Raw genomic sequence first — 115,106 nt, 5'->3', positions numbered from 1 at the left:
GCGCGGCCTGTTCGGCGCGGCCCGCTCGATGTACGCGGTCAACGACGTGTCGTTCCAGATGACGAAGGGCCGGGTTGTCGGCGTCGTCGGTGAATCGGGCTGTGGAAAGTCCACGCTTGCGCGCCTCATCCTGCGCCTGATCGAACCATCGAGCGGTACGGTCCGTTTCGATGGGCTGGATTTGCTGAAGCAGCGCCCGCGCGAGATGCGCCGTCTGCGCGCACGCATGCAGATGGTGTTCCAGGACCCCTATTCGGCGATCGACCCCCGCTACACCGTTGCCGATGCGGTGATGGAGCCGTTCCAGATCCAGGGGGTACGCCTTTCGTCAGCCGCGAGATCCGACATGATCAGCGGATTGCTGACCATGGTCGGGCTCAATCCTGGAACGGCATCGAGCTACCCGCATCAGCTGTCGGGCGGCCAGAAGCAGCGCATCGGCATCGCCCGCGCACTTGCGCTGAAGCCCGCACTTCTGGTGCTGGACGAGCCGACGGCCTCGCTGGACGTCTCGATCCAGGCCCAGATCGTTGGCCTGCTCGAGCGGCTGCAGGCAGAAATGGGCCTGACCTACCTGTTCATTTCCCATGACCTCGCGCTGGTAAAGTATTTCTGCGACGAAGTGCTGGTGATGTATCTCGGCCGCGTCGTCGAGGCGTTGCCCGATACCGACGCGCCGGCGCGTCATCCCTATACCAGAACGCTGCTCGACAGCACGTTCCAGCCCGATCCGAAGCTGCGTCGCCGCATCGAGCCCCTGGCCGGCGAGGTGCCGAGCCCGTTCGATCTTGGGCCAGGCTGCGCCTTCGCGACGCGCTGCCCAAGGGCGAGCGAACGTTGCCGGGTGGAGACGCCGCTTCTGGCCGCTTCCGGAGGAGGCCACGCCGTAGCCTGCCACCATCCGGACTGACCCACGTGCCGAATTGCTGCCCCTTTGCGGTTGCCGCGCCCGAACCCATGCATCCCTGGAGTAACTTATGACCTTCAAAGTCCTGACCGCGGAAATCTACCATGAAACCAACACGTTCAGCCGTCATCCGACCGACGAGCAGGCGTTCCGCGACCGCTATTTTCTGACGGGAGCGGAAGCCATTGCCCAGCGGCGCGACGCCAACACAGAGCTTGCCGGTTTCCTCGATGTGGGACGCGCTCATGGCTGGCAGGTCGAGCATGTGCTGAGTTCCGCCGCCGGTCCAAGCGGCAGGGTCACGCGCACTGCGTTCGACTGGTTATGCGAACCATTGATCGCTGCCGCGACATCAGAAAATTTCGAAGGGATTCTGCTTGGACTGCACGGCGCCATGGTTCCCGACTTTTGCGAGGACGGCGAAGGCGAACTGCTTCGGCGTTTGCGGGCCGTGGTCGGCCAGGCCGTACCGATTGCCATCACGCTTGACCCGCACGCCAATGTCAGCCGGCGGATGTGCGAGCTCGCCGATATCATCGTCGCCTTCAAGACCTATCCGCATGTCGACATGCGTGAGATCGGGCGGCAGGCCGGCGAAATCCTGCAGCGTACGATGGCCGGCGAGATCAAGCCGCGCACGATCAGCGCCAGGCGACCCATGCTCGAGGAGGTCAATGGCGGGCGCACCGACATCGGTCCGATGCTCGAACGGCTCGCATCCGCGCGAGCGTACGAAGCGCAAGCCGACGTGTTTGCCGTCAGCATCAATGGCGGCTTCGCCAGCGCCGATATTGCCGAGGTCGGGCCGACCGTGCTGGTCACCGGCCAGGGCGATTTCGATGCGCACCAGGCCTTCGCCGAAACGATCGCCGACGACATCTGGGACAGACGCCACGAGGTGCTGAACGCGTATATCAGCGTCGAAGCGGCCGCCGCTGTCGCCGTGGCATACAAATCAGACGATGGCCCGCTCGTCATCGCCGATTATGCCGACAATCCCGGCGGTGGTGGCTATGGCGACTCGACCAATCTTTTGAAGGCGATGCTCGATGCCAGGGTGACCGACGCCTGCTTCGGTCCGATGGTCGATGGCGAGGCTGCGGCGGCCTTGCATGGGTCGGCCGTTGGCGGACGCATCGGGATTGTGCTCGGCGGCAAGACCGACGCCCGCTTCGGCGGCGGTCCGCTGGAGCTCAATGCTGAAATCGTGGCGCTGAGCGATGGCCACTTCGTCGGCGACGGGCCGATGATCGGCGGACTTCCTGGCAATTTCGGGAGGAGCGCGGTGCTGCGCGTCGACGGCATCGAAATCCTGGTCGTGACCATCGCCCAGCAGATGCTGGACCTCCAGCAGTTCAGGGCATTCGGCATCGACCCGGCGGCGAAGCGGGTGGTCGCATTGAAATCCATGCAGCACTTCCGTGCCGCGTTCGCGCCGATTGCCGGCAAGATCATCGTCTGTGACAGTGGCGCGCTTTGTACGCCTCACTACGAGCGGATGCCGTATCGGAATGTACCGCGGCCGATTTTTCCACTCGATCGGGAATGACGGCACCAACAGGTCGCTGAGCTTACCTGATCACCGCCAGCCAACTTGGAGCCATGCATTCTTTTCGCACACTCATTCAGGATAGTTTGTCGGTTTCCAGATGTGGGTGGAAATGATGTCCCGCAGTTCCGTGCGCACCGCACGGAAGAGTGGGCGAAAGTTCGAGGACATCGGTCGCTGCGACGAGGTCGCGAGGATCAGTTGTCGGGTAATCGGCGGGTCGAATGGCCAGACCTCGATGCGGCCAGCCTCAACAAGGAGATGGACGGAAGCATAGGGCAGAACCGTATAGCCAGTGCCCTCCTCGACCAGAAGCAAGGTTGAAGGCATTGCCTCCAGCTCCATCTCGACACGCGGATAGATGCCATGCTCCGCCAGGGTGTTGTCGATAAGCCGCCGCAGCCCGTGCGGGCGGCTGGGCAGGATCATCGGCAGCTCGGCGAAGATGTTGAGGCCGACCGGCCCGCGCGGCAGCACGCGCTCGGACAAGACCGGCCCGATCAGAAACAGCTCGTCATCGGCCAGCGGTTCGGTCAGCACGGAAGGATGGTTCGGCGAATTGTAGAGCACGGCGGCATCGATGCGGCCGGCAGTCAACCATTCCAGGATATGGCCGCTGAAGCCTTCGATCACCTGCAGCGCGACATTGGGAAACTCGTTCTTGATCTTCTTGACCAGCGGCACCGTCAGCACGGTGCCGACCGAAGGCGGCACGGCCAGCACCAACCTCCCCTTCGGCGAGGATTTGAGGCTCGAGACCGCATTCTGCGCCAGCCGCATCCGCTCGACGATCTCGTCGGCATGGGCCTTCAGAAGCACGCCCGCCTCGGTCAGCACGACACCGCGGCCGTTGCGATAGAACAGCTCGACGCCGAGCTCCTCCTCAAGCCCGCGAATATGGCGCGTGACCATCGGCTGGGTAACGTTGAGGTCGAGCGCGGCCTTCGAGAAGCTGCCGGCCGCACCGACGGCGATGAATACCTGTAGCTGCTTCGTGTCCAACTCTCACCCTAACCATCCGCTGCCGCAGCGCTTCCAGGCCGACCCAGTGGTGTCCGTGTTCACGCGCCGAACGGGTACTTCAGGCCTCGGACATTCAGGAACACGGCATAGACCGACGTTGTCGCCGTGATGAACAGCCGATTGTTGCGCGGCCCGCCAAAGGCCAGGTTCGCGACCATTTCCGGAACCTGAATTTTCCCGATGAGTTCACCTTCGGGCGTATGGCACTGTACGCCATCCCATGCGCTGATCCAGAGATTGCCCGTAACATCAACGCGAAAACCATCCGGAATGCCAGGCGATATGTCGGCGAAGATGCGGGAATTTACCAACTTGTCGCCGTCAACGTCAAACTGCCTGACGTGATGCGGGGCACTGCGGTCGGTGAGGAAGCCGGAGTCCGAAATATAAAGGCGCTTCTCGTCGGGCGAGAAGGCGAGCCCGTTCGGCATGGAGAAATCATCGGCAACGACGGTGATCGCTCCCGAACCGGGATCGATATGTAGACGCGGCAGCCCGGTTGCTCCTGCAGGCCCTTGCGCCCGACATAGTCCGAAATGATCCCGTAATTGGGATCGGTGAACCAGATGCTGCCGTCGGACTTCACGACCACATCGTTCGGCGAGTTCAACGGCTTGCCATCGAACGAATCGGCCAGCACGGTGATCGCGCCGTCCCATTCCGTGCGCACGACGCGACGTTCCCCCTGAATGCAGGTGACCAGCCTTCCGTTCCGGTCGCGTGTATTGCCGTTCGGATTGGAGACATGGCCGCGGAAAAGCGAAACCGCCCCTGTCTCCTCGTCCCAGCGCAGCATCCGGTCGTTGGGAATATCGCTCCAGATCAGCGAGCGAAGGTCGGCGAAATAGACCGGTCCCTCCGCCCAGCGATTTCCCGTATGGATGGTTTCGAGGAATGCGACCGGATCGATCAGGTCCCCGAACCGCGTGTCGATCGTCTCGTAGCAGGACATCGACCGCCTCGCCTATGGCAGCCGGATCGCGACGGTCTTGGTCTCGGTGTAGAGCTGGAGCGCCTGCTCGCCCAGTTCGCGCCCCCAGCCCGACTGCTTGAAACCGCCGAACGGCATGGTGACGTCGTTGAAGTTGTGGCAGTTCACCCAGACCGTGCCGGATTTGATCTTCGCGGCCAGCCGATGCGCGGCGCCCAGATTGTTGGTCCAGATCGATGCGGCAAGGCCATATTCCGTGTCGTTGGCGTCCTTGGCGAGTTTGTCCAGGTCCTCGTCGTCGAAGGGCATCGCGCAGGCCACCGGCCCGAATATCTCTTCGCGGATCACCGACATGTCCGGCCGCGTCCTGGAAATGACCGTCGGCTTGACGAAATAGCCGACGTCGCCGGCGCGCGCGCCGCCGGTGACGATCTCGGCGCCGTCACTCCTGCCTTCCGAGATTAGTCGGGTGATGCGTTCCATCTGCTGCTGTGAGACGACGGGCCCAAGCTCGGTTGAGGGATCAAGCCCGGCGCCGAGCTTCAGCTTTTCGGCGCGCGCCGCGATCCCGGACATGACCTTGTCGTAGATCTTCTTGTGAACGAAGAAACGCGTTCCCGCGCCGCAGCTCTGGCCGGCATTGAAGAATGCCGCGCTCGAGGCGCCCGCCACCGCCATATCGATATCGGCATCGCCCAGCACGATGGTTGGCGCCTTGCCACCCAGTTCCAGGCTGACCTTCTTGAGATTGCCGGTCGCGGCGCGCGCGATCAACCGGCCCACTTCGGTCGAACCGGTGAAAGCCACCTTGTCGATATCGGGATGGGCCGCCATCGCCGCGCCAACCGTTTCGCCAAAGCCGGTCAGGATGTTGATCACGCCTTCCGGAAAGCCGGCGTCCTGGGCCAGCTTGCCGAAGTAGAGCGCTCCGAGCGGCGTCTGCTCGGCCGGCTTGAGCACGATGGTGCAGCCGGCCGCCAGTGCCGGCGCCACCTTCCAGGCGAGCATGCTGAGCGGGAAGTTCCACGGGATGATCTGGCCGACGACACCGACCGGCTCGCGGCGGGTGTAGGCGTGCCAGTCACCCGGCGCGTTGATGGTCATCGTCTCGCCATTGATCTTGGTGGCCCACCCCGCATAGTAGCGGAACGTCTCGGCCGTGAACGGCACCTCGCCGTTGCGGGAATCGCCGATCGGCTTGCCGCTCTCATAGGAATTGAGCGTTGCCAGCATATCGACATTGGCATCAATCAGATCGGCGAGTTTCCAGATCAGCTTGGCGCGCTCGGCCGGCACCATTTTCGACCAAGGACCGTCGATCGCCGTCCGCGCGGCCCTGACCGCCAGATCGACATCGGCGCCATCGCCGGCCGGCACCTGCGCGATGACCCGCCCGTTCGAGGGGTCGATGACGTCGAGGGACTGTCCGGAGGCCGCCGGCAGCCATGCGCCGCCGATCAGCATCGCATGCTTGCCGCCGACGAACGCCGCCACCTTGGGATCGAGTGGCGGCACGGCATCGAAACGTATGTTCATGATTTCCTCCGAAGGGTCTCTTCGATCAGCGCTGGACGAACGGCGCGGGAATGGAATTCCCGGCATCGATCCAGATGCTCTTTTCCTGAAGATATTCGTAGATGGCGGTCTGGCCGTTCTCCCGGCCGATGCCCGACTGCTTGTAGCCGCCGAAAGGCGAGAGATAGCTGGTGGCACGGTACATGTTGACCCAGACGCTGCCGGCCTCGAGCCGCTCGGGCAGGCGGATTGCTCGGCCGAGATCCTGCGTCCACATCCCGGCCGCGAGCCCGTAGATGGTGTCGTTGGCGATAGCCACCGCCTCGTCCTCATCCTCGAAGGGAATGACCGACAGCACCGGTCCGAAGACCTCTTCCTGGGCGATGCGCATGGACTGCTTCACGTTACCGAAGATCGTCGGCTCCACGAACCAGCCGTCGGCAATCGATTTGTCCTCGGGTATCTTGCCGCCGAGCAATTGCGCGGCGCCCTCACCGTTGGCGATGCCAATATAGTCGAGCACTTTCGCGCGCTGCGGCAGGGTGGTGATCGGACCGACCTGGGTCTCGGGATCGAGCGGATCGCCAATCCTCGCGGTCTTTGCGAAGGCGACCAGCTTCTCCGTCACCTGGTCGTAGACGGAGCGCTGCACAAGCGCGCGCGAGCCAGCAATGCAGGTCTGCCCCGTCGCGGCGAAGATACCGGAAACGAGGCCGGGAATGGCGGCATCCATCTTGGCGTCTGCGAAAACGATGTTGGCGGATTTACCGCCGAGTTCGAGCGTGACCTTCTTGAGCCCGCCAGCGGCAGCCTGATAGACGCGGCGGCCGGTTGCATCACCACCGGTGAACGCCACTTTCGCGACATCGGGATGCGTGACGAGGCGGTCGCCGATTTCATGGCCGAAGCCGGTGACGATGTTGACGACGCCCTTGGGAAAGCCCGCTTTCTCGAAAAGCCGGCCGAAGAACAATGCCGACACCGACGAGAATTCCGACGGCTTCCAGACGATCGTGTTGCCGGCCGCGAGCGCTGGAGCAAGCTTCCACGTCGCCAACATCAAGGGCGAGTTCCACGGCGTGATCGCGGCCACAACCCCGAGCGGCTCGCGGCGCGTGTAGTTGAACACGCCCGGCTTGTCGATCGGGATCACACGCCCCTCGATCTTGTCGGCAAGGCCGCCAAAGAAGCGGAACCATTGCGGAATGTATTTGCACTGCATCCGCATTTCATTGATCAGCTTGCCGTTGTCGCGGGTTTCGAGAACGGCCAGGTTTTCTGCCTCCTCCGCCACGAGATCGGCAAAGCGGGTCATGATCTGCCCACGCGCGCTTGGGGTCATCGTCCGCCACTCGCCGCGGAACGCGGCGGCGGCCGCCTGAACGGCCGCATCGACATCGGCAACGCCGGCGCGCGGAACGAGCGCCCAGGCCTTGCCGGTGAAGGGATCGAAGGATTCGAAAAAATCCCCCGATTGCGCGGCGGCCGAGCGGCCGCCGATCAGCATCGAGAGCTTTTCCGTGGCCAGCGGCGGACGGGTTGTCATGCTCCGACTTCCTGCATGGCTTCGCGCGCCACCCGGAAGGAATCGACGCCTGCAGGCACGCCGGCATAGATCACGACCTGTAGAAGGACTTCGCGGATTTCGTCTTTGGTCACACCGTTGGTCAGCGCACCCTTCACATGCATCTTCAGCTCGTGCGGACGATTGAGCGCGGAAAGCATGGCGAGGTTCAGCATGCTGCGGGTCTTCTTGTCGAGCGTGTCACGGCCCCAGACAGCGCCCCAGCAATATTCCGTCACGAGTTCCTGCAGCGGACGATTGAAATCGTCGGCGCTGGCGAAGGATTTCTCGACGAATTCGGCGCCCAGAACCGATTTGCGGATTTCAAAACCCTTGTCGAACACGTCTTTGCCCATTGGATGGTCCTTTCCAGTTGCTTGGGAGATCAAAGGCCGGGGGTCGGCCGATATTTGCGGCCACGCGCGACCACCTGGCCGAGCGAGCCGTTGGTCAGGTAGATCTGCGTCGCCTTGGAATCGTAGGGGACGTTCTCCTGGCCGGGGTAGCCGATCAGCTCGCGCACGCGCGGGCTCATATAGTAGGTGGCGATGGCAATGGTGGTGATCGCCGAGAAGGCTTCGCCATCCTCCTTGTTGAGGCTTTCCAAACGAGCTTCGGCGCCGGTGGCCGGATCGACTGCGATGCCGCGCGCAAAGCCCGGCTTCAGATCAATACGAAAATCCAGGGACTTCTCGACATCGGCGTAACCGCAGACGTCGCTGAACTTCGGCATCTTGCCATGCGCGGGGATCAGAAAGTCTGCGAGTGCAAGGAAGGCGTTCTCGTTCGACATGTCAGGCCACCTTCTGGTTGCGGCGCTCGGCGATCATGCGGCGCGTGTTGCGCAGCGCCACGGCCATGATGGTCGCTGTCGGGTTGGTGGCGCCCGAGGTCGGAAAGGTCGACGCATCCATGACGTAGAGGTTCGGCACGTCGTGGCAGGCGCCCCACTGGTCGACGACCGAGCGCTTTGGATCGTCGCCCATGACGGTGGTGCCGATGAGATGCCAACCGGATTCACGCACCGGTGTCGAAACCAGCGTCTCGATGGCGCCAGCGGCGCGCACCGATTCCAGGCAGCGGTCGATGTTGAACTTGAGCAGCCGGTTGGAGTTCTCGTTGACCTTGTAGACGATCTGCGGCGCCGGCAGGCCATCGGAATCCACCAGATCTTTCGACAGCACCACCTGATTGCTTTCCTCCGGAAGATCTTCCCCGACGATGCCCCAGATGAGCGAATGGCCGAAGCGACGCGCCACATTTTCATGCAGGTTGGCGCCCCAGAAATCCTGGAACCGGCCGCTTTCGGCGACATAGACCTTGGACCCGGTCGCACCGGATACGCCGACCGGTCCGCCCGATGGCATGCAGTTCCATTTCGATCCGCGTACAAAGCCGCGGCTTTCGTCGGTCTCGTAGAATTCCAGCGAATAGACCTGCTGGCCGAAGGGACCACGCCAGGAATCGAGCGGGTCCTGGTAAGAAGCAAGCACGCTTGCGAAGGGGTGCATCATCAGCCGCTTGCCGACCATGCCGGAGGAGTTGGCGAGGCCGTCCGGAGTTCTGGGCCCTCCCGACATCAGCAGCAGCCGGGGCGTGCCGACGCCATTGGCGCACAGGATGACCACCTTGGCGCGCTGGCGCCGGTCGCGCCCGTTCGCGTCTACATAGATGACGCCGGTCGCCAGCCCCTGCTCGTTCGTCTCGATTTCTTTCACGCGGGCACGCGTGACGAGCCGCGCGCCGGCTTTCAGGGCCAGCGGCCAATGCGACCGGTCGGTCGTGGATTTCGCGCCCTCCGGACAGCCGGTCAGACAGGTTCCGCGGCGTACGCACGGATTGAGTTCGCCGAACTTCTCCGACGGGATGGCATTGCTGCCGGGCCACCAGTGCCAGCCCATCTTCTCCATGCCCAGCGCACCGCGCTGACCAACGGAGCCCATCGGCAGCGCCGGAAAGGGATAGGCCCCGCGCGGCGGATAGGCCGGATCGCCAGCGAGACCGGAGACGCCCACCTCGCGTTCGATCTCGAGCTGGTAGGGCAGCAGATCCTCATAGGTGAAAGGCCAGTCCTCGGCCACGCCATCCATCGACCGCACGCGGAAGTCGGACGGCAGGAAATGCATCCACTGCGCGCCGTAGAGCGTCGCGCTGCCTCCGACGCCGGCAAACATCAGCGGGTTGATGTCCGTCGTCGACGTGTCGACGGGATAGTCGTTGGGGTTGTCGCGAACGTTGGGATTGGGATGCCAGAGCTTGGTGCTGACAAGCTCGTGCTCCGGACGCGCGCCGGTATAGTCGGCATAGTCCGGCCATTCGCCCTGCTCGAGCACGACGACGGAAATGCCGGCGCGCGCCAGATGAAGTGCGGCGACCGAGCCGGATGGGCCGGCCCCGACGATCACGACATCCACTTCCTCGTCGCGCCTTGCCCGTGCACCGCGCTCCGCCAGAACTTCAACGGTCATTCTCTTCCTCCCTTGGGGTCCAACGGCAGCATCGGATCAGGCGAGCCGCGTCCGGTAAAACGCCGCCGCGCCGATGATGATGACACCCTTGATGATGAGCTGCATCTCGATCGGAAATCCGAGCAGCAGCACGAGATTGTTGATCACCACCAGAACGGCCACGCCAAGCAGCGCCGCAAAGATGTTGCCGCGCCCACCGGTAAGCGCGACCCCGCCCATCACGGCGGCAACGATGGAGTCCAGTTCGTAGCCTTGGCCGACCCAGTTCGAAACGGTGCCGACATAACCGAGCAGGAACAGCCCGCCTATTCCCGCGCAGACCGAGCAGATGACGTAGCAGAGGATGACCACGCGATCGGGCGCGACACCGTTGAGGAACGCGGCCTTCGGATTGCTTCCAACCATGAAGATCTCACGGCCGAGGCGTGACCGGTGCAGCACGATGCCGAACGCGATTGCCAGAAACGCCAGGGTGATCAGATTGACGGGCACGCCAAAAATCCGGCCGGAGGCCAGAAAGCCCATGCCCGGCGGCAAGGTGCTGATCGGCGCCCCGCCAGTATAGGCGAAACGAATGCCCTGCAGGATGATCATCATCGCCAGTGTTGCCAGAAACGGGCTGACATTGCGCTTGGCGACGAGCCAGCCATTCACCAGGCCCACCACGGCCGACAGGGCGATCGCGGCGATGAAGATCATCGGAATCGCTTCATTGGTCGTGGCTTTGAAAGCAGTCGCCAACACGGCCACCGTCGCCATCAGCGAGGCCACGGACAGGTCCAATCCGCGCACCAGGATGACAAAGGTCTGGCCGACGACGACCATGCCAAGCGGTGCCGCGATCGTCAGCACATTGACCAGATTGGCCGGCCGCAGAAAGGTCGGTGAAGCGAGAGCCGCAACGGTCATCAGCACGACCAGGAAGATCATCAGTCCGTAGCGCTCGAAGACAGACGCCATGGAAATGCTTTGCGATCGCGGCATCGGGGTATCGAGAGGCACCATCATTATCTCCGCCTCGTGGTGTGGATGCCGACCGCGATGATGATGATGAGGCCCTGGATGACCCACTGGTAGTAGGACGAGACATTGACGAAGTTCAGCAGGCTGTTGAGCATCGTGACGAGCAGCACGCCGAGGAAAGTCCCAAGCACGCCGCCTCTGCCGCCGGCCAGAATGGTGCCTCCGACCACGACTGGCGTCACCGACTGCAGCGTCAGCGCGGCGCCGATGCGCGGGTCGCCAACGCCGGTTCGCGCGGTCAGGAAAATCGCCGCTATGCCTGCACACAGGCCCGACAGCGCGTAGGCAAGCACCACGATACGATCGACCGGCAACCCATTCAGCCGCGCCGCTTCCCGATCGCCGCCAACGAAGTAGATGCTGCGGCCCGTGCGCGTGCGCTGCAGCCAAAGCCCGGCGAGCGCGAAAATCACGACGAGCACGATGGCGCTGAGCGGAATGCCGCCGACCTTTGCATAGGCAATATCCGCGAAGGCGCGCGGTACGGAGCCGCCGGGCTCCTTGCGGTACATCAGCGTTCCGCCGAAGATGATCGAGGACATGCCGAGCGTGACGATCAGGGGATGGACGCGCAGCACGACCGTCAGCAAGCCGTTGAGCGCGCCCACAGCAGTCGCGACGACCAATGCGAGCGGCAGTGCAAGCCAGACCAGATCCGGACGCCATTCGAGGAAGTTCGCCAGAAAGACGGTGAGCGCACCGACCAGCGAACCGATCGCCAGATCGATGCCGCCCATCAGCACCACGAACGTCTGGCCCAGGCTGACCATGCCCAGCACGATGAGCTGCTGGAACAGATTGCCGATGTTGCGCCAAGTGAGGAACCGATCGGACAAGAAGCCGCCGGCAACGGCAAGCAGCACCAGCAGCACTGCCACGATCAGATAGGAGAGCATCAGCCGGTTGCGGCGAAGATCCACAGTGATCGCGCTCATCCGACCGGCTCCGCACGCTGATCCGTTTCCGCCTCGCGGTGCCCGACAGATCGCACGGCGAGTTCCATGATCGCCTCCTCGCCGAGTGCATCGCATTTGATTTCGCCGACGACATAGCCTTGCGCCATCACGAAGACCCTGTCGGAGAGACCGACGATTTCGGGCAGTTCTGAACTGATCATCAGCACGCCGACGCCAGAATCCGCCAGCCGGCGCACGATACGGTAAATCTCCACCTTGGCCCCGATATCAACCCCGCGCGTCGGTTCGTCGAGGATAAGCAGCCTGCTGGCGATCCGCGACCAGCGGCTGAACAGCACCTTCTGCTGGTTTCCACCAGAGAGATTACCGATCTTCACGTCAGGCGACGGCGTCGCGACCGAAAAGTCCTGGATCTGCCGCATCGCCACAGCACGTTCCTGCTTCCGGTCGATCAGGCCATGTTTCGTTATGCCGTCCAGGTCGGGCGCCACGATATTGGCGGAAATCGGCAGGCCGAGAAACAGGCCGTCGTCCTTGCGGCTCTCGGTCAGAAAACCGAGCCCATGGGCTATCGAACCCTTCGGAAGCTTTGTCTCAAATGGCTTGCCATCGAATTCGATCCCCCCGCTCTCGACGGCCCGCGTGCCGAAGATAGCCTCGGCGACCTCCGTGCGCCCCGAACCGACCATGCCGGCCACGCCGACGATTTCGCCAACCTTGACGTTGAGGCTGACGTCGCGGACGCGCGGACCAGCCTTGAGATTGCGAACGGTGAGCACATCCCGGCCGCCCGCCGGTGCCGTACGCCGCGGCGGATAGATCTGGCTGAGCCGGCGACCAACCATTCGGGTGATCATCTCTTCACGCGTGAGCGCGCTTACCGGGCTCGTGCCGACGAGCTGGCCGTCCTTGAGGATGGTCACCGTGTCGGCGATCTCGAAGATCTCCTCGAGCCTATGGGAGACGTAGACGATGCCGACGCCTTCATTGCGCAGCCTGCGCATGTTCTCGAACAAGAGATCGACCTCGCGGCCAGCGATGACCGCTGTCGGTTCGTCCAGGATGAGAAGCCGAACCCTGCCGACCAGGGCTTTCGCGATCTCGACCATTTGCTGATCGGCAAGCGGCAATTCGTCGATCTTGGCGTGGGTTGGAATATCGACGCCGAGTTGTGCGAGGATTTCAGCGGCGCGGACGTGGCGGGCGCGGTTCGAAATGAGACCAAACATGCCGCGGGGCTGCGTATCGACCAGAATGTTCTCGGCAACGGAAAGCTCGGGAAAAAGCGCAAGCTCTTGATGGATCACGTGGATGCCGGCAGCGCGCGCTTCCTTCGGCGACTGCCAGGAAACTGGCTTGCCGAGATAGGTCATGGTCCCGGAATTCGGTTTGGTCACGCCGCCCATGACGCGGATCAGCGTCGACTTGCCTGCGCCATTTTCGCCGAGAAGGGCGTGAATCTCGCCTGGCCGCACGGCGAAATCGACCTTGTCCAGGGGTTTGACTCCAGGATAGTCCTTCTCGATCTGGCTGAGTTCAATAACAGACGCTGACATATCCGGTGCTCGAACTGTTCAATGCACGTCCGGTGCGCGCCCAGGATGGGCACGCACCGGGTCGCTTGGGAAGCTTACTTCGGATAGTCGGGATTGAATGTGCTCGGATTATAGCCGGCGGGCAGCCCGTTGCTTGGCGACAGATCGCCCGGATCGCTCATGCTGACATGGTCGAGCAGATGCCTGTCGCCCTTGACCGAGATCGTATCCGCACCCGGCGAGGTGACGACCTGGAAGCTCACCTCCACCTTGTCCGGGACCGAGATGCCCTTGAGCACGTCGAGCGCGGTCTCGATGCCGGTGATGCCCATCGACGTCGGATAGTCGATGCCGACCATCTTGATGTTGTGCTGGTTGGCCAGCTGATACATCCGGGCAACGTCGCCGCCGGTCATCGGTGGAAATTCGCCGTCCTTGTAGCCGGCGTCAAGAAACGCTTCGATCGCGCCATAGCCCTGAAGCGCACTGTCGGCCAGGACGCCGTCGATGGCCTTGCCGTGCTTCTGGATCAGCGCGGCCATCACCGACTTGCCGGTTGCCGGGTTCCAGTCGCAATACTGCTTCTCCAGCACCTTGATGTCGGGAAATTTCGAGAACACTTCCTCGTTCGCCTTGATGCGGATTTCCGCGACGCTCGACCCGGCGATGCCGGGCAGCATCACGATGTTGCCCTTGCCGCCCAGCGTCTCGCACAACCACTGCGCCTCGAGACGGCCCAGTGCCCAGTCGGATGCCGTGACGTAGGTGATGTAGTTGGCCGGCGTCTTCACCTTGCGATCGACCATGACAACGGGAATGCCTTGTTCGGTTGCACGGCCGACAACGGAATCGAGCGCGTCCTCGGTCGAGGCCGCAATGAGCAGAATGTCGACGCCCTGGCTGATCAGATCCTGGATGTCCGCGATCTGCTTGGAAGGGTCGTCATTGGCGTCGGTGACGAGAAGATGAGCGATCTCGTCGCGATGCTGGCCGGCGGACCAGAGGACGCCATGCTGGAAGGCGACGCGCCAGGCATTGGAAATCGAAGCATTGGAGAACCCGATCGTATACGGACCCGCCTTCTTCCATTTTGAGGTGTCGACCATGGTGTTGGCATTGGGATTCCACATCCAGGTGCGCGGCGCGCCATAGTAGCCTGGCTTCGTTTCCGACTCCGAAGCGACGGCTGCGCTGGTCTGGGCAAGCTGGATGGCCGGTGCGGCGGCCATGGCTGCCGCCACGGCCGGCATGCCCCGGATAAAGCTCTTACGCGAAATCTTGTGGTCTAGTATGCTCTTTATTGACATTGGTTCCTCCTCCTGAACGCTCGACAGAGCGCCTAAAATTCTCCTCAGCTATTCCTGCACGCGAGACAGTATAAACAAACAATAGATGTTTATATCCCGGGCAAATCGCACGACTATTTTCCTGACAACCTCCAATTCAGGAAAATTCGATTGAACGCGATTTGACGCAAATTAGCAGTCGATTACCCGCGATCGTCAATCTGCCGTCTTGTAATAGCTGCTATTACCTTTTTCGCCATTGGGAGCAGCGAAGAATGCGACTTATCTAGCAGCCGGTGCCGGGCGCTTGAGGTGCGTTCCGTCGGAGGAGAGGCCGTGAATATTCTTGTTATCTTGCGCATGATCCCGGATTCCGCGGGCGAGCTGCAGCTCGCCGAGGACGGGCGCAGCATCGATCGGGAATGGCTGGATTTCCAGCTCAACGATTTCGACGATCATGCCCTCGAGGAAGCAATCCTGCTCAAGGAAGCCGGCGGCGCCAAGGTGACGGCGGTGGCCGTTGGCGAAGGCGCCAACCGTGTCCTGCAGATGGCTGCCGCGCGCGGCGCCGACGAAGTCGTGGCGCTTCAATCCGAGGAGGACGCCATGATCTCCTCACGTGAGATCGCGGCTTCCATCGCGGCGATGGCGCGGGCAAAGTCGGCCGACCTGGTTCTGTGCGGCGTTCAATCGAGCGAGGATGTCTTTGGCCAGCTCGCGCCTTATGTCGGCGCGCTGCTCGACTGGCCGCATGTGTCGGGAACCAACCGTATCGTTGCGAACGGCGCCGTGCTTCGGGTCACGCAAGAGCGCGGCGCGGGTGTCGCCGTCACCTATGAGTTGGCCACGCCGGCGGTGCTGGGCGTTCAGACAGCGTCGAAGGCGCCACGCTATGTCTCCGGCAGCAAGCTTCGCGAAGCATCCAAGACGCCCATCGGCCGCGCCATGCCCGAATCGTCGGGCTTCGAGCGTTCCGCCGAGATCATCACATTGCGCCTGCCAGTCCAGGGCGGCTCCGGCGAGAACCTCGGCGGCAATGCCGAGACAGTCGCGGATCGCCTGGTCACCATCCTGGCAGCCAAGGGCCTGGCAAGGAACTAAGTCATGAAATTTATTGCCTGTACCGAAGGCCACTCCAGCAAGATCGAAGCCTTCTCCCTCGAAATGATCGCCGCGGCGCGTTCGCTCGCCCAGGCCGGCGACGAGGTCGTCGCCTTTTTCGTCGGTCGTGACGCGGAAGGCGCATCCGCTTCCTTCGGTGCCGCCGATCGCCTGATAGTGGCCCGCGCCACAAGATCGGATGTGATTCCCGCCGAGACCTATGCGCTGCTTCTGCGCGATGTCATCACCGCCGAGAGCCCCGGTCTGGTCCTGGTTCCCTATTCGGCAAACGGACTGGACGTGGCAGCCGACATCGCGACGCGAACCGGCTGGCCGCTCGTCTCCTATGTCAATGAAATCAAGCGGCGTGGCGAAAGCCTGACGGTCGTCGCGCAGATGTATGGCGGCAAGATACTCGCCGAATGCGAAGTGCCGCTGCCCGCCGTTCTGATGATCAACCCAGGTGCCTTCGCGGAGGCAATGCCGGGCCCGATTGCCGCCGTGAGCGTGCAGACGATCGATGCCGAACCGGCGCTCACCGGCGGCAAGGTGAAGATGGTGGCCATCGATGTGCCGGATTATGCCGACGTCGATCTGACGACAGCCGAGAGGATCGTGTGCGTGGGCCGCGGCATCGGCGACGAGGCAAGCATCGACCTTGCGCGCAATCTGGCGACGATGCTGGGGGCGGAGATCGCCGGAAGCCGTCCTGTCGTCGACAATGGCTGGCTGCCGAAGTTGCGCCAGGTCGGCAAATCCGGCCAGAAGGTGAAGCCGAAGCTTTATCTGGCGCTCGGCGTGTCCGGTGCGCCCGAACATCTCGAGGGCATGTCGCAGGCCGACCTCATCATTGCCGTCAACACCGATCCGAAGGCCCCCATCTTCAATGTCGCGCATTACGGCGCAACCTGTGACCTGTTCGATCTCGTCGCCAATCTGAGCGACAGGCTGCGGGCCGGCTCTGGCCGTTGAGATGGCATCGACCCTGCCACTCTGGATCCTGGTCATCACAGCATTCGCGTTGACGGCCTGGCGCTCGCGCCGTTACGCGGTTGCTCTTGCCAATGCACCGGCAGCGGCCCGCTTCGACCGCCCGATGCTGCGTCTCCAGGGCGTGATGGTCGCCATCGGCATGCATCGGAAAATGCTCCGCAAGCCGCTTTCCGGCGTGCTCCACGCAATCATCTTCATTTCGTTCTTCGTGCTGCTCACCGCCACGATCGATGCCTTCGGCTCGCGGCTGTTTCCCGGGTTCTCACTTGCGCCCATCGGGGGCGAAACCTGGATTGCCGCTCTGCAGGATATCTTTTCGGTGCTGATGCTGGTCGGCGTCGGACTTGCACTCTATCAGCGCTACGTGCTGCGACCTGCCCGCTTCGATGGCTCGAGCGGCAGTGATGCGGCAATCATCTATGTGTTGATCGTCCTGATCGTGGCGTCTCTGCTGCTTGAGGCGGCGGCGCGCATTGTCGGTGGCGCCGACGGCTCGTGGCGACCGGTCGCATCGGCCCTGGCAGGACTGCTCGATCGTGCCGGCATGTCGGCACATGCGGGCGAAGAATTGTTCTACTGGGTTCACGTCGGCGCCATTCTGGCGTTCCTCGTCTATATCCCCGGTTCGAAGCACCGGCACATGTTTCTTGCCGCGCCCAACATCTACTTCCGCAGCCTCGAACCGCGCGGCCTGGCGCCCGCGGTCCCGGAAGCGCGTGAGGCTCCAGGGATCGACAGCCTGGGGCAGTTCGACTGGAAACAGCAGCTCGACCTTCTGTCCTGCACCGAATGCGGCCGTTGCCAGGCGGTCTGTCCAGCCCATGCGGCCGGTCTGCCGCTCAGCCCGAAATTGCTGATCACCGACCTGCGCGACGCGCTTGCCGCGGGACCATCGGCGGCCCCGCTGGTCGGCGGCGTGATTTCCGAGGAGACGCTGTGGGCCTGCACCACCTGCCGTGCCTGCATGGAGGCATGCCCGGTCGAGATCGAGCATCTGCCCAAGATCATCGACATGCGCCGTCATCTGGTCGACGAAGGCCGTGTCAGCCCCGGTCTCCAGGAGGCGCTATCGAACCTGACCCGTCTCGGCAATTCCATGGGCAAGCCGTCCAAGATGCGGGCGCGCTGGACCAGGGAGCTCGGCTTTCCGGTCAAGGACGCGCGCGAGGAACCCGTCGACGTTCTATGGTTCGTCGGAGACTATGCGTCCTACGATCCGCGCGTTCAGGAAATCACCCGCAAGGTTGCCGAACTGCTGACCGCAGCCGGTGTCGACTTCGGCATTCTCTTCGATGCCGAGCGCAACAGTGGCAATGATGTGCGGCGTGCCGGCGAAGAAGGTCTGTTCGAAACGCTCGCTCAGTCCAACATCGATGAGATCAAGGCGTGCAGCTTCAACCGGATCATGACCACCGATCCGCATAGTCTCAATGCGCTGAAGAACGACTATCAGCATTTCGGCGCGGCGTTCGAGGTGCTGCACTACACGGCGCTGCTGGCGGAACTCATCGCGGCGGGAAAACTCGACCTGCATGTCGCCGACGGCGCCAGGGTCACCTATCACGATCCCTGCTATCTTGGACGCTACAATGGCGGCTTCGACGCGCCGCGCGAGCTGATCCGCGCCGCCGGCTACACGCTTCATGACATGCCGCGCTGCCGCGAGAATTCCTTTTGCTGCGGCGCCGGCGGCGGCCGCATCTGGCAAGGCGACGACGGCGTGACCGAGCGGCCGAGCGAGAACCGCATCCGTGAAGCGCTGAGCCTGGGCGACGTCGCCTATTTCGTCGTCGCCTGCCCGAAGGACAAGGTGATGTACACCGCCGCGATCGATGCGCTCGGCGTGGCCGACAGATTGAAGGTCGTGGACATAGCGGAACTTCTCGTGCCGCGCACAAGCCAGGCGCTGGAAATGCCCACGGTGGAAACGACCTGACGCAATGCGATCCAAGAGATCGAGATCAAGCACCATGGGCAATAGGCCCCGACGAAGGAGAGAGCGATCATGTCGACCCTGAAAATCGGCTTTGTTGGCATCGGAAAAATGGGCACACCGATGGCGACCCGTCTCATCAAGGCCGGATACGAAGTGACTGTCTACGACGTCGACATCAAAGCCGTTATGGAGTTGACCAATGCGGGCGCGAAAGCCGCCGCCGGTGCGCGCGATGTTGCCGATGTTGCGGAGATCGTCTTTGCCAGCCTGCCCAGCCCGCAGATCCTGGAAAAGGTCGTGCTCGGCGAAGGCGGCATCGCCGAGGGCAAGGCGGTTCGCATCTTCGTCGACATCTCGACGACAGGCCCGCGAATGGCCGCCAAGGTTGCCGAAGGCCTTTCAGCCAAGAGCATCGCCATGATCGACGCGCCCGTCAGCGGAGGCTTAAAGGGCGCGCGCAACGGCACGCTCGCCGTCATGGTATCGGGGCCGAAGGCTGCCTTCGAAACGGCAAGGCCTGTGATCGAGAATTTCGGCCGGATATTCTTCATGGGCGAGGTTCAGGGCTCCGCCCAGACCATGAAGCTTGCCAACAACCTGCTTGCGGCGGCGGCACTTGCGATCTCCTCCGAAGCGGTCGTGATGGGCGTCAAGGCGGGCCTCGATCCCAAGGTGATGATCGACGTCATCAACGCCTCGAGCGGCCGCAACAGCGCCACCGAGGACAAGTTCCCAAAATCCGTCCTGCCGCGTACCTTCGATTTCGGTTTCGCGACAGGCCTGTCCTTCAAGGATGTGCGGCTGTGCGTGGATGAGGCGGAGGCGATGGGCGTGCCAATGGTGGTGGGCAGTGCCGTGCGCCAGTTGCTGAGCGTGACGAACCAGCTCTACGGGCCGGATTCCGATTTTACCTGTATGGTCAAGACGGTTGAGACATGGGCGCATGTGGAGGTCGGCTCAGCCCAGACCACAGATGTCGCCAAAGCGAGCTGATCATGGGTCACTCCGAACGTTATGAAATCCATGCCGTTCGCTACGGCCATTTCGAACGCCGGTCGGGTGAGAATTTCCTCGGCGGCGACACGCATGATGTTGCGATGCCGCTCGACTACTTCGTCTGGGCGATCGTTGGCGAGAAGCGCACCTTCATCGTCGACACCGGTTTCGACAAACCGGCCGGCGACAAACGCGGACGCAGTGTCGTCAGGTCCGTCGATGCCGGTCTGGCGGCAATCGGCATCAACCACGCCGATGTCAGCGACGTCATCATCTCCCACATGCATTACGACCATTGCGGAAACCATCATCTGTTCCCGAACGCGACCTTTCACCTGCAGGATGCGGAGATGGAGTTCGCGACCGGCCGCTGCATGTGCCACCATGCCATGCGCCATCCCTTCGAGGCCGAAGACGTCACCACCATGGTGCGGCGCGTCTTTGCCGGAAAGGTTTGCTTCCACGACCCGGAGTCGCAGATCGCGCCCGGCATCACGCTCCACAAGGTTGGCGGCCACTCGCGCGGATTGCAGGTGGTGCGGGTGGAAACCGACAACGGCGCGGTCGTCATCGCCTCCGACGCAGCCCATTTTTACGCCAATATGGAACGCCAGAAGCCGTTTCCCGTCTTCGATCGGCTGAGCGATGTCATCTTCGGCGTGGAGCGTATGAAACAACTCGCCAGTTCCCCGGCTCACATCGTGCCAGGCCACGACCCGCTGGTTCTCAAGCGCTTCGCGCGCACCCACCAGGACGTCGAAGACATCGTAAGTCTTGCCCATCCTTTGCCCTGAGCCTGCGGCTTTGAAGGATGGTAACGCTTATCCGACTTTGCATCTGTTTCGGCGACGACGGGCCGCAGCACCCGTGAGACCTGTCGCCGTGGGCCGCCCACACAGGTTTCGTCTCGATCACCTGCCCAGCAAGTTCTTCTCGACCGTCTTGAGGTGACCAAGCATCGCCGTCTTCGCGCCTTCCGGATCGCGGTGGAACAACGCTTCCAAAATCGCCTGATGTTCCCGGCAATACACCTGACGCCGCTCTTCCGAAAACGAGCGCTTCTTCATTTCAAACCAGGGTGACTGGTTGCGAATGGCACGCATGAGATTGTGGATCTCTTTCAGGAAGTCATTGCGGCAGCAGGCAAACACTCGGTGATGGAATTCGGCATCCCAATGCTCGAACTCGGGCATCTCCATGGCATCGCATGCGGTCTGGTGTGCTTCGCGAACGGCATTCAGTTCGGTTGCGCTGGCATTGGTCGCGGCAAAGGCAGCCGCTGCCGGCTCGAGTAGCTGCCTGATCTCCATCATGTCGGCGGGGCTAGTGCCTTCCATCCGTGCGACCATCGATGCGATCGATGTCGGGTTGGTCGCGGTCAGAAAGGTGCCGCGCCCGACATGCCGCACGACCGTTCCGTCGTCCTCCAGGAAGCCGACGGCACGGCGCACAGTGTTGCGCGCGACGCCGAATTCGGCTGCGAGGTCGCGCTCGGGCGGCATGCGGCCGTCCTCGAGCCATTCGCCGGAGGAAATCCGTTTCTTCAGCATTGTGGCGATATCGTTGGCGACGAGCTTCGGCATTCGTTGAGGGTCTTTTATCTGATCCAATGTTGAACCAATCTTATCAAGCGATTGCCATTCGGTCCAGTGTCCAGACGAAAAGCAAGCACGATCTGCCCAAATTCTGTTGAATTGTGAGCCAGAGCCCTCTTGCGGCGTGAACCAATCGGCGATAGCGTGTAGCGAAAGAGCCGGTTTTGGTTCAGAAAAGGTTCAGGAGGAATCGAATGCGGGTCGCGACTTTTTCGATCGCCGGCGAACGTCGCGTGGGTCTTGTCGATCTTGATGCCCGGACCGTCGCACCCTTCGATTTCACCGTCGATCAGGCGAGGAACGGTATCCTGGCCTTGATCGAGCGCAATGGCGCCGGCGTGCCGCGCACCCTGTCGCCGATCCCGCTGGCGCAGGTCGAGATCGAGGCGCCGATCCCGCAACCGCGCCGCAACATCTTCTGCGTCGGCAAGAACTATCACGAGCATGCGCATGAGTTCGCCCGCAGCGGTTTCGATTCCAGCGCCGGCGCCGGGGCGATCCCGAAACATCCGATCATCTTTTCAAAAGTGCCGGAATCGGTGGTCGCCAACCATGCCAATGTGCTGATCGATTCCTCGGTCTCGATGGCCATCGACTACGAGGCGGAACTTGCCGTCATCATCGGCAAGGGCGGCCGTGGCATATCGAAGGCGGACGCGCTCGATCACGTCTGGGGCTACACCATCGTCAACGACGTCACCGCCCGCGACCTGCAGGGCAAATACAGCCAGTGGCTGATCGGCAAATCGCAGGACACGTTCTGCCCGATGGGGCCGTGGGCGGTGACCAAGGATGAGTTGGACCTGGCGACCGCCGGTATCAGGTGTTTCGTCAATGAGGATCTGCGCCAGGACTCCAGGATCTCGCTGCTCATCTTCGACATCCCGACAATCATCGCGACCCTGTCGCAAGGCATCACGTTGAAGCCCGGCGACATCATCGCCACAGGCACGCCGGTCGGCGTCGGCATCGGCTTTGATCCACCGAAATATCTCAAGGCCGGCGACGTCGTGCGCATCGAGATCGACGGCATCGGCACGCTGGAAAACCGCTTTGCGGAGCATGCGCAATGACGACAGTGACGGTTGGCCAGGTCGTCGCGGAAGTTGTCGGCGAAGGCACGGCCGTGGTGATGATCCATGGCCTCGGCGGCACGTCGAACATGTTCCAGCCGCAGATGGCAGCACTTTCCGGCTATCGCGTCATCCGGCTCGACCTGCCGGGCTCCGGCCGTTCGCCGCGCCCGATCGAACAGCTCACCATCGAAGGGATGAGTGAGGCCGTCATCCGCGCCATGGCCGGCATGGGGGTCGCATCCGCGCATTTCGTCGGCCATTCGATGGGCACCATCATCTGTCAGCAGATTGCGGCAACGCAGCCAGCGCTGGTCACCTCGCTGACGCTGTTTGGCGCGCTGGCGGAACCGGCCGAGGCGACGAGGCAAGGCCTCGCCAACCGGGCACGGCTGGCGCGCTCGGGCGGCATTGCCGATATCGCCGACCAGATCGTCGCCAACGCGATCTCGGCGCACACCAGGGAGACTTCGCCGGCCGCCGTCGCCTTCGTGCGGGAATCGATCACCCGCCAGGACCCGGAATCCTATGCCCGCACCTGCGAGGCGCTGGCCAAGGCAACCTCGGTCGATGCGCGGCGGATCTCTGCGCCGACATTGCTCGTCACCGGCGATGCCGACACGGTCAATCCGGCGGGTGTCGGCCAGGCGCTTGCCGACAGGATCAAGGGCGCCGTATTCTCCTCACTGGATCGGTGCGGGCACTGGGCCACGGTGGAAAGCCCGCGCGAGAGCAGCTCGAGGCTCGCCGATTTTTTGAGACGGGTTGATAGGTGAGGATTTCAGATCGGGCGTAGAACTACGCGCTCGGCAGGTTGGGAGGCTTGTGATGGCAGACGACAGCTGGAACGGCAACGGTTCGAGCAGCACGCTGTTCACCAATGTGCGCGTGCTCGACGCGTCAGGTGAATATCCATACACCGGTGAGGTGCTGGTGCAGGGCAACCGCATCAAGCAGATCACCAAGGGCTCGTCACGCTTCGGCTCGTCTTCGTCCTCCTCCTATAGCGGTGGCGCACCAGGGGGTGTCACGACCATCGACGGCATGGGCGCGACGCTGATGCCGGGCATGATCGACGCGCATCTGCATCTGTCCTGGAACAACGCACCCGGCATCGACCCCATCCAGATGATGGAAGTCGAAGAACATATGCTGGTCACCATGGAGATGGCCAAGCTGGTGCTCGACGCCGGCTTCACCGCCGGCCGCGGTGCTGCCGCCGCCAAGCCGCGTCTCGACGTCGTCGCGAAAAAATTCATCAACCAGGGCCGCTTCCCAGGGCCGCGCTATCTTGCGGCGGGGCCGGAAATCACCACGGTCGGCGGGCTTGGCGATTCCTCGCCCTCCCATATCCCCCATGAAGGCCTCAATCTCGGCATCGTCGTCTCCGGCCCCGAGGAAATCCGCCGCACCGTGCGCCAGCTGATCAAGTACGGCGTCGATTCCATCAAGCTCAATTTGTCCGGCGAGAGCATCACCGGCATGGGCGCCGAGGAAACGCCGATGTCGGAAGAGGAGGTCGCCATGGCGGCCTCCGAGGCGCGCTGCCGCAACAAGGTGCTGTCGGCGCATGCGCGCTCGTCCGGCTCGGTCAAGCAATGCGTTCGCCACGGCATCCAGAACATCTACCACGCGTCCTTCGCCGACGAAGAAGCACTCGACATGCTCGAGGCGGTCAAGGACAAGCATTTCGTCGCGCCCGGCATCGCCTGGCTGATCAACACCGCGCGCCATGCCGAGCAGTGGGGCATCAAGCCCGGCTCGCCGCTTTCGCTCGAATATGAGCGCGAGCTGGAAATGTGCATCGAGACGATGAAGAAGATGCATAGGCGCGGCATCCGCGTCTGCATCGGCGGCGACTACGGCTTTGCGTGGACGCCGCAAGGCACCAACGCAAAGGACATCCAGACCTTCGTCGAGATGCTCGGCTTCTCGCCGATGGAGGCCATCCAGGCCGGCACCAAATATGGCGGCCAGATCATGAACATGGGCGACGAACTTGGCATGATCAAGGAAGGTTACCTCGCCGACCTCCTGCTGATCGACGGCGATCCGATCTCCGACGTGCGCATCCTGCAGGACAAGAACCGCATCCTCGCCATCATGAAGGACGGCAAGTTCCACAAGGCGCCGCGCATGAACGAGCAGCGCCGGCGGCTGACTGCATGAGCCTGCTCGACCAGCCATCCTCGTCATCGCTCTCGGGTGGCGGCACGACACGCGGGCAGGCCTGGGGCCTCGTCGGCCTGCTTGCCGCCGCTGTCATGGCGTGGCTGGTCTTCGCCGTCTGGCCGGATTGGCTGAACGCGATCCTGATCTCGAAGAAGGCCTTCGTCAGCGCAATCCTCAACGGCATCACGCTGGCCGGCCTGTATTTCCTGGTCGCCAGCGGCTTCACGCTGATCTTCGGCCTGATGCGCAACGTCAATCTGGCGCATGGCTCGCTCTATCTGCTCGGCGCCTATATCGGCTACGAGGTCACCAACCGCACCGGCTACTGGCTGCTCGGCGTCGCCGCCGGCTTCGCCGTGCTGGCGATCGTGGGCGTCGTCATGCAGGTTTTCGTGTTCCGCCGCCTCGAAGGCGACGACCTGCGCCAGACCCTGGTCTCGATCGGCATCTCGATCGTCGCCGCCGACCTGATGCTGGCTGTGTGGGCCGGCGGCACCTATCAGATCGCCACGCCGGAATGGCTCGACGGCGCCTTGACCTTACCAATCATCACCGCAGTGCGCTCAAACGGCGTATCGGTCTTCCTCACCTATCCGCTCTACCGCGTCGTCGTGTTGGCGGCGGCGATCGTCATCGGCGTCGGCCTGTGGCTGATGCTGCACAAGACACGCGTCGGCATGATGATCCGCGCCGGCGTCGACGACCGCGCCATGCTGCAGGCTTCCGGCGTCAACGTGCATGCGGTGTTCGCCATCGTCTTTGCGGTCGGCGCCGGCCTTGCCGGCTTTGCCGGTGTCGTCGGCGGTTCAGCACTTTCGGTCGCGCCCGGCGAGGATGTCCGTTATCTCCTGGCCTCGCTGGTCGTGGTCATCGTCGGCGGCATGGGTTCGATCACGGGTGCCGCCATCGGCGCGCTGCTGATTGGCCTCGCCGAGCAGATCGGTCTCGTCTACTTCCCGACCTACGGCATCGTTCTGACCTTCGTCATCATGGTGGTGACGCTGGCGGTGCGGCCACAAGGCATCATGGGGAAGGCCCGATGAGCCTTGCTATTGCCACCAACGTGACGCCGCAGCAGAACTGGCTGGAGAGACTTGGGGCTGGTCACATCATCCTGGCCGTCGCGTTGGTCCTCTATCCGTTGGTGGCCTCGGATTTCTTCCTGACGCAGATTGGCGGCTATTCCTTGATCTTCGGCATGCTGGGTCTGTCGCTGATGCTGCTCGCCGGCTATGGCGGCATGGTCAGCCTGGCACAGATCACGGTCGCCGGCATTGCCGCCTACGCCATCGCCATCCTCGGCAGCAACAATTCCAACGTCCTTGGCTTCGGCTGGCCGTGGTGGCTCGCGGTGCCCTTCGCGCTTCTTTCGGCGGCACTGGCGTCGGCGCTGATCGGCTGGATCTCGGTGCGCACCGAGGGCATCTACACAATCATGATCACGCTGGCGATTGCCACCGCGACCTACTATTTCGCCCAGCAGAACTACGCCATCTTCAATGGCCATTCCGGCTATGCGGGCATTCGCGCTCCGGCATTCTGGGGCATCGGCTGGCGTGACGCCCGGCCTTTCTACTACCTTTGCCTCGGTCTGGCGGTGTTGTCCTACGCGGCCGTTCTCTATGGCTCGCGCTCGACCTTCGGCATGACCTTGCAGGCGATCCGTGACAACCCGCGCCGCATGCGCGCGCTCGGCTATCATGTCACCGCGCACAAGGTTTTCGCCTGGGCTCTGGCCGGAATCATCGCCGGGCTGGCCGGTGTGCTGCTGGTCTGGTTCAACGGCCGCGTCTCGCCCGGCACCATCGGCGTCGATGCCGCCATCGACGTGCTGATCATTGCCGTCATCGGCGGGCTTCGCCATCCGATCGGGCCGTTTCTCGGCGCGGTCGTCGTCGTCCTGATGCAGACCTTCGCCATCGACATCGTCGGCGCCGAGCGTTTCAACACGCTGATCGGCATGGTGTTCCTGGTGATCGTCTTCGTCTCACCGGATGGAATTCTTGGGTTGTGGGGGAGGATCAAGCCACATCTTGCCCAGGAGTCCTTGCGTCCCGGCCAATAGCAACCGGGATGGAATGAACCACTGCAAAATGAAATCAACGGGAGGAAAATCATGAGGATGCATAGACGTACAGTGCTGGCCCTGGCGGTGTTCACCGGGCTGACCGCACCGTCGCTGGCGCTGGCTGCCGACGACACAATCAAGATCGGCCTGCTTGCCACCTTCGAGGGACCGTTCACGGTGCTCGGCGAGGACGGCGAACGCGGTGCGATGACGGCGGTTGCCGAGATGAACGGCACGGTCGCCGGCAAGAAGGTCGAGATCGTCAAGGGCTCGTCCGATGCCTCGCCCGACAGCGCCGTGCGCGCGGCGCGCAAGCTGGTCGAGCAGGACGGCGTCAAGGTGCTGGTCGGCCCGCTTTCGGGCGATGAGGGCATCGCCGTCAAGGACTACGCCAAGACGCAACCGAACGTGACCTTCATCAACGGCACCTCGGCGGCGCAGGACACCACGCTGCGCGATCCGGCTGAGAACTTCTTCCGCTTCTCGACCGATGGCGCCCAGTGGATGGCCGGCCTCGGCACCTATGCCTTCAACGACAAGGGCTACAAAAAGGTCGCCACCGTCGCCGAGGATTATTCCTTCCCCTACACGCAGGTGTTCGGCTTCATGGCCGAGTTCTGCAAGGCCGGCGGCCATGTGCCGTCGAAGTCCTGGGTGCCGATCGGCAACAAGGACTTTTCTTCGGTCATCGCGGCCATTCCCGAGGATGTCGACGCGATTTACGTCGCGCTCGGCGGCGCCGACGCCGTCAACTTCCTGACCCAGTACCAGCAGGGTGGCGGTTCCGCGCCGCTGATCGGCGGCTCGATCACCGTCGACCAGACGGTGCTGACCTCGAAGGGCAAGCTGCGCGATGTGCTGAAAGGCACGCCGTCGGCCGGGCCGACCGCGGACACCAATGACGCGCCGGCCTGGAAGACGTTTGTCGAGGCCTACAAGAAGCAGCCGGGCGCTTTTCCCTCGCCCTCGCTCTTCGCGCACGGCTACTATGTCGACATGAAGGCGACGCTGCTCGGCCTCGACCAGGTCGGTGGCGATGTCTCCGACGGCGGCAAGAAGCTGCGCGATGCGCTGTCGAAGCTGTCCTTCGACACGCCGACCGGCAAGGTGTCGCTCGACAAGAACCGCAATGCGATTGCCGACATCTTCCTGACCGAGGTCACCGAAGGCGCCGACGGCAATCTCATGAACAAGCTGGTCAAGGTGGTGCCCCAGGTCAACCAGACGCTCGGCATTCCCGAAGACGAGTTCATGAAGCTCGGCGCGGTCAACCGCGACAATCCGAGCTGCCCGTAACATCGGACTTCGAGTGTAGTCGCCAGTGACCGAAAGCTTCGCAGCAAACCGTCTCCAGAGCTCCGGCGCCTATGCGCTGGAACTCGATGGCGTGGCACGGCATTTCGGGGCACTGGTGGCGCTCTCGGGCATCAATATGAGGATCGCGGCCGGCGAACGGCGCGCGGTCCTCGGCTCCAATGGCGCCGGCAAGACGACGCTGTTCAACGCCGTGACCGGCGATTTCCTGCCGACATCGGGCCGCATCCGCTTCTTCGGCGAGGACATCACCGACCTGCCGCCGCATGAACGCATCCGGCGCGGGCTGCGGCGCACCTATCAGATTTCGCAGCTGTTCAAGGGCCTGTCGGTCCTCGATTCCATCTTTCTCGCTTGCCGCGGCGTCTCGCGCCGGCGGTTTTCGCTGCTGCGTCCGGCCATCACCGACGTCAACATGGTGCAGGCGGAATCGATCCTCAACGCCGTGCATCTCGAAGCCTATCGCGACACGCTGGTGGCGACGCTGAGCCACGGTCAGCAGCGCCAACTGGAAATCGCACTCGCATTGGCTGGAGCGCCGCGCTTCATCCTGTTCGACGAGCCGGCGGCCGGGCTTTCACCGACTGAGCGCCGCGACCTTGTCGCCATCCTCAACGCATTGCCGAAGCACATCGGCTACATCATCATCGAGCACGATCTCGATGTCGCGCTCCGCGTGTCGGAATATGTCTCGATGATGCACAATGGCCGCCTGTTCAAGGAAGGCACGCCGCAAGAGATCGAGGCCGATCCAGAGGTCCAGGAAATCTATCTCGGGGGCAAGCATGGCTGAGCGCCCCAGCAAGATAGCCAAGGCAATCCTGCGGATAGACGACTTGCAGGTCTTCTACGGCGAGAGCCATGCGCTGCAGGGTGTTTCGCTGGCGCTGGAAAGCGGCGTGCTGTCAGTGGTTGGCCGCAACGGCATGGGCAAGTCGACGCTGTGCAACACCATCGTTGGGCTGAAGCGGGCGCGCTCCGGTTCCATTCGCGTCGATGGCCGCGAGATATCGGCGCACGAACCGCACGAGATCCATCGCCTCGGCGTTGGCTATGTGCCGCAGGGCCGTCGCGTCTGGCCAAGCCTGACGGTCGACGAGCATCTGCGGCTTGCCGCCGGCAACAGGCGCGATGCCAACTGGACCGTCGAGCGCGTCTATCAAACCTTTCCGCGCCTGGCCGAGCGCCGCGGCAATGGCGGCTCGCAGTTGTCGGGTGGCGAACAGCAGATGCTGGCGATCTCGCGCGCACTGCTCAGCGACCCGAAGCTGCTGGTCATGGACGAACCGACCGAAGGCCTGGCGCCGATCATCGTCGACCAGGTCGAGCAGATGCTGATCAACCTCGCCGCCGAAGGCGAGATGGCGGTGCTTGTCATCGAGCAGAACATCGGCGTGGCGACCGCGGTGTCGAACCAGGTCGCCATCATGGTCAATGGCCGTATCAACCGGCTGATGGACGCAAAGGCGCTCGCCGCCGACCGCGAGTTGCAGCAGCGGCTGCTTGGCGTCGGCCGCCATGCCGAGGAAGCGCCGGTCACGGCGGCGGACGCGGCGCAGGCCAAGGAACAACTGGCGGAAGTCTATCGCGTTGATCGCACTGGCGCCGGCTCGGCGGAGCCAATGCCGCAGAACGGCATCTATCGCCCGGTCACCGAACTGCCCAACCGCTGGAACGTGCCGGTCACCGAATTGCGGCAGGCGGCGGTCGACAAGGCAGCACCCCAAGACGATCTGAAAAAGGTCTTCGCCATCCCCTTTGCAGAGCGCATCGGCAGGACAGTTCTGGTCGTCGGCACCTTCGACACCAAGGGCAAGGAATTGCGCTTCGTTGCTGATCGGCTGAAGTCGCTGGGCATTCCGGTGCGCACCGTTGATCTCTCGACATCGGGCAAACCGACAAGCGCCGACGTGCCCGCCATGCAGGTGGCCGGCATGCACGCGCGCGGTTCGTCCTCGGTCTTCACCAATGATCGCGGCGGTTCGGTCAGCGCCATGGCTGAGGCCTTCGCGCGCTGGATCGAACGCGAGCCGCGCATCGGCGGCGTCATCTCGGCCGGCGGCTCCGGCGGCACAACGCTGGCGACGGCCGGCATGCGGGTTCTGCCGGTTGGCATCCCCAAGCTGATGGTTTCGACGGTGGCGGCGGGCGATGTCGCCAAATATGTCGGCGGCGCCGACATATTGATGTTCCATTCGGTCGCCGATGTGCAGGGGCTGAATTCGATCACGGAACAGGTGCTGTCCAATGCCGCGCACGCCATGGCCGGCATGGTCGCGCAACTGCCCAGCGCCGAGGCCTGGGAAGCAAAACGCAAACTGGCTCGGCCGGCGGTTGGCATCACCATGTTCGGCGTCACCACGCCTCTGGTTCAAGCGGTGACCAGACGGCTTGAGGCGGACTATGACTGCCTCGTCTTCCACGCCACCGGCATCGGCGGGCGCGCCATGGAAAACCTCGGCGATTCCCGGCTGCTGTCGGCGTTCCTTGACCTCACCACCACGGAAGTGGCCGACATGATCGTTGGCGGCGTCTTCCCGGCGACGGAGGACCGCTTCGGCGCGGCGATCCGCACCGGATTGCCCTATGTCGGCTCGACCGGCGCGCTCGACATGGTCAATTTCGGCCCGCGCGACAGCGTGCCGGAGAAATTCCGCAGCCGCAAATTCGTCATCCACAATCCGAACGTCACGCTGATGCGCACCACACGCGATGAGAACCGTGCCTTCGGCGAATGGATCGGCGCGCGGCTCAACGCCATGAACGGCCCGGTGCGTTTCCTGCTGCCTGAAGGCGGCGTCTCGATGCTCGACGCACCGGGTCAGCCCTTTCACGACCCGGAAGCCGACAACGCGTTGTTCGAGGCCATCGAGAAGACCGTTCGCCGCACACCGCTGCGCCATGTCGAGCGGGTGCGGGGGAACATCAACGATACGCCCTTCGTCGATGCGGTGATCGATGCGTTCCACGCGATCACGCCGAAGCTGCAGAGGCGGGCATGAAGAATTGGACTTCGCCACCGTGCGGGTGGATGTTTGGAAATAGTGCCGGTCGCCTCGCGCCGACCGCATCGTCTTGGGGAGGATAGATCATGGACGCGCAAACCTTTGGCGCTTTCCTGTTGTGGCTGATCATTGCCGCGGTCGTCGTGGTGATCGCCGTCTACATCTTGCGCTGGCTCTATCGCCGCTCGACCAAGGAGACGGCGTTCGTCCGCACCGGCTTCATGGGCGAGAAGGTGGTGGTGAATGGCGGCGCCTTCGTCATTCCGGTGCTGCACGAGATCACCCCGGTCAACATGAACGTCCTGCGCATCGAGGTGCGCCGCGAGGATGGTTTTGCGCTGATCACCAAAAACCGCATGCGCGTCGATCTGATCGCCGAGTTCTTCGTCCGCGTCGGCGCCAGCCGCGAGCTGGTCGCCGCTGCCGCGCAGACGCTTGGCCGCCGCACGTTGCAGCCCGACAGCCTGCGCGAACTGCTGGAAGGCAAGTTCGCCGGCGCCCTGCGGACCGTCGCCGCACAGATGACGCTCGAGGAGATGCACGAACTACGCGGTGACTATGCCGCCAAGGTGCGCAGCCTTGCCAAGGAATCGCTCGCCGCCAACGGGCTTGAGCTGGAGAGCGTCGCCATCGTCGATCTCGACCAGACCAGCCTGGAATATTTCGACCCGTCCAACGCCTTCGACGCCGAAGGCCTGACGCAACTGACGGAATCGATCGAGACCCGTCGCCGGATGCGCAACGAGATCGAGCAGCGCACCCTGGTCGACATCCGCAACCAGAACCTCGACACCCAGCGCAAGGTGCTGGAGATCGACCGCGACAGCGAATATGCGCGCTTGGAGCAGGAGCGCGAGGTCGAGATCCGCCGTGCCGCCCAACGCTCCGAGCTCGCCATCGATCGCGCGCTGCGCGACCAGGAATCGGAACAGGCGCAGCTGTCATCGCGCGAAGCCGTCGAGAAGTCGCGCCTCAACCAGGAGCGCAACATCACCGAGGAGCGCATCAAGAGCGAGGAGGACACACAGCGTCGAGAGATCGCTCGCCGCCGGTCGCTCGACGAGACCGAGATGAAAATGCGCGAGCTGACCGAGCGCGAGCAGATCGCGCTTGAACTGTCGCTGGAAAGGGCCCGCATCGAGCGCGAGGGCACGCAGAGCCAGCTCGAGATCGAGCGCAGGAAACTGCTCGAGGTCGCCGAACTGGAGCGCCAGATCGCTCTGGCCGAAAAGGCGCTGGAAGTGACCAAGGCCGAGGCGGAAAAGCGCCGCGCCGAGATCGTCGAGAACCAGGCGACCGAGACGGCGCGGATTGCGCAGGATCGCGCCATCGACGAGGTCAGGATTGCAAGGGAGCGTCATCTCGAAGCACTGCAGATCGCCAAACGTCAGGCCTTCGAGGAAGCCGAGATTTCGGCTGGCGAAGAGGTCGAACGCGCCCGCATCACCACCGAACGCGGCATCGAGGAAGCGCGCCTGATCAAGGATCGCGATATCAGGCAGCTTGGCGTCGATCGCGACCAGAAGATCGAAATTGCCGAGATCCAGAAGGCGATCGATATCGCCAAGAAGACGCAGGAACGGTCCTCGGCGATCGCGGCCTCGGAGGCGGTTCGTGCCAAGGCCATCCAAGCCGAGGAGCAGGCCTTCACCGCCCGCGAGCGCGAGATCGCCGAACGCCGCAAGCTGACCGACCTGATCGGCGCGCAGCGCGAGGCCGAGCGTGACGCCTTGCGCATCATCTCAGCCGCCGATGCCGAGATGAAGGCGGCGAAGAGCCTCGCAGAAGCACAGAAGATCGCCGCTGTCGCCTCGGCGGAATCGGAGAAGATCCACGCCCTTGCCGCGGCCCAGCGCTACGAGGTCGACGCCGCCGGCCATCGCCAACTCAACGAGGCCGAGAACATTCTTTCCGAGGGCGCGCGGGCCGGTCGCCTGCGCGGCAAATTGCTCGATCACATGGAAGGCATCATCCGCGAAAGCGTCAAGCCGATGGAGAAGATCGAGGGCATCAAGATCCTGCATGTCGACGGCATCAATGGTGGCAACGGCGGCAATCGCAATGTCACCGACGAAGTCATTGACTCGGCGCTGCGCTACCGGGTGCAGGCGCCGATGATCGACAATCTGATGAAGGAGATCGGCATTGAGGGCGGCTCGCTCGGTCGCATGACCGACGTGCTGCGCGACGCCAAGGATATAGCCAGCCTGACCCGTGACAAGAAGAGCAAGGGCAAGGCTGCCAAGGATGATGATGACGACCGCGATCACTGAGACGATCGTGTTCCGTCGCGCCCCCCTCTGTCCTGCCGGACATCTCCCCCTCACAGAGGGGGGTATGCCTGGGCGCAGACTTTCTCATCCGATCCTCGGCTTTCAAGCATGACCAAGGTCTATGTATCCTCGGTCATTCCCGCGCCAGCGGCGGAAGTCTGGAAGCTCGTCCGCAACTTCAATGGCTTGCCGGGCTGGGCGCCGTTCGTTGCCGAAAGCCGCATCGAGCAGAATGCGCAGGCCGACCAGATCGGCTGTATCAGAAATTTCACGCTGAAGGACGGCGGACGAATCCGCGAAAGGCTGTTGGCGCTTTCTGACTACGACCTGTCCTGCAGCTACGCGATTCTGGAAAGCCCGATGGCGGTGGAGAACTATGTCGCAACCCTGTCGCTGACGCCGATCACCGACGGCAATCTGACGCTCGCCGAATGGCAAGCGGAGTTCGACTGCGCGCCCGATCGCGAGGCGACCCTGATGCAGCAGATCGGCACCGGCGTGTTCCAGACCGCCCTCACCGCACTGAAAAACCGGTTCGGGCGCTGACATCGGCCAATGGTCAGGGTTTTCCAGAGCACGATCATCGATGCACCGATCGACGAGGTCTGGGCGATCCTGCGCGATTTCAACGGCCATGACCGCTGGCACCCTGCGATTGCCTTCAGCGAGATCGAGGGCGGCGATCCGGTCGATGCGGTCGGCTCGGTGCGCCATTTCCGGCTGGCCGACGGCGGCGAGTTGCGTGAACAATTGCTGGCGCTGTCCGACAAGGACCGGCGGCTCAGCTATTGCCTGCTCGAAGCGCCGCTTCCCTTGATGGGCTATGTCGCCTCGGTGCGGCTGAAACCGGTGACCGACGGTAACGCGACCTTCTGGGAATGGCGCTCGGAGTTCAATCCGCCGGCGCATCGGCGCGACGAACTGGTCAAGCTGGTCACCGAAGGCATCTATCAGGCCGGCTTCGCGGCCGTGCGCAATCTTCTACGAGGCCGAAGCGTGGGCTCGCCGGTCGATGCGAGACCTTCTCGGGCGGTTGCCGCTTCTGCGCCATCGGCAAGCGTGCCGCGCGTCGTGCCAACGGTCACTCCGGGTCAGGCCGCAACAACCAGGGCGATTGTTGTCGAGCGCTATGGCGGACCGGAAGAGCTGCAGCTCAGGGAAATTGGACTGCCGCAGCCGGCTCCGAACGAAGTGCAGATCCGCCATACGGTGATCGGCGTCAATTTCATCGACGTCTATTGCCGCACCGGCTATTTCGACCTTCTGCAGCCGCCTGGCGTGCCGGGTATGGAGGCGGCCGGCGTCATCGAGGCGGTTGGGTCGGCGGTGTCGGGCTTCTCTGTCGGCGACCGTGTCGCCTATGCGTGTCCGCCGGTCGGCGCCTATTGCGAGCGGCGCAACATGGTGCCTGATCTTTTGCTCCAGCTCTCTGATGATATCTCCGATGACATTGCCGCCGCCGGGCTGCTCAAAGGCATCGCGGCGAGTTTTCTGCTGCACGACGTGCATGTTGTCCGTCCGGGGGAGATCGTCCTCATCCATGCCGCCGCCGGCGGCGTCGGCCAATTGCTGGTGCAATGGGCCCGCCATCTCGGAGCAACGGTCATTGCGACGGTGTCGAGCGACGACAAGGCGCGGATCGTCGAACGGCTTGGTGCTCATCACGTCATCGTCTATTCGCGAGAGAATTTCGCCGAGGCCGTCATGCGATTAACTGGCGGCGCCGGCGCGGATGTCGCCTATGACGCTGTCGGCAACGATACCTTCGGTGGGTCGCTGGCGGCGCTCGGAGTACGAGGCCATCTCGTCAGTTTCGGCCAGGCTTCCGGCCCAGTCGGCAACTGGGACATCGGCCGGTTCTCTTCGAAGTCCGTCACAATTTCCCGGCCGAACTACGCCCATTATACGGACACACCGCAGAAGCTTGCTCCGCAATTGAACCGGTTCTTTGCCGCGCTGCGACAGGGGGTTATCAAGGTCGAGCCTCCGAGGTACTACGATCTGGCAGCCGCGTCGGAGGCCCATCGCGATCTGGAGTCGCGACGAACGACCGGCGCGCTGGTGCTAAAGGTGTGAGACGAGTTGCCACAATCGGAGCCGCCGATGTTGCTCAGTCGCGGCCTAGAAGCTTGCCTCTGGCAAGCCAGAAGGGCGGCAGGCAGAGCGGGATGGCGGACAGCAGCAGGATATCCTCCTTCACCGTGATGCCGATCCGCTCGGCGACAAACCGGCGGCGCGCCTCGAACCGCTGCGACAGCGCCGGATGACGGTGTGCGATTTCGGCACGCAAGCCGGCATCGGCAAAGGTCACCGCATCCTCGCTATTGAGCGTCCATCCATCGGGCATCGGCACGGGTATGATGTCGACCTGGAACGGCATGCCGGAGACGATGCGCTCGGTCGAACCGGGACGGATTGGCGAGTTCATCCACTCGTCGAGGCCGACGAGATGGCCGGGATTGAGGGCCGGGCGCAGCTTGCCTTCCGCCAGGGTCGAAATCACGGCCTCATGGATCGCGCCGCCCTCGGCGCCGATGCCGGCCGCCTCGTACCAGGCGATCAGGCCGCGGAAATAGGCCTTCGCCACGTCCAGGAATGCATCGTCGTGCTCGGCGATCAGGCCGGCTCGGGCGGTCAGCCCGCCCCAGTAGCCGACCGCCGTGGTGGCGCCATCACCACGCTTCGGCACACGGGCCGTGGGACTGCGCAGGCCGATCACCGGGCCGGACGCATCATTGGTCGCGAACATCGGATGGCAGTTCATCGGCTCGCCGGCATATCCCATGCGCGAGGCCGCCGTCAGTTCGGTGTCGCCGAGCGTGAAGCCGCTCAGGATACGCCACACGGCCATTGAAGACCGGGCCGCACCCCATTCGGCCTCGGCGATCTGGTCGGCATCGACGACGGCGCGCAGCCCGTCCGTCTGGTGCATGAGGACCGGCGTCGCATCGGTGATCGACGACGCGGACACGATCGCAGCGATTGCATCGACAATAAAGGCCGGCACCAGGAAGGTCGGACGCTGCGCGGCCCATTCTTGCCTCTCGAGATATTTCCAGCCCACCAGGCCGACACTGTCGCCCGACGCGATGCCGGCCTCGCGCAGCACGGCCACGAGGTCCGGCGTCTGCATGCGGTCCTGCGCCATCAGGCTCAGAGACTGAGCCAGCATGGTGATGATATCAGGCAATCCGGCGATGGGCGTATAGCCGAGATTCTCGTTGCCGGTGACGATGATGCGCTGGCCCGATTTGCCGAGCAGCAGGATTGCCTCCTCGAAACGCGGCTCGAAGCCGGTCAGGAAGGCGATGTTGGCGGCATGCTCGCGATCGGCATAGACGGCGAGCCAGTCCGTGCCCGCACGTTCAAGCGCCTTGGCGCAACGTGCCTCATAGGTCGTGGCCGGAATGGCGGGACGCTCGACAGGGATGCCGAAGTCGGGGATCTCGACGGTGCGAAGGCTGATGCTCATCATGTCTCTCAATCTGTCAGGGAATGCGGATTTCGGCCGAGGCCGATGGTCAGTTGGGTGTGCCGGCGACGGATGCAGTCCTATTCATCGGCAAGAAAGCCGATGCTCGAGGGCAGCACGCTGCAGGTGACCTTGCCGCCGGCAGCGATGCCGCGCGCCATTGCCGAGGCTGCCAGGATCAGGAGTTCCTGGCCGTCAGGGGTGGATACGGTGACGCGCTCGGACGAGCCGACGAAGGAGACGTCGGCGACAACAGCGGGAAAGGCGATGGCCCCAGGCTGCGGCTCGCCGATAGCGATGTCTTCCGGCCGCATCCAGACCATGAGCACCGATCGGCCATGCCGTGACGCATCGTAGCCCCCAGGCATCGGCGCCCGGCTACCGAACAGCTCGATCCCGCCATCGACGGCACGCGCCGAAACGATGTTGTTGCCGCCGAGGAAGCCCGCGACGAAGCGCGAGGCGGGCGCGCGGTATATGTCGCGTGGAGTGCCTACCTGAACGATTGCGCCATTGTGGAAGACGGCTATGCGGTCCGACATGGCGTAGGCCTCTTCCTGGTCATGGGTAACATAGACAAAGGTCACGCCGGTCTGGCGATGCAACCGCTTGAGTTCGCGTTGCATGGTGTCGCGCAAGGTACGGTCGAGCGCCGACAGCGGTTCGTCGAGCAGCAGTATCTTCGGCCCGAAGGCCAGCGCGCGGCCGATCGCCACGCGCTGCTGCTGACCGCCCGACAGTTCGCGCGGCTTGCGTGCGGCCAGCCTGTCGAGACCGACGAGGTTCAGGACTTCTTCCACCCTTGCGGCGATCCTGGCCTTGTCCCATTTGCGGACCCGCAAAGGGAAGGCGATGTTGTCCGCGACGTTCAGGTGGGGAAACAGCGCATAGCCCTGAAAGACCAGTCCGAAATTCCTGTCCTCCGGGTCGACGCGCGTGATGTCGACGCCATCCAGCAGGATGGCGCCTTCGTCTGGCTTGGTGAACCCGGCGACCGACATCAACAGCGTCGTCTTGCCCGACCCCGAAGGGCCAAGCAAGGTTACGAATTCCCCCGCCTCGATCGACAGATCGATCCCGTCGAGCGCGACGGCAGACCCGTAGGTCTTGCGGAGGTTCCGGACGTCGAGAAAGGACATTCAGATCGGATCCCGGGCGAGCGGACCCGTCGAGCAATGAATGCCGCCCCCGTTCAGTTCGATGCATTCATAGTCCAGCGTCAGGATCTCGATGCCGGCGGCGTCGAGCCGGTCGGCCAGACGCGAAGTGCGGGTGGCGTGCATGACGACTCGACCGGGCGCGATCGCCAGGCAGTTGAGCGAGAAGGCGTTGTCCTCCGGCGGCAGCTCGATCAGCTTCATGCCGCGCTTGTTCAGATACTCGATGAAGACATAGGGTAGCTCGTTGATGTTGATGATCGCCGTCTCCTTGTCGATCATCATGAAGCTGCCGTCGATGTGGATGCGATAGCCGGGCATCGGCACCTTGATCAGCTCGACACCCAGGCTGTTGAGGATCATCTCGACCTGCCGCACGCCCTCGGCATTGCAGGCGACGGAGACGGAGCAGACGGCGGTCTTGTCGTCGAGGAGCGCGAAGCCGCCGCCTTCGAAGACCGCCTCGCCATGCAGCGTGCCGAGGATCGGGCAGCCGGCCCGGGCGAGCGCCTGGGTGACCATCAGTTCCTCGCCACGGCGCGCGCGGCGAGCAAGGCGGGTGACGATCGCGCCGCCCTTCACGCCGATGACGCTGTCGCGGCAGAAGGTCGACTTGAGAGCGCCGGGCGCGGCCTTTTCGGTGAGGATGACGTCGACGCCCTGCGACCGCAACAGCTTGGTGAAGGCGTCATGGGCGGTCTGCATGGCGGCGAGATCGGGCGGCGTCTTGCCCATGAAGTACCAGCCCTTTTCCGGATCGCCGAAGCCGCCGATCTCGGGCATCGGCTTGTTCTTGTCGACGACATTGATCTCCTCGCCCGGCCGGTGCATCAGCACGGCGCGCAGCTTGCCGACATCATTGGTGCAACCCCAGGGCCGACCCCAGACGCGGGTCTGCTCCTCCGGGTCGTGGAAAGCCGGCGTCGGGACGGAGCCGAAGGTCTGGAAGAACTTGGCCTCGCGGTATTCGTGCTCGCTCATTGCGGCGCTGTGGGCAGTCATGTCTTCGATTTCCTTTCTGAAACAAGCGAAGCGATTGAAGGTCGTGTCATGACCGGCGCTGGGCAATACGGTCCCAGACGGTCATGCGCAGGATGAGGCCGACGATGGTGACCGCCAGCATGACGGTTGCGATCGCGGCCAGCGCGGGGTCGACGGCATCGGCGATGCTCGTCCAGATCTTGCGCGGCAGGGTGACGATGCCTCGGCTGGTGATGAACAGCGTCACGGTGATCTCGTCCCAGGAGACGATGAAGGCGAGGATCGCTCCGGCGACCGTGCCCGGCACGATGTTGGGCAGGATGACGCGGCCGAAGATCGTCGCCGGGCGCGCACCGAGCGAGCGGGCCGCCTGCACCAGCCTTGGATCGAGATTCGACAGCGAAGCGCCGATCGCCAGAACGGCGAGCGGCATCGCCAGGATCACATGGACGATCGTGACGCCAAGCCATGTGTCGAGAAGGCCCAGCTTCGACCACAGGCGCACCATGCCGACCGCATAGATGATCGGCGGCACGATCAGCGGCGAAAGCAGGATGACGCGCAGGATCGACGGCCAGCGTCCGACATAGACCCAGGCGCCGATGGCGAAGGCTGCCGAAACGGCCGTCGCCATGACGCTTGAGGCCAGGGCGATGCCGAGGCTGGTGAGTATGCTTGCCATCCAGCCCGCGCGCCAATTGGCCAGGGCCGCGAAATGATCGAATGAAATGCCGTTGTTGGGCAGCGACAGGTAGTCCCGGTCGGTCAACGCCACCGGAATGACCACGAGCACGGGAACGAACAGGAAGGCGAGCAGCAACCAGGCGAAGAGCGTCGGCAGCGCGCGTTCGAGCAGATGGCGGCTGCGCGGCGTCATTTGCGGCCACCTTCGAAGGCAGCGCGCAATGCCGAGCTGCGCATGGCCAGCGCGACAAGGATGGCGACGACGAGCAGAAGCATCGTCGACAGGGCCGTTGCCACGCCCCAGCGCAGCGTCGAGGATATCTGTACGGAAATGTATTCGGCGACCATCAGCACCCTCCCGGCGCCCAGGATTGCCGGCGTGACGAGGAAGCCGAGCGAGAAGATGACGATGAACAGGCCGGCGATTGCCAGGCCCGGCATGCTGAGCGGCACCCAGACGCGAAAGAAGATGGTGACCGGGCGCGCGCCAAGCGATCGTGCCGCCTGGATGATCCTGAGGTCGATCTCCGACAGGTTCGCGTAGAGCAGCATGATGGCGAAGGGCATCATGTAATGCACCATGCCGACGATGACGCCGAACTGGTTGTAGACCAGTTCGAGAGGCTCGCTGACGGCGCCGCTGCCCACAAGGGCCGAGTTGAGCACGCCATTGCGGCGCAGGATGGTGACCCAGGCAAAGGCGCGCACCAGCACCGATATCCAGAACGGCACCATGACCATGAACAGCGCGACGCGGCGCGTCGCCGGCCGCATATGGACCAGCGCGAAGGCGACTGCATAGCTCATGACGATCGTAAGCACGGTCGTGACCGCCGAGACGAAGACGGTCGTGCGCACGACGCGGCCGATCGCGGCGTTCTGAAACAGAGCCACATAATTGCCGACGCCGAAGGTCGGCTCGGTGAAACTGAGCGCCAGCACCTGAAGGATGGGCAGCACGTAGAGACACAGGGTCAAAAGCGCTGCCGGCACCGTCAGGCAGAAGGCCCAACGCTGGAATGACGTCATGATGTTTCGAACCACCACCGGCCAGTGGCCGGTGGTGGTCTCCGATGGTTAGCGCGAGATGAAGTCGAGGAACTTGTTCTGCAGTTCGGCCTCGTTGTCGGCATAGTATTGCGCCGACACAGCCAGACCCGTCTTGGCGTTCTCGGGAGCCAGCGAATAGACCGCCTTGTCCTCGTCGGTCATCAGCGCCAGCGCCTTCGGGTTCGACGGGCCGTTGCCCATGAGGCGCAACAGCGTCACCTGGCCTTCCGGATCCATCGACGAATTGATGAAGTCGAAGACCTTCTTGCCGGCGGGATTGCCCTTTGGCACCGACCAGGCGCTGGCGAACATCAGGTTCTGGTTCCAGGTCCAGGTGTAATCAGGGTTTTCCTTGCGCAGCAGATTGGCGCGCGTATGCCAGATATTGCCCATGACCACCTCTCCGTCGCGGAAGAGTTGCTGGCTCTGCGCGCCCGAATCCCAGAAAATCAGATTGGGCAGCAGAGGCTCGAGCTTCTTGAAGGCGCGGTCGACGTCGAGCGGATAGATTTCTTCGGGCTTGACGCCATCGGCGAGCAGCACGGCTTCGAGCTGCCCCTGGATCCACTTGCACATGGTGCGCTTGCCGGGAAACTTCTCGAGATCGAAGAAGTCGTTCCAGCTCGAAGGGGCAGTGGCGCCGACCTTCTTGGCGTCATAGGCCAGCACGTTGGAGTAGGTGTAGTTGCAGATGCCGAACTCGGCCGCGAGGCCTTCGCCGACAAGAGACTTGTCGACGATGGAATAGTCGATCGGCTCGACATAACCACCCTTGCCAAGCACGACGGCGTCCGTCATGCCGCCATCCGTGGCATCCCAGGTGACATTCTTGGAATCGACCATGGCGCGGATCGCGCCGGTCGCCGGGCCGGTGCCGTCGATGACGACCTCGATGCCGGATTTGGCCTTGAACGGCGCGCCATAGGCCTTCTGAAAGGCTTCGAGGGCAGCCCCGCCCCAGTTGCAGACGACGATTTCCGACGCCGCGGCGGAAGCCCGCCCCGGCTTGAACGCAACTGCGATGCCAAGCCCGGCCATGGCGGTCATGAAGCCTCGGCGATCGATCTTCCCAGTTCTGATTTTATCAAGCGCAATCAACGCTGCGTCTTGACCAAAGCGATTGATGGACATGTGTGTTCCCCTTTCACGTCCGCGGAAGCGGCTAACTTTCTTGCTCTTCCTCCCTGGCCGACACCGGGAGCCCATCTGGGCTTCCAGCACCGGTATGCGCTATCGAACGTCCTGACGGACGGCCGTGTGGCGACGCCACCGAACTGCGTATGACGAGTTCGACGCCGACCCTTTCGATCACCGTTTCGGATTTCCGACCGGCGATGAAATCGAGCAGCATGTTGATGCCGCGCGTGCCGAACTCGGCCGCCGACTGACGCACCGTTGTCAGCGCCGGCGCGAGCAGGTCCGCATTGTGGATATCGTCGAAGCTGACGAGCGAAATATCGTCTGGAATGCGGATGCCGGCCTGCCGTGCGGCCCGCATGGCGCCGGTGGCCAGCATGTCGCCGAAGGTGAAGATCGCGGTGGGCGGCTCGTTCTGTTCCAGAAGGTCGAGAAACGCGATCGAGGCCGGCGCCTCCTCGTATTCGCAGAACCTTAGCAGTGCGGGATCGGCACGAAGACCGACCTCGCCAAGCGCCTGCGTGAAGCCGTCGAGACGTTCGGTGGTGCTGAGAAGTCCCCTCGGCCCTCCGATAGCGGCAATGCGGGTGTGGCCGCGCGCTATCAGATGGCGTGTCGCCAGGAGACCGCCATGGACGTTGTCGGCGAACAAGCGCGGCGCCTTCGCGCCCGGCACGTCCTCGTCGAGAAGCACGACGTTTCCGGTCTCGTTGATCCGCCGCAAAAGCCGCCCGTCATCATGATGGTTGGTGAGAAGCAGGATGCCGTCGACCTGCCGGTCTTCGATCCGCGACAGGAAGGAGACTTCCTTCTCCACCAGGTTCCGGCTGTTGAACATCAGGAGATTGTAGCCATGCCTGGCGGCCTCGGCCTCCGACGCGCTGGCGATCTCGGCAAACAGCGGATAGGCGATGATCAGGCCGAGTGTCTCGCTCTTGCCGCTGCTGAGCCTGCGGGCGATCGCGTTGGGACGGTAGCCGAGGCGCTCCGCCGCCTGCCGGATGCGGCTCGCCGTCGGCTCCGGCAGGTTGATCTGCCCGTTGAGATGACGGGAAACGGACGTGACAGACACGCCGGCTGCCCGGGCAACGTCGCGAATGGTGATTTTCAATCTTCCCGACAAGCGGCCCCACTCCCGCGAGACATGTGCAGACAGCCGGTTCAGTAAACCGGTTTCATAAACGGCCCAAAAAAAATCTCGCGCACTTTCCGCGACCGAGCAGGAGCGCATGACGGCGGCGCTCACGGGAGGTCTCCGGTTCGGAAGAATTCCTGATGCTCGCGCTTTAAGCTCAGCTGATCGAAATCGGCATTTCGGATGTGCGCCGCCATGAGTTGTGCGGCCTCGGCCATATTGCCGGCCCGGACCTCGTCGAAAATGGCACGGTGCTCGGCGATGATCGAGCGGATGTGATCCGGCTTCATGCCGATCAGGAACTGGACGCGCATCAGGTCGGCCGAAACATGCTGGCAGGCAGTCCACGCCCGAGGATGCGCGAAAGCACCGAGCAGGCCTGCATGGAAGGCCATGTCGGCGCGGTGCAGGGCGCCCATGTCATCGCCGTGGACGAGGCGCTCCTGCGCCCGAAGCAAGAGCTCGACCTCGTCCAGCAAGGCCGGATCGGGCCTGATGCCGCTGCTGGCAATGACGGCACTTTCAAGCGTGGAGCGGATGAACGCCGCCTCGCGGACGCGCGTCATGTCGATCAGCGAGACGCGGGTGCCTGTCTGGGGTGAGATCTCGATCAGACCCTCGTCGAAAAGCCGTGTGAACGCCTCATGCACAGGGGTGCGGCTGATGCCGAGCGACTGAGCGACATCTGTTTCCGAAAAATTGGCACCGGGCGCGACACGCGCGGTGATGATCGCCTCGCGCAACTCGACATAGGCCTTCGACGAGATCGTGTTTCGACGCTCGTTCTGATCCGCCAGGAGAGAGGTGCTTAACTTCAGCATGGCGGTATGCTGGCATGCAGGCTCATTTCGAGTCAAGCGCATTCATTGTGCAGTTGCGCGATCAGCTCAATTTTCAATCAGCTTCCCCAGACCGCACCAAGCCCGGAAGCCTGCGACCCTGTTCGAGTGCAGCAACGACGGCGGCAATGGACGCCGCAACGCCCTGCGGCGTCGGCAGGCCGGCGCGATGAGGCGTCAGCCGGATCCGTTCGTGCCGCCAGAACCAGTGCTCGGGCGGCAGAGGCTCGACGGAAAAGACGTCCAACCACGCAGCGCCGAGCCAACCCCGATCGAGCGCGGCGCGTAGCGCCTCCTCATCGAGGTGATCGCCACGGCCGAGATTGACGACATAGGCGCCGGGTGCGAGGCGGGAAAACAGCCAATCCGACAGTATGCCTTTCGTTTCGTGCCTGGAGGGCAGGAGATTGACCACGACGTCGGCGCCGTCGACGCAAGGGCCGAGCCCTTCGTCGCCATGCAGACAAGCGACGCCGTCGATCCGACGGGGGTTTCTCGACCAGGCAGACACCGGGAAGCCGGCGGCCGAAAGCCCTCGCGCGACATGCAGACCGAGCGGACCCAGCCCAAGCACGGCCGTCCGCAGCGACCCGCGTGTCCGGTTCTGCCGATGAGGCAGGCGCCACAGGCGGGCATGCTGGTCGGCTCTGGTGGCGACGTCGTCATGCAGGCGCGCGAAGACCGCGTGCATCGCATAGTCCAGCAGCTGCTCGGCCTGGCCTTGATCCTGCAGGCGCGCGATCGGCAGATCGGCCGGAATGCGGGGATCATTGAGAAGCTGATCCGTTCCCGCGCCGAAACAGAAGATGGCACGCAGCGACCGCGGCACCGCAATCATCTCCTTCGGCAGATGCCAGGCAACCAAAAGATCGTATTCGGCGCCGTCCGCCAGGTCTGGCCATCGGACGAAGTCCGTCGACGGAAGGGCCGCGCGCAGGGCGCGCTCGAAAGAATCGCTGTAGGCAAGCGGATCGGCGATGACGATCCGCATGGATCAATGCCTGTCGATGGGCATTCCAGCCAGCCGGCGCAGCGCCAGCCATTCCAGTTCGGCGGCGCCGTCCGGATCGGCCTCATACTGCCGGGCGGTGCGCTCGCACACTTCCTTGCTCGGCAGATGGATGGGACGCCCGCTGCCCAAGGCGGAAAGCTGGATGCGACACGCCTGCTCGAGGTTGTACATCAGGGCGAAAGCCTCTCCGATGGATCGGCCGACGGTCAACAGCCCGTGGTTTCTCAGGATCATGGCACGATTGGCACCGAGATCGGCGACCAGGCGTTCTTGCTCGCCGGGATCGAGCGCGATGCCCTCGAACTCATGATAGCCGACCTGCCCGTAGAAGAGCAGCGACGTCTGGTTGAGCGGCAGAAGCCCCTCCTCGAGGCAACTGACCGCAACACCGGCGGCGGTATGCGTATGCATGACGCAGACCGCATCCGGGCGCGCTGCGTGAACCGCGGTGTGAATGACGATACCCGCCGTATTGATCGGCACCTGCCCGCCACGCATCTGCTGGCCATGGTGATCGATCACCGCCAGCGATTCCGGCGTCACCTCTCGAAAAAGATCGCCGTAACGGTTGATCAGCAGGAGTTCCGGCTCTTCGGGCAGACGCGCGGATATGTGCGTGTGGATGATGTCGTCCATCCCGAACCGGGCGATCAGCCGGTAAGCCGCCGCCAGATCCTCGCGCATAGCCATTTCAGCAGTCGACATCGTACCGGTCCGTCCTTCCTGTTGATGGTTGTCGCATACTTGAATACCTGCATGCAGTCAACAAACCGGACGGATCGGCAGCCGGAACAAGGGGAATGACGGGCGGGAAGCGGCTTTTCGTTCCGGTAAACCCCCATGCTCGCCGAGATCCTCGACGCTGCGGACCGGCGTGGCGAAACCGTCCTTGTCACAGGGTATGGTCAACCGTTCTCGGCAAAATCCCTGACCGGTGCCATGGCACACTGGTGCAAGCTCACTGGCTTGCCGAAGGGCCTGACGCTTCACGGCCTGAAGAAGCCGCCTGGCGCCCATCTCGCCGAAGCGGAGGCATTCACCAGGCAGCAACCAGCGACGGCCGGCGGTTAGCCGCCGCCGCCCATGGTCACGGACATAAAGGCCCGGAAGGCCGCCGCCGCCGGGTCGATTGGTCTGTCACGCGACCAGGCCAGGCCGACATCCATACTGGGGATCGGCTCGACAAGCCTGCGCACTTCGATGCGCTGCCCCTCCAAGGACCAGGGTCTGTAAACCATGTCGGACAGGACAGTGACTCCCATGCCGGCGGCCACGAGCGACCGCACGGCCTCGACCGAACTGGTGGTAAGGACCGTGCGGAGCGAAAGCCCCGCGGCATCCCAGTAACGGGCGGCCGTCGTGCGTGCCTCGTCCACCGTCAGCATGACATAATCTTCCGCCGCCACATCGGCGAGGCTGATTTCCTGCCGCGCGAGCAGATGATGATCAGCCGAAAGCCAGAGCCGGCGGTTCGACCGCATCAAGACCTCCTGGGCCAATTCCTCGGTGTGCGCCAAATTGGACACCAGCATCACAGCCATGTCGATCTCCCCGCACATCAAGCCGCTTTCGAGCGCGTCTCGGGGCAATTCCAGCACCTCGACCTCGATCTCGGGATAGGTCTTTCGGAATCGCGCGTAGTGGCGCGACATGTAGTAGCCGACGACCGTGTAGGTCATGCCCAGCCGCAGCTTGCCCGCCAGGCCTTTCCTATCGCGCAACGGGCTTCGGACAGCGGCTGCGACGGCCCCGGTGATAACGCGCGCATGTTCAAGAAACCGCGCACCCTCTATCGTCAATCTCACGCCGGCGTGGTTACGCTCCAAAAGCCGTACGCCCAGGTCAGCCTCCAGCGTCTTTATCGCCGCAGTGACCGCCGATTGTGAGATGTTGAGTTCCACCGCGGCATGACTGACCTGTCCGCTCTCGGCGGTTGCGATGAAATAATCGAGCTGTTTCAAGGTGATGGTCATGATGCACTCCGGCCCAGAACCATTATCTGTTTTTTTGATATCACAATCAATAAACTACTATTTCACAAATGCCCCCGCATGCGCAAAAAATGCTGCAACGCCGCAAAGACGGCAGCTTCGAGGGGTAACAATGCGATGGCGGTGACGCTAAACTGCGACATGGGCGAAAGCTTTGGCCTCTACAAGGTTGGCGATGATGTGGGCATGATGCCGATCATCGACGTTGCCAATGTCGCCTGTGGTTTTCACGCCTCCGATCCGGATCACATGCACGCCGCCGTCCGCAGCGCCAAGGCGAGTGGCGTAAAGATCGGCGCCCATCCAGGCTTGCCGGACATTCAAGGTTTCGGCCGGCGCGAGATGCGCATGACTCGCGACGAAGTCAGGAACACCATCATCTATCAGGTGGGAGCGCTTGCCGGCTTCCTCAAAGCCGAGGGTGTGGAACTCCACCATATCAAGCCGCATGGCAGCCTTTACTTCATGGCCATGCAGCAGGAGGCAGTCGCCCATGGCGTGTGCGACGCGGCAGAGATCTTCGGCGTCCCCCTCTTCGGCATGACGGGCACCCTGCATGAGAAGATCTATCAAGAGCGCGGTATCCCATTCGTCGCCGAATTTTATGCCGATCTCGACTACGATGCCTCCGGCAAGCTGATCCTGACACGCGTTCATGACGCCAAGGACCCCGCGGAGATGGCCGAGCGTTGCGTGCGCGCCATCAGCGAGGGCGAGGGCACGGCAGAGGACGGCAGTTTCTTCCCTGTACGGTGCGAAACCATTTGCGTGCATTCCGATACGCCGAACGCCATCGAAATAGCCAGGGCTGTGCGCACCGCAATCGCCCCTTGGCACTGAAGCCGACCGAACCACCCGCGCGGGCGGTTCCAAATTAGTGTCTGCAGTTTTCCGGAGCTCCTTTATGGCCCAGATTCTTTCGCCTCTTCCCGGCACTTTTTATCGGAGCGCTTCGCCAGACCAGCCGCCCTACAAGGCGGATGGCGACGCAGTGTCCGCCGGAGACGTAATCGGCCTCATCGAAGTGATGAAGTCGTTCCACGAAGTGAGAGCCGAGACGGCCGGTACGAACATCCGCTTCATTGCCGACAATGAGGAACCCATCATGGCCGGCGCACCTCTTGCGGATCTCGACTGATGCTGAAAAAGCTTCTGGTTGCCAACCGGGGCGAGATAGCGGTCAGGATCATCCGGGCCGCACAAGATCTGGGCATCGCCACCGTGGCCGTGTACTCAGCCGCAGACGGTGGGTCGCTCCACGTCCAGCTTGCGGACGAAGCGGTCAACATCGGCCCGCCGGCATCAAAGAAGTCCTATCTCAACATCGAAGCAATTCTGAAGGCTGCCCGCGACACCGGCTGCGACAGCGTTCACCCTGGCTATGGTTTCCTTGCCGAGAATGCCGCTTTTTCGGACGCGGTCACAGGCGCTGGATTGGTCTTCGTCGGCCCGTCGGGAGTTGCGATCCGGATCATGGGAGACAAGGTCTCGGCGCGATCGGCCGCTGCCGCAGCGGGTGTCCCTGTGGTGCCAGGCTCGGCTGGCCGGGTCGAGGGCCTCGAGGCTGGCCGCGAGGTGCTGGCCGAAACCGGTTTTCCAGTGATGATCAAGGCTGCGGCGGGCGGCGGTGGGCGGGGCATTCGCATTGCGAACTCGCTCGCCGAATTCGAACAGGCCTTTCCTCAGGCCGAAGCAGAAGCTCTCGCCGCCTTTGGCGACGGAGGTCTCTACATGGAAAAGGTGATCGGCAAGGCCCGCCATATCGAGGTGCAGGTACTGGCAGACGGAAGCGACGCCATCCACTGCTACGAGCGGGAGTGCTCGCTACAGCGGCGACGTCAGAAGGTTTGGGAGGAGGCGCCGTCGCGCGCACTTTCCGACGGGTTGCGCGAGGAGCTCTGCGCTTCGGCGGTCGCTTTGGCCAAGGCAGTCAAATACTCTGGTGCCGGCACGGTAGAGTATCTTTATGACGATGAAGCAGACCGCTTTTACTTCATCGAGATGAACACCCGCATTCAGGTTGAGCACCCGGTCACCGAGGCGATCACCGGCATCGACCTCGTTGCAGAGATGCTTCGCATCGCCGGCGGCGAGAAGCTGCGGATTCGGCAGGGCGATGTCTCCGTCAAGGGGCATGCGATCGAAGTACGTCTCAATGCCGAAGACCCGGCGAAGGAGTTCGCTCCATTCCCCGGGCAGGTGGCCGAGCTCCGCATTCCCGGCGGTCCGGGCGTACGCTTCGATTCCATGCTCTACCAAGGCTATCAGGTGCCGCCCTTTTATGACTCGCTGCTTGCCAAGCTGATCGTGCATGCAGAGACGCGCGAGGCGGCGATAGTCCGCCTGATCCGCGCGCTTAACGAGCTGAGGATCGGCGGGCTCAAGACCACCAAGCCGCTGTTTCTTGCGCTCGCCGCAGATCCTGCGGTGCGGACGGGAGACGTGCATACCCGCTGGCTGGAAGGCTGGCTCATCGAAAACGCCGCAGCTTTGGCGGGCTAAAGGAGGACCGATGTCGATACGATTCAACTTCGGCGGTGACGAACATATCTTCGGTGAGGTGTCCGAGGAAATGTCGCTCACCTCCTTCTTTACCGGCCTTTCGATGACCAACGCGGTGCGTACGGCAGGCATCCGAGGCGTCACCGAGATATGCCCAGCCAACGCCAGCTTCCAGATTCGCTTCAACCCGGATATCGTCAAGCCGCAGGATTTGCTCAGCGAACTGAAGTCGATGGAAGAGGCGGCCTCAAAGGCAGACCCGGTTTTGAAGACCCGGATCATCGAGCTGCCGGTTTATTTCCAGGATCCATGGACGCGTGAAACCTGCTTGCGCTTCCGCGAGCGCCATCAGGACCCCTCCTCCACCGATCTTGAATATTCGGCACGCATCAACGGCTACGCCACGGTAGAAGAGTTTATCGCGGCCTATTCCGGCCAGCCCTGGTTCGTATCCATGGTCGGCTTCGTCGCCGGACTGCCCTTTCTGTACCAGATGGTTGAGCGCAAGAAACAGATTCAGGCGCCGAAATATTTGCGTCCACGCACCGACACTCCCAAGCTCACCATCGGCCACGGCGGCTGCTTTGCAGCGATCTATTCGGTGCGCGGCGCTGGCGGCTACCAGATGTATGGCATAACCCCGGCCCCGATCTACGACCCTACCAGGAAGGTGCGCTACCTCTCCGATGATATGTGCCTGTTCAAGCCAGGCGACATCGTCAAGTTCAAGGCCATTGGCCGCGATGATTACGACGCCACGCTGGAGGAAATCGAAGCCAATCGGTGGCAGCCGACGGTTCGCGAGTGCACCTTCAGCCTGACAGACTTCAACGGCGATATCTACGGCACCAATGCAAAGCTGATGGAGCTTATCGATGGCCGTTAAGGTAATCTCTCCCGGCCTCTCCACTTCCGTGCAGGACCTTGGCCGACCAGGCCACTATCATGTCGGCATTCCAGAAGGCGGCGGGATGGACCGCTTTGCCACACGCATCGCAAACCTGCTTGTCGGCAACGATCCGGGTGCCGCGGTGCTCGAAGCCACCTTCATGGGCCCCGAACTCGAATTCACCCAATCCGCGGTCGTCGCCGTCACGGGTGGAGAGCTGCCACCCAAACTTAATGGCGAGGAACGACCGACCTGGGAAAGTTTTCCGGTGAAGGCGGGTGACCGGCTTTCCTTTGGCTTCCTCAAGGGTGGCGCGCGCGCTTATCTGGCCGTCTCCGGCGGCATCGACGTACCGGTGGTTCTCGGTTCGCGCTCGACTTACATTCTGGGCGCACTTGGCGGCCATCAGGGCCGCACGCTGAAGGCGGGTGATGAGCTTCCCGTCGGCGAAGGTTCCGGCAAAGCCGGTCTTTCGCTGCCTGCAAATCTGCGCCGTGCGTGGAATAGTCCGGCGGAGCTCAGAATGCTTCCCGGCATGTACTGGCATCGGATCACTGAAGCTGCCGGCAATCGGTTCTTTGAGGAAACCTGGAAGGTCGCGCCCGAAGCTGACCGCATCGGCTATCGCTTCCGTGGCGGAACGCCGCTGGAGTTCGTTGGGCGCGAGCAGCCTTTCGGCGCAGGCTCCGACCCCTCGAACATCGTCGATGCCTGCTATCCTTATGGATCCGTCCAGGTGCCGAGTGGCACAGAGCCGATCGTTCTTCACCGGGACGCGGTTTCGGGGGGCGGCTACATGATGCTGGGGGTGGTGATATCGGCCGACATGGACCTGATCGCCCAGCTCCAGCCGCACACCCCGGCGCGCTTCGTTTCGGTGACGCTGGAAGGCGCGCTTGCCGCTCGAGCCGAACAGCGCGCCGCGCTGGCGCGTGCTGAAGGGCATCTGGCCGGCTGACGTCAGCCGGGAAAATGCCGGCGGAGGAGCCGGAGGTGAGGAGATCGGTCGGCCAAAACCGACCACGCGTGGCGGAAGACAAAATCCGGTGCGCGAAACGACAAGACGTCGCCGGGCAACGGCGTGAATTTGGCATCCGAGCAGTCCGCTAGAGACCGCCGGAACCGACAGGGGAAGACATTTGCAACGTGACTGGCCGCAAGGCCGGATGCTTCGCGCCTTTCCGTCGGTAAAAAGAAGGAAAGGGACATGAGTCATCTGAGCGCGGAGAACGTCTCGGTGTCGTTTGCGGGGCTAAAGGCCCTGTCATCGGTAGACCTCCAAATTACGCCTGGCCGTATCAGTGGCCTCATCGGCCCGAATGGCGCTGGCAAGACCACGCTCGTCAACGTGCTGACGGGCTTCCAGGCTCCGACGGAAGGCACCATCAAGCTCGACGGGGCAGCACTCACGGGTCTCAAGCCGCATCAGGTCCGGCGGCGCGGCATCGCCCGCACTTTCCAGGGTGGGCGGCTCTTCCGCGACCTGCCTGTGCTGGACAATTTGGAGGTAACCGGCGTTGGCCTGGGAATGAGCCGGCGCGCTGCCATCGCCGAAGCGGAAGCGATGCTCGACTGGATAGGCATCGGCGCGTTGGGCTCACGCATCGCCGGAACCTTGCCTTATACGGATGAGCGCCGTGTCGCCATTGGCCGTGCCCTGATGGGACGGCCCGCGTACATCCTGCTCGACGAGCCCGCGGCTGGCATGAGCGCGCCGGAGGCGCGGGAGCTTTCGGCCCTGATAAGACACATCGCCGGCGATCTCGGCTGTGGTGTCCTGCTCATCGAGCACAATGTCGGGCTGGTGCTCGGCCTTTGCGAGCATATCGTCGTGCTCGATTCCGGAGCGATCATCGAAGAAGGCCCGCCCGCGGCGATCCGCGACAGCGAGAAGGTGCGCCACGCCTATATGGGAACGGCGGCGAACACCGACCTGCCTGTGCTGGAGGTGATGGAATGAGCCTGGTCGCCCTTTCCGATATCACCATCCGCTATAGCCGTCTCACGGCGGTCCGCGACGTCTCCTTCTCCATGGACGAAGGAGAAATACTGTTCATCACCGGCCCGAACGGTGCCGGGAAGTCTTCGCTGCTGCGCGCGATCGCCGGTGTGACGCCGGTGGCGAGCGGCCGGATCGACTTTGCCGGCCATGAGATCACCGGCCAGGCGCCGGAGAACATCGCCCGGCTCGGATTCTCCATGGTGCCGGAGGGGCGCGATGTCTTCGGGTCGCTGACGACCGAAGAGAACCTTCTGGTCGGCACTGGCATGCATGCCCGCGACCGCGGCTGGCGCAGCCGAGCGGCCAGTGAACTCGAAGCCGTCTACGCAACCTTCCCGATGCTGAAAGAGAGGCGGCACGGGCAAGCGGGATTGCTGTCCGGCGGGCAGCAGCAAATGCTGGTCATCGGACGCGCGCTGATGACCAATCCGCGGCTTGTAGCCATCGACGAGCCTTCGCTGGGCCTCGCCCCCAACATCAACGACCAGGTCTACGAGCGGCTGATCGCGCTGCGTGCGCAGCGCCAGCTCACGCTCCTGATCGTGGAGCAGAGCTCGGCCTGGGCGATGATGGTGGGCGGGCGGATGATCCTGATGCGTGGCGGACAGATCGTGCTCGACGGCGACGCCCGGACGCTCGGCAACGGTGAGGCGATCCAGGCTGCCTATTTCGGTTACGAGGACCACTGAGATGCTCCAGATCCTGTTTGACGCACTCTCGCTTGGTTCGCTCTACGCGCTCGGGGCGCTTGGCATTGCCCTCATCTTCGGCGTCATGCGGCTCGTGAACTTCGCGCATGGCGACGTCATCGCCTTCTGCGTCTTCGCGCTGCTGTGGCCGTCAACAGACGCCATGGCCATCGTCTTCGCTGGCCAATTGCCGTGGTACCTGCTGGTGCCCTTCGTGCTCCTCTGCGGGGCCGGGCTGTCGGTGCTGTGCGAAATCGTCGTCTTCAGGCGGTTCCGCAAGGCCAATCCGGCAACGATGATGATCGCCTCCTTCGCGCTCGGTTTCGTAATTCGCTACTTCCTGCTCATGCTTTTCTCCAGTCGGCCGAAATCGATCTCGCTGCTGCCCGAACTATCCCAACCGGTGGAGATCCTTGGTGCCAGGCTTCCCCTCCTCCAACTCATAACGATCGTCGCCACGATGGTCATCCTGATCGGCCTGACGCTGTTCCTGCGTCAAACCCGCTTCGGCCTGGAGATGCGGGCGGCGGCCGAGAACTTTTCGATGGCTCGCATGCTGGGTGTGCGTGCAAACCGGGTCATCATGGGCGCGTTCGCCCTCTCCGGCGCGTTGGCCGCCGCCATTGCGCTGATCTTTGGCATCCAGACAGGCACGCTGGACATCCAGATGGGCGCCTCGATCATGTTGATGGCCTTCATCGCCACCGTCATTGGCGGCCTCGGCAGCCTCGGGGGGGCAGTGCTCGCCGGCTTCCTGCTGGGTGCCGCCTCGGTGATCATGCAGGTCATGCTGCCCATCGACGCCCGGCCATTCCGCGATGCCTTTGTCTATGGAGCAGTCATCCTCGTTCTCCTCTTCCGCCCGCAAGGGCTTATTGCCGCGCGCGGCACCAAGGAAAGGGTTTGATTTCATGGGTGTCGCCGCCTCCCTTGCCAACTCTACCGCTCCCGGTGCCGCGGTTGCCGAGCGAAAGCCCGCCCGCTTCGCGCTCGCCCGCCGCACAATCCTGACGCCGATCCTGCTTTCGCTGCTGCTGCTGGCCATCGCGCTGATCACGGTGATGACCGGATCGCGGCCCTTCAACCAGACGGTGATCGACGTGTTCGTCCGCGTCATCCTCGTAGTAGGGCTATATATCTTTATCGGAAATTCGGGCGTTCTCAGCTTCGGGCATATCGGCTTCACCTGCCTTGGCGCCTACGCGGCCGCGTGGCTCACCATCAATCCGATGATGAAACGCGGTTCGCTGCCGGGACTGCCCGAATGGCTGCTGGAGACCCGTTTGCCGTACTGGCAATCGGCTGTGCTGGCGGCGTTGTTCGCCGCCCTCGCCGCTCTCATTTTCGGGCGGGTGCTGATGCGGCTATCGGGCATCGCAGCATCGATCGCGACCTTCGCGATGCTCGCCATGATCAACACAATCTATTCCAACTGGGAGAGCGTGACCGGAGCGACCTCATCGGTCGTCGGCATTCCGATCGTGCGCGTGATCTGGCCGTATCTCATCGGCGCCGTGGCCGCAATCTTCATCGCCTGGGCGCACGCGATCTCCCGGTCCGGCCTGGCCCTTCGTGCTGCCCGCGACGAGCCCACCGCGGCCGCCGCTTCCGGTATCGATATTCCCAGGGAAAGACTGGTGGCGTTCGTCGTATCAGGCGCGGTGATGGGGCTGGGCGGTGCGCTCATGGCTCATTCCATCGGCGTGGTCACTCCCGACACCTTCTATCTCGGTCTCACCTTCATCACCCTTTCCATGCTCGTCGTCGGCGGCATGGGCAGCCTGTCGGGGGGGGTGGTGGGTGTCGTCCTACTCTCCGCCCTCATCCAGGCGCTGCGCTGGCTGGAGGCAGGCGTATCGCTCGGCGGGTCCACTTTCGCCCTCCCGAAAGGGGTTCAGGAAATAGCCCTCGGCGTCATCATGATCGTGATCCTCGCGCTTCGCCCATCCGGACTCATGGGCAACCGCGAGCTCACCTTACCCCGCAGCAGTCGCAACAAGTGACCGACGGCACAAGCCGACCGGAAAACAAAAAAGGAGACGTGCATGACTTACAAAATGAGAATTGTCGCAACCGCTCTGGCCTCGATTTCCATCGCATACCCGGCCCTGGCCGATGACAAAACTATCGTCATCGGCTTCGCCACTGCGGAGTCGGGCTTCATGGAAGCCTATGACAAACCTGCCCAGGAGGCGGCCTTGATCCGCATCGACGAGATCAATGCGGCTGGCGGTCTGCTTGGAAAGCAGATCAAGGTTGTCAAGGCCGACACCAAGTCCGACCGGGCCGAAGGCGCCAAAGCGGGCCTCTCCGTGCTCGACCAGGGCGCGGATCTCGTGGTCGTCTCCTGCGACTATGACTTTGGATCGCCGGCTGCGCTCGCGGCCGAGGACGCAGGCCATATCTCCTTCTTCCTGTGCGCGGAATCGGTCAAGGCCGGTATCCAGGGCGTCGGCCCGCACAGCTTCTCTGCGTCGGTGCTGGCGGCCGTGCAAGGAGCGACCATGGCCGAGTGGGCATTCAAGGACAAGGGCGCAAAGGACTTCTACCGTCTGCTCGATACCTGGACGGCCTACAACAAGGGCATCTGCGACGGCTTCGACTGGATGATGCCGAAGCTCGAAGCCCAGGGCGCGAAGCTTGTCGGTGAAGACACCTTCAAGAACGAGGACGCCTCCATCGCCGCACAGATCACCCGCATCAAGTCTCTGCCGAAGGAGCCGGATGCGATCATGCTTTGCACGATGATGCCGGGCGCTGTCTCGGCCATCAAGCAGATTCGTGCCGCGGGCATCAACTCCATGATCCTGAATGGCTCGGGCGTCGACGGTAGCTATTGGCTCTCGGCTGTGCCCGATCTGACGAACTTCTACGTCCCCGTTCAGGGATCGATCTATGGCGACGATCCCAATCCGGACGTGCTGAAGTTCAATGCCACGTACAAGGCGAAGACAGGCGCCGATCCCTCGAGCCAGTATGTCTTTCCGGGCTACGTCATGGTCGACGTCTGGGCCAAGGCGGTGGAGCGTGCGGGCACGACCGATGCCGACGCGGTCGTCGCGGAATTGGAAAAGATGAAGAATGAGCCGACGCTGTTCGGGCCTCGCACCTTCACGCCGGAACTGCATCACCAGAACCAGACGCGGTACCTGATCGTCGAGACCAAGGCCGGCAAGCCGGGTGTTGTAGGCAACTGGACGATTTCCGAGCCGGTGCCGATGGCAGCCTTGCTCAAGTAGGAGAAGATGGGCCGGATAAGCCCGGCCCTTCATATGCGAAAGACCCTGTCCCTTTGGGACGACCGGGGCCTCTCGTCCTTTGAGGATCTTGCCTTTGGACAAAAAATAAGGGCGGCCCGCTTGGACCGCCCTTGTCGCCCGATGAATTCAGATTTTCGCTACCCTCGCGCTTTGCGGTAGGAATCCTTGAGCGCTATGAGCTCCCCCGAGAAAGCGAAGATATCGCAGCCGTCGACTTCGATTTGCTGCCCCGCTGCCGTGGTGCCGACGAAGCGCCATGATGAAAGTCCGGTGTCGCCCGTCACGACGTGCCGTCCCCTGGTCCACACGGCTTTCGGGAAGGCATCGAACAGCGCTGCATAGGCGGCGCGCACGGCGTCACGCCCCATATGCTTGCGCCCTTCGGCATCGGGGCCGGCCGAGCCGTGGAAAGCGCAATTCTCCGCCATGCAGTCCATCAGCGCGCCCACGTCGCGGGCGTTCCAGGCCGCGAGGAACCGGTCGAGCACGGCGAGCCGCCTGGCCGTGAGGTCGCCGGCCTCAACGACCTCGACCTCCAGGAAGGCGAGCGGCGCATCGCCGGCATTGATGACGTTGTGAGCCACGCCTGTCCGCCGCGAATAGGGCACCCCTTGGGTGAGAGCAGCTTGTGATTGCGCGCCGTCCGGGCCTTCGAGACCGAGCTTGCCGTCCGTAAGCGGAACGATGACGTAGTCATGACCATGGATGTGCCAGCCGGTCTCGGCCCCGGTGGCAAAGCGCCATTCGGTGACCCGGAAGCGTTCGTCGTCGATATGGACGACCGGTTCGGCTTTCATGCGGGTCATTCAAGTCCCTCCTTGGCGACCGCACCGGTCAGGCGCTCAAGCGTCCGGCCCATGCGCGTCATGATTTCCTTCACATCGTCTTCTGTCGAGATCATCGGCGGACAGAGCGCGAGTTGGTCGCCGATGGCGCGGAAGATGAGGCCTTCCTCGTGGCCGATCCCTCCTGCGATAGCCCCTGCGCGCCCAACCTTGGCGAAGGGGCGTTTCGTCGCCTTGTCTGCCACCAGCTCAACGGCGCCGATGAGGCCGGTGCCCCGCGCTTCGCCGACAAGCGGATGATCGGCGAATGAGCGGATGCCGGCCTGGAACGACGTCTCAAGGCGGGCCGCGTTTCCGATCAGGTCCCGCTCCTCGAAGATAGCGAGGTTTTCGAGGCCTACTGCCGTGGCGACCGGATGACCCGACGCCGTGAAGCCGTGGCCGAAATTGCCGATCGTTGCGGTGTTGTCGGCGATCGCCTGATAGATCGCCTCCGAGAACACCACCGCGGCCAGCGGCATGTAGGAGGAGGTGATCTGCTTGGAAAGCGTCATGATATCAGGCGTGAAGCTGAATTTCTGACAGCCAAAGGGCGTGCCGAGCCGCCCGAAACCACAGATCACCTCATCTGCTATCAGAATGATATCATTTGCCCGGCAGATTTTCTCAACGCCTTCCCAGTACCCGACCGGCGGTGGCAGAACGCCGCCAGCTGCCATGAGCGGCTCTCCTATGAAGGCTGCGATGGTGTCAGCCCCTTCTTCTGCGATCACCGCTTCCAGCTCGGCGAGCAGACGCGCCGTGAAGGCGGCTTCGTCTTCGCCTTCCATGCCGAAACGATAGAAGTGCGGGCAGGTCAGGTGGCGAACGGGAATCGCCGGCAGATCGAAGTCGCGATGGTTGATCGGTAGGCCCGTCAGGCTGCCGGAGGCGACGGTGATGCCGTGATAGCCCTTGGTCCGTGCCAGGAATTTCTTCTTTTTGGGCCGGCCGAGCGCGTTGTTCATGAACCACATCATCTTGACGATGGTGTCGTTGGCTTCCGAGCCCGATGACGTGAAGAAGACACGCGTCAGGTTTTCCGGCGTCATCTCCACGAGTTTCTCCGCGAGCCGGATGGACGGCTCATGCGCCTTGGAGGAGAAGGTGTGGTAGTAAGGCAGCTTCAGCATCTGCTGATAGGCAGCGTCGGCCAACCGCTTTTCCGAAAAGCCGACGGCCACCGACCAGAGCCCGGCGAGCCCTTCGATGTATTCCTTACCGCGCTCGTCATACACACGGATGCCGTCGCCGCGGCTGATGATCAGCGGCCCGGTTTTTTCGTGCTGACGCAGGTTTGTGTAGGGGTGCATAGAGGTCGCGATGTCGGCGGCGGCGAGAGAGTTGGAAAGCGCATCCATGGAAGTCCTCAGCGGCTTGGGGAAATGGTTCGGGCAGTGAGTTCGAGATAGTCCTCGATCCCGTGCGTGGAGCTTTCACGATTCGGGAAAATGAATCATGGAAGGCCGTCGGAATGGGTGTCGATGATCCGCCGCATCAGCGCGGCGACGTCGCGCGCATTCGGCGGATCGGAGTGGATGCAGACGGTGTCGAAGTCGGCCGGGCGGATCGTGCCGTCTGTCGTGACGAGTTCGCGTCGGGTGAGCGCCCCCACCATGCGGTGCTCGGCAAGCGTCAGGTCGATGGCCGACTGTACGCGGGGGATGATCAGGCTGCCGCCGGGAGCGTAGGCAAGATCGGGAAAGAACTCGCCCACGAAGGCAACGCCGAGTTCGGCTGCTGCCGTCTCGTGACAGGTTCCCGCCATGCCGAAGAGCGGGACGCCGAACGGCTTGACCGCCGCGGCAATTGCCCGGGCAGTGTCTATGTCGCTCGCGGCCATGCCGTAAATGATGCCGTGCGGCTTGACATGGCTGAGCTGCCCGCCCTCGGCGGCCAGCATCCCTGTCAGCGCACCGATTTGGTAGAGGAAGGCGGCTGTCAGTTCCTCCGGCTGAAGTTTCATTTCGCGCCGGCCGAACCCCTCGCGATCGGGAAGGGAGGGATGCGCGCCAACCTGCTTGCCATGCGAAAGCGCGAGCCGCACGGTCTTCAGCATCGTCCATGGATCGGAGGCGTGGAAGCCGCAGGCGATGTTGGCGCAATCGATATGAGGCATGATGCCGGCATCGTCGCCGAAGCGCCAGTTGCCGTAACTTTCCCCCATGTCGCAATTCAGGGTGACCATGGTTTGCTTGCCTCAGCCCAGAATGTTTGCTGCCCAGCCGGGGCTATGTGCGGGAATTCCGGCGGCGGTTCGCGCTCGTGCAGCAGTCGAAGCACGCGCGGCGGCGTCAGCGGCAGCTGCCGCACCGGCTTGCCGATGGCGCGCGCCACCGCACAGCCGATCGCCGCGCCCACAGCCAGGATTGGGACCTCGCCCGCGCCCTTGGTGCCTAGAGGCCCCATCGACGGTGCGCCCTCGTAGAGGTCGGCGGCGACCGGAACCGCGTCCTGCGCCAGCGGCAGGCGATAGGTCTCGAAATCGTCCTGCGCGATGCGTCCGTCGGCGGTGAGCGTCACCTCCTCATGCAACGCATAGCCCAGCCCCTGCACCACACCGCCCTGTATCTGGCCCATGACCGCGCGCGGGTTGAGCGCGCGGCCGACATCCTGCACCACGCGATAGGCCAGCACCTCGACATGACCGGTGTCGGGGTCGACCGCCACCTCGGCCTCGTGAACGACGAAGACGGGAATGTCGAGCGCATCGATGAAATGCCCCATCGCGCAGCCCGCCATGGCCGGAGTGTTCCTGGCGGTAAAGGCTCCGCTTCCGGTGATCGGGCCGGTGGTGGCCTGCGCATGGGCGACGACAGCGGGGATCGACATGCCGGAACCGGGACGTCCCGTGATCTCGACACGCCCCTCCCGCAGCACCAGGTCTTCCGGTCGGGTCTGGAGCATCTCGCCGGCGGTCCGCAGCAGCTTCTCCCGCACCTCTGCACAGGCGGCGATGCTCGCAGCACCAATGGACACGGTGGTGCGCCCACCGCCAACGCCGACATCGAGACCGGCGGCATCTGTGTCGGCTTCGCGCACGATCACCTGGTCGGGAGCGAGGCCGAGCTGCCCAGCCACGATCTGCGGCAGGGATTGCACCATCGTGCCCGACCCGATCTCCACACCCGACGTGACCAGCGTTGCGCTGCCGTCAGCGTTCAAATTCACCGTCGCCGCCGAGGGTCCGACGAAAACGAACCATGTGCCGACCGTGGTCGCAATTCCATAGAGCCTGCCGTCGGCCTTCGCTTCCGATGTGCCGGTACTGGCACGCAACGCCTCCATACGATCGAGCATCGGACCCAGCACGTCGGCCTCGAAAACCTGGCCCGTGGCACCGAGATCGCCATCTCCAAGGACATTTTTCTTCCGGAACTCCATTGGGTCGAAGCCCAGCGCATCGCAGATTTCGTCGGTATGTCGCTCCAACGCGAATGTGTTGTAGACGCCGTTGCAAGCCCGGAAAGCGCCGTTGGGCGGTGTGTTGGTGTATACGGCGCGGCTGACGAGCCGCGTTGCGCCAACCCTGTAATTGCCGCCCAGCGTGTGCGCCGTCATCGTCGTCAGGAAGACCTGCTCACCGCCATACGCACCGCAGTCCATCAGCACGACCGCCTCGCGCCCGGCAATGTATCCTTCGGCGGTGACAGCGGACCGAATGCGGATTTCCGCATTCTCGCGACAGAGGCAGGTTGCCATCTCTTCCTGGCGGGTGTTTTCCAGGACCACCGTGCGCCCGGTCATCCGCGCCAGAAGTGCCGTGATCGGCTCTATGGACGCATCGAATTTCAGACCGAACCCGCCACCGACAGGGGGTACGGTGACCCGCACACGCCCGGGCGCAAGCTGCATGACCCTTCCGGTGACGTTGCGCACCGTCCAAGGCACCTGCGTCGAGGTCTGGATGTGAGCACGGCCATCCTCCCAGGAGCCGATGGCAACACGCGGTTCGAAGGGTACATGGCTCTGCCGGCCGACGGTGAAGCTGCTCTCGACGATGCGTATATCGGGACGGGCGAAGGCAGCATCGACATCGCCGCGACTGGATTTTGCCTCCCATGCAATGTTGCCGGCGCGTGCACCGCCTTCCGTGATCACCTCATAGCCGCGCCAGCCCTCGTGGACGAGACGGGCGGCGGGCTGGAGCGCTTCGGCCATGGTGAACACCGGTGCCAGCGGCTCAACCTCGAGCACGATGGCGGCAAGTGCCGCCCTCGCCTGCTTCTCCGTCTCGGCGGCGATCACGGCGATTGGCTCGCCGTGATAGCGGATCGTGTCGATGGCCAGGAGCGGATGGTCGGCAATGCCGATGCCGTAGAGTCCTGGCGCATCGGCGCCGGTCGCCACCGCGCGCACACCAGGACAGCGAAGTGCCGCCGAAACATCGAGCTTGCGGATACGCCCCGCCGGAACGGTCGACCGCAGCAGCACGGCATGCAACATGTCGGGGCGAATCCGGTCGTTGGTGTATTTCGTCCGCCCGCGCAGCTTGTCCTGTGCATCGCGGCGCGGAAGATTCATCACCGTGGCGGACAGCTCAGACATGGATGCCTCCCACCAACTGGCCGGCCTTGCGCGCTTGGTCGAGGCAGTCGGCCACGGCGTCGACGATCCGCTCATATCCCGTGCAGCGGCATATGTTGCCGACCATCGCGGCTTTGATTTCGGGACGGCTCGCATGCGGATTGTCACGCACGAAAGCCGAAAGGCTCATGACCATTCCCGGAAAACACATGCCGCATTGCACGGCATCGGCCGCCTCGAAAGCGGCCTGGAGCGGATGCAGCGGCTGGTTTCCGGAACTCAATCCCTCGATGGTCGTCACCGCGCATCCCTGGACGAGTCCAACCGGCCTCAGGCAGGACGGCACCGCTTCGTCGTCGACATGCACCGTGCACGCGCCGCAAAAGCCTTCGCGGCACACGGCTTTGGTCCCCGTCAGGAATCGTTCCTGCCGCAAGATGTCGACGAGCGGCGTCATCGGATCGCCATGAAAGCGGCAGTCCTCGCCATTCAGCTGGAATGTCACAGTCATGCCAGGCCTTCGGTCTTGAGAAGTGCAGCAACACCGCGCTTGACCAGCGGCGGAAGAACCTGGCGCCGGTACCAACCCTCCACTTCCTTGCCGTCGCGGCCCTGAAAATCATTGTGCTCCAGTGCAAGCTCGGCGGTGCGCTCCGGATCGAGGGCGGAGGCCGGGCCGGCCGCCATGGCCTGTTCGAGCGCCGTCCAGCGCCGCGCTACCGGCTCCACCGAGCCGACGGCAATGCGACATCGTTTGTCCTTGTCCACCGCGAGGGAGACGATGGCGACCGGATAGTCGCCGGCTTTCCGAAGCGGCAGGCGGATATGAGCACTTGCGACAAGATCGCGGCGCACGTGAATTCTCGTCACAATCGCTTCGGTCAGCAGCGCATGCCTGTCTTTGAGGAAATCCGAAATACCGAGGAGTTTTGGGCCTTCGACCGTCTCCAGCTCCACTGTCGCCTCACAGACGAGAAGCGCAGGGGCGAGATCGGCGGCGGCAAAGTCGAGGGCACAAAGGTTGCCGCCCACGGTGGCGATCCTTCGGATGCCGGGATTGGCCGCACCCTCCGCCGCGGCAACCAGGCCTTCGAAGCCCGCTGCACCGTGCAACGCGCGGCCAAGGACTGCATGGGTAACGGCTGCGCCGATCACGACATGGTCCGGTTCGATATCGACCTTGGACAAGGCCGGTATTCGGTGGAGTGCGACCACCGCCCCGGGAAGGTCGACCCCGCGCAGTGGATCACGCATCATCCAGGTGCCGCCGGCAAGCACCGCCGCACCTTGCCGGCGTGCGGCCATTGCCTCTTCAAGTGTGCTGGCTGCGGTGAACGATCGTTCCACGCTTGGTGCCATCTGTCATACCCCTCGGAAGCAGCCAACTTTCGCAGCACTGCAGCATTGTTGCTCCAGCTTTAGGCTCCTGTGAAATAGTAATTCTTTGAATATGGTATCGAGAAAACAGATAACTCCATGCGAGCGCCCGCAAGATTTGCGGCGCGCTCTTTAGCGCTCAGGCCCAGTGAGCGACCGTCCGCTTCTCAAAGCTCTCACGGAACTGGGCGGTGGTTTTGGGAAGGAGCTCGCCAGTCTCCCAGTCGAGGATTACGGCATAGTGCCGAACCGCATCGAGCGTATCGATCTCGCCGGAGCGGTATTTGCGCGCGACCTCCTCAGGATCCATACGTGCCCAATCCTTCCGTTTCGCCCGGATGTCGGCACGGCAGGCTTCGGTTGCCGTCTCGTCGATTTCGTACTGGCACAGGTCGCGGTCGATTTCGCGGATCACCACGCCGTAGTCAGTCTTGGCGCGCTCCAGAGAAACGTAGTCGTCGATCACGTCCTCCATCACCTTGCGGGGCTCGCGCTCCAGTGGATCGCCGAAACCGCCGCCGCCGGCCGTCGGACGAGCGAACTGGTCGCCTGTGTGGACGGAGTAATCGGAGAACACGGAGCCGAGCCAGATCTCGGTCTCTTCTCCGGCGCGCTTCATGGTCAAGCCGTGGGGCATCGACGGCAGGCCTCCTTCGACACCCCAGACGACCGCGCGCTCGCGGTCGCAAATATAGGACATGACGGCATTTTCGGCCTCAAGCAACAACGAGGTCTTCTGCACGCCGACGCCGCCCCGCCATTTGCCGGGACCGGCTGAATCCTGCTTGATCTGGAACTCGATCGTCCGAGTCGGGTTCACCCGCTCGTTGCCTTCGTTCGGTTGCGACATCAAGCCCGTTCCGAAGCAGGCAGTGGTGACATCGGCACCATCCTTGCCATTGCGCCCGCCCCAGCCGCCGGGCAGCCATTCGTAGAACATGAAGATCGGCTTTTCGGGTTTGCGCGCGTCCCGTCCCCCGGCCAGCAGATATTCGAGGTTGAAGGCGCAGGCGATAGCGCGTTCGGGCATGATCTTCGACCACATCTCGAAGATCGCGTTCATGATCTTTTCGAACGGCATCAGGAACCCGGTCACCGCCACCGGCCATTCCGCGCTGACAACGCTGTTCTTCGGCGCAGTCACCTCGATCATCCGGTAAAACCCGCTGTTGAGTGGAAGGTCCGGGAAGAAGGTCTTCATACCGGCGACCACGGCCGAGAAGGTTGCCCCAGGCGCGGAATTGTACATCGAGGCAATGGTCGAATGGCTTCCCGTAAAATCGTAGTGGATCGTGTCGCCCTTGATCGTCATCTTGATGCGGATCGGGATCATGCCTTCGCCGGCACCGAGATCCCGATCGATGTAGTCGACCGTCTCCCAAGTGCCGTCGGGCAGCTCCGCGAGACGCTTTCGCACGGCACGCTCGACGTAGTCCTGAACCTCCTCCATACCGCGCATGACCTGGCCGCGCCCGTACTTCTTGACCAGCCGCAACAGTTCGCGCTCGGCCGCCTGCGTCGCCTGCGCCTGGGAATGGATGTCGCCAATGATCGACGCCGGATCGCGCGTGTTGGCTGCGATCATGTTGGCGACGTCGGAGCAGAAGCGGCCGCGCTGGAAAAGGCGCAGCGGCGTGATCCGCAAGCCTTCGCGGAACATGTCGCGGGCGGTGACGTCGAAGGAACCCGGCACCGAGCCGCCGAGATCCGACCAGTGTCCGTTCGACTGGGAGAAGCCGATCAGTTTGTCTTCGTCGAAGATCGGCCGGACGAGCCGAACATCGCTGAAATGCGTACCGCCGGCATAGGGATCGTTGATTGCGTAGACGTCGCCGGGTGCCATATCGCCTTCGAAGACCCGGATCACCTCCTTGCACGTGTTGTGAAGTGTGCCGACATGGACCGCGATGTCGTAGTTGCCCTGGGCGACGGAGTTGCCATCGGCGTCGTGCAGGGCGTTCGAAAAGTCTCGGTTGTAGATGACGAAGGAATAGCAGGTGCGAAGCATCTGTTCGGCCATCTGGTCGACGGTGGTGATGAAGGAGTTCTTCAGCACCTCGAACGTTACCGGATCGAGGCCAGGGCTCGTTTCAATCAGCTTTGTCATGTCTCAGCCTTTCGTAACGATGATGATGTTCAGGAAGCCATCGACGGTCGCGCTCATTCCCGGCGGAACCACGGTGGTGGAATCGAACTGTTCGACAATGGCAGGCCCGGTGAAGGCAGCGCCGGCGCTGAATTGGTCACGCTCATACACGGCTGCATCATGAGATACGCCCTCGAACCAGACACTGCGGCGGCCGGCGGGCTGTGGCTCATGCGGCGAGACTTCGTGCCGCGGTATCTCGGCTTTCGGGACGATGCCGATCGCCTTGACTGCGATGCGGAAGATCGACACCGGCGCCTCTTCGCGGCGGTAGTTGAACTCGCGTTCGTGCTCGTTGTGGAACGCCTCGATCAGCGAGCAGATGCTCTCGATCTGCGCCGGCGCCGACACGGCAAGCGAGCGCCACTGGCCCTGGTACATCATCTCGACCGTGCGCTGCAGCGCCATGTCTTCCTGCGCCACGCCCTCATGGGCCAGACGCTCAACGGCCTGTTTTTCCATTTGAACAAAGGCTGTCTGCATCTCGGCAGGCGAGACAGTCGAAGCATCGGCCATGAAGCTTTCGGAGAAATCGTGCTGCACGTCGACGAGAAGGCAGCCGAGCGCGGAGGTGACGCCCGGATTGGGCGGCACAATCACGGTTGGAATCGAAAGTTCCTTCGCCACGGCCGCTCCGTGCAATGCGCCTGCACCGCCGAATGCGACGAGTGCAAAGTCGCGCGGGTCATAGCCTCGGCTGATGGAGAGAAGCCGGACGGCATTGCCCATATTGGCGTTGGCGACGGCGATGATCGCCTCGGCCGCCTGGTGGAGTTCCATGCCGAAGGGTGCCGCCACTGTCTCCTGCACCGCCTGGGCGGCCAAGGCGGGGTCGAGCGTAATCTTGCCGCCCGCAAGGCTGGTGCCGAGACGGCCGAGCACGACATTGGCATCGGTGTTGGTGGCGGTGCGGTTGCCATTCTTGTAGCAGGCCGGGCCTGGAAAGGCGCCGGCGGACTGCGGTCCGTTGCGCAAGCTGCCGCCTTCGTCCTGCCATGCCAACGACCCGCCACCCGCACCGATGGTCAGCACCTCGATGGAGGGGAAGCGGATCGGATATCCGAATTCGATGTACCAGTCTTTCGTGATGCGCGACTCCCCGTTCCATGCGAGCGAGACGTCGGTGCTGGTGCCGCCCATATCGAAGCCGATCGAGTTCGGGAAGCCACAGAGATTTCCGATGAAACGGCTTGCAATCGCACCGGCAGCGATGCCCGATCCTGCGAGCCGGGCTGAAAAATCCTTGACGCTCGCGGGTGTCATGACCCCGCCACCGCTGTGCAGCAACAGGAGATCTCGCTTGTATCCGGCGGCGGCAAGCTTTTCTCCGAGACGCGACACGTAGTCGACGACGACCGGCGCGCAGACCGCGTTTGCCATGGTGGTGGAAAAACGTTCGTGCTCGAAGATTTCCGGCATGACCTCCGACGAAATCGAGACCGGCAGATCCGGCATGGCCTCTTTCAGGATCTCACGCATGCGGCGCTCGTTGGCGCCGTTGACATAGGAGTTCATGAAGCAGACGGCGATGGACTTGACCTGTCGTTTCTTGAGAATGTCCGCGACGCGGCGCGCAGCCTCTTCGTCCAGCGCTTCCAGGATCGTGCCCTCGGCACTGACCCGTTCCCGGACGGTCAGCCGATCGCGGCGCGGGATATAGGGCTTGGCGACATCCTTGTAGGTGTCCCAGAGGTCTTCCTTGTTGGCGCGACGGATCTCGACAACGTCGCGGAAACCCTCGGTGCAGACCATTGCGGTGCGTGGCAGGCGGCGGGTGATCAACGCATTGGTGGCGACCGTCGTACCGTGAGAGAACATCGTCACCTGGGAAAGATCGATGCGGCCCTGCTCCACGCCATTCATGATGGCCTGCATGGGATCGTCAGGCGTGGAGGCTGTCTTTTCGATGCGGATCGCGCCGCTGTCTTCGTCCATGATGCAGATGTCGGTGAAGGTTCCTCCGACGTCGACGGCAACTCTTATTCGGCTCATGACAGCTCCTTCGCAGGGTCTTTGCGGGCAAGGCCCGGCTTTCGCCGCCCCCTTGCCGGGTGACGTCGCAATACATCGTGGAATTGGCCCGGATTTCGTCGGGTCTAAAGCGCGTCGCGTTTGAACGGATTCAGGCGACGCGCTTTAGGTCTTTGTTTTTATGCATGTCGTTCTCCCAAAACCGGGGCCACTTTTGGGCGACATGCACTAGTGCCGCTCTCTCGAGGTCGAAGCGCGGCCTGCCCGGTTCGCTGCTTCGCGACGGGTATCGGTCGGTGCGCAGCCGAACCGCGTCCGGTAGTGCTTGCAGAACTGAGACTGGTCAGCGAAGCCCCAGCGGTAAGCGATCTCGGCAACGCTGCTGATGTTGGTCACCGACATCAGCTCCTCGGCGCAAAGTTCAAGCCGGGCGTCGCGGATGAAGCCGTTGATCGACTGGTTGCTGTCCTGAAAAAGAACCTGCAGGTAACGCAGGGAGATACCGCAGGCATCGGCAACCGCCTGCGGGCCGAGGCCGGAATTCTTCAGGTTGTCGCGAATATACTGCTCGGCGCGATGCAAATGGCCGGCCCGGATCGACGAGATGCTGCTGTCCAGCACGCGATCGTCGCTCACGATCGACAGGCACAGCATTTCCAGGATGTGCCTGCCCATCATCTCACGAGCGACTTCAGTGATCTCATCGAGATGGCCGATCGTGGTTCGCACCGTGTCGAGGAAGAGCGCGGCGATGCCTTGGGTCGCGTCGAAACTGAGGGCACTGAGCCGTTCGGCGGATCCGATCCGTGCCCGAACGCTCGATGACGGCACCTTCAGGACCCACAGCGCGTTTGGCTTGCCGTGCCAGAATTCGTAAGGCGCATCTCCCCTCTCAACGAGGAAGCCCCCCGGACCGCAATTGACGGTCCTCGACCCTTGCGAGAAATTCACCTCCGACATCTCCGGGATGGTGATGAGCAGGCTGGCGTCACGCTCGTTGAGGAAGTGGCGGCGATGGCGGCGATAGCTTACGGCATCGCAGTGCATTTTAGACACGCTGACGAGCCCGAGAGAGAAGGTTTCCAGCGTGCCTGAAAATTCACGACGGTTCCGATACTCGGTGTCGAGCGGAAAATAGGCTTCGGTAACAGCGGCTTGCCAGGCATCACCGCCTGCGGGACCGCCGATCGAATCGACGACGTATTTCATTCCCCGACCTTTCTGGTTGGCCCCGGTTAGCCCGGTGTTTTTCTGAAGATTACAGGAATCCGCCCGCGCGTATTGGTCAAAAACGAATAAACTTATGTGGTCGTTGGCAGTTGGCTCGCTTTCCCATGCCGGAACGGGGTTCGATTTCCTTAGTGCATGTCGCCCAAAAGTGACCTCGGTTTTGGGAGAACGACATGCATAAAAACAAAGACCTAAAGCGCGTCGCCTGAATCCGTTCAAACGCGACGCGCTTTAGCCTGTTGCTGTCGATCGAACAGCCGCTAATACTTGCTTGCAAGCGCGCAGTTTCGCGGGCGTGCACGCAATTTATCGAAGCGGCATCGCCACCGGCCGCATCGGCGTTCCCGTGGCGCCGCGCAGCTTGATGCAGGCACCGAAAAAGGCAAACTCATAGACCTTTTCCGCCGCCAGTTCCTCCAGCTGGGCCATTTCCAAGATGGGAACGCCGGCTTCGGCCAGAAGATAGGTGTGAACGGGGAAGAAATTCTCCTGATGTGCCGAAGGTGTCTGTTCCAGTGTCAGATTGTCGGCGCCGATCATGATCACGCCGTGCTTGGCGAGATATTCGGCGCCTTCGCGATTGAGCCCGGGCGTGTTGCTGGCGAACGCCTTGTCGGGCCATAGCAGCATTTGACCCGTGCGAAGCAGGACGACATCACCAGGCCTGATCGACAGGCCCTGCTTCTTCAGGCAACCCTCGATATCGGCCTTGCCGATCGGATGGCTTGGCGGCAACGTATCGACGCCGTGCAGAGCCGCGACATCCAGCAGAATGCCGCGCGCAAAAATCGGCGGATATTTTTCCGGTCCGCATTTTTGCCAGGCGCGGCTGCCGAGATGGTCGCGCGCGGTAAAGCCGTTGAATATCTCGCCATTGTAGCCGAAATGATTGAAGGTATCGATGTGGGTCCCACAATGGGTGTACATCGATATCGCATCGCCGGAATAACCGACGAGCTTGTTGGCTTCGGGGGTGACGCCCATCGCGTTGGCAACGATCTCACCCTGCGGCGTGTGCGTCATCCAGATCTGATAGGGTTGATCGCCGGCACCGAACCAGCCGGGCATGCCGATGAAATGATCCACTGACAGATCGAAAACCTTGGATGGATCGGTGCGGCTCATGATGGCCGAGCGGGACTTGGCATCGATGAGGTTCAGCATGCCGATCTCGTCGTCGCTGCCGTAAGGGCTCTTGGTGACCTTATGGAATTCGGCATTGTAGGCAATGATCTTGCTCTTCATTGCCTCGTCGACGTAACACGCCATGCACATTGCTGTTCTCCTTGTTCTTCGATTGGGAAACCCGACCAAAGGCTTCCATATTCATCTGGGCGGCAGCGCTATTGGCCGCGAATGACCGCTTCGGCACAAAGTGCTGCCGACAGCAGCTGCTCGTCGCGCGCCGGCAGCGCCGACAGCAGGAAGCCGACAGGCATGCCGGCCTCGCCCGTGCCGCAAGGTATGGAAACGCCGCACCAGTCGAGGAAATTGCCGAGCAGCGTATTGCGCAAAGTGCGCATGTTGGTTTTGACGAACAGGTCGTCATCGGTTTTCAACGGCTCGATGGGCGGGGCCACATGGACGACGGTTGGAAAGGCGATCAGCGCCCCGGCGTCCACAAGTCCAGCGACCTCCCCGATCAGCCGGGTGCGCGCATTGATGATCGTGAGATAGTCGACAAGCGTAATCTTGGCGCCGAGCCGCGTCCGTGTCACCACGCGCGGATCCATGTCGGCGGCCTCCGGGCCGGAAAGCCGGCTCTGATGCAGGGCATAGGCTTCCGCCGTCACCAGCGCGCCATGCCGCGCGGTCAGATCCAGAATCTCGTTGAAGGCGGGGATGGCAAACCGCACGATCTTGACGCCTGCCTTGGCAAGGCGTGTGATTGCCGCCTCGAAAGCGTCCGACACGCCGGGCTGGACATCGTCGAACACCACGTTCTGCGGGATCACGATGGTCAGGCCCTGGAGGGAGCCGCGACCTATCGAGGGTGCCGACAAGCTGCGCATGGCGGCATCGATCCAGACCGCATCCTGCACCGTGCGGCAGAGCGGCCCCAGCGCATCGAGGCTCTGCGCCAGCGGAAAGACGCCGCGCATCGAATAGCGCCCGCGGGTGGCCTTGTATCCGACAATCCCGTTGAAGGCGGCAGGGATGCGCACGGAGCCGCCAGTGTCGGTTCCGATCGAGACCGGAACCAGACCGGCCGCGACAGCAACGCCAGAGCCCGACGAGGAGCCACCCGGAATACGCGGCACATCCGTACTTCTGGGGTTCTTCGGTGTGCCGTAGTGGGGATTGATACCGAGCCCGGAAAATGCAAACTCGCTCATATTGACGCGGCCGGTGGCAACCATGCCGGCCGCCTTCAAATGCGAGACAACATCGGCATCCTCGAGTGCCGGCGCGTCATGGGCAAGAACCTTGGAGCCCGCCGTCGTTGCCAGGCCGGTGATGTCGAACAGGTCCTTCCAGGCAACCGGAATGCCATCGAGAAGGCCAAGTGAGCGGCCATCCCTGATCCGGCGTGAGGCAGCACCCGCCTCGCTCATTGCCCGGTCGCGTAACAGGCTGATGAAAACGGCCGGATCGGCATGGGCGGCAATTGCGTCGAACGTCGCCTCGGCGACCTCGACCGGGTCAACCGAACCGGACTGGATCACCACCGAGAGTTGGGCAACAGACAGGGAATTCAGTTTTTTTGTGATGGCTATGCTTCCTTTTCCGAGGCGTTCTCAGGCCGCGACAAATTGCATCCAGCGGCGCACGAGATAATTGTGTTCATCCATGGTGGTGTTCCAGACGGCAATGGAATTGGCACGTTGCCAGTAAGAGCCGCCGCTTCTGACCGTTCCCGCCTTGACCCGAAGCAATCCATCCGGCCCCGGAAGGTCGTTCGCCGCCGGCAATCCCTGGTACCAGTAGTCCCATTCGGCAGGCGTCATGTGCGCCCGGGACCGTTCGGGCGTCGACATGTAATAGCCCTGGCGCGCAACCACGGCGCCTGGCCATCCCGACAGCCACCAGTTCAGATACTCGTAAGCCGCGTCCAGCATGCGTCCGTTCAGCCGCTTGGACAGGCATAGCCCGCCGTGCCACGCGCGGTAGCCCTCCACCGGATTTGCCAGCTCCACGGGAACGCCGCGCAGGTCCAGCTTGCTGATGCCGAGCGACCACATGCTTTCGATGACGGCGTCACCGCAGGTCATCAGATCGGCGGCATCTTCGGCGGACCTCCAGAACCCTTTGAAGAATCCGGATTTCTTGCGCGCCTCCAGAATATCCATCAGTCTGTCGATTTCCTCGACCGACATGTTGCCGAGATTTTTGAAGGTCATCAGGCCCGCCGCCTGGGCTGCGAGCGCCGCGTCGAAAATGCCGATCGCCGGCTCGTTGACCAGCGCCGCATGCCCGTGAAATTCCTCGTCCAGCAGCGCTGCCCACGAGGTCATCCGCGCAGAGTTTTTGTTTATGACCTCGGGACTGTAGGCAAAGCTGTCGAAATTGTGGGTCGTCGGCAGCATGGAAATCCAGCGCGACGGTTTTTCGTCCAGGGCAAGGTTCGGTTGTACGAAAAGCTTGGTGACCGGCGCATCGCCCTGGCCGATCCGCGCGTTCGGACCGATGCGCCCCGTCTTGGTCAGATCGGTGATTTCATCCCAGAGGCCGATCCGATCGATATCGATCGGCTGCACCGCCCGCCAGTACCAGACGATATCGAGATTGTGAAAACACTGGTCGTAAATATCATAGGTGTCCGGTTCCAGCGCCGCCTTGTGCTGCGCCGTCATGAAATCCTGGTTGTCGAATTCGATATCCATGCCGAGATCGCGCTCGGCGCCGAGTCGTAGCTCCTCCAGCAGGGAAATTGCGGTGCCGAGAATGCGAAGCTTCGGCCGACCCTGCGTGTGAACTGCAGGCGACGACAGTGTCGATGGCTTGTTGTGCTTGTTCATGTCCTCTACGCGGTCTCGGTGATCTTCACTGCAGGCTGTGGCAGCCCGAGCCGGTTGAAGGCAGAAAAAGAGCGTCGGATCAAATCGGCATCCAGTCCGTCAACAATGAAAACGATGCGGGAACGGCGATCATCCGATGGCCAGCCCGTCATGTGAACAGGGGTATGGACGAGATGCTGGACGCCGTGAATGGCGACGGGGTTGTCCTCTCCCTCGATATTGAGAATGCCCTTGACCCGCAGAACCTTGTCGCCGTGCCGGTTGAGCAGCATGGTCAACCACAGTCCGAAGGCGGTCCAGTCGATACGAGCGTCGATGATCATGACGAAGGAATGCACCGGCTTTTGATGGGCGCTGCCCGCTTCGCCAATGGCGGACACCGGCTCCTCGCAATAAAAGCCACCCTTTGAGGGCGCGCCCTCACCCGAACCCGATGCTCCGCTCAGCAGACGATCGACATCGAAGTGATCGCCTTGCGCGTCGACAAAGGGGGCGTCCGGATTGATCCGGCGCACGCGCTGCATCAGCCGGGCGATCGCCGGCTCATCGGTCAGATCGGTCTTGGTCAACACGATCGCATCGGCGATTGCCGCTTGCCGCACCGATTCGCCATGGCTTTCGAGCTGGACCAGGCCATTCACCGCATCGAGGGTGGTGATCACATTTGCCGCCTTGAAATGATGGCGCAGTACAGGATCGGATTTGAGAGTAGACAGAACCGGGAACGGATCGGCAAGCCCGGTGCTTTCCATGATCAGCCGCCGGAAGGGCGGGACGATGCCGCGCTCGCGCTTTGACTGCAGATCGCGCATCGCCTGCGCCAGTTCGCCCCGGATGGTGCAGCACACGCAGCCCGATTGCAGCAGCACCATGGTGTCATCGATCCGCTCCAGCAGATGATGGTCGAGGCCGACTTCGCCGAACTCGTTGATCAGCACCGCCGTATCGGAGAGCGCCGGATCCTGCAGCAGACGGCGCAGAAGCGTGGTCTTGCCGGAGCCCAGAAACCCGGTCAGCAGGTTGACCGGCGTGAAGTCGGGGAAAGCATCAGGCATCGCCGCCGCCCTCCAGCTTCTCGATCAGCGAATGGGACAGTGGATCGCAGACGCGGCCGGATATCTTTTCCGCCAGCGGCCACAGATGTCCAAGATCCTCGACCATCTCCGTCTTGCCCGTGCTGGTCGACAGAAGGAACGAACTGCCCTGCCAGTCCGACAGGGACATGCCGAACTCGGTGAGAATACGGCCAGCGATACGGACGCGCTTCGCCCGCTCCCGGCGGCGGTCGACACGCTCGGCGTTGCGTGTAAACACGCCCGGACGCGCCACCGCATCGGCCCAGTGCTCATTGCTTCCCAGAATTCCGCACAGCGAACACATGACAACGACCTCATGACGGACAAAGCGCCGGCATTATCGACCTTATTTCCGACGCGGAAAGCGCTTGGCGAAATCATCGGCGATCTCGTTCATCGTAACGAATTTGACGCCGGGATGACTGCTGATATGGGCGTAGAGCCGTTCCAGCATCATCAGAACCTGTGGCCTGCCGGCGACATCGGGATGGATGGTGATCGGGAAGACCGCGTAGTCCATCTCCCGGTAGACCCAGTCGAACTGAGCCTTCCACATGTCCTCGATATCGCGCGGATTGACGAAGCCGTGACTGTTGGGTGACTTCTTGATGAACATCATCGGCGGCAGATCGTCGAGATACCAGGATGCCGGGATTTCGATCAGGTCCGTTTCGTGGCCGCGCTTCAGCGGCACCATCCAGTCGGCGGGCTTTTTGGAATAGTCGATCTTGGTCCAGCTGTCGCCGACACGCACGTAATACGGTGTGAAATCATTGTGCATCAGCGAGTGGTCGTACTTGATGCCGCGTTCCAGCAGCAATTCGTTGGTGACGGTCGAAAACTCCCACCATGGCGCCACATAGCCGGTCGGGCGCTTGCCGGACAGTTTCGTCACCAGCTCGATGCACTTGTCGAGAACCTCGACCTCCTGTTCGCGCGTCATCGCGATCGGGTTTTCGTGGGTGTAGCCATGAATACCGATTTCATGGCCCGCGTCCGCCACCGCCTGCATCTGCTCCGGAAACGTCTCGATCGAGTGACCGGGAATGAACCATGTGGTCTTGATGCCGAACCGTTCGAACAGTTTCAAAAGGCGCATGCTGCCGACTTCGCCGGCAAACAGGCCGCGTGAAATATCGTCCGGCGAATCCTCGCCGCCATAAGACCCGAGCCATCCGGCCACGGCATCGACATCGACGCCAAAGCTGCACAGAATTTCCTTTGCCATGTCATTTTCTCCTTGGGGTTTTCCGGTCCGTTTTATGGGCTCGATGTTTTTCAGTTCGCCGGGATGACCGTTGCCTGACCAGGGTTCCAGGCAAGCAGGATGTCCGATCCCGCGGCAAAGACGCCAGGCGGATATTTGTCGATATGCGCCTCGAGCGCGATCGCCCGCCCATCCGGCAACTCGACCGAAAGATGGGAAATGTGGCCGACGACATCGAAGCGGCGGATCTTGGCGTCTATGACATTGCCGCCGGACTGCCTTGAGATCGCGGCGCGCGTGGCGCTGCTCAGCGTATGAACCTCCATGGCTTCGGCTGGAATGACGACATTGACGGCGGCACCAGCGCTCATGTCGCCATTGGCGCCGCCGGCAAGCGTTCCAAGTGGCGTGTCGACGATGATGCGTCCGTCTTCAATGCCCCTGACCGCGCCATCGAAGATCGTGTTGCGGCCGATAAACCGGGCAACAAACGGGGTGTTGGGGCGTGTATAAAGCTGATGGGGCGGGCTGATCTGTTCGACCCGGCCCTGGTTCATCACCACGACGCGATCGGAGAGCGCCAGTGCTTCCGACTGCGCATGCGTCACGAACACGAAGGTGATGCCAAGCGTTCTTTGCAGCAGCTTCAATTCGTTCTGGATGGCTTTGCGCAGATTGGCATCGAGCGCGCCCAGCGGTTCGTCCAGAAGGAGAATATCGGGCTCAACCACCAGGCCGCGGGCAAGTGCGATGCGCTGGCGCTGGCCGCCGGAAAGCCTGTCGGGTTTTTTCTCGGCGACATCGTCCAGGCCAAGCGTCGACAGCATGCGATCGACCTTGGCGTCACGCTCGGCCTTCGCCATCCCCTTGACCTCGAGGCCATAGCCGACATTGCGGCGGACCGTCATGTGCGGAAACAGGGCGTAGTTCTGAAAGATCATCGATGTCGGGCGGTCAGCGGGTCGCATATCGTTGATGCGAACGCCCTTGACCATCATGTTGCCGGAGGAAATGCTTTCGAACCCGGCGATCATTCGCAGGGTCGTTGTCTTGCCGCAGCCCGACGGGCCGAGGAATGCGATGAACTCGCCCTTGCTGACGGACAGGTTGAAGTCGATCACGGCTGGCGTGCCGTTGTCGTAAACCTTGCCGATCTTGTACAGTTCGAGATCGTAAATCATCGCACTCACTTCGCAGAAAAGGGTGTGGGGCGGGCAAGCAAGGCTGATCGCCCGCCCGCCCCGTCAGACATCAGGCGCTCAGGAATTCATCCCACTTCTGCACCAGGTGATCATATTCTTCCGGCCATTGGTGCCAGTAAGCGACGTTGGCGGCGCGTGTTTCGAGTGAACCGCCATCACGCAGATCGCCTTCCTTGATGCCGCGCTCTGCAGCGCCGACCCAAGGTTTGCCTTCATACCAGAAGGCATATTTTTCCGGCGACATGACCTCCTTGATGTTGGTCGTCGGCGAATAGTAGCCCTGCTCGGAAACAGTGATGCCCGGAGGACCCGACAACCAGTAATCGGCGTAGGCTTCGACAGCGGCCTTGTTGGGCGTGCCCTTCAGCATGGTGTTGCCGATCGACCAGCCGCGATAGCCTTCCTTGGGGATCGCGTATTTGCACGCCTTGCCTTGAGCCTTGACGGCCATGACGGCAGGCTGCCAGGCGTCGCACACGACGATTTCACCAGAGGCGAGGAAGTTGACGAGTTCGCCGAAATCGCCCCAAAGCGCGCGGAACTGGCCATCCTTCTTCTTGGAAATCAGGAATTTCGCGGCTTCGTCGATCTCGGCCGCCGATGCATTGCCCGGGTTCTTCACATCCGAGAGGCCAAGCGTGTTCATCGCCATCACGGCCTGGCCGAAAGCCGTCAACGGATCCGTATTGAGGCCGGACTTGCCCTTCCACTTGGAATCGAAAATCGCCGTCCAGCTGTTTGCTTCTTCTTCGGAAACGATCTCCGGATTGTAGCCAACGGAATCGAAGTTGAAGACAGAAGGCACCATCCACAACGCCGTCTGTGTTTCGTCCGTCCAGATCTGGCCTACGATCTGCGCCGAGGCAGGCCACTTCGGATCGGGCTTCTTGAAGATGTCGCGGATGTTCGACCAGTTCTTCAGCGCCGAGGTCGCGATCGGATCGGCATTGTCTGTCATGACGACGGACGGCAGGCGCTCGCCAATGGTTTCCCAAACGTCATAGTCCTTGGAACCGGACAGGATCTTGGTCTGCGCATCCGGAAAGGTTGCCGCCGTGCCCGAGGTCGTGCCGACACCGCTTGCCGTCTTGAAGTCGGCTAGGATGCGTTCCTGAACGGTCACCGAAAGACCGATGGTGCGCAGCTGTTCTGATGCAAGTGCTGTGCTTTGCGCGTAAGCGGCGCTGGAAGACAGGAAATGCGTGCCGCCTCCCATCGCAAGCGCCATGGCGCCCGCGGAACGCTTCAACAGTGAACGACGATTGATTTCTGACGAAACTGACATTGCTTTGTCTCCAGTTGTTCTTGTGTTCCCCGGAGCATCCCCTTGTGGATGCCCTAATCCGTTGTTCTGGCGTAATAATTCCGAAAATCTGTCGAGGGTTTTCGGAGGACGTCGTGTGCTAGTACCGGCCTACAAGGAGGCCGCCATCCACGACCAGCGTCTGGCCGGTCATGTATCTCGCGCCGCGTGATGCGAGGAATGTGATCACGTCGGCGATTTCCTCGGGTTCGCCGATGCGCCCCATTGGAATGAAGGCGCCGGCGGCTTCGGCGCCCGCCGCCCCCAGCGAATTTTCCTCCGACAGAAGCTGGGCGGTGCGGATATAGCCAGGCGCCATGCCGTTGACGCGGATGCCGTCACGGGCGAGCTCCACGGCAAGGCCGCGCACCAGGCCGACGACGCCAGCCTTGGCGGCGGAATAGTGCACATGTTCGTCCCAGCCATAGGACGTCCCCATGATCGAGGAGAGCGCGACGATAGCGCCGGATTTGCGCGCCTTCATTCCGGGAACTGCGGCACGCGCAACGCGGAAAATGCCCTTCAGATCGATATCGAACGTCAGGTCCCACTTGTCGTCATCAAGCGTTTCGACCGGCGCCCTGTGGGCGATGCCGGCATTGGCAACGATCACATCGATCCGACCCAAACGCGCCTCCACGTCGGCGACCAGCGCATCGACGGCGGACGTCGAGCGCACGTCCAGAAAATGGAACTCAGCTGACCCGCCAGCCATCCGGATGGCCTCGACCGTGTCGTTGCCCTCGCGCTCCAGCACATCGGTGACGACGACATGGTCGCCAAGCACTGCAAAGGCCTTGGCTGTCGCCTGCCCGATGCCGATGCCGGCACCGGTGATGAGAACGACACGGGAAGAAAGCGGCGTGTCAGTCATGGTCGTCATGTCCTCGCTCACAGCATCACATCGCCGGAATTCGGACCGAGCGTCTGTCCGACAAACAGGCTGGCCTGCGGCGAAGCGAGAAAGGCGACGGTTGCCGCCACTTCCTCAGGCTCGCCGAAACGGCCAAGCGGCAGCTCGGATGCCTTGCGAGTGCGCCATTCCTGCGACAGTTCCCGAACGAGCGGTGTGTTGATGGGCCCAGGCGCAACCGCATTGACGCGCACGCCGCGGCTCGACACCTCTCGGGCCAGCGACTTGGTCATGCCGATGATCGCCGATTTGGCGGCCGCGTAATGCGAAAGCTCGACGCCGCCGATCTGGCCAAGCTGCGACGCGACATTGATGACGGCGCCCTTGCCAGCCCTCAGCATCGCCGGCAGAACCATCTTCGTCATCAGGAAGGTTCCGCGGACATGCACCGCAAACATCCGATCGAAATCCTCTATCTCGAGATTTTCAAACAGCGACTGATGCACGATGCCGGCATTGTTGATCAGCAGATCCGTGTCGCCGAAGGCCGCGACAGCCGCCGCATGGATGGCCTTTGCGTCCTCTTGGGACGAGACGTCGCCGGCGGCTGCGACAGCCTTTCCGCCAGAGCCGGCAATTTCCGCGACCACGGCCTGCGCGCGCTCGAGATTGAGGTCGTTGACCAGGACGGCATAGCCATCGGCGGCGAGCCGGATGGCTATTGCCCTGCCAATACCGGAACCGGCGCCGGTGACGATTGCGCTCGATATCCCGCCGGGCATCATGCCTCCTCCTGGATCGCGACACGGCGGGCGCGGCGGATCGACAGCATCATCAGCACCGCATAGGTTCCGAGCAGTGCGAAGGAAAACAGCGTCGTCAGCACCCCGAACGCAAAGACGTTCGGATGGACCTCCACCGAGAACGTTCCGTAGATTGCAAGCGGCAGCGTCAGGTCACGGCCGGACGCAAACAGGGTGCGCGAAAACTCATCGTAGGACAGCGTGAAGGCGAACAGCATGGCCGAGAGGACGCCCGGAAAAATCAGCGGAAACGTCACCTTGCGGAACGTTTTCACAGGCGACACGCCAAGCGACCAGGAGGCCTCCTCGACGCTCTGGTCGAAGCGGTTGAGGATTGCCAGCATCACGAGGAACGCGAAGGGATAGGTGTAGACGACATGAAGGACGAAGGTCGTTCCCCACCAGTGCCGGTCGATACCCAATGCATTGGCGATCAGCGCCATGCCAAGCCCGACAAGGACACCGGGGACCATCATGCCGAGTACGATCAGGTAGAAAGCAAAACCGGAGCCGGTGAATTTCTTGCGGAATGCCTGTGCCGAGGTAACCCCGAGAACGGTCGAGACGATCATCGTCATCACCGCCAGGACGAGCGAGCGGACGAGCGCCTCCTCAATCGGTAGCGGTGCGATGCGCGTCGGCGGTGTCATGCCGAAAAGATGCTTGTACCAGTAGATCGACCATTCGATGATCGGAAACTGCGGGCCGCCCTCCGGCCCCGTCTGGAAGGACAGGATGGCGAGAACCACCATCGGGCCATAGAGAAACACGAGAAACAGTGCCGTATAGATGCCAAGAGCCAGCTTTGTGCCGCTTGCCTGCATGATCAGAGCTCCTTCCTGAGATCGACCACACGCAGCAGCGCAGCGACGACGATGCCCATCAGAATGGTCAGGATCACGCCCGCGACCGCGGCAAATGCCCATTTCAGCGATCCGACCTGTGTCACGATGATATTGCCCAGAAGATTGACCTTGCGACCGGACAGGGCCGCGGATGTCGCGAATTCGCCAAGCACCATCACCGACACGAAGATCGCGCCGACCACGACGCCTGGCATCGACAACGGTAGGATGATGGTGCGGAAAATCCGCCAGAAGCCGGCACCGAGATCCTGTGCGGCTTCAATGACGCTTTGGTCGATGCGGCCCATCATGAAGGCGATCGGCCCGACCATGAACACGCAATAAATCTGCGTCATGCCAATGATGACGGACAGCTCGGAAAACAGCAGCACCTCTATCGGCTTGTTTATCAGGCCGACACCCTGAAGAATGAGGTTGATCGCGCCCTCCTTGCCGAGCATGGGACGCCAGGCGAGAACGCGGATCAGAAACGATGTCCAGAACGGAATGACGCAGAGCACCAAGAGCACCGTCTGCAGGGTCTTGTTGCGCACGAACAGCCCGACAAAAAGGGCAGCCGGATATCCGACGATCAGGGTTGCCGCCAGGACGATGAGCCAGATGCGAATTGTCGTCCAAAGCGCGCTAAGATAGGTGTCGCTGGAGAAAAACGTCACCCAGCTCTTGATCGTCAGCGTCGGCGTTATCGCAAATGTGGTCTGCGTCCAGAACGAGACGTAGACCATCATCAGGATCGGCACGACGAGGAAAAGAACCATCCAGATCACGCCAGGCGCAAGCAGCCAAAACGTCCTGTCGGGCATTTTCTTCGCGGACCGGTCGGCGGACGCGGCTTCAGCCGTGGCGGCAGTCATCGCCATCGTTCAATCTCCATTCCGCTGGCAAAAGCATGGCCCAAGCGCGATTCATGCATAGACAAGTGCATTCTGGCGTTTCCAAACGAGGGCGTAGCGGCCGTGCGGCACGCAGGCCTGCGGCGCCGCCTGGCTGAGATGAGACTCGACCTCGATCACGCGCCCGTCATCGAGCGAGAAAAAGGAGTTGATGGCCGCGCCTGAATATTCGTCGGCAATGAACGTACCCTCGATGCGGACTTCCTCTGCTGTAACGGAGGCTACGAGCGGCCTGATTGAGATTCGATCGTAACGGATGGCATAGGCTGGCTGACCGCGCGCATCAGCCTGCTGACCCTGCAACGGAAATTTTCCCACCGGACTGACGAAATCATCCTTCGAGAGCTGCCCCTCGAAGAGATTGTAGCAATTGAGAAATCTTGCCACGGCCGCCGATCGCGGCCGGTTGTAGACAGTGTCGGCGTCGTCAGCCTGCGCGATGCGCCCACGATCCAGCACGAGAACGGTGTCACCCATTGCCAGTGCCTCGGTCTCGCTGCCGGTCACATGCAGAAACGTTACGCCGCAGCGCTCGCGGATCGCCCGCAGCTCGGCGCGCATGCGCGTGCGCAAATTGGCATCGAGCGCGCCAAGCGGCTCATCCAGCAGGACCAGCGACGGCTCGGTTATCAATGTTCGGGCCAGCGCCACGCGCTGACGCTGGCCGCCTGAAATCTGCGCGACGCCTCGGTCTTCAAGACCGGTCAGACCGACGAGAGCGACGATATCCTTGACCTTGGCGCGAACGACGGCCGAATCCGTGATTGGATTCAATTCCCGGTTCTCCAGGCCGAAAGCTATGTTCCTTGCGACGGACAGATGCGGGAACAGAGCGAAATTCTGGAACACGAAGCCGATGTTGCGGCGATGCGGCGGAACCGCTTCGACGCGTTCGCCCTTGAAAAGGATGCTGCCGCTATCGGGAGCCTCGAAGCCGGCAATCACGCGCAACAGGATCGTCTTGCCCGATCCACTCGGACCGAGAAGCGAGATGTAGGCATTGTCCGGCAGCGAGATATCGATGCCGTCGAGCGCCCGCAGCGCGCCGTAAGCCTTTGTCACCTGAGAGAGCTGCAAAACTGCCGCCACGATTTCCCTGCCGGTTTCTCGCAAGTAAACTGTCGCTTACGTCGCCGCGTGGTGCTGCGGAAACGTTTCCGCGAACGGACAAGCCGATAGCGGTTGCGCGCCTGATCTGCGCGCATCGAAGCAATCCGTTTCTTGTGGTTGTGGTCATCCACCTCGGGATGCTTCTTGCGGCATCCGCTTCAAAATTTATGGCATAAATGATTTTTGTATTCAATAGGCTTTTTAGCATTTCGCTATTTTGAGCGCATCGAGTCAAATAGCTGACCGGCGCTGGCGCCTGCATCGACATTTCACAAACGCTTTCGCCCTGTCGAAATGTGCAATGGGCTTGTAACAAAGTAACAGCTTATGCCTAGGCAATGCGAAAACGCTGCCTGTTTGGAGCAAACAGAGCCTAAATTTACGGCACGAATCCACTCTCTAGCGCAGATTCGCTGATCGCCATGGGTTCAAAGCAAGCGCCATGCCAACTATACGCGCGCCGAAAATTCCAGTGCTGCCGGTCCAACTTTTCAGATTTTGTATGCAAAAGTCATTATTTGTCGATGTGAAACGTTCGCAAAATAGCGTACACACAGACATCCAGTTTCCTGTCCTCATCAGGGTCAAAGACGGAGAATGCCTCTCGCCATGACACGCAGCAATGCAGGCCAGAACACGCAGCGGCGCTACGAAATTGCCGAAGATGTGCTGCGCAACAATATTAAAGACGGGTTGCTTCCTCACGGGCTGGTTCTTCTCGAAGGACCGATCGCAGAAATTCTGCAGACCTCTCGGGCTCCCGTTCAGCGCGCGCTTCTGCGTCTCGAAGCCGAAGGCCTTGTCCACCGCTTCAAGGGCAGAGGGTTTCTTGTCGGCCCGCAAGGTCGCGATATCGTGCCCAATCGCACCGACATAAAGTCGCTCGGCCTTGTCGTTCTGCAGCATGCCGATGAAGCGCTTCAAAGCCGCTCGTCCTGGGAGCGCATCTACAACACGGTCGAAGCCGACGTTGCCGGCTGCGTCGTGTTCGGCAAGTACCGGATCATCGAGATAGAAATCGCCAATCACTTCAATGTCAGCCGCACTGTGGTGCGAGACGTCCTCAGCCGCCTGCAGGAACGTGGCCTTGTGCGCAAGAACCAGAGTTCCCATTGGATGGCCGGCCCGCTGACCGCCCAGACGATCAAGGATCACTTTGCGCTCCGCCGCATGCTGGAGCCGTCGTCGCTGCTGGCGGGTGCACCGCTCATTGACCGCGACAGGCTGACGAAACTTTTTAGCCAGCTTGTGACCCTTGAGGAACTGGATACCACCGATCACCTCAAGAATATCGAGGAGCTTCAAACGCGACTGATCGAAACCTGCATACTGACCACGGAGAACGAGCAACTGCGCGAGCTCATCCGCAACAACCTGCTTCCCGTTGGCGCTTCCGAGCGGCTGCTGCGCAAGCTCGGGCTTCCCGGCGATCCGACGGTCATCACCGAACTGCGCCTGATTGTGGAGCTTCTCATCCGCGGTGCCGTGACAGCCGCGGCCGCGATGCTGGAAACACATCTCGACGCCGCGATGAAACGCATGATTGCCCAGATGAAAATCGTCGCGATCATTCCAGGCCCGAGTGTGACCGCCGGTTACCTGACGCGGGTCGAGTAGCCGGATCACAATTATCGTCCCGTGCGCTCAAGCAAACACGCTGATACTATCCCGCAATGCCAGACCGGGCGGTTTCATGGCAGGGCAGTGTCGTCACAGAGATCCCAGCAGCGCCGACAATCAACGAGATCGCGGTAACGCTACTAAAATGGCCGTTCGCCGAATTTCCCAGGTCTGCCCTCTCACTCCCACTCGATTGTTCGCATCGAGCCTAACGAGTTGATTCGTCGTTGCAAAAAATTTCTCCACCTTGAAAAACCCCGTCGCCCGAGCCGTCAGATGCGCATGGCTTTTGAATTCAAAGAGGAATTTGATCGCCCAAGAAAATCTCCGCTTTCAGAGACTATCAATATCGATCGGTCCACTTTTCTCGAATCCACTGGCAACGCCGCACCGCCGACATAGCCGAAGACTACCGTCAGCAGCGCGTGGGATTGACCGCGATGTCGCTTCAAGCGATCGCAGCTCGGCTTCCGACCGGATTACGGCAAGCGTCGCCGGCGACTTGCCGGGCCTCAGTCGCGCGATACGGACAGTCCCGCGAGAAGCGGCGCATACGCGGCGAGCCTGCGGGATACGAACTCGGTGAAGAGCCGCACGCGCTTCGTCTTGCGTGTCTCCCCCTGTGTGAGGAGCCAAACCGTTCCGTACATGTGCAGGTCGGTACCCGGCACCCTCACCAGTAGGGGGTCGGCATCGCCAACGAAGCACGGCAGTGTCGTCATCCCGAGCCCTTGCCGTACGGCAACGATCTGCGCCTCGGCGTCCGAGATCCTGAATGGAACCCCCGTGGTGCGAACCTCACCCTCGCTGGCCCAGTCCGGGATTCCATGAATGCTTATGACGATCCACCGGATGGGATCAGGCGCGCCCGCACGCCACGCGGCTAGTCGATCGCAGGACATGTAGACGCCGCCGAACAGCTCCGGTCCCTTCATGCCGTGAAGATTGAGCGGCAGGGTTTTGCGGTCGTATACGACGCGGATCGCGACGTCGGCCTCGCGGTTGGTCAGATTTGCCAGCTCACCGGACGACAAGATTTCCATCTCGATGTCCGGATGCAGACGCGCGAAATCGGCGAAGTCCGGCATGAGCAGGTGTGTCGCGAGGGGCGGTGCCAGCGTCACCCGCAGAAGCCCGCGCACGCTCTGGTCGCGCCCGAAGACGCGCGTCTCCAGCTGGTGCGACGACGCTTCCATCTGGTTCGCGAGCTCGAGGACCTCCTCGCCCGCAGCCGTCAGGCGGTAGCCCGAAGGCAGCTTTTCGAACATGTGCGTTCCGAGGCGTTCCTCGAGCTGAGCGATGCGTCGCAGCACGGTCGAGTGATTCACCCCGAGGTGCGCGGCGGCGGCCCGCACCGAGCCTCCGCGCGCGACGGCAAGAAAATAGCGAACGTCATCCCAGTCGATCATGGTGCAATCCGGCACCGCGCGGTGCGCCTTCCAAAGCCCGTATCTAGAGCAATTCCAGGAAAAGTGTGAAACGGTTTTCCGTCCGGAATTGCGTCAAAACAAAGAGTTAGAGCGGGTCGCCGTTTCCGTGAAACGGTGAACTGCTCTAACACATCGAACAGCAGTACGGGCGGTCATCATAGCTTATGTCGACGAGCGCGGCCCAATTCCTAACGGCGGACACCGATCGTCGCGGCTGGCGTCAGTCGTCCAGCCGGATCGATTTCGCACCACCGATGTGCGCGCTTCCGCACTCAACAACTGACGCCGGCGGACCCATTTCGAGGTTCTCGGAGGCAGATGCTGTCCCGACATCACCAAAGGAGAAGTCATGGGAAAGCTTGAGGGTAAGGTTGCAGTCGTCACGGGTGGATCGAGCGGCATGGCGCTGGCGAGCGCCAAGCGGTTCGTTGAAGAAGGTGCCTATGTTTTCATCACGGGCCGGAGACAGGAGGCGCTCGACGAAGCCGTCAAGCTGATTGGCCGGAACGTGACCGGCGTGCGCGGCGACGCGGCCAATCTCGACGACATCGACCGCCTGTTCGACACGGTCAAGCGGGAAAAGGGCAAGATCGACGTCCTGTACGCGAGCGCCGGCGCGGGCGAAGCCGTCCCACTGGGCGAGATTACCGAGCAGCATTTCGATGTGACCTTCGGCCTGAATACGCGCGGCACGCTGTTTACGGTTCAGAAGGCGCTACCGCTGTTCAACGATGGCGGATCGATCTTCATGACCGGGTCAGTTGCTTCGGTGAAAGGTTTTCCTGGTTACGGCGTGTATGCGGCGAGCAAGGCGGCGTTGCGCTCATTCGCACGCACTTGGCTCAACGAACTGAAGGGCAGGAATATCCGGGTGAACGTGCTGAGCCCGGGGCCGATCGCCACACCGATGCAGGACCAAGTTCTCACCGAGGAGGCGAAGCGGATGTTCGAATCCCTGATCCCGCGGGGAAAGATGGGGCGTCCTGAGGAAATTGCGGCGGTCGCGCTGTTTCTTGCTTCAGACGATTCGAGCTTCGTGAATGGGGTGGAGTTGTCTGTCGACGGCGGCTTCTCGGCCATCTGAAATCGCGCCGGGTCGCGGGAAGCGGCTGACCGGCGGGAACTAGCGTGTCCATGGTGGAACACTACGCAAAGGTCGCCACACAGCGGAACGGATAACCCAGCGCCGTTGAAGTCTGGGGAAACAATACCAACACGGATCGGAGAAGCATTATGAACTACGCGATTGTAGGATTCGGTAAGATAGGCCAGGCTCTCGCCCATGCCTTCGCCCGTAAAAACATCGACGTGACCGTCGCGAGCCGCCGTCCGCCCGAGGCGTTGGCGCCGCAGGCTCGGGCGATTGGACCCACGGTCGTCGCCAAGTCGCTGCGGGAAGCACTCGAGGCCGACACAATCATCTTGGCGGTCCCTTTCGGGGAGCATCGCGAGGTTGCGAAAGCCCTGCCGAGCTGGAGAGGCAAGACAGTCATCGACGCGATGAACGCGTTTCCTGTCCCTGAAGAGCTGGACGGCCTCCCGTCCTCCGCCTTCGTTGCGAAGTCGTTCACCGGCGCCAAGTTCGTGAAAGGCTTCAATCACTTGATTGCAGCCACCCTGGCTACCGATCCGGTCGTCGAGGGCGGCCACCGGGTGGTCTTTCTGTCGAGCGACGACGAGGACGCGACCGCTCCCGTGGCGGCCTTGGCCAAACAACTCGGGTTCGCACCCGTCAAGCTGGGAAAGCTCAACGAGGGTGGCGCGCTGGTGCACGCACGCGGCCGCATTTGGGGCCAGCTGATCTTCCAGGATTTGTTCAAGAAGGAGCAGTAATGGAATATTTCCCTTGGAACGGACGAGTTCGAGGGCGTGCTGGGACATGGCAACTTCCTTCTTGAAGCCGGGGAACATCCAGCGCGATACAGGCTATAGCTGCGATGGCGGCTTCGCGGAGTATGTCATCGCTTCTGCGGCTTTCACCGCGCGACTTCCAGCCGGTGTCGATTTCGCCCAGATGGCCCCGATCCTGTTCGCTGGCGTCACGACCTACAAGGGGTTGAAGGAGACCGAGGCACGTCCGGGCGAATGGGTGGCGATCTCGGGCATCGGCGGCCTCGGCCATGTGGCGGTCCAGTAGGCCTCGGCCATGTGGCGGTCCAGTATGCCAAGGCGATGGGCTTCAAAGTCGTGGCGCTCGACGTCACGCCGGACAAGCTCGCTCTGGCGCGAGCGACCGGAGCGGACGTGGCCATCGACGCCCGCTCTCCGAACGCAGTGGCCGATGTCCTCAAGGCGACGCGTGGCGGCGCCCACGGCATTCTGGTGACAGCCATCTCGCCACCAGCCTTCACCCAGGCGGTGCACATGGTGCGTCGCAAGGGTACGGTCGCCCTTGTCGGTCTTCCGGCCGGAGAATTCCCGACCCCGATCTTCGACGTCGTGCTGAAGCGCATTACCTTGCGCGGATCCATCGTCGGTACGCGACGCGATCTCGACGAGGCCATTGCCTTCGCGGCCGAGGGCAAGGTGCGGGCAGAGATCACCAAGGCGCCATTGAGCGATATCAACGCGATCCTCACGAGGCTCAAGGCAGGCAAGATCGACGGCCGCATGGTTCTGGATCTCACCGCGCCGATAGAGACGAGTGCGAAGAAGACCGAAGCCGCATATGCCTAAGTCAGCCAGGTGGCCGCGCCTCTCGACCACCTTTGCCTGACGAGCCTCAGGGTGAGTGGAATAGGTACTCCGGAATCAATCGCGTATCTCTTCAGAGCGTCCGCGCCACACCACCGGCGCGGACGATCTCGTCCTGGAACCCCGACGGCTATGGAAGGGTGCCGATCGAGCAGCCTCCTTCAAGTCCGCCACGGTAGCTCGCCGGCATCAGGATTGATCTCGCACAAGGACTAGGACCCCTGAGTCGCTACGTTCCGCGCATGATCCTCAATCTGCTCATCGGCACCGTCGTCATCAGTCTGACGGTCCTGGTCCATACGTTTGGGCTGATCGCCGTTACCCATGCAATGGGATATCTCGTCGCCCGGTTTTGCATGCATGGGCGCCGCAGCCGTACAGTCGCAATGATCAGCGTGGTGATGGGGCTCTTCGCCGTCATGACAACCGAGATCTGGCTCTGGGCAGGGCTGTACCGGCTGCTTGATATCTTCGCCGACTTCGAGACCGCCCTGTACTTTTCGACGATTACCTTTTCAACGGTCGGCTATGGCGACGTCGTACCCGCTCACGCATGGCGCGTGCTGGCGGCACTGGAGGGCATGAACGGATTTCTGCTGATTGGCTGGTCGACTGCCTACCTGGTCGCTGCGGGAACCCGAATCGGCCCGTTCAGGGCGGGGGAGTATTTCTGATTGAGGTTCAAACCACCACCGAATGCTGGGCCTCGCCGACCGCGAGATGCAAGATCGGTTTTCCGATCGTAGCCGCCAGCAAAAGCCAGTCCGGCTCCTTGATCGTGATCAAAGATTGCCTTGGCGAGTGGACTATGATCCCAGCTTCAAAGGAGAACCACGATGCAGAACATCAAGGTCGATGAAGCACTATGGGCATCCAGCATGTTGCCTGAGGGCATTGTAGAGCGATGGTTCATCGCCAGCGGTGCCACGATCAAGGTTGGCGAGCGGATAGCGGAAGTTCGAATTGAAGACGCGTTGCATGAGATCGTCGCGCCTGCAAGCGGGCGCGCGACGATTGTCGCGACGGCGAACGCCGTCATCGAACCCGGTTCGGTGCTCGCAACATTGGATCACACACTGCAGCCTGGCTGACGAGGTTCAATCCTCGCGGCGCGGCATGGTGCCCCTACCTGAATCCCTTGGCCTTAAGACGACAGGGAATCGACGCAGAACGCAGGAGATCGCAGGATGCATATCCGCACACTCTCTACCCTGGAATGCACCAAGATGCTGACAGCCAATCGCGTGGCCCGCCTGGCGTGCGCCAAGGACGGGCAGCCGTATGTCGTTCCGGTGCACTATGCATACGCCGACAATCATATCTACGCGTTTTCCATGCCGGGCAAGAAGATCGACTGGATGCGCGCCAACCCACTGGTGTCCGTCCAGGTCGACGAACACGGCGAAGGGCGGGGCTGGAAAAGCGTGGTTGTCGATGGCCGCTATGAGGAACTGCCTGACCGCATAGGCTACAAGCTCGAGCGCGACCATGCCTGGACGTTGCTGAGCAAGCACGCCGACTGGTGGGAGCCCGGCGCCCTCAAACCGGTTCCGACTCCGGTGTCAGATAGTACGCCGCACGTGTTCTTCCGGATCCTCGTCGTGCAGGTGTCAGGCCGGGAAGCAAACGAGTAGGCCGTTTTCAGTGCCTCAATACATCATCACCGTCGAAGAGCGACGGCCGGGCCGACGCGGAAGTGCGGAAATTGCACAGATAGATCATCGGTATAGCGACTTGCGCTGCTGACGCTGAGGTCCAACGCCGTGATCTTGACGCAAGTCAAGCACCATCGTTGGACGCATCCCAAGAGTGGCTCAGAGTCGGTGCATCTGCGGCTGTGCCGGCTACTGCGACGACTCTAGAGGCATAGATCACTCGCACAGGGAACGGAGCGTTTCAGGCTTGCGGATTTCGAGGCTACGAAGTCCGTGAAACTTGAGCACGCCCCTGTCGCGTAATCTCGATAGCACGCGCGATACTGTTTCGATCGTGAGGCCGAGGTAGTCGCCGATATCCTGCCGGGACATCGGCAGCTCGATCTGAGTGAGTTCTCCCTGGCGATCAGCCATGTCGATTAGGAAAGCGGCGATGCGTTCGATCGCCGTCTGCCGGCCGACCACCAGCAGATGTTCCTGGGCACGCACCATGCAGCGAAGGGCAAGCGGCAGCAGTTCGCGCGATCTGTCCAGGCCGGCCACTGGTCGGAATGTCCGCAGCCCTGTCGTGACGATGGCCTCGGCAAAGAAGTGGTGAGCAAGGTCAGCTTCAAACCCAAACATCTCTCCGGCCAGATGGAACGCCGTGATTTGCCTGCGCCCATCGGCAAGCAGTCGGTAAATGCGGACCGCGCCGAACTCGATCTGGTAGTGGGAAGCGACCTTTTCGCCTTGTGCGTAGATCTCTGAGCCTGCGTGGAAGAACGAGAGCGGCACCGGCCTGCCATCATTCGGCACGTCAAGTTGCGGGGCCAGGGAGGTCAGGATCTCGAAGGGCACCCGAGTGTTGACGATTGCGTTCATTGCTGTTTCCCAGATTTCGGTGAAACAGCAATCGCGCAGAATGCCGGTCTGCGAAATTCGGTTATGTCCTAAGGGATTTTACTTAGTCCGCGAGTAGGTGGCGGGCCGAAAAAGCCAGCACCATGTCAATCAGGTCATTCCCCTCGACCGGCTTGGTCAGGATCGCGAACCCTTCGGGACCAGCGGTTGGATCGACTTCTTCTACAAGAAGAATCACCCGCCCGGCGAAACGGGCAAGCGGCTGGCGTCCAGCAGGACTGAGCCGGATCGCACTTTCGTCGACGATGACGCAGGCAGCAGCGTTTGCCTCGGGGGAAACCTCAACTGTCGAAAGCAACGCATGCGATTCAACCGGGAAGCCTTCCACTTCAAGCGCGAACTCGAGCGAATGCCTGAGCCCCGGGTCGGGCGCCACGACTAATATGGTTTTGGCGGCGGGCAAGGATCACAGCTTCCGGATATGCCAGCGAGTTCATCCCGCCGGCCATCTCGCAGCCAGCAGCAATCCGGCGCGTCCCGCGTTGCGCCAGATCAATCCTTGCGAAATTCAGGCTGGGCGAAATTCAGGCTGGACCGAAACCAGCGGCCAATGCCATCCGGACAAGCTGCGGCAGGCTTGTTGCCTGCATCTTGGCCATGACATTGGCGCGGTGCACCTCGACGGTGCGCGGGCTGATATTTAGATCATAGGCGATCGACTTGTTCGGCAATCCAGCCACCACACCAGAGAGAATCTGGCGTTCGCGGTCGCTCAACCGCCCAAGCCTTGTTTGGATCGAAGCGACATCGTCGAGCTGCGGCGGTTTATCGACAAGTTGTTCGGCCGCCCGTTGGATGGCTTCAATAAGGACAACGTCCTCGAACGGCTTCTCGATGAAATCTGTAGCGCCGGCCTTCATCGCCTCAACCGCCATGGGGACATCGGCGTGACCTGTGATGACAACGGCCGGAAGCGAGGTATTTGCTTTCACGAGATTTCGCAAAAGCTCCACCCCGGTCATGTCGGGCATGCGCAGGTCAGTCACCAGAACACCATTTCTGATGCCCGATGCCGCAGCCAGAAAGTCGGTTGCGCTCTCGTGCATCTTGACGGCGAATCCCGACATTGTGAGCAGAAATGCCAACGACTTCCTGACCGGTTCCTCGTCATCGACAATGTGAACGATGTAGTCACCCGTCTCCATGCGTGTCCTCTTCCGTAAATGCGGGTAGCGTGAAGCGGAACGTTGCGCCACCAGCGGCGTTCTGGCTTACCGTCATGGTCCCACCATGCGCCTCGACGATCCGCTTGGAGATCGACAGTCCAACACCCATTCCACCAGGCTTTGTCGTAACGAACGGTTTGAAAAGCTGGGCGGAAATCTCCTCGGAAATCCCTGGCCCGGTATCTTCGACCACGACGGCGATTTCACCGCCCTGCGCGGCATGGGTGCGCACAACCAGCTCGCGGCGCGCGCTGTCATGCATGGCATCCATGGCATTTCGCATGAGATTGGTCAGCACCTGCTGGATCTGGATGCGGTCGACCATCACGGTTGCCGGTCCCGGCGCGAAGTCGAATACGGTCCGCACCCCGCGCTCGCGCGATCCGACCAGCGCCAGAGCCCCTGCCTCTTCCACCAGGCTGCGAATGTTCTCCGGTGCTTTCTCGGTGGCGCCTTTGGTGACGAATTCGCGAAGATGGCGGATGATCTGCCCCGCACGCAGCGACTGCCTTGCGGTTTCTTCCAGTGCAGCCCTCATCTTTGTCGCCACGGCGTCGTCCATGTCGCGCAGCAGGCGGGCACAGCCTTGAACGTAATTCGCAATCGCCGAGAGCGGTTGATTCAACTCGTGAGCGAGCGTCGAGGCCATTTCGCCAAGTTCATTGAGGCGTGCCAACCTTGCCAGTTCGCCCTGGATCTCATGCAGGCGAGCCGCCGATTCCTCACGCTCCGTAAGATCTCGGATGAAACCGGTAAAAAAGGTCTTGCCACCCGACTTCATCTCGCCGACCGCCAATTTCATCGGAAACGTCGAGCCGTCCTTGCGTCGACCGGCAACAACGCGATCGATCCCGATGATCCGTTTTTCTCCCGTGGTCAGGTACCTATGCATATAGCCGTCATGCTCGTGGCGATAAGGCTCCGGCATCAGCAGGCGCACATTCTCTCCAATGACCTCTGCTTCGGCGTAGCCGAACTGCCGAACAGCGGCCGCATTGAACGAAACGATCGTGCCGTCCTTTTCAATGACGACAGTCGCGTCGATCACCGTATCAAGAATGGAGCGAAGATGAGCCTCCCTCGTGTCGAGCGTGCTTTCGGCCCGATCGATTGCCTTGCTGGCACGGTGCAACATTTCGCCCATCCAGGCGATCGCCAAGGCGACAAGGGCGAAGACAACGAGTTCAACCGGATTTTGGGCGCGATCGGACTGAAGACTGTCCAGCCACGACGCTCCGCCTAGCGAAAGTGCTACGGACAACAGCCCAGGCCAGATACCGCCAGCGATCGATGCGACCAGGATAGCAGGCGTAAAGAGGGTAAACGTCGCCCGGTCTTCGAGCAGCCCTTGCAACAGAAATCGGAGCAGGACAGCGACCGCCACCATGAAAATGGCCAGCAGATAGCCCTTGCGGCCTTCGAAACGGCCAGACAGCACCGCTTGCAGGAGGCGCCCTTTGATACCGGTGATGTCCCGCGCTGGCATGAAATTTGTTACCGCTGAGCTGAAAAGCTGCTGCCAAGCTCAGCCGACGTAGCTGAACGTTCGTCACTTAGCGCATTTTTTGCGTTCGATCCCGAACAGAATGAGAAAGAACATTTGCTGTGCGAGGCAAGCAAGCAAGAACTCATCATAGGGCGCCAGATCGCCACGTCATATCCAGATATTTCGTGCGCGGGTTTGCGCCAGCGCAAATCGCAACGCCATCCCGTGGAGTAGAAAGCCGCAACGGTTGATGCCGTGCTGAACCTAGGAAAGGACTACTCCATGAAACTGACCCTGATCGCCGCAGCCATCGCGTTGTTTGCTCTGGCCGGCGCAGCAAGCGCTGAAGAACACGTCGTGCAGATGCTCAACAAGGGCGAGAAGGGTTCGATGATCTTCCAGCCCGCCTATATAAAAGCGGTGCCCGGAGACACGATCAAGTTTGTGCCCACCGACAAGTCCCACAATGCCGAAACCGTCAAGGGAATGCTGCCGGACGGCGCTGAAGCTTTCAAGGGAAAGCCAAGCGAGGAGATAACCGTGACCGTGACCCAGGAAGGCGTCTATGGCGTGAAGTGCGCCCCGCATTACGGCATGGGCATGGTGGCGCTGATCGTCGTCGGCAAGCCCGTGAACCTCGATGCGGCAGAAGCCGTCAAGCAGACCGGCAAGGCCAAAACGGTGTTCGCGGAGCTGTTCGGCGAGGCGACCAAGGCCGCCTCCAACTGACATCTCCATCATAGATACCCTCCGGTTGGCGATCGCCGGAGGGAAACGGCCGGACGGACCACGCGGGGGGGTCCAGTCCGGCCTATTTCATATGGAGCGCGCCGCAACACGACCCTCTCCACATCTCTCTAACTCGACGTCGCCCGGAAACAAACGCGGTTTGCGCCAGCGCAAAGACGGTCCTCGAAAGCAGCCTATACTTGGGTCATCAAGTGATTGACGCACAAGGAGATTGAAATGCTTACGCGACGTGAAGCTCTGTTGGGAACTGTCCTTGCCGCCGCCGCGGTGGCAACGGTCGGCGCAATGCCGGCTGTGGCAAGCGCGAAGGAAGTGGTGGGACTGCCGCGCGAGAAGGTCACCCTCGTCGCGCCGCCCTTCGTCCACGCTCACGACCAGGTGGCCAAAGGCGGTCCGAAAGTCGTCGAGTTCACGATGACAGTCGAGGAAAAGCCCGTCGTCATCGACGCGGATGGGACGCAGCTCAATGCGATGACTTACAACGGCTCGATCCCCGGCCCCCTGATGGTTGTCCATGAAGGCGACTATCTCGAGCTGACACTCATCAATCCCGACACCAACACGCTTGCGCACAACATCGACTTCCACGCTGCCACGGGCGCGCTCGGCGGTGGTGGGCTGACACTGATCAACCCCGGCGAGCAGGTAACGCTGCGCTTCAAGGCAACGCGCACGGGAACGTTCGTCTATCACTGCGCGCCCGGCGGACCGATGATCCCGTGGCACGTCGTGTCGGGCATGAGTGGTGCGGTGATGGTGCTGCCGCGTGATGGCCTCGGGGACGACAAGGGCAAATCCATCCGCTACGACCGCATCTACTATATCGGCGAAAACGACTTTTACATCCCTCGCGACGAGCAGGGGAAATTCAAGAAATACGAAACGGCCGGCGACAACTATGATGAAACTGTCAAGGTCATGCGCGGATTGATTCCGACTCACGTCGTGTTTAATGGCAAGGCAGGATCCCTGACCGGCGAGAACGCCATGAAGGCGAAAGTCGGCGAGACTGTCCTGATCGTCCATTCGCAAGCCAACCGCGATACACGGCCGCATCTGATCGGTGGCCACGGTGATTACGTCTGGGAGCAAGGCAAGTTCGCCAATCCTCCGGCAAAGGACCTGGAGACCTGGTTCATTCGCGGCGGCTCGGCCGGCTCGGCCCTCTACACCTTCCTGCAGCCGGGCATCTACGCCTACGTGAACCACAATCTGATCGAGGCCGTGGAACTCGGCGCGACCGCACATTTTGCGGTCGACGGAACCTGGGACGACGACCTGATGAAGCAGGTCGAAGCCCCAAGGGCCATTACGTCATAGTGACGAGGATCCGATCCTGAACATCGACGCGACCCTGCGCCATCTGCGCAAGGTCGCGTACGCGCCCGGACGAAATGCCATGTCTTTCAATCCCATCGTAGCCCTCGGAAGTATCGCGACTGCCGCGCTGATCGTCATGGGGGCGACCAGTGCGCTCGATCGGTTGGCCGGTTCGCTCGTGGCGAGCCCCGAACTTGTGACCCTCACGGCCGGATCGTTCGACCATCCTCGACCTGGTGAATTCCTGGGGGAAGGCCATCCCGTCGCGGCGCCGCGGATCCTGGCAACGGTCGGTGCTCCGCTGAAAATCATGAAATACCAGGTGACTGCATCGGAATACGGACGGTGCGTGACCGCCGGCAGCTGCAAGGCATCTGATACTCCGGGCAGTGGCAATTTTCCGGTCACCGGCGTTAGCCACATCGACGCCGAGGCCTATACGGCCTGGCTCTCGGCCCAGACCGGCGCGACATGGCGGCTGCCGACAGATACAGAATGGGCTTACGCCGCGAGCGAACGGTTCCGCGGCGACATCGAGGGCGGCGCCGGTGACCCCAACAATCCGGCGCTGCGCTGGCTCGCCCAATATCGCACCGAGGCTTCGCTTGGACGGAAATCTGATCCCGAGCCAAGGGTTCAAGGGGCGTTTGGAACCAACTCAAAAGGGGTGGCAGACATTGCAGGCAATGTCTGGGAATGGACATCGACCTGCTACGTCCATGCAGCTGTAGCCCGCAACGGCATCAGCATTGTAAGTTCGATCGACAATTGCGGGGTGCATGTCGTGGAGGGCTTCCACCGCACATACATGTCCAACTTCATCCGGGACGGGAAAAGTGGCGGCTGCGCGGTCGGCACGCCGCCCGACAATCTGGGTTTCCGCCTTGTCCGCGAACGTCTCAACATCGTGCGAGCCACCCTGCGGCGTCTTGGATTCTCTTGACGCGCGGATGCCGCGTTTCGAGGCGAGGATCGGAAGAAAGTACAATCGCCGAAAGGATCAACATGAACTCATCTGCCATCGACCAAGCGCGGCCGGCTGCCGAGCAGCCCTTGGTCGATCCGGGAGTTGACCGGGCGAGCATTGGGACACTGGTCCGCGAGTTCTACTCCAGACTACGGAAAAACGAACGGCTGGGGCCAATCTTCGCGCGCGAAATCACCGGCGACTGGGAGCCGCACCTTGAGAAAATGACCGACTTCTGGTGTTCCGTCATTCTCAAGACAGGCGACTATCATGGACGCCCGGTGCCTGCGCATCTGAAACTCAAGGATGTGACCGAGGCCGATTTCGACATCTGGTTAGCCATATTTGGCGAGACAGCGGCGGCGCTCTTTGCCCCGGAAACGGCTGCGGTATTTGTCGATCGCGCCGAACGCATTGCGAAAAGCCTGAAGCTGGCGATGTTCTTTCGCCTTCCGACCGGCTGATAACGTTTCGGCTGCCCAGGACGGCTGAGCCTGACACTTGCCCGGCGCCGGCGTCAGAATACGGCAATCTGTTTTGGGTGCAGTCAGCTTCGTTTTTGCGCCAGATCAAATCAACCGCCACACACACATGCGAAACCCGTGGGACGATTTCGCCCTGACGGGGCATCTGACGGTGGACGCACATGCTCGCTCAACTGACATCCGGTGAACGCCAACTTTCAATCGTCGTGCTGATCCTGATGGCCATGGTCGGATTGGCCATGGCGGCAGCTGGTCGCGGCGATCCGATCGGCGTGCATGGCTTTATCGTACTTGCGGCAAGCGTTGCGATGATCTTCGTCATGCTTTCGGCGCTCAATGCCCCCGAGCCCTCCACTGAACGTCTGGACCACTATTATGATGACCCGAGCAAGGTGGGCGTCATCCTCACCATGATCTGGGCCATGGTTGGTATGTTCTTCGGCGTCTGGGTAGCGAGCCTGCTTGCCTGGCCCGATCTGACGTTCGACGCGGCCTGGGCAAGTTTTGGCCGCTTGCGGCCGGTTCATACAAGCGGAGTGATTTTCGGCTTCGGCGGCAATGCGCTGATCGCCACGTCTTTCCATGTGCTGCAGCGGACTTCGCGCGCCCGGCTGCCCGATCAGTTCAGCCCCTGGTTCGTCCTGCTCGGCTACAACCTGTTCTGCATCCTGGCCGCGACCGGCTATTTCATGGGCGTCACGCAATCGAAGGAATATGCGGAACCGGAATGGTACGCCGATATCTGGCTGGTCATCGTCTGGGTGGTGTATTTCGCGATCTACATTCGCACGCTGGCTCGCCGCAAGGAGCCGCACATCTATGTCGCCAACTGGTACTATATGGCCTTCATTCTGGTCGTGGCGATCCTCCATATCGTCAACAATCTCGCCGTCCCGGTGTCGTTCGGCCATGCCAAAAGCTATTCGGCGTTCTCCGGCGTCCAGGACGCGATGACCCAGTGGTGGTACGGCCACAACGCCGTCGCGTTCTTCCTCACCTCCGGCTTCCTTGGGATGATGTACTACTACCTGCCCAAGCGGGCCGGTCGGCCGATCTATTCCTACCGGCTGTCGATCATCAGCTTCTGGGGCATTACCTTCATGTATATGTGGGCCGGTTCACACCACCTGCATTACACCGCCCTGCCCGAATGGGTCCAAACGCTGGGCATGACGTTCTCGCTAGTCCTCCTGGTGCCATCGTGGGCCTCGGCGGGAAACGCGCTCGCCACCCTCAACGGCGCCTGGCACAAGGTGCGCGACGACGCCACGCTGCGTTTCATGATGGCGGCGGCGGTCTTCTACGGCCTGACCACTTTTGAAGGGTCGTTCATGGCGATCCGTCCGGTCAACGCGCTTTCCCACTATACGGACTGGACCATTGGTCACGTCCATGCCGGCGCCTTGGGTTGGGTGGCACTGATCACGTTCGGCTCGATCTACTGTCTGGTCCCGGCATTGTGGAAGCGTGAACGGATGTATTCGGCCAAACTGATCGAGGTGCATTTCTGGTTGGCGATATCGGGAACGGTCATCTACGTCTTCGCCATGTGGAATTCCGGCATTCTGCAAGGCTTGATGTGGCGGACCTACAACGAGAATGGAACGCTTACCTATTCCTTCATTGAATCCATGGTGGCGATGCATCCCTATTACATCGCTCGCGCCTTTGGCGGGCTGCTGTTTCTGCTCGGCGCCATCACCGGCTCCTACAACATCCTGATGACGATCCGCGGCCATTCGCAGGCCGCGCTGCAACCGGGCGACGACGCGCCGCAGCGCCATCTGGCGCCTGTCGCCCAGCCGGCGGAGTGAGGACCATGCCCGAATTTCACCGCAAAATCGAACGCAGCGCCATCGGCTTCGTCCTTGCCATCGTCGTGGTCTCCAGCATCGGCGGCTTCGTGGAAATCGCTCCGCTGTTCACCATCGACAACACGGTCGAGAACGCGCCGGACATGCGGGTCTACACCCCGCTGGAGCAGGCCGGGCGCAACATCTACATGCGCGAGGGTTGCTACGCCTGCCATTCGCAAATGATCCGGACGTTGCGTGACGAAGTCGAACGATACGGCCCATATTCACTCGCCGTTGAATCGAAATACGATCATCCGATGCTGTGGGGATCAAAGCGCACAGGGCCGGATCTGGCCCGCATCGGCGGAAAATATTCAGACGCCTGGCAGGTCGCCCACCTGATCAACCCGCGAACCGTGGTTCCGGAATCGATCATGCCCAAATTTGGCTGGCTGCGCGAGAACCCGCTGCGCATCGACGACCTCGGTGAGCATCTTGCTGCTCTCAGGGACGTCGGCGTTCCCTACACCGACGACATGATCGCCAACGCGACCCAAGATGCGCTCGGCCAAACCGCACCGGACGGTGATTTCGCCGCCGGCGTTGTCAAGCGCTATGGGCAAGCAACGCAGGTCAGGGCCTTTGACGGCAATCCGGCAATCGTCACCGAAATGGATGCGCTGGTCGCCTATCTGCAGATCCTTGGCCACCTGACCGGCGCCGCCCAGGCGGAGCTTGCCGTCCAGCCGGAGGACGGCAAATGAGCTGGGAATACGAAGCTGTGGTCGGCTTCTCCAAAAGCTGGGGCCTTTTCTATCTGATCGCGATGGCCGCAGGCGTCCTCGTCTACACGTTCTGGCCGTCGAACAAAAAGCGGTTCGAAAGAGCGAAAGACAGCATTCTCGACGGAGACGACAAGCCATGGAAATAGGCGAGCGCGATCCCGTCACGGGACAGGTCACGACCGGTCATGAGTGGAATGGCATCAAGGAGCTGTACACGCCGATTCCGCGCATCGTGTTCTTCTTCCTGGCCACCACCATCCTCTTTGCCGTGTGCTACTGGGTCCTCATGCCTGCCTGGCCGCTGGGCCGGACCTACACCAAGGGCTTGCTTGGAATTGACCAGAAAACCAGCGTCGACCGCCTGGTAAAGGACGCGACGCTAGAGCGTTCCGACTGGACACATAAGATCGATCAAATGGATTTTGCGGCAATTCAGGCCGACCCTTCGATGATGAAGATCGTTGGCGAAACCGGCCACACTCTGTTTGGCGATAATTGTGCGGCTTGCCATGGGACCAAAGCGACGGGCGGTCCGGGATTTCCCAACCTCACCGCCGGCATCTGGCTCTGGGGCGGTGATCCCAAAACAATCTTTGAAACACTGCGGGTCGGCATCAACTCTACCCATCCCGATACGCGGACCTCGCAGATGTTGGCCTTTGGCCGCGACGGGGTGATCGAGAGCAAGCAACTGGCTGACGTCGTCGCCTATGTGCGGTCTCTCGGTGGCACCGCCGATGGCCTCGATGCCGATCCGCAAAGCATTGCCGCCGGGCAGGACGTGTTCAAACAGAACTGCATCGCCTGTCATGGCGACGATGCCAAGGGTAAGCGCGACGTCGGTGCGCCTGACCTGACCGACAGCAACTGGATCTATGGCGGCGACCTCCAGTCCGTCACCGCGACAGTCTATGGCGGCCGGCAAGGCACCATGCCTCATTGGGAACAGCGCCTCTCCGCGACCCAGCGCAAGATACTTGCCCTCTATGTGCTTTCGCTCCGGAAGGTGCCTCAGTGAGCCTGGATCCCGCCTTGCCGTCGAGGCCGCGATCGCGTTCGCGAACCGTCGCGCTCATCCTGGTCACGGCGGGTCTGGCGCTGGTCGCCGCCGCCAATGTCCATCTGGTCTACGTGTCCTTCGCGTCGCAAGCCGACTGCGTGCCGCATTTGAAGGAACCCGGCGACCCCACGAAGAACAGCTACGCTGCGGCCAGTTCGTCGTGCTGACGCTCAAGGTGCGCGACCCGGCGAAACGACAGGAAGGATCATGGGAATGAGTGATCTCCATCTGGCAACCGACGAAGAATTCGTCCGTGTCGCATCGCGTAACCGCGGTCTGTCGGCCAGTGCCGCGTTCGGCTGGCTGCGCGCCGGCTGGCACGACCTGATGGCGACGCCGGGCCCCAGCCTCGCCTATGGGCTGGCGGTCTTTGCCGTGTCCGCGCTGATCGTCGGCGGGCTTTTCCTGTTTCGGCTCGACTACATCCTGTTTCCCGCAACCGCGGCCTTCATGGTGGTCGGCCCGCTGATAGCGATCGGCCTCTATGAAAAAAGCCGGTCGTTGGAACAGGGTAGAGCCATCTCGCTTGCCAGGATGATCTTCGTGCGGCCGGCCTCCGGCGGCCAGATTCTCTTCGTCGGCTTCATCATGCTCGGTCTGGCGCTGCTGTGGATGCGTGCCGCGGTCATCATCTACGCTCTGTTCTTCGGCTGGCGGCCGTTTCCCGGTCTCGATCACCTTGCCCCGATGCTTTTCACCACCACCATCGGCTGGGCAATGTTGGCTGTCGGCACAGTGGTCGGCGGGGTGTTCGCCGCATTCTCCTTCGCCATCAGCGCCTTTTCGGTTCCCATGCTCCTCGATCGGCGAACGGATGCGTTTACCGCGATGGGCACCAGCATTTCGCTGGTCTGGAACAATCGGCCGGTGATGATCACCTGGGGTGCGATCGTGCTGCTGCTGACCCTTCTTGGCCTTGGCACCGGGCTGGTCGGATTGATCGTCACCTTTCCTCTGCTGGGGCATGCCACATGGCATGCCTACAGGACGATTTCGCTTGAGCCGGGGCTGAAGGAGTAGCGCTCATGAGCTGCTGCGCACCCGGGGCCGAGGCCGCCCTGGAGATCGGCCCGGCGGGCCGGGTTTCCAGTCCGCGCGAGGAACTTGTCCTGCTAAGCCGCGACCTCGGTAGCGGCCTTTACCAGGCCGATCTGTCGGTGCCCGAAATTCATTGCGCATCCTGCATGGCCACGGTCGAACGCACTCTCTCGGCCTTGCCCGGCGTCGAATATGCCCGAGCCAATCTTTCGATGAAACGGACCATCGTGAAATGGCGCCCGATTGCCGACGAGGCTCCCGATCTCATTGGCGCGCTGAGAACGGCGGGCTACGCGTCACATGTCTTCACCGCGGAAACCGACCAGCGCAGTCCCGAATATTCCCGGCTGATCAAGGCGCTCGCGGTTGCGGGCTTCTGCGCCATGAACATCATGCTGCTGTCGGTTTCGGTCTGGTCCGGAGCCGAAGGCGGAACCCGTCAGGCGTTCCATTGGATTTCCGCAGGGCTCGCCTTGCCGGCGATCGTCTATTCGGGACGGATATTCTTTTTCTCAGCATGGGCTGCCTTGCGCAACGGCCGGACAAATATGGATGTGCCGATTTCCATCGGCGTGTTGATGGCGTTCGGGCTCAGTCTCTACGATACCATTCACGGTGGGCCGCATGCCTATTTCGACGCGGCGACATCGCTTTTGTTCTTTCTGCTCATCGGCCGCACGCTCGACCATGTGATGCGGGAAAAGGCGCGCTCGGCTGTGGCGGGGCTTGCTAGCCTCGCGCCGAGAGGGGCGATCGTCGTGGATGCCGACGGCCGGCGCTATGTCCCGATTGCCGAGATCAGGCCGGGAACCTCCATCCTCATTGCCGCCGGCGACAGGGTCCCTGTCGACGGGATCGTCACCGAAGGCGCTTCGGAACTCGATTGTTCGGTCGTCACCGGAGAGACGGCACCCAGGCCCGCCATTGCGGGAACTCTGGTCCAGGCGGGGCTGCTCAATCTGACGGGGCCGCTGACGATAACAGCCGCCGCCGAGGCAAAGGATTCATTTCTGGCGGAAATGATCAGAATGATGGAAGCCGCCGAGGGCGGCAGGGCCTACTATCGCAGGCTGGCGGATCGTGCCTCGGCGCTCTATTCGCCGATCGTGCATACCATCGCCTTGCTGTCGTTTCTGGGCTGGCTGTCCATGACAAGGGATTGGCACGCATCGGTTTCGATCGCCATCGCCGTGCTGATCATAACCTGCCCGTGCGCGCTCGGTCTTGCGGTTCCGATCGTGCAGGTCGTCGCCGCACGGCGCCTCTTCGAAAGAGGCGTGATGGTCAGGGATGGCTCTGCTCTTGAGCGCCTCGCCGAAGTCGACACGGTGCTGTTCGACAAGACCGGCACCCTGACGCTCGGCCGGCCCCATCTCGTCAACAGGGCCGATGTTGATCCCGGTGCGCTGGCGCTTGCGGCCAAAATGGCGTCGGGCTCGAGGCATCCGATGTCCGTCGCAATTTTGGCTGCCGCATCGCAAAGCTCGGTTGGGGCGACGCCGATGAACAACCTCGCCGAATATCCCGGCCGCGGCCTCGAAGCCAGGATGGGAACCACCGTCTACCGCCTGGGTCGGCCGGACTGGGCGCTCGGCCGCAAAATACCGGAAGGCACGGACGGTTGGTTCTCGGTATCGCTGCTTGTCCAGAACGGGCAGCAGCTGGCGCGGTTTGTATTTGAAGACATCATGCGAGGCGGCGCGCGTTCGACGATCGATCGATTGCGCCGGCAGGGCCTCGCTGTCGGCATCCTGTCCGGTGACCGCAGATCTGCGGTGGCCGATCTGGCTTCTAACCTCGGCATCGATGATTTCACGGCGGAAATGCTTCCATCCGACAAGGTTGGCCGGATCGCGGCTATCACTGCTGCCCGCTCCAAGGTGCTGATGGTGGGAGACGGACTTAACGACGCGCCAGCGCTCGCGGCCGCGCACGTCTCCATGGCCCCCGCGACGGCGGCCGATGTCGGCCGCAATGCAGCCGATTTCGTGTTTCTGAAAGACAGCCTTGCGAGTGTCGCTGACGCCTATGAGATTTCACGCAATGCCGGAAAGCTGATCCGGCAGAATTTCACTTTGGCGGTCGGCTACAACGCCATTGCGGTGCCTTTTGCCGTCTGCGGCTATGTCACTCCGCTCGTGGCGGCGGTCGCAATGTCGCTCTCGTCTGTGTTGGTGGTGGCCAATGCCATGCGCCTGGGCCATGCCCGCGCCGGAAATCTGCGCACCAGGCAAGTCGCATCCGTTCATCCAGACCTGCAGCCGATAAGTGCTGGATCATGAGCTACCTGACTGTTCTGGTGCCGATCGCAGTCTTGATGGGGCTCGCCGGACTTGCGGCCTTCATGTGGACCTTGCGGTCCGGGCAGTATGACGACCTCGACGGCGCAGCGCAGAGAATCCTTTTGGACGACGACCTTGAGTGACAAAGCTCAAAGCGTTCCGACTGGCGTTGTCCTGTCGCGTATGGTCAACGAGATCGCAGATAACACTATGCTTTTCCGCGCTAAAATGGCTGTTTCGCCGAATTTCGCAGGTCTTTCCCCTCACTCCCACTCGATTGTTCAAACAGCACATAACCAATTGAAATCACTGGAAAATATTTTTCAGCATCGCGCAAACTCCGACATCAAGGCCGTCAAAAAGTTACGCTTTTGATTTTAAAGGGAAAATCGCGGCAAAAAATATTTCGAGATTTTACCAGCTATCGGGGCTTAGCCGCATCGATGGACTATGCAATGCGGTCATGATCGCGAAGCCCAAAAGCGCTTTCGTCCGGAGTTGGCTCGATGCCTACTCCCGCTTCACTACCCAATGGGATCGCTTCTCCGTGCGCCTACCCTATGTCATGTGGCGCAGTGGCCACGAAACACATGTTGAGCCATTTGATAGTTTTCATTGGCCAACTTGGCGTGCCGGCGGATTGAGCGCCATGTTCGAGAAGGATTTCATGTTTCCAAATGCGCACTGCCACCACCTATGGGAGTCGCAATCGTACCCGCGTTATTTTTCCGGCAAGACCGACGAGCAAATCGTTGCGGAAATCAGCAAAGGGAATTCGACCCATAGTCGCTTGGCGAGGCGATATGTCAGTTAGGAAAGCAAACAGCGGCTTTGAAAAATGGAGGGCTTAGCTGCCCTATGAGCAGCTGATTGCGATGTCCGCCTTTGAGCCGGTCTCCGGCTTCTGGCGCAACCGCGCCCTTCCTGCGCAATCGCCGTAGATGTCTGCTCTCAGGCAAACCGCAAAAAATTGAGCTTAACGACCGAGATGCGGGCGCGGAGCAGACCCGCCTATGGCAGCACTCGGGCGGGCGCTGGCATCCGCACTGCCCGGCTTCATCTTCGAAAGCCCCGATGCGCCCCATGGCGGCGGCCCGCGCCGCGAGTGGTTCAATGTCATTGGTCTTACGAGGCTAATCGCCCCGAGCGCGTCGCTGCAGCGCGGCCCAGCTTTGACGCGGTCATTGCCAATCTGATCGAGGGACACTGATTTTCGAATTCACGGCGACGCCGATCCGATCATGCCTTCGGGCGAGAGCATGCGGGCGGCAGAGCAGCTGGCGGCGGCTGGTGTCCGGGCCAGGATCTCGATTGAGCCCGGTCTGGGCCACCAGGTTTCACCCAGCGGCCTCGCCGAGGCGGGCAGGTTCTTCAATGAGGTGCTGCCGTGTCGTTCGGCATGGTTCCGCGACAGCCAAAGGGGCAAACTTAGCGACCCCTATGTCTTCTTCGTGCCAAATCCGTATCTTCGGCGCTATGTGCCGGTGCTGCAACCAGGTGGTTTCGCTAGTCGGCGGTGACCGGCGTCGTGCTTGCGGCTTTCGGCTGGTCACCGACGGCAAAGACGGCGCTCGCCTCGCTGACGATGGAAACGTGGTCCCGCGCCGCCTTGCCGGCGGCGGCGCCGTCGCCACGCAGGATCGCGGTGACGATGGCGTCGTGCTCCTGCCATGACTTGGCCAGCCGACCGGCCAGCCTGAACTGGGCGCGGCGGAAGGGGGCCAGCCGGCTGCGCGTCGTCGCGGTCAGCTCGTAGATGTGCGTGCTGTGGGCGCCGCGATCGAGCCGGCTGTGGAACTCGGTGTTGAAGTATTCGTAGTCTTCCTCGGCGCCCAGCCGCACCAGCCGGGCCGAGGCCTGATGCTCTACCTCGAGCGCGCGGCGCTCGCTGCCGGTCATGCGCTCGGCGCAGAAGCGCGCGCATATGCCCTCCAGCTCGGCCATGCTTTCGAACATCGAGGCGAGGTGTTCCTGGGTGACGACGGCGACGATGGCGCCCCTGTTGGGTCGCCGCTCGACGAGGCCCATGGCACTGAGATGGCCAAGCGCCTCGCGCACCGGCGTGCGGGACACCTCGAAGCGGGTGGCAAGCGAGACCTCGTCGAGCTTTTCGCCGGGACGCAGCACGCCGGTGACGATGCGGTCGCCGATCGCCCTCACCATCTGATCGACGGTTGTGCCTGACCGGATCAAGCTGCGCTTTCCCGACACGTCTCCTCCGCCTCCGTTCGCATTCCCAGGCCATGAACCGGCCGACGAAAGTCCGCTGCCGACTCAGCCACACCCTCTATGCTTATGTTTTAATCTGCCTGTCAAACTGGCTGTTTTCAAGGCAAAAAGTGTATGCAATTGCCTTCCTTATGTGCAATGCAAAAGAGATCATATGCTGATTTTGTTATATAAATTTTACTTTTTGAACTGGCATAGCGATTGCATGCACTTTCTTGAGAAGGCGTTAACCGACCCGGAAAGGGTCCCACAGGGGAGCATTAACATGACCGACCGTTTCATGCTTAGCCGCCGCCAATTGCTCAAGACCTCCGCCGCGGGAGCCGCACTCGGGCTTGCCTCCGCAGCCTTTCCCGTCCGCAGGGCATTCGCCGCTGCCGCCACCGTCGGCTTCATCTATGTCGGACCGAAGGACGACTATGGCTACAACCAGGCGCATGCCGAGGGCGCGGCGGCGCTGAAGGGCATCGAGGGCATCACCGTCGTTGAGGAGGAGAACGTGCCGGAAACGGTCGATGTCCAGAAGACGATGGAATCGATGATCAATCTCGACGGCGCCTCGCTGATCTTCCCGACCTCCTTCGGCTATTTCGACCCCCACATGCTGGCCATGTGCGCGAAATTCCCCGACGTGCAGTTTCGCCATTGCGGCGGCATGTGGGACAAGGCCAAGCATCCGATGAATGCCGGTTCCTATTTCGGCTATATCGGCATGGGCCAATATCTCAACGGCGTCGTTGCCGGCCACACCTCCAAGACCAAGAAACTTGGTTTCGTCGCCGCCAAGCCGATCCCGCAAGTGTTGCTCAACATCAATTCCTTCCTGCTCGGCGCACGCTCGGTCGATCCGACCATCACTTGCCAGGTGATCTTCACTGGCGAATGGTCCCTGGCGGTGAAGGAAGCGGAAGCCACCAACGCGCTGGTCGACCAGGGCGCCGATGTCGTCACCTGCCATGTCGACAGCCCGAAAGTGGTGGTCGAGACGGCAGCTGGCCGCGGCGCCTTCGTCTGCGGCTACCACGCCAACCAGAGCCCGCTGGCACCCGAGAAATACCTGACCGGCGCCGAATGGAACTGGGCCAAGGTCTACAAGATGTTCGTCGACGATCTCGTCGCCGGCAAGCCTTTGCCCAACTTTACGCGCGGCGGTCTGGCCGATGGCTTCGTCAAGATGAGCCCGCTCGGCCCCGCCGTCTCCGAGCCGGCGCGCAAACAGTTCGACGCCACGCTGGCCGAAATGATGAAGGGCGGCTTCGCCGTCATCAAGGGTCCGCTGAACAGCAACAAGGGCGCTGTCGTGGCAACTGCGGGCCAGGCTTTCCCCGAGAACGCGATCGAACTCGAAAGCATGGACTATCTGGTCGACGGGGTCGTCGGCTCGACCGCCTGACCGAAGGGGAGCGGGGCGATGGCGGAGATAGTGACAGAAGCCGGCATGTCGGTGACATTCGGCGCCAAGGGTCATCCGGCAGCGCTGGAATGGATAGCGCGGCGGGCGGAAGCATTCGTCATTCCGCTGGCGGCGGTGGTCGTCGGTATGGCCCTGTTCAGCCTGTTCATCCTGGCTGTCGGCAAGTCGCCAGTCCAGCTCTATGAAACGATGTGGCGCGGCGGCTTCGGCTCGTGGTTCTCGGTGCAGAACTCGCTGTCACGCGCCGCACCCCTGCTGCTGGCGGCGCTCTGCGTGGCGTTGCCGGCCCGGCTCGGGCTCGTCGTTATCGGTGGCGAGGGCGCAATCGTGCTCGGCGGCGTCGCCGCCGCGGCAGCAGGCACGGCGCTCGACGGCGCCCCCTCCTTCATCGTCATTCTCGTCATGGGCGTGGCGGGCATGGCCGCCGGCGGCATTTGGATAGGTGCCGTCGGCGCGCTCCGCCATTACCGCGCCGTCAACGAGACCATCTCCAGCCTACTGATGGCCTATATCGCCATCGCCCTGATGAACCAGCTGGTCGAAGGGCCGCTGCGCGACCCAGCCTCGCTCAACAAGCCCTCGACCCAGCCGCTGGCCGATATCTACCGCATCGGCAACATGCCGGGCATGGAGGTACATTGGGGCCTTGCCGTCGGCGTCGTCGCCTGCGTTCTGTCCTGGGTGCTGATCGAAAAGACCCGCTGGGGCTTTGCCGCCCGCATCGCTGGCGGCAATGTCAGGGCCGCCCAGGTGCAGGGACTTGCCGTCGGCTCGCTGATCGTCGGCTTCACCGGGCTGGCCGGCGGCTTCTCCGGTCTTGCCGGCATGCTAGAGGTCGCGGCGGTGCAGGGCAGCGCCAACGCCTCGCTTGCCGCCGGCTATGGCTATACCGGCATCCTCGTCGCCTTCCTCGCCCGCCACAATCCGCTGGCCATCATCCCGGTCGCCTTCCTGCTCGGCGGCATCGACGCCTCCGGCGGGCTGATCCAGCGCCGCATGGACCTGCCCGACGCTACCGTGCTGGTGCTGCAAGGCATGATCTTCATCGTCATCCTGTTCAGCGAAACCTTCTACGGCCGCTTCAAGGCCTTCAATCCCGATTTGTGGGAGAGGCCCGATCTCTTGAGGGGGACTGCCTGATGGATGCGACCGAGATCGGCCTCTGGGGCGTGCCGCTGGCCATTCTGGGTGGTGCCATTCGCGTGTCGACACCCTTCATCTTCGTCTCGCTGGGCGAGGCGATCACCGAGCGTTCCGGCCGCATCAATCTCGGGCTGGAAGGCACGCTCATCTTCGGCGCCATGACCGCCTATGCGGTGGCGGTGATGACCAACTCGCCCTGGCTCGGCCTGCTCGCCGCCGCGGCCGCCGGCCTCTGCTTCGGCCTGTTCCACGGCTGGATCTGCAAATTCCCGAAGGTGAACGACATCGCCATCGGCATCGCGCTGATGCTGTTCGGCTCGGGTCTCGCCTTCTTCTTCGGCAAGCCGTTCATCAAACCGAAGGCGCCCAATTTGCCGGCCATTCCCTTTGGCGACTGGTCCGATATCCCGCAGGTGCAGGCGGCACTCGACGTCAACGTCCTGTTCCTCATCGGTGCGGTGCTTTCGGTCGTGTTGTGGTGGGCCTTCCGCAACACCCGCGCCGGCCTCATCTTGCGCGTCGTCGGCGACAGTTCCGACGCCGCGCGCGCCATGGGCCTCAATCCCAACACCGTGCGCCTGATCGCCACCGGCGTCGGTGGGGCGCTAGCCGGCATCGGCGGCGCCTATCTGTCGCTCTATTATCCCGGCAGCTGGACCGAACGCATCTCGTCGGGCCAAGGGCTGATGGCGGTGGCGCTGGTTATCTTCGCGCGCTGGAACCCGCTTGGCTGCTTTGCCGCCGCCCTTCTGTTCGGCGGGGCCGGCGCTCTTGGACCGGCGCTGCAGTCGGTCGGCGTCACCCAAGGCTACTACCTCTTCTACGCCGCGCCCTACATCCTCACCCTAATCATCATGATCGCCACGTCGTCGCCGACCCGTTCGCTCGCCGGCGCACCGGGCGAATTGTCGATCACCAAATGAGACCGGAGTTTTTGCCATGAACGCCCGAGCCGGTATCACCCAGCGCTATATCGACGCCGATCCCTATCCATGGCCCTACAATGGCGAGCTTCGTCCCGACAACACGGCGCTGATCATCATCGACATGCAGACCGACTTCTGCGGGCCGGGCGGTTATGTCGACCATATGGGCTACGATCTGTCGCTGGTGCGCGCGCCGATCGAACCGATCAAGTCGGTGCTGTCGGCGATGCGGGCCAAGGGCTACACCATCATTCACACCCGCGAGGGCCATCGGCCCGACCTCGCCGACCTGCCGGCCAACAAGCGCTGGCGCTCGCGCCGCATCAATGCCGGCATCGGCGATCCGGGCCCCTGCGGGCGCATCCTGGTGCGCGGCGAGCCGGGCTGGGACATCATCCCCGACCTCTATCCGGCCGAGGGTGAGCCGATCATCGACAAGCCGGGCAAGGGCTCGTTCTGCGCCACCGACCTGGAGCTGATCCTCAACCAGCGCGGTATCGACAACATCGTGCTCACCGGCATCACCACCGATGTCTGCGTCCACACCACCATGCGCGAGGCCAATGACCGCGGCTTCGAATGCGTGATGCTGGAGGATTGCTGCGGCGCCACCGATTACGGCAACCATCTGGCCGCCATCAAGATGATCAAGATGCAAGGCGGCGTCTTCGGCGCGGTGTCGAACTCGGCGTCCTTCGTCGCCCAACTACCGTGAGGAACCGAGGATGAGCGGGATCACCGGCAAGAAGGCCGTCGGCGTCGAGACCATCGGCATGACCATGCGCTTCGGCGCCTTCACTGCGCTCGACGATGTCTCGGTCAAGGTGCCGGCCGGCTCCTTCCACGCGCTGCTCGGCGAGAACGGCGCGGGCAAGTCGACGCTGGTCAAATGCATGATGGGCTTTTACCATCCGACCTCCGGCGACATGCTGGTCGACGGCCGCGAGGTGGCGATCGCCAGCCCCAAGGATGCCTCAGCGCTCGGCCTTGGCATGGTCTACCAACATTTCACGCTGGTGCCGTCGCTGACGGGAGCAGAGAACCTCGTCATTTCGCGTGAAAAAGTGCCTGGCATTGTCGACTGGCGCAAGGAGCGTGGCGCCCTCGCCGTATTCATGGGACGCATGCCGTTCAAGCTGCCGCTCGACGTCAAGGTGGCTGAGCTTGCCGCCGGCGAGAAGCAGAAGTTGGAGATCATCAAGCAGCTCTATCTCGGCCGCAGTTTCCTGGTGCTGGACGAGCCGACCTCAGTGCTCACGCCTGGCGAGGCGCAGGAAGTGCTGGGCCTGGTGCGCGACATGACAAAGGCGGGTGACCTCACCGTGCTGATGATTTCGCACAAGTTCCATGAGGTCACGGCCTTCGCCGACGATGTCAGCGTGCTGCGCAAAGGCAGGCTGACCGGAACCGGCCGCGTCGCCGACCTCGACCATAAGGCAATGGCGGCGATGATGATCGGCGACCAGCCGATCGCCGCACTCGACAGCCGCGCCGCGCCGAAGGCCGATGCCGAGACGGTGCTGAAGGTCAGGTCGCTGAAGGCGCCGGATAGAACCGGGCTGAAATCCATCAGCATCGAGGATCTTGGCGTGCGCTCGGGCGAAATCGTCGGCATCGCCGGCATTTCCGGCAACGGTCAGAAGGAGTTTTTGGAAGTGCTGGCCGGCCAGCGGCCGCGCGACGCGGGCGATGTGCTGGTGCGTGGGGCCGCCTATGCGGCGACACGCGCCGAGGCCCGCGCGTTCAACGTGCGGCTCATTCCCGAAGAGCCGCTGAAGAATGCCTGCGCGCCGAAAATGACGGTGGCCGAGAACATCTCCTTCCGCACCTTCGACATGGACGGCAACGGCAAGCCGGTGAACTGGATCAGCACCAGTGCCATCCGCGCGTTCAGTGCCCGGCTGGTCGAACAGTTCAAGGTCAAGACAGCATCGCTGTCGTCGCCTATCGCCTCGCTGTCGGGCGGCAATGTGCAGCGCGCTGTGCTGGCGCGCGAACTGACCGGCGAGGTCGATCTGCTGATCGTCTCCAACCCATGCTTCGGCCTCGACTTCTCGGCGGTGGCGGAAATCCGCGCCCGCATCATGAAGGCGCGCAATGCCGGGGCTGCGGTGCTTTTGATGTCCGAAGATCTCGACGAGCTGCTCGAACTGTCCGACCGCATCTTCGTCATGTCGAACGGCGCGCTGGTCTACGAAACTCCGATCGCCGGCGCGAGTGTGCAGACCATCGGCGAGCATATGGCGGGACATCACTGATGGCCGAAATCGATGCCCAGCCGTTTGCCTTCGTCTTCAAGCCTGAATGCATGGCGCTGATCGTCATCGACATGCAGCGCGACTTCGCCGAGCCCGGCGGTTTTGGTGCCAGCCTCGGCAACGATGTCAGCCGCATCACCGCCATTGTGCCGACGGTGAAGAGACTAATCGAAGGGTTCCGCGCCGCCGGCCTGCCGGTGATCCACACTATGGAGTGCCATCGGCCCGACCTCTCTGACCTGCCGCCGGCCAAGCGCAATCGCGGCAATCCGTCGATCCGCATCGGCGATGTCGGGCCGATGGGCCGCGTGCTGATCGTCGGCGAGCCGGGCACGGCGATCCTCGACGAGCTTGCGCCGCTGCCGGGCGAGATCGTCATCGAGAAGCCCGGCAAGGGCGCATTCTACGCCACCTCCTTCAACGAGGACCTCAAGAGGCTCGGAGCCGGGCAGCTGGTCTTTGCCGGCGTCACCACCGAGGTCTGCGTGCAGACGACGATGCGCGAGGCCAACGACCGTGGCTATGAGTGCCTGCTCGCCGAGGACGCGACGGAAAGCTATTTCCCCGAGTTCAAGGCAGCGGCGATGGCCATGATCAGGGCGCAGGGCGCCATCGTCGGCTGGACAGCGACCACCGACCAGGTACTCAAGGGAATTGCCAATGTCTAATCTTGCCTTTGCCGGCCTGCTCGACGGCGGCTGGCGCGATCTGGCGTTCGAGCCTTTCCGCGACAGCATCAGTGTGCACTGGCTGCTAAAGGGCGGGCCGGTGGGACCGTCGGTCGCCATCCTCAGCTACCGGCCCGGCGCCGGCGTGCCGCGCCACCGCCATGTCGGGCTGGAGACCATCGTCGTGCTGGAAGGAACGCAGAGTGACGAGAATGGCGACTATCCCACCGGCAGCGTCGTGCTGAATCCGGTCGGCACCGAGCATTCGGTGTGGACGAAAGACGGCTGCGTCGTGCTGATCCAGTGGGACCTGCCGGTGATCATTCTGGGGGAGGCCAAATGAGCGACCTGCGCTTCGACATAGGCAGCCTGCACGCCGCCTACGCGGCCGGCATCGGCGTAGACGAAGTCATCGAGACGGTGCATGCCCGCCTGAGGGCCGCCGACGATCCCGGCATCTTCATCCATCTGGCCGACAAGGCCGCGCTGCTGGCGGCCGCTGCCGCCCTCTGCCCGTTCGACCCGGTGGCCAAACCGCTCTGGGGCGTCCCCTTCGCCGTAAAAGATAATATCGACGTCGCCGGCATGCCGACGACGGCGGCCTGCGCCGAATATACCTACTGGCCCGACAGGGACGCCACCGTGGTGGCACGGCTGAGGGCGGCTGGCGCGCTGGTCGTCGGCAAGACCAATCTCGACCAGTTCGCCACCGGTCTCGTCGGCGCGCGCACGCCCTGGCCGATCCCGCGCAACGCCATCGACGCCGAGCTGGTGCCGGGCGGCTCATCGTCGGGGTCGGCGGTGGCGACGGCGCGCGGCATCGTCTCGTTTGCGCTCGGCACCGACACCGCCGGCTCCGGCCGCATCCCGGCCGGCCTCAACAACATTGTCGGGCTGAAGCCGACGCTCGGCGCGCTGTCGGCCGCCGGCGTCGTGCCGGCCTGCCGCACGCTCGACTGCGTCTCGGTGTTCGCATTGACCGTCGACGACGCCTATCAGGTGTTCTCGGTGGCGGCGGCGCGCGACGCGGCCGATCCGTATTCGCGCAACATCGCCGTCCAGCCGCTCGCCGTACGCCCGCCGGTGCTGAGCGTCGGCATCCCGGCAAAGGCCGACCTGAAATTCTTCGGCGATGCGGCGATGCAAGCCGGCTTCGAGGCCTCACTTGCAACGCTGTCGCGGCTTGGCTGCCGGCTGGTAGAAATCCCCTTCCGCGATTTCTACGCCACCGCCAACCTTCTCTATGAAGGCGCCTGGGTGGCTGAGCGCTATGCGGCGATCCGCGATTTCATGGAGGCCAACGAAGCGGCCCTACATCCGGTGACGCGCAAGATCATCGGCGGCGCGCGCAACCTTTCGGCGGCGGACGCTTTCCGCGGCCTCTATGCCTTGCAGGCCTACAGAGCGAAGCTCGCTCCCGTCATCGCCTCGGTCGACCTGCTCTGCGTGCCGACCGCGCCGACGCATTACACCACCGCCGCCGTGCTCGCCGATCCGATCGAGACCAACAGCCGCCTCGGCACCTACACCAATTTCGTCAACCTGCTCGACATGTGTGGCATCGCCGTGCCGACAGGCAAGCGCGATGACGGCCTGCCGATGAGCGTCACCTTGCTGGCGCCGGCCGGCCGCGATGCGCTGACAGCGGCGCTCGCCCGCGACCTGCATGCGGCGAGCGGCCTTTCGCTCGGCGCAACCGGCTGGCAGCAGCCGGGTTTTCTGCCTGCAGCTTCATCAGCCGATGATGGCATGATCGATCTCGTGGTTGTTGGCGCGCATCTTTCGGGGATGCCGCTCAACGGCCAACTGAGCCAGCTCGGCGCACGGTTCTCGCGCTCGGCAAAGACATGCGCCGCCTACAGGCTCTATGCGCTGGCTGGCCAGTCCGTGCCCAAGCCGGGGCTGCTCCGTGTCGCCGAGGGCGGCGCTGCCGTCGAGGTCGAAGTCTGGCGGCTGTCGGCCGATGCCTTCGGCCGCTTCGTCGCGGCCATCCCGCCACCGCTCGGCATCGGGACCATCGAGCTCGAGGACGGCAGTTCGGCCAAAGGCTTCCTGGTCGAAACCGCTGGCCTCAGCGGTGCGTCCGACATCTCGTCCTTCGGCGGCTGGCGCCACTTCGTCGGCCCCAGCAAGAACTCGGCCCCAGCAAGAACATAGCAGACCAAAGCGATCAGCACCGAAAGGCCCACTGCCCCGTCGCCCACACCCCAGCTGTTAGCGCCAGTTCGAGATGCTCCAGGCCGGCGCGTCGCCGGCATAGCGGTTGAACCCCAGATTCTCCTGCGACGCGCGGCGGTGGATTTCGGCAAAGTAGGGATCGAACACACTGTTGAGCCGTTCGAGCTCGGCGTGCTCGGCTAAAAAAGCGGGCACCGTCTCGCGGATTTCGGCGAAGATCGCGGTCTCGTCGACGGTGGTCAGGCAGCCGTTGCGCATGACGATTTCGCCGGCCACCATGACCATCTCGATCGACGATCCGTTCTCCGAAAACACCAGATGCTTGTCGATGTCGTTGAGCGGCATAAACGCATAGGTGTCGAGATCGAGCACGATCAGGTCCGCCGCCTTGCCTACGGCGAGCGAGCCGGTAACGTCCTCCAGCATGGCACTGCGCGCGCCATTGATTGTCGCCATGCGAAGAATGTCGGCGGCTGGAATCCATGTTGCATAGTCAGGCCCCGAGGCACTGTGGATGAGACCGGCAACCCGCATCACGTCGAAGATGCGGGCGGTATCATTGGACGACACGCCGTCTGTGCCGAGCGCCACCGTGACGCCGGCATCCATCAGGCGGCGGATCGGCGCGATGCCGGCGCCGAGCTTCTGATTGGAAACGGCATTGTGGGCGATCGAGCATCCTGCCTCACCCATCAGTCCCATGTCTTCGTCGGTAACCCAGACCGAATGGGCAATGGTGGTGTTGCGGCCGAGCACGCCGAGTTCGTGCATGTAAGCGACAAGGGTCTTGCCGAACATCAGGTGCCCGGTGATCGCCTGGGTCTTGGTTTCAAGCACATGGGTGTGCAGCGGCACCCGCATTTTCAGCGCCAGATCGTGACAGGCGACCAGCAGGTCGGACGTGCAGCGTTGCGGCGCAGACGGCGCGATCATGAAGTTGAGACGGCCGGCCATGCCATGCAGCGACGAAAAGGCCGAGCGACAATAGTCGACATAGGTTTGGGCGCTGATAGGCGGCCCGAAATCGAGCTTGTCCTGTAACGCCTGCGGCAGGACTTCGCGCGCATAGGGCAGCGCATCGAGCGCGTGCACGTTCATCACCGCGCTCGACACATTGGCGCGAATGCCGGCGTCCCTGTAGGCCCTGAACACGGTGCCGAGACGCTCGAGATCATGCGCCGGCGGATCGAAGAAATCGTCGCACAGGGTCGTCACGCCGTTGCGCAGCGACTCCATGGCCAGTAGCATCGTGCGCAGGTAGAGCAGACGCGGCGCAATCGCCGGGCCCATCAGCAGCGGATAGGCATAGAGCAGCCAGACTTCGAGCGGCATGTTCTGGTAGCGGCCGCGCAGGAAGGTCTCGCCGGAATGGGTGTGGCCGTTGACGAGCCCCGGCATCACCAGCTTGCCCTGCCCCTCGATGATCCGTGCGTCTGGCGCAGCAACCAGGTTCTTGCCGATG

108 protein-coding genes and 3 pseudogenes (2 of these 111 cut by a window edge) are annotated in these 115,106 nt (G+C 62.4%); 59 read left to right on the top strand and 52 right to left on the bottom strand.

Annotated features, from left to right (window positions below):
- Together FCU66_RS11345 and FCU66_RS11340 are read left to right on the top strand one after the other, a co-directional pair.
- On the top strand, positions 1-910 hold the 3' portion of the coding sequence (locus FCU66_RS11345) for an ABC transporter ATP-binding protein (RefSeq protein ID WP_136619293.1). 50 nt of this gene lie to the left of the window's left edge; 910 of the gene's 960 nt are visible here — the last part of the coding sequence; its start codon lies beyond the left edge, outside the window; it ends in the stop codon at positions 908-910.
- A 67-nt stretch (positions 911-977) separates the two neighbouring features.
- On the top strand, positions 978-2,456 hold the full coding sequence (locus FCU66_RS11340) for a M81 family metallopeptidase (protein WP_136619292.1): 1,479 nt from the start codon (positions 978-980) through the stop codon (positions 2,454-2,456).
- 72 nt (positions 2,457-2,528) lie between these two features.
- Here the strand turns inward: FCU66_RS11340 and FCU66_RS11335 are convergent, their stop codons facing one another.
- The 11 genes and pseudogenes from FCU66_RS11335 to FCU66_RS11285 form a co-directional block, all read right to left on the bottom strand.
- Positions 2,529-3,458, bottom strand: coding sequence for a LysR family transcriptional regulator (locus FCU66_RS11335; RefSeq protein WP_136619291.1), 930 nt, complete (start codon positions 3,456-3,458; stop codon positions 2,529-2,531).
- 59 nt (positions 3,459-3,517) lie between these two features.
- Positions 3,518-4,431: pseudogene (locus tag FCU66_RS11330) on the bottom strand (SMP-30/gluconolactonase/LRE family protein).
- A gap of 12 nt (positions 4,432-4,443) precedes the next feature.
- Entirely contained in the window at positions 4,444-5,946 is a 1,503-nt protein-coding gene (locus FCU66_RS11325) for an aldehyde dehydrogenase family protein (RefSeq protein WP_136619290.1), read from the bottom strand.
- A gap of 25 nt (positions 5,947-5,971) precedes the next feature.
- A complete protein-coding gene (locus FCU66_RS11320; RefSeq protein ID WP_136619289.1) occupies positions 5,972-7,471 on the bottom strand; it encodes an aldehyde dehydrogenase in 1,500 nt (499 codons plus the stop codon).
- Complete coding sequence (locus tag FCU66_RS11315; protein WP_109661499.1) at positions 7,468-7,845, bottom strand: carboxymuconolactone decarboxylase family protein; 378 nt, start codon at positions 7,843-7,845, stop codon at positions 7,468-7,470. The genes FCU66_RS11320 and FCU66_RS11315 overlap by 4 nt, the downstream gene beginning before the upstream one ends.
- Before the next feature lie 29 nt (positions 7,846-7,874).
- The gene (locus FCU66_RS11310) at positions 7,875-8,282 is read right to left on the bottom strand and encodes a hypothetical protein (RefSeq protein ID WP_136619288.1); all 408 of its coding nucleotides are present in this window, start codon (positions 8,280-8,282) and stop codon (positions 7,875-7,877) included.
- A 1-nt stretch (position 8,283) separates the two neighbouring features.
- A complete protein-coding gene (locus tag FCU66_RS11305) occupies positions 8,284-9,957 on the bottom strand; it encodes a GMC family oxidoreductase (RefSeq protein ID WP_136619287.1) in 1,674 nt (557 codons plus the stop codon).
- 36 nt (positions 9,958-9,993) lie between these two features.
- A complete protein-coding gene (locus FCU66_RS11300; RefSeq protein ID WP_246093860.1) occupies positions 9,994-10,962 on the bottom strand; it encodes an ABC transporter permease in 969 nt (322 codons plus the stop codon).
- A 2-nt stretch (positions 10,963-10,964) separates the two neighbouring features.
- Positions 10,965-11,915 carry an ABC transporter permease gene (locus tag FCU66_RS11295; protein WP_168991952.1) on the bottom strand — a complete coding sequence of 317 codons (951 nt, stop codon included), beginning with the start codon at positions 11,913-11,915 and terminating at the stop codon, positions 10,965-10,967.
- Positions 11,912-13,453: a sugar ABC transporter ATP-binding protein gene (locus FCU66_RS11290; RefSeq protein ID WP_136619284.1), complete on the bottom strand. Its 1,542-nt coding sequence runs from the start codon at positions 13,451-13,453 to the stop codon at positions 11,912-11,914. Before FCU66_RS11290 ends, FCU66_RS11295 begins: the two co-directional genes overlap by 4 nt.
- Before the next feature lie 74 nt (positions 13,454-13,527).
- Positions 13,528-14,739 (bottom strand): substrate-binding domain-containing protein, encoded by a 1,212-nt coding sequence (locus FCU66_RS11285; protein ID WP_136619283.1) that lies wholly within the window; start codon positions 14,737-14,739, stop codon positions 13,528-13,530.
- A 315-nt stretch (positions 14,740-15,054) separates the two neighbouring features.
- On the opposite strand from FCU66_RS11285, the gene FCU66_RS11280 reads away from it, so the two are divergent.
- The 5 genes from FCU66_RS11280 (at position 15,055) to FCU66_RS11260 (ending at position 20,538) form a co-directional block, all read left to right on the top strand.
- Complete coding sequence (locus FCU66_RS11280; RefSeq protein WP_136619282.1) at positions 15,055-15,819, top strand: electron transfer flavoprotein subunit beta/FixA family protein; 765 nt, start codon at positions 15,055-15,057, stop codon at positions 15,817-15,819.
- A gap of 3 nt (positions 15,820-15,822) precedes the next feature.
- A complete protein-coding gene (locus FCU66_RS11275; protein ID WP_136619281.1) occupies positions 15,823-16,791 on the top strand; it encodes an electron transfer flavoprotein subunit alpha/FixB family protein in 969 nt (322 codons plus the stop codon).
- 1 nt (position 16,792) lies between these two features.
- Positions 16,793-18,748 (top strand): (Fe-S)-binding protein, encoded by a 1,956-nt coding sequence (locus FCU66_RS11270; RefSeq protein WP_136619280.1) that lies wholly within the window; start codon positions 16,793-16,795, stop codon positions 18,746-18,748.
- A gap of 69 nt (positions 18,749-18,817) precedes the next feature.
- A complete protein-coding gene (locus FCU66_RS11265) occupies positions 18,818-19,741 on the top strand; it encodes an NAD(P)-dependent oxidoreductase (protein WP_136619279.1) in 924 nt (307 codons plus the stop codon).
- A gap of 2 nt (positions 19,742-19,743) precedes the next feature.
- Positions 19,744-20,538: an N-acyl homoserine lactonase family protein gene (locus FCU66_RS11260; protein WP_181956543.1), complete on the top strand. Its 795-nt coding sequence runs from the start codon at positions 19,744-19,746 to the stop codon at positions 20,536-20,538.
- Between the two features lie 117 nt (positions 20,539-20,655).
- Here FCU66_RS11260 and FCU66_RS11255 read toward each other — a convergent pair whose 3' ends face one another.
- The gene (locus FCU66_RS11255; protein WP_136619278.1) at positions 20,656-21,327 is read right to left on the bottom strand and encodes a FadR/GntR family transcriptional regulator; all 672 of its coding nucleotides are present in this window, start codon (positions 21,325-21,327) and stop codon (positions 20,656-20,658) included.
- Between the two features lie 206 nt (positions 21,328-21,533).
- On the opposite strand from FCU66_RS11255, the gene FCU66_RS11250 reads away from it, so the two are divergent.
- The 11 genes from FCU66_RS11250 to FCU66_RS41555 all read left to right on the top strand — a co-directional run bounded on the left by FCU66_RS11250 (position 21,534) and on the right by FCU66_RS41555 (position 35,320).
- The gene (locus tag FCU66_RS11250) at positions 21,534-22,412 is read left to right on the top strand and encodes a fumarylacetoacetate hydrolase family protein (RefSeq protein ID WP_136619277.1); all 879 of its coding nucleotides are present in this window, start codon (positions 21,534-21,536) and stop codon (positions 22,410-22,412) included.
- Entirely contained in the window at positions 22,409-23,188 is a 780-nt protein-coding gene (locus tag FCU66_RS11245; protein ID WP_136619276.1) for an alpha/beta fold hydrolase, read from the top strand. The genes FCU66_RS11250 and FCU66_RS11245 overlap by 4 nt, the downstream gene beginning before the upstream one ends.
- Positions 23,189-23,240: 52 nt before the next feature.
- On the top strand, positions 23,241-24,581 hold the full coding sequence (locus tag FCU66_RS11240; RefSeq protein WP_136619275.1) for a metal-dependent hydrolase family protein: 1,341 nt from the start codon (positions 23,241-23,243) through the stop codon (positions 24,579-24,581).
- Positions 24,578-25,627, top strand: a complete 1,050-nt coding sequence (locus FCU66_RS11235) for a branched-chain amino acid ABC transporter permease (RefSeq protein ID WP_136619274.1) — start codon at positions 24,578-24,580, stop codon at positions 25,625-25,627. Before FCU66_RS11240 ends, FCU66_RS11235 begins: the two co-directional genes overlap by 4 nt.
- Complete coding sequence (locus tag FCU66_RS11230) at positions 25,624-26,649, top strand: branched-chain amino acid ABC transporter permease (RefSeq protein ID WP_136619273.1); 1,026 nt, start codon at positions 25,624-25,626, stop codon at positions 26,647-26,649. Before FCU66_RS11235 ends, FCU66_RS11230 begins: the two co-directional genes overlap by 4 nt.
- 51 nt (positions 26,650-26,700) lie before the next feature.
- Positions 26,701-27,948 carry an ABC transporter substrate-binding protein gene (locus FCU66_RS11225; protein ID WP_136619272.1) on the top strand — a complete coding sequence of 416 codons (1,248 nt, stop codon included), beginning with the start codon at positions 26,701-26,703 and terminating at the stop codon, positions 27,946-27,948.
- Positions 27,949-27,973: 25 nt separating this feature from the next.
- A complete protein-coding gene (locus tag FCU66_RS11220) occupies positions 27,974-28,759 on the top strand; it encodes an ABC transporter ATP-binding protein (RefSeq protein ID WP_136619271.1) in 786 nt (261 codons plus the stop codon).
- Positions 28,752-30,968: an ABC transporter permease gene (locus FCU66_RS11215; protein WP_136619270.1), complete on the top strand. Its 2,217-nt coding sequence runs from the start codon at positions 28,752-28,754 to the stop codon at positions 30,966-30,968. The genes FCU66_RS11220 and FCU66_RS11215 overlap by 8 nt, the downstream gene beginning before the upstream one ends.
- An 89-nt stretch (positions 30,969-31,057) precedes the next feature.
- Positions 31,058-33,244 carry a flotillin family protein gene (locus FCU66_RS11210; RefSeq protein WP_136619269.1) on the top strand — a complete coding sequence of 729 codons (2,187 nt, stop codon included), beginning with the start codon at positions 31,058-31,060 and terminating at the stop codon, positions 33,242-33,244.
- Between the two features lie 108 nt (positions 33,245-33,352).
- Positions 33,353-33,790 (top strand): SRPBCC family protein, encoded by a 438-nt coding sequence (locus FCU66_RS11205; protein WP_136619268.1) that lies wholly within the window; start codon positions 33,353-33,355, stop codon positions 33,788-33,790.
- Positions 33,791-33,799: 9 nt separating this feature from the next.
- Positions 33,800-35,320 carry a zinc-binding dehydrogenase gene (locus FCU66_RS41555; RefSeq protein WP_136619267.1) on the top strand — a complete coding sequence of 507 codons (1,521 nt, stop codon included), beginning with the start codon at positions 33,800-33,802 and terminating at the stop codon, positions 35,318-35,320.
- A 34-nt stretch (positions 35,321-35,354) separates the two neighbouring features.
- Here FCU66_RS41555 and FCU66_RS11195 read toward each other — a convergent pair whose 3' ends face one another.
- From FCU66_RS11195 to FCU66_RS11150, 10 genes are all read right to left on the bottom strand, one after another.
- The gene (locus tag FCU66_RS11195; protein WP_136619266.1) at positions 35,355-36,716 is read right to left on the bottom strand and encodes a M24 family metallopeptidase; all 1,362 of its coding nucleotides are present in this window, start codon (positions 36,714-36,716) and stop codon (positions 35,355-35,357) included.
- A gap of 80 nt (positions 36,717-36,796) precedes the next feature.
- The gene (locus tag FCU66_RS11190; RefSeq protein ID WP_136619265.1) at positions 36,797-37,855 is read right to left on the bottom strand and encodes an ABC transporter ATP-binding protein; all 1,059 of its coding nucleotides are present in this window, start codon (positions 37,853-37,855) and stop codon (positions 36,797-36,799) included.
- Positions 37,856-38,875: a dimethylarginine dimethylaminohydrolase family protein gene (locus tag FCU66_RS11185; RefSeq protein ID WP_136619264.1), complete on the bottom strand. Its 1,020-nt coding sequence runs from the start codon at positions 38,873-38,875 to the stop codon at positions 37,856-37,858.
- Positions 38,876-38,921: 46 nt separating this feature from the next.
- Positions 38,922-39,731, bottom strand: a complete 810-nt coding sequence (locus tag FCU66_RS11180; RefSeq protein WP_136619263.1) for an ABC transporter permease — start codon at positions 39,729-39,731, stop codon at positions 38,922-38,924.
- Positions 39,728-40,567: an ABC transporter permease gene (locus FCU66_RS11175; protein ID WP_136619262.1), complete on the bottom strand. Its 840-nt coding sequence runs from the start codon at positions 40,565-40,567 to the stop codon at positions 39,728-39,730. The genes FCU66_RS11180 and FCU66_RS11175 overlap by 4 nt, the downstream gene beginning before the upstream one ends.
- A 48-nt stretch (positions 40,568-40,615) precedes the next feature.
- Positions 40,616-41,635, bottom strand: a complete 1,020-nt coding sequence (locus tag FCU66_RS11170; RefSeq protein ID WP_246093858.1) for an ABC transporter substrate-binding protein — start codon at positions 41,633-41,635, stop codon at positions 40,616-40,618.
- A 115-nt stretch (positions 41,636-41,750) separates the two neighbouring features.
- A complete protein-coding gene (locus tag FCU66_RS11165; protein WP_246680256.1) occupies positions 41,751-42,836 on the bottom strand; it encodes a LacI family DNA-binding transcriptional regulator in 1,086 nt (361 codons plus the stop codon).
- Positions 42,837-42,967: 131 nt separating this feature from the next.
- Positions 42,968-43,681 (bottom strand): GntR family transcriptional regulator, encoded by a 714-nt coding sequence (locus FCU66_RS11160; protein WP_168991951.1) that lies wholly within the window; start codon positions 43,679-43,681, stop codon positions 42,968-42,970.
- Between the two features lie 73 nt (positions 43,682-43,754).
- Positions 43,755-44,690: an NAD(P)-dependent oxidoreductase gene (locus tag FCU66_RS11155; protein ID WP_136619259.1), complete on the bottom strand. Its 936-nt coding sequence runs from the start codon at positions 44,688-44,690 to the stop codon at positions 43,755-43,757.
- 3 nt (positions 44,691-44,693) lie between these two features.
- Positions 44,694-45,461, bottom strand: coding sequence for a class II aldolase/adducin family protein (locus FCU66_RS11150; RefSeq protein WP_281285516.1), 768 nt, complete (start codon positions 45,459-45,461; stop codon positions 44,694-44,696).
- Between the two features lie 59 nt (positions 45,462-45,520).
- Here FCU66_RS11150 and FCU66_RS11145 point away from each other — a divergent pair.
- Positions 45,521-45,776: pseudogene (locus FCU66_RS11145) on the top strand (tyrosine-type recombinase/integrase); the annotation flags it as partial.
- A gap of 2 nt (positions 45,777-45,778) precedes the next feature.
- On the opposite strand, the gene FCU66_RS11140 reads toward FCU66_RS11145, so the two are convergent.
- Positions 45,779-46,684, bottom strand: a complete 906-nt coding sequence (locus FCU66_RS11140; RefSeq protein WP_136619257.1) for a LysR family transcriptional regulator — start codon at positions 46,682-46,684, stop codon at positions 45,779-45,781.
- Between the two features lie 135 nt (positions 46,685-46,819).
- Here FCU66_RS11140 and pxpA point away from each other — a divergent pair, with 135 nt between their 5' ends.
- From pxpA to FCU66_RS11090, 10 genes are all read left to right on the top strand, one after another.
- Complete coding sequence (pxpA, locus tag FCU66_RS11135; protein ID WP_136619417.1) at positions 46,820-47,542, top strand: 5-oxoprolinase subunit PxpA; 723 nt, start codon at positions 46,820-46,822, stop codon at positions 47,540-47,542.
- Between the two features lie 64 nt (positions 47,543-47,606).
- Positions 47,607-47,840: an acetyl-CoA carboxylase gene (locus FCU66_RS11130; protein ID WP_136619256.1), complete on the top strand. Its 234-nt coding sequence runs from the start codon at positions 47,607-47,609 to the stop codon at positions 47,838-47,840.
- The gene (locus FCU66_RS11125) at positions 47,840-49,204 is read left to right on the top strand and encodes an acetyl-CoA carboxylase biotin carboxylase subunit (protein ID WP_136619255.1); all 1,365 of its coding nucleotides are present in this window, start codon (positions 47,840-47,842) and stop codon (positions 49,202-49,204) included. The genes FCU66_RS11130 and FCU66_RS11125 overlap by 1 nt, the downstream gene beginning before the upstream one ends.
- Positions 49,205-49,214: 10 nt before the next feature.
- A complete protein-coding gene (locus tag FCU66_RS11120; RefSeq protein ID WP_136619416.1) occupies positions 49,215-50,090 on the top strand; it encodes a 5-oxoprolinase subunit B family protein in 876 nt (291 codons plus the stop codon).
- Positions 50,080-51,051: a 5-oxoprolinase subunit C family protein gene (locus FCU66_RS11115; RefSeq protein WP_136619254.1), complete on the top strand. Its 972-nt coding sequence runs from the start codon at positions 50,080-50,082 to the stop codon at positions 51,049-51,051. Before FCU66_RS11120 ends, FCU66_RS11115 begins: the two co-directional genes overlap by 11 nt.
- A gap of 249 nt (positions 51,052-51,300) precedes the next feature.
- A complete protein-coding gene (locus tag FCU66_RS11110; protein WP_136619253.1) occupies positions 51,301-52,053 on the top strand; it encodes an ABC transporter ATP-binding protein in 753 nt (250 codons plus the stop codon).
- Positions 52,050-52,784 carry an ABC transporter ATP-binding protein gene (locus FCU66_RS11105; protein WP_136619252.1) on the top strand — a complete coding sequence of 245 codons (735 nt, stop codon included), beginning with the start codon at positions 52,050-52,052 and terminating at the stop codon, positions 52,782-52,784. The genes FCU66_RS11110 and FCU66_RS11105 overlap by 4 nt, the downstream gene beginning before the upstream one ends.
- Position 52,785: 1 nt before the next feature.
- Positions 52,786-53,691 (top strand): branched-chain amino acid ABC transporter permease, encoded by a 906-nt coding sequence (locus FCU66_RS11100; RefSeq protein WP_136619251.1) that lies wholly within the window; start codon positions 52,786-52,788, stop codon positions 53,689-53,691.
- Positions 53,692-53,695: 4 nt separating this feature from the next.
- Positions 53,696-54,787, top strand: a complete 1,092-nt coding sequence (locus FCU66_RS11095; RefSeq protein ID WP_136619250.1) for a branched-chain amino acid ABC transporter permease — start codon at positions 53,696-53,698, stop codon at positions 54,785-54,787.
- A gap of 42 nt (positions 54,788-54,829) precedes the next feature.
- Positions 54,830-56,023 carry an ABC transporter substrate-binding protein gene (locus tag FCU66_RS11090; RefSeq protein ID WP_136619249.1) on the top strand — a complete coding sequence of 398 codons (1,194 nt, stop codon included), beginning with the start codon at positions 54,830-54,832 and terminating at the stop codon, positions 56,021-56,023.
- A 158-nt stretch (positions 56,024-56,181) separates the two neighbouring features.
- On the opposite strand, the gene FCU66_RS42525 is transcribed toward FCU66_RS11090, so the two are convergent.
- The 22 genes from FCU66_RS42525 to FCU66_RS10970 form a co-directional block, all read right to left on the bottom strand.
- Entirely contained in the window at positions 56,182-56,850 is a 669-nt protein-coding gene (locus FCU66_RS42525) for a nuclear transport factor 2 family protein (protein ID WP_136619248.1), read from the bottom strand.
- On the bottom strand, positions 56,847-58,229 hold the full coding sequence (locus tag FCU66_RS11080) for an aspartate aminotransferase family protein (protein ID WP_136619247.1): 1,383 nt from the start codon (positions 58,227-58,229) through the stop codon (positions 56,847-56,849). The genes FCU66_RS42525 and FCU66_RS11080 overlap by 4 nt, the downstream gene beginning before the upstream one ends.
- A gap of 95 nt (positions 58,230-58,324) precedes the next feature.
- The gene (locus FCU66_RS11075; RefSeq protein ID WP_136619246.1) at positions 58,325-59,056 is read right to left on the bottom strand and encodes a LamB/YcsF family protein; all 732 of its coding nucleotides are present in this window, start codon (positions 59,054-59,056) and stop codon (positions 58,325-58,327) included.
- Complete coding sequence (locus FCU66_RS11070) at positions 59,044-61,416, bottom strand: xanthine dehydrogenase family protein molybdopterin-binding subunit (RefSeq protein WP_136619245.1); 2,373 nt, start codon at positions 61,414-61,416, stop codon at positions 59,044-59,046. Before FCU66_RS11070 ends, FCU66_RS11075 begins: the two co-directional genes overlap by 13 nt.
- Complete coding sequence (locus FCU66_RS11065) at positions 61,409-61,906, bottom strand: (2Fe-2S)-binding protein (RefSeq protein WP_136619244.1); 498 nt, start codon at positions 61,904-61,906, stop codon at positions 61,409-61,411. Before FCU66_RS11065 ends, FCU66_RS11070 begins: the two co-directional genes overlap by 8 nt.
- Positions 61,903-62,754, bottom strand: coding sequence for an FAD binding domain-containing protein (locus FCU66_RS11060; RefSeq protein WP_136619243.1), 852 nt, complete (start codon positions 62,752-62,754; stop codon positions 61,903-61,905). The genes FCU66_RS11065 and FCU66_RS11060 overlap by 4 nt, the downstream gene beginning before the upstream one ends.
- A gap of 157 nt (positions 62,755-62,911) precedes the next feature.
- Complete coding sequence (locus FCU66_RS11055) at positions 62,912-64,879, bottom strand: hydantoinase B/oxoprolinase family protein (protein ID WP_136619242.1); 1,968 nt, start codon at positions 64,877-64,879, stop codon at positions 62,912-62,914.
- 3 nt (positions 64,880-64,882) lie between these two features.
- Entirely contained in the window at positions 64,883-66,910 is a 2,028-nt protein-coding gene (locus tag FCU66_RS11050; RefSeq protein ID WP_136619241.1) for a hydantoinase/oxoprolinase family protein, read from the bottom strand.
- Positions 66,911-67,117: 207 nt separating this feature from the next.
- Positions 67,118-68,338 carry an AraC-like ligand-binding domain-containing protein gene (locus FCU66_RS11040; protein ID WP_246093856.1) on the bottom strand — a complete coding sequence of 407 codons (1,221 nt, stop codon included), beginning with the start codon at positions 68,336-68,338 and terminating at the stop codon, positions 67,118-67,120.
- An 87-nt stretch (positions 68,339-68,425) separates the two neighbouring features.
- Positions 68,426-69,394: a cyclase family protein gene (locus tag FCU66_RS11030; protein WP_136619239.1), complete on the bottom strand. Its 969-nt coding sequence runs from the start codon at positions 69,392-69,394 to the stop codon at positions 68,426-68,428.
- Positions 69,395-69,462: 68 nt separating this feature from the next.
- Positions 69,463-70,830 carry an amidase gene (locus tag FCU66_RS11025; RefSeq protein ID WP_136619238.1) on the bottom strand — a complete coding sequence of 456 codons (1,368 nt, stop codon included), beginning with the start codon at positions 70,828-70,830 and terminating at the stop codon, positions 69,463-69,465.
- A gap of 27 nt (positions 70,831-70,857) precedes the next feature.
- Complete coding sequence (locus FCU66_RS11020) at positions 70,858-72,078, bottom strand: ABC transporter substrate-binding protein (RefSeq protein WP_136619237.1); 1,221 nt, start codon at positions 72,076-72,078, stop codon at positions 70,858-70,860.
- 5 nt (positions 72,079-72,083) lie between these two features.
- Positions 72,084-73,133, bottom strand: a complete 1,050-nt coding sequence (locus FCU66_RS11015; RefSeq protein ID WP_136619236.1) for a CobW family GTP-binding protein — start codon at positions 73,131-73,133, stop codon at positions 72,084-72,086.
- Complete coding sequence (locus FCU66_RS11010; protein WP_136619235.1) at positions 73,126-73,458, bottom strand: hypothetical protein; 333 nt, start codon at positions 73,456-73,458, stop codon at positions 73,126-73,128. Before FCU66_RS11010 ends, FCU66_RS11015 begins: the two co-directional genes overlap by 8 nt.
- A 42-nt stretch (positions 73,459-73,500) precedes the next feature.
- Entirely contained in the window at positions 73,501-74,382 is an 882-nt protein-coding gene (locus FCU66_RS11005; protein WP_136619234.1) for a polysaccharide deacetylase family protein, read from the bottom strand.
- A gap of 50 nt (positions 74,383-74,432) precedes the next feature.
- Entirely contained in the window at positions 74,433-75,542 is a 1,110-nt protein-coding gene (locus FCU66_RS11000) for an ABC transporter ATP-binding protein (RefSeq protein WP_136619233.1), read from the bottom strand.
- A 70-nt stretch (positions 75,543-75,612) separates the two neighbouring features.
- Positions 75,613-76,848: an ABC transporter substrate-binding protein gene (locus tag FCU66_RS10995; RefSeq protein WP_136619232.1), complete on the bottom strand. Its 1,236-nt coding sequence runs from the start codon at positions 76,846-76,848 to the stop codon at positions 75,613-75,615.
- 118 nt (positions 76,849-76,966) lie between these two features.
- The gene (locus FCU66_RS10990; RefSeq protein WP_136619231.1) at positions 76,967-77,749 is read right to left on the bottom strand and encodes an SDR family NAD(P)-dependent oxidoreductase; all 783 of its coding nucleotides are present in this window, start codon (positions 77,747-77,749) and stop codon (positions 76,967-76,969) included.
- Between the two features lie 8 nt (positions 77,750-77,757).
- Positions 77,758-78,504, bottom strand: coding sequence for an SDR family NAD(P)-dependent oxidoreductase (locus FCU66_RS10985; RefSeq protein ID WP_425462850.1), 747 nt, complete (start codon positions 78,502-78,504; stop codon positions 77,758-77,760).
- Complete coding sequence (locus FCU66_RS10980; protein WP_136619230.1) at positions 78,501-79,346, bottom strand: ABC transporter permease; 846 nt, start codon at positions 79,344-79,346, stop codon at positions 78,501-78,503. Before FCU66_RS10980 ends, FCU66_RS10985 begins: the two co-directional genes overlap by 4 nt.
- Before the next feature lie 2 nt (positions 79,347-79,348).
- Complete coding sequence (locus FCU66_RS10975) at positions 79,349-80,248, bottom strand: ABC transporter permease (protein WP_136619229.1); 900 nt, start codon at positions 80,246-80,248, stop codon at positions 79,349-79,351.
- A 45-nt stretch (positions 80,249-80,293) separates the two neighbouring features.
- Positions 80,294-81,370, bottom strand: a complete 1,077-nt coding sequence (locus tag FCU66_RS10970; protein WP_136619228.1) for an ABC transporter ATP-binding protein — start codon at positions 81,368-81,370, stop codon at positions 80,294-80,296.
- A 618-nt stretch (positions 81,371-81,988) separates the two neighbouring features.
- Between FCU66_RS10970 and FCU66_RS10965 the strand changes: the two genes are divergently transcribed.
- Positions 81,989-83,008, top strand: coding sequence for a GntR family transcriptional regulator (locus FCU66_RS10965; protein ID WP_378977939.1), 1,020 nt, complete (start codon positions 81,989-81,991; stop codon positions 83,006-83,008).
- A 515-nt stretch (positions 83,009-83,523) separates the two neighbouring features.
- Here the strand turns inward: FCU66_RS10965 and FCU66_RS10960 are convergent.
- Positions 83,524-84,420 (bottom strand): LysR family transcriptional regulator, encoded by an 897-nt coding sequence (locus tag FCU66_RS10960; RefSeq protein ID WP_136619226.1) that lies wholly within the window; start codon positions 84,418-84,420, stop codon positions 83,524-83,526.
- A 370-nt stretch (positions 84,421-84,790) separates the two neighbouring features.
- Here FCU66_RS10960 and FCU66_RS10955 point away from each other — a divergent pair, with 370 nt between their 5' ends.
- From FCU66_RS10955 to FCU66_RS10930, 6 genes and pseudogenes are all read left to right on the top strand, one after another.
- Complete coding sequence (locus FCU66_RS10955) at positions 84,791-85,525, top strand: SDR family NAD(P)-dependent oxidoreductase (RefSeq protein ID WP_136619225.1); 735 nt, start codon at positions 84,791-84,793, stop codon at positions 85,523-85,525.
- 149 nt (positions 85,526-85,674) lie between these two features.
- Positions 85,675-86,274 carry an NADPH-dependent F420 reductase gene (locus tag FCU66_RS10950; RefSeq protein ID WP_136619224.1) on the top strand — a complete coding sequence of 200 codons (600 nt, stop codon included), beginning with the start codon at positions 85,675-85,677 and terminating at the stop codon, positions 86,272-86,274.
- A gap of 79 nt (positions 86,275-86,353) precedes the next feature.
- A pseudogene (locus FCU66_RS10945) lies at positions 86,354-87,117 on the top strand (zinc-binding dehydrogenase); the annotation flags it as partial.
- A 260-nt stretch (positions 87,118-87,377) separates the two neighbouring features.
- The gene (locus FCU66_RS10940; RefSeq protein WP_136619223.1) at positions 87,378-87,809 is read left to right on the top strand and encodes a potassium channel family protein; all 432 of its coding nucleotides are present in this window, start codon (positions 87,378-87,380) and stop codon (positions 87,807-87,809) included.
- Between the two features lie 162 nt (positions 87,810-87,971).
- Positions 87,972-88,226: a lipoyl domain-containing protein gene (locus FCU66_RS10935; RefSeq protein WP_136619222.1), complete on the top strand. Its 255-nt coding sequence runs from the start codon at positions 87,972-87,974 to the stop codon at positions 88,224-88,226.
- Between the two features lie 96 nt (positions 88,227-88,322).
- On the top strand, positions 88,323-88,769 hold the full coding sequence (locus FCU66_RS10930; RefSeq protein ID WP_136619221.1) for a pyridoxamine 5'-phosphate oxidase family protein: 447 nt from the start codon (positions 88,323-88,325) through the stop codon (positions 88,767-88,769).
- 237 nt (positions 88,770-89,006) lie between these two features.
- Here the strand turns inward: FCU66_RS10930 and FCU66_RS10925 are convergent, their stop codons facing one another.
- The 4 genes from FCU66_RS10925 to FCU66_RS10910 all read right to left on the bottom strand — a co-directional run bounded on the left by FCU66_RS10925 (position 89,007) and on the right by FCU66_RS10910 (position 92,345).
- Complete coding sequence (locus FCU66_RS10925; protein ID WP_136619220.1) at positions 89,007-89,654, bottom strand: helix-turn-helix domain-containing protein; 648 nt, start codon at positions 89,652-89,654, stop codon at positions 89,007-89,009.
- Positions 89,655-89,736: 82 nt separating this feature from the next.
- Positions 89,737-90,096 (bottom strand): transcriptional regulator, encoded by a 360-nt coding sequence (locus FCU66_RS10920; protein ID WP_136619219.1) that lies wholly within the window; start codon positions 90,094-90,096, stop codon positions 89,737-89,739.
- 121 nt (positions 90,097-90,217) lie between these two features.
- Positions 90,218-90,838 carry a response regulator FixJ gene (fixJ, locus tag FCU66_RS10915; RefSeq protein WP_136619218.1) on the bottom strand — a complete coding sequence of 207 codons (621 nt, stop codon included), beginning with the start codon at positions 90,836-90,838 and terminating at the stop codon, positions 90,218-90,220.
- Positions 90,825-92,345: a PAS domain-containing sensor histidine kinase gene (locus FCU66_RS10910; protein WP_136619217.1), complete on the bottom strand. Its 1,521-nt coding sequence runs from the start codon at positions 92,343-92,345 to the stop codon at positions 90,825-90,827. Before FCU66_RS10910 ends, fixJ begins: the two co-directional genes overlap by 14 nt.
- 282 nt (positions 92,346-92,627) lie before the next feature.
- Between FCU66_RS10910 and FCU66_RS10905 the strand changes: the two genes are divergently transcribed.
- From FCU66_RS10905 to FCU66_RS10835, 15 genes are all read left to right on the top strand, one after another.
- Entirely contained in the window at positions 92,628-93,074 is a 447-nt protein-coding gene (locus FCU66_RS10905; RefSeq protein ID WP_136619216.1) for a pseudoazurin, read from the top strand.
- Positions 93,075-93,311: 237 nt separating this feature from the next.
- Entirely contained in the window at positions 93,312-94,415 is a 1,104-nt protein-coding gene (nirK, locus tag FCU66_RS10900; protein WP_136619215.1) for a copper-containing nitrite reductase, read from the top strand.
- Positions 94,416-94,494: 79 nt separating this feature from the next.
- Positions 94,495-95,358, top strand: a complete 864-nt coding sequence (locus FCU66_RS10895) for a formylglycine-generating enzyme family protein (RefSeq protein ID WP_136619214.1) — start codon at positions 94,495-94,497, stop codon at positions 95,356-95,358.
- 62 nt (positions 95,359-95,420) lie between these two features.
- Entirely contained in the window at positions 95,421-95,846 is a 426-nt protein-coding gene (locus tag FCU66_RS10890) for a group III truncated hemoglobin (RefSeq protein WP_136619213.1), read from the top strand.
- Positions 95,847-96,028: 182 nt separating this feature from the next.
- Positions 96,029-97,681, top strand: a complete 1,653-nt coding sequence (gene ccoN, locus FCU66_RS10885; RefSeq protein WP_136619212.1) for a cytochrome-c oxidase, cbb3-type subunit I — start codon at positions 96,029-96,031, stop codon at positions 97,679-97,681.
- Positions 97,682-97,686: 5 nt separating this feature from the next.
- Positions 97,687-98,427, top strand: a complete 741-nt coding sequence (gene ccoO, locus FCU66_RS10880; RefSeq protein ID WP_136619211.1) for a cytochrome-c oxidase, cbb3-type subunit II — start codon at positions 97,687-97,689, stop codon at positions 98,425-98,427.
- The gene (locus FCU66_RS10875) at positions 98,424-98,594 is read left to right on the top strand and encodes a cbb3-type cytochrome c oxidase subunit 3 (protein WP_136619210.1); all 171 of its coding nucleotides are present in this window, start codon (positions 98,424-98,426) and stop codon (positions 98,592-98,594) included. Before ccoO ends, FCU66_RS10875 begins: the two co-directional genes overlap by 4 nt.
- Positions 98,585-99,466: a cytochrome-c oxidase, cbb3-type subunit III gene (ccoP, locus tag FCU66_RS10870; protein ID WP_181956542.1), complete on the top strand. Its 882-nt coding sequence runs from the start codon at positions 98,585-98,587 to the stop codon at positions 99,464-99,466. The genes FCU66_RS10875 and ccoP overlap by 10 nt, the downstream gene beginning before the upstream one ends.
- The gene (locus tag FCU66_RS10865) at positions 99,463-99,675 is read left to right on the top strand and encodes a hypothetical protein (RefSeq protein WP_246093855.1); all 213 of its coding nucleotides are present in this window, start codon (positions 99,463-99,465) and stop codon (positions 99,673-99,675) included. The genes ccoP and FCU66_RS10865 overlap by 4 nt, the downstream gene beginning before the upstream one ends.
- A gap of 46 nt (positions 99,676-99,721) precedes the next feature.
- On the top strand, positions 99,722-100,528 hold the full coding sequence (locus FCU66_RS10860) for a DUF2189 domain-containing protein (protein ID WP_136619209.1): 807 nt from the start codon (positions 99,722-99,724) through the stop codon (positions 100,526-100,528).
- A 5-nt stretch (positions 100,529-100,533) separates the two neighbouring features.
- Positions 100,534-102,828, top strand: coding sequence for a cation-translocating P-type ATPase (locus FCU66_RS10855; protein ID WP_136619208.1), 2,295 nt, complete (start codon positions 100,534-100,536; stop codon positions 102,826-102,828).
- Positions 102,825-102,971: a cbb3-type cytochrome oxidase assembly protein CcoS gene (gene ccoS, locus FCU66_RS10850; RefSeq protein ID WP_136619207.1), complete on the top strand. Its 147-nt coding sequence runs from the start codon at positions 102,825-102,827 to the stop codon at positions 102,969-102,971. Before FCU66_RS10855 ends, ccoS begins: the two co-directional genes overlap by 4 nt.
- Positions 102,964-103,203, top strand: coding sequence for a hypothetical protein (locus tag FCU66_RS10845; protein ID WP_136619206.1), 240 nt, complete (start codon positions 102,964-102,966; stop codon positions 103,201-103,203). The genes ccoS and FCU66_RS10845 overlap by 8 nt, the downstream gene beginning before the upstream one ends.
- Positions 103,204-103,291: 88 nt before the next feature.
- Positions 103,292-103,642 (top strand): hypothetical protein, encoded by a 351-nt coding sequence (locus tag FCU66_RS10840; RefSeq protein ID WP_136619205.1) that lies wholly within the window; start codon positions 103,292-103,294, stop codon positions 103,640-103,642.
- A 427-nt stretch (positions 103,643-104,069) separates the two neighbouring features.
- Positions 104,070-104,348: an alpha/beta hydrolase gene (locus tag FCU66_RS10835; RefSeq protein WP_136619204.1), complete on the top strand. Its 279-nt coding sequence runs from the start codon at positions 104,070-104,072 to the stop codon at positions 104,346-104,348.
- Here FCU66_RS10835 and FCU66_RS10830 read toward each other — a convergent pair.
- Entirely contained in the window at positions 104,335-105,021 is a 687-nt protein-coding gene (locus FCU66_RS10830; RefSeq protein ID WP_136619203.1) for a GntR family transcriptional regulator, read from the bottom strand. The genes FCU66_RS10835 and FCU66_RS10830 overlap by 14 nt on opposite strands.
- Positions 105,022-105,322: 301 nt before the next feature.
- Here FCU66_RS10830 and FCU66_RS10825 point away from each other — a divergent pair, with 301 nt between their 5' ends.
- Genes FCU66_RS10825 through atzF form a run of 8 tightly spaced genes read left to right on the top strand, consistent with a single transcriptional unit; the run spans position 105,323 to position 113,623 of the window.
- Positions 105,323-106,450 (top strand): BMP family ABC transporter substrate-binding protein, encoded by a 1,128-nt coding sequence (locus FCU66_RS10825; protein WP_136619202.1) that lies wholly within the window; start codon positions 105,323-105,325, stop codon positions 106,448-106,450.
- Positions 106,451-106,495: 45 nt separating this feature from the next.
- Positions 106,496-107,611 (top strand): ABC transporter permease, encoded by a 1,116-nt coding sequence (locus FCU66_RS10820; RefSeq protein WP_246093862.1) that lies wholly within the window; start codon positions 106,496-106,498, stop codon positions 107,609-107,611.
- The gene (locus FCU66_RS10815; RefSeq protein WP_136619200.1) at positions 107,611-108,537 is read left to right on the top strand and encodes an ABC transporter permease; all 927 of its coding nucleotides are present in this window, start codon (positions 107,611-107,613) and stop codon (positions 108,535-108,537) included. Before FCU66_RS10820 ends, FCU66_RS10815 begins: the two co-directional genes overlap by 1 nt.
- A gap of 16 nt (positions 108,538-108,553) precedes the next feature.
- Entirely contained in the window at positions 108,554-109,255 is a 702-nt protein-coding gene (biuH, locus tag FCU66_RS10810) for a biuret amidohydrolase (protein ID WP_136619199.1), read from the top strand.
- A 10-nt stretch (positions 109,256-109,265) separates the two neighbouring features.
- Positions 109,266-110,798, top strand: coding sequence for an ABC transporter ATP-binding protein (locus FCU66_RS10805; protein ID WP_136619198.1), 1,533 nt, complete (start codon positions 109,266-109,268; stop codon positions 110,796-110,798).
- On the top strand, positions 110,798-111,466 hold the full coding sequence (locus FCU66_RS10800; protein ID WP_136619197.1) for a cysteine hydrolase family protein: 669 nt from the start codon (positions 110,798-110,800) through the stop codon (positions 111,464-111,466). The genes FCU66_RS10805 and FCU66_RS10800 overlap by 1 nt, the downstream gene beginning before the upstream one ends.
- Positions 111,459-111,809, top strand: coding sequence for a cupin domain-containing protein (locus FCU66_RS10795; RefSeq protein ID WP_136619196.1), 351 nt, complete (start codon positions 111,459-111,461; stop codon positions 111,807-111,809). Before FCU66_RS10800 ends, FCU66_RS10795 begins: the two co-directional genes overlap by 8 nt.
- A complete protein-coding gene (atzF, locus tag FCU66_RS10790) occupies positions 111,806-113,623 on the top strand; it encodes an allophanate hydrolase (protein WP_136619195.1) in 1,818 nt (605 codons plus the stop codon). The genes FCU66_RS10795 and atzF overlap by 4 nt, the downstream gene beginning before the upstream one ends.
- Positions 113,624-113,680: 57 nt before the next feature.
- Here the strand turns inward: atzF and FCU66_RS10785 are convergent, their stop codons facing one another.
- Positions 113,681-115,106, bottom strand: partial view of an amidohydrolase family protein gene (locus tag FCU66_RS10785; RefSeq protein ID WP_136619194.1) — the 3' portion only. Its footprint extends 104 nt past the window's final position; 1,426 of the gene's 1,530 nt are visible here — the last part of the coding sequence; its start codon lies beyond the right edge, outside the window; its stop codon occupies positions 113,681-113,683.

Source organism: Mesorhizobium norvegicum (assembly GCF_004919685.1).
In the GTDB taxonomy this organism is placed as follows: domain Bacteria; phylum Pseudomonadota; class Alphaproteobacteria; order Rhizobiales; family Rhizobiaceae; genus Mesorhizobium; species Mesorhizobium norvegicum.
This window is presented reverse-complemented; position numbering and strand designations above follow the sequence as displayed.

Bases quoted from the DNA above. Each gene is read 5' to 3' on its own strand.
- FCU66_RS11340 (WP_136619292.1), top strand. From the start codon at position 978: ATGACCTTCAAAGTCCTGACCGCGGAAATCTACCATGAAACCAACACG.
- FCU66_RS11325 (WP_136619290.1), bottom strand. From the start codon at position 5,946: ATGAACATACGTTTCGATGCCGTGCCGCCACTCGATCCCAAGGTGGCG.
- FCU66_RS11320 (WP_136619289.1), bottom strand. From the start codon at position 7,471: ATGACAACCCGTCCGCCGCTGGCCACGGAAAAGCTCTCGATGCTGATC.
- FCU66_RS11315 (WP_109661499.1), bottom strand. From the start codon at position 7,845: ATGGGCAAAGACGTGTTCGACAAGGGTTTTGAAATCCGCAAATCGGTT.
- FCU66_RS11310 (WP_136619288.1), bottom strand. From the start codon at position 8,282: ATGTCGAACGAGAACGCCTTCCTTGCACTCGCAGACTTTCTGATCCCC.
- FCU66_RS11305 (WP_136619287.1), bottom strand. From the start codon at position 9,957: ATGACCGTTGAAGTTCTGGCGGAGCGCGGTGCACGGGCAAGGCGCGAC.
- FCU66_RS11300 (WP_246093860.1), bottom strand. From the start codon at position 10,962: ATGGTGCCTCTCGATACCCCGATGCCGCGATCGCAAAGCATTTCCATG.
- FCU66_RS11295 (WP_168991952.1), bottom strand. From the start codon at position 11,915: ATGAGCGCGATCACTGTGGATCTTCGCCGCAACCGGCTGATGCTCTCC.
- FCU66_RS11290 (WP_136619284.1), bottom strand. From the start codon at position 13,453: ATGTCAGCGTCTGTTATTGAACTCAGCCAGATCGAGAAGGACTATCCT.
- FCU66_RS11285 (WP_136619283.1), bottom strand. From the start codon at position 14,739: ATGTCAATAAAGAGCATACTAGACCACAAGATTTCGCGTAAGAGCTTT.
- FCU66_RS11275 (WP_136619281.1), top strand. From the start codon at position 15,823: ATGAAATTTATTGCCTGTACCGAAGGCCACTCCAGCAAGATCGAAGCC.
- FCU66_RS11270 (WP_136619280.1), top strand. From the start codon at position 16,793: ATGGCATCGACCCTGCCACTCTGGATCCTGGTCATCACAGCATTCGCG.
- FCU66_RS11265 (WP_136619279.1), top strand. From the start codon at position 18,818: ATGTCGACCCTGAAAATCGGCTTTGTTGGCATCGGAAAAATGGGCACA.
- FCU66_RS11260 (WP_181956543.1), top strand. From the start codon at position 19,744: ATGGGTCACTCCGAACGTTATGAAATCCATGCCGTTCGCTACGGCCAT.
- FCU66_RS11255 (WP_136619278.1), bottom strand. From the start codon at position 21,327: ATGCCGAAGCTCGTCGCCAACGATATCGCCACAATGCTGAAGAAACGG.
- FCU66_RS11250 (WP_136619277.1), top strand. From the start codon at position 21,534: ATGCGGGTCGCGACTTTTTCGATCGCCGGCGAACGTCGCGTGGGTCTT.
- FCU66_RS11245 (WP_136619276.1), top strand. From the start codon at position 22,409: ATGACGACAGTGACGGTTGGCCAGGTCGTCGCGGAAGTTGTCGGCGAA.
- FCU66_RS11240 (WP_136619275.1), top strand. From the start codon at position 23,241: ATGGCAGACGACAGCTGGAACGGCAACGGTTCGAGCAGCACGCTGTTC.
- FCU66_RS11235 (WP_136619274.1), top strand. From the start codon at position 24,578: ATGAGCCTGCTCGACCAGCCATCCTCGTCATCGCTCTCGGGTGGCGGC.
- FCU66_RS11230 (WP_136619273.1), top strand. From the start codon at position 25,624: ATGAGCCTTGCTATTGCCACCAACGTGACGCCGCAGCAGAACTGGCTG.
- FCU66_RS11225 (WP_136619272.1), top strand. From the start codon at position 26,701: ATGAGGATGCATAGACGTACAGTGCTGGCCCTGGCGGTGTTCACCGGG.
- FCU66_RS11215 (WP_136619270.1), top strand. From the start codon at position 28,752: ATGGCTGAGCGCCCCAGCAAGATAGCCAAGGCAATCCTGCGGATAGAC.
- FCU66_RS11210 (WP_136619269.1), top strand. From the start codon at position 31,058: ATGGACGCGCAAACCTTTGGCGCTTTCCTGTTGTGGCTGATCATTGCC.
- FCU66_RS11205 (WP_136619268.1), top strand. From the start codon at position 33,353: ATGACCAAGGTCTATGTATCCTCGGTCATTCCCGCGCCAGCGGCGGAA.
- FCU66_RS41555 (WP_136619267.1), top strand. From the start codon at position 33,800: ATGGTCAGGGTTTTCCAGAGCACGATCATCGATGCACCGATCGACGAG.
- FCU66_RS11195 (WP_136619266.1), bottom strand. From the start codon at position 36,716: ATGAGCATCAGCCTTCGCACCGTCGAGATCCCCGACTTCGGCATCCCT.
- FCU66_RS11190 (WP_136619265.1), bottom strand. From the start codon at position 37,855: ATGTCCTTTCTCGACGTCCGGAACCTCCGCAAGACCTACGGGTCTGCC.
- FCU66_RS11185 (WP_136619264.1), bottom strand. From the start codon at position 38,875: ATGACTGCCCACAGCGCCGCAATGAGCGAGCACGAATACCGCGAGGCC.
- FCU66_RS11180 (WP_136619263.1), bottom strand. From the start codon at position 39,731: ATGACGCCGCGCAGCCGCCATCTGCTCGAACGCGCGCTGCCGACGCTC.
- FCU66_RS11175 (WP_136619262.1), bottom strand. From the start codon at position 40,567: ATGACGTCATTCCAGCGTTGGGCCTTCTGCCTGACGGTGCCGGCAGCG.
- FCU66_RS11170 (WP_246093858.1), bottom strand. From the start codon at position 41,635: ATGACCGCCATGGCCGGGCTTGGCATCGCAGTTGCGTTCAAGCCGGGG.
- FCU66_RS11160 (WP_168991951.1), bottom strand. From the start codon at position 43,681: ATGCTGAAGTTAAGCACCTCTCTCCTGGCGGATCAGAACGAGCGTCGA.
- FCU66_RS11155 (WP_136619259.1), bottom strand. From the start codon at position 44,690: ATGCGGATCGTCATCGCCGATCCGCTTGCCTACAGCGATTCTTTCGAG.
- FCU66_RS11140 (WP_136619257.1), bottom strand. From the start codon at position 46,684: ATGACCATCACCTTGAAACAGCTCGATTATTTCATCGCAACCGCCGAG.
- pxpA (WP_136619417.1), top strand. From the start codon at position 46,820: ATGGCGGTGACGCTAAACTGCGACATGGGCGAAAGCTTTGGCCTCTAC.
- FCU66_RS11130 (WP_136619256.1), top strand. From the start codon at position 47,607: ATGGCCCAGATTCTTTCGCCTCTTCCCGGCACTTTTTATCGGAGCGCT.
- FCU66_RS11125 (WP_136619255.1), top strand. From the start codon at position 47,840: ATGCTGAAAAAGCTTCTGGTTGCCAACCGGGGCGAGATAGCGGTCAGG.
- FCU66_RS11120 (WP_136619416.1), top strand. From the start codon at position 49,215: ATGTCGATACGATTCAACTTCGGCGGTGACGAACATATCTTCGGTGAG.
- FCU66_RS11115 (WP_136619254.1), top strand. From the start codon at position 50,080: ATGGCCGTTAAGGTAATCTCTCCCGGCCTCTCCACTTCCGTGCAGGAC.
- FCU66_RS11110 (WP_136619253.1), top strand. From the start codon at position 51,301: ATGAGTCATCTGAGCGCGGAGAACGTCTCGGTGTCGTTTGCGGGGCTA.
- FCU66_RS11105 (WP_136619252.1), top strand. From the start codon at position 52,050: ATGAGCCTGGTCGCCCTTTCCGATATCACCATCCGCTATAGCCGTCTC.
- FCU66_RS11100 (WP_136619251.1), top strand. From the start codon at position 52,786: ATGCTCCAGATCCTGTTTGACGCACTCTCGCTTGGTTCGCTCTACGCG.
- FCU66_RS11095 (WP_136619250.1), top strand. From the start codon at position 53,696: ATGGGTGTCGCCGCCTCCCTTGCCAACTCTACCGCTCCCGGTGCCGCG.
- FCU66_RS11090 (WP_136619249.1), top strand. From the start codon at position 54,830: ATGACTTACAAAATGAGAATTGTCGCAACCGCTCTGGCCTCGATTTCC.
- FCU66_RS42525 (WP_136619248.1), bottom strand. From the start codon at position 56,850: ATGACCCGCATGAAAGCCGAACCGGTCGTCCATATCGACGACGAACGC.
- FCU66_RS11080 (WP_136619247.1), bottom strand. From the start codon at position 58,229: ATGGATGCGCTTTCCAACTCTCTCGCCGCCGCCGACATCGCGACCTCT.
- FCU66_RS11075 (WP_136619246.1), bottom strand. From the start codon at position 59,056: ATGGTCACCCTGAATTGCGACATGGGGGAAAGTTACGGCAACTGGCGC.
- FCU66_RS11070 (WP_136619245.1), bottom strand. From the start codon at position 61,416: ATGTCTGAGCTGTCCGCCACGGTGATGAATCTTCCGCGCCGCGATGCA.
- FCU66_RS11065 (WP_136619244.1), bottom strand. From the start codon at position 61,906: ATGACTGTGACATTCCAGCTGAATGGCGAGGACTGCCGCTTTCATGGC.
- FCU66_RS11060 (WP_136619243.1), bottom strand. From the start codon at position 62,754: ATGGCACCAAGCGTGGAACGATCGTTCACCGCAGCCAGCACACTTGAA.
- FCU66_RS11055 (WP_136619242.1), bottom strand. From the start codon at position 64,879: ATGACAAAGCTGATTGAAACGAGCCCTGGCCTCGATCCGGTAACGTTC.
- FCU66_RS11050 (WP_136619241.1), bottom strand. From the start codon at position 66,910: ATGAGCCGAATAAGAGTTGCCGTCGACGTCGGAGGAACCTTCACCGAC.
- FCU66_RS11030 (WP_136619239.1), bottom strand. From the start codon at position 69,394: ATGTGCATGGCGTGTTACGTCGACGAGGCAATGAAGAGCAAGATCATT.
- FCU66_RS11020 (WP_136619237.1), bottom strand. From the start codon at position 72,078: ATGAACAAGCACAACAAGCCATCGACACTGTCGTCGCCTGCAGTTCAC.
- FCU66_RS11015 (WP_136619236.1), bottom strand. From the start codon at position 73,133: ATGCCTGATGCTTTCCCCGACTTCACGCCGGTCAACCTGCTGACCGGG.
- FCU66_RS11010 (WP_136619235.1), bottom strand. From the start codon at position 73,458: ATGTGTTCGCTGTGCGGAATTCTGGGAAGCAATGAGCACTGGGCCGAT.
- FCU66_RS11005 (WP_136619234.1), bottom strand. From the start codon at position 74,382: ATGGCAAAGGAAATTCTGTGCAGCTTTGGCGTCGATGTCGATGCCGTG.
- FCU66_RS11000 (WP_136619233.1), bottom strand. From the start codon at position 75,542: ATGATTTACGATCTCGAACTGTACAAGATCGGCAAGGTTTACGACAAC.
- FCU66_RS10995 (WP_136619232.1), bottom strand. From the start codon at position 76,848: ATGTCAGTTTCGTCAGAAATCAATCGTCGTTCACTGTTGAAGCGTTCC.
- FCU66_RS10990 (WP_136619231.1), bottom strand. From the start codon at position 77,749: ATGACGACCATGACTGACACGCCGCTTTCTTCCCGTGTCGTTCTCATC.
- FCU66_RS10985 (WP_425462850.1), bottom strand. From the start codon at position 78,504: ATGATGCCCGGCGGGATATCGAGCGCAATCGTCACCGGCGCCGGTTCC.
- FCU66_RS10980 (WP_136619230.1), bottom strand. From the start codon at position 79,346: ATGCAGGCAAGCGGCACAAAGCTGGCTCTTGGCATCTATACGGCACTG.
- FCU66_RS10975 (WP_136619229.1), bottom strand. From the start codon at position 80,248: ATGGCGATGACTGCCGCCACGGCTGAAGCCGCGTCCGCCGACCGGTCC.
- FCU66_RS10965 (WP_378977939.1), top strand. From the start codon at position 81,989: ATGCCTCTCGCCATGACACGCAGCAATGCAGGCCAGAACACGCAGCGG.
- FCU66_RS10960 (WP_136619226.1), bottom strand. From the start codon at position 84,420: ATGATCGACTGGGATGACGTTCGCTATTTTCTTGCCGTCGCGCGCGGA.
- FCU66_RS10955 (WP_136619225.1), top strand. From the start codon at position 84,791: ATGGGAAAGCTTGAGGGTAAGGTTGCAGTCGTCACGGGTGGATCGAGC.
- FCU66_RS10950 (WP_136619224.1), top strand. From the start codon at position 85,675: ATGAACTACGCGATTGTAGGATTCGGTAAGATAGGCCAGGCTCTCGCC.
- FCU66_RS10940 (WP_136619223.1), top strand. From the start codon at position 87,378: ATGATCCTCAATCTGCTCATCGGCACCGTCGTCATCAGTCTGACGGTC.
- FCU66_RS10935 (WP_136619222.1), top strand. From the start codon at position 87,972: ATGCAGAACATCAAGGTCGATGAAGCACTATGGGCATCCAGCATGTTG.
- FCU66_RS10930 (WP_136619221.1), top strand. From the start codon at position 88,323: ATGCATATCCGCACACTCTCTACCCTGGAATGCACCAAGATGCTGACA.
- FCU66_RS10925 (WP_136619220.1), bottom strand. From the start codon at position 89,654: ATGAACGCAATCGTCAACACTCGGGTGCCCTTCGAGATCCTGACCTCC.
- fixJ (WP_136619218.1), bottom strand. From the start codon at position 90,838: ATGGAGACGGGTGACTACATCGTTCACATTGTCGATGACGAGGAACCG.
- FCU66_RS10910 (WP_136619217.1), bottom strand. From the start codon at position 92,345: ATGCCAGCGCGGGACATCACCGGTATCAAAGGGCGCCTCCTGCAAGCG.
- FCU66_RS10905 (WP_136619216.1), top strand. From the start codon at position 92,628: ATGAAACTGACCCTGATCGCCGCAGCCATCGCGTTGTTTGCTCTGGCC.
- nirK (WP_136619215.1), top strand. From the start codon at position 93,312: ATGCTTACGCGACGTGAAGCTCTGTTGGGAACTGTCCTTGCCGCCGCC.
- FCU66_RS10895 (WP_136619214.1), top strand. From the start codon at position 94,495: ATGTCTTTCAATCCCATCGTAGCCCTCGGAAGTATCGCGACTGCCGCG.
- FCU66_RS10890 (WP_136619213.1), top strand. From the start codon at position 95,421: ATGAACTCATCTGCCATCGACCAAGCGCGGCCGGCTGCCGAGCAGCCC.
- ccoN (WP_136619212.1), top strand. From the start codon at position 96,029: ATGCTCGCTCAACTGACATCCGGTGAACGCCAACTTTCAATCGTCGTG.
- ccoO (WP_136619211.1), top strand. From the start codon at position 97,687: ATGCCCGAATTTCACCGCAAAATCGAACGCAGCGCCATCGGCTTCGTC.
- FCU66_RS10875 (WP_136619210.1), top strand. From the start codon at position 98,424: ATGAGCTGGGAATACGAAGCTGTGGTCGGCTTCTCCAAAAGCTGGGGC.
- ccoP (WP_181956542.1), top strand. From the start codon at position 98,585: ATGGAAATAGGCGAGCGCGATCCCGTCACGGGACAGGTCACGACCGGT.
- FCU66_RS10860 (WP_136619209.1), top strand. From the start codon at position 99,722: ATGAGTGATCTCCATCTGGCAACCGACGAAGAATTCGTCCGTGTCGCA.
- FCU66_RS10855 (WP_136619208.1), top strand. From the start codon at position 100,534: ATGAGCTGCTGCGCACCCGGGGCCGAGGCCGCCCTGGAGATCGGCCCG.
- ccoS (WP_136619207.1), top strand. From the start codon at position 102,825: ATGAGCTACCTGACTGTTCTGGTGCCGATCGCAGTCTTGATGGGGCTC.
- FCU66_RS10840 (WP_136619205.1), top strand. From the start codon at position 103,292: ATGATCGCGAAGCCCAAAAGCGCTTTCGTCCGGAGTTGGCTCGATGCC.
- FCU66_RS10835 (WP_136619204.1), top strand. From the start codon at position 104,070: ATGCCTTCGGGCGAGAGCATGCGGGCGGCAGAGCAGCTGGCGGCGGCT.
- FCU66_RS10825 (WP_136619202.1), top strand. From the start codon at position 105,323: ATGACCGACCGTTTCATGCTTAGCCGCCGCCAATTGCTCAAGACCTCC.
- FCU66_RS10820 (WP_246093862.1), top strand. From the start codon at position 106,496: ATGTCGGTGACATTCGGCGCCAAGGGTCATCCGGCAGCGCTGGAATGG.
- FCU66_RS10815 (WP_136619200.1), top strand. From the start codon at position 107,611: ATGGATGCGACCGAGATCGGCCTCTGGGGCGTGCCGCTGGCCATTCTG.
- biuH (WP_136619199.1), top strand. From the start codon at position 108,554: ATGAACGCCCGAGCCGGTATCACCCAGCGCTATATCGACGCCGATCCC.
- FCU66_RS10805 (WP_136619198.1), top strand. From the start codon at position 109,266: ATGAGCGGGATCACCGGCAAGAAGGCCGTCGGCGTCGAGACCATCGGC.
- FCU66_RS10800 (WP_136619197.1), top strand. From the start codon at position 110,798: ATGGCCGAAATCGATGCCCAGCCGTTTGCCTTCGTCTTCAAGCCTGAA.
- FCU66_RS10795 (WP_136619196.1), top strand. From the start codon at position 111,459: ATGTCTAATCTTGCCTTTGCCGGCCTGCTCGACGGCGGCTGGCGCGAT.
- atzF (WP_136619195.1), top strand. From the start codon at position 111,806: ATGAGCGACCTGCGCTTCGACATAGGCAGCCTGCACGCCGCCTACGCG.